This window comes from uncultured Aquimarina sp. (assembly GCF_947495315.1).
Classification (GTDB): domain Bacteria; phylum Bacteroidota; class Bacteroidia; order Flavobacteriales; family Flavobacteriaceae; genus Aquimarina.
Window position 1 is genome coordinate 1 of the sequence record NZ_CANLYD010000016.1, and the last position, 115,343, is coordinate 115,343.

At 33.0% G+C, this 115,343-nt stretch carries 103 protein-coding genes and 1 pseudogene (1 of these 104 running past the window's edge); 52 read left to right on the top strand and 52 right to left on the bottom strand.

The features are described from left to right. Positions 1–225: 225 nt before the first annotated feature. The 6 genes from Q0910_RS22405 to Q0910_RS22430 all read right to left on the bottom strand — a co-directional run bounded on the left by Q0910_RS22405 (position 226) and on the right by Q0910_RS22430 (position 8,185). A complete protein-coding gene (locus Q0910_RS22405; protein ID WP_299221747.1) occupies positions 226–1,059 on the bottom strand; it encodes a hypothetical protein in 834 nt (277 codons plus the stop codon). 265 nt (positions 1,060–1,324) lie between these two features. After that, positions 1,325–2,029: a hypothetical protein gene (locus Q0910_RS22410; RefSeq protein WP_299221750.1), complete on the bottom strand. Its 705-nt coding sequence runs from the start codon at positions 2,027–2,029 to the stop codon at positions 1,325–1,327. Positions 2,030–2,210: 181 nt separating this feature from the next. Beyond that, positions 2,211–2,810 carry a hypothetical protein gene (locus tag Q0910_RS22415; protein WP_299221753.1) on the bottom strand — a complete coding sequence of 200 codons (600 nt, stop codon included), beginning with the start codon at positions 2,808–2,810 and terminating at the stop codon, positions 2,211–2,213. 694 nt (positions 2,811–3,504) lie between these two features. Next, positions 3,505–4,821, bottom strand: coding sequence for a DUF6624 domain-containing protein (locus Q0910_RS22420; protein WP_299221756.1), 1,317 nt, complete (start codon positions 4,819–4,821; stop codon positions 3,505–3,507). 75 nt (positions 4,822–4,896) lie between these two features. Further along, positions 4,897–5,739: an AraC family transcriptional regulator gene (locus Q0910_RS22425; RefSeq protein WP_299221759.1), complete on the bottom strand. Its 843-nt coding sequence runs from the start codon at positions 5,737–5,739 to the stop codon at positions 4,897–4,899. A 133-nt stretch (positions 5,740–5,872) separates the two neighbouring features. Further along, complete coding sequence (locus Q0910_RS22430) at positions 5,873–8,185, bottom strand: type IA DNA topoisomerase (RefSeq protein WP_299221762.1); 2,313 nt, start codon at positions 8,183–8,185, stop codon at positions 5,873–5,875. Between the two features lie 157 nt (positions 8,186–8,342). Here Q0910_RS22430 and Q0910_RS22435 point away from each other — a divergent pair, with 157 nt between their 5' ends. The 4 genes from Q0910_RS22435 (at position 8,343) to Q0910_RS22450 (ending at position 14,151) form a co-directional block, all read left to right on the top strand. After that, positions 8,343–9,503 (top strand): histidinol-phosphate transaminase, encoded by a 1,161-nt coding sequence (locus Q0910_RS22435; protein WP_299221765.1) that lies wholly within the window; start codon positions 8,343–8,345, stop codon positions 9,501–9,503. A gap of 317 nt (positions 9,504–9,820) precedes the next feature. After that, positions 9,821–10,885, top strand: coding sequence for a chorismate synthase (aroC, locus tag Q0910_RS22440; RefSeq protein WP_299221768.1), 1,065 nt, complete (start codon positions 9,821–9,823; stop codon positions 10,883–10,885). A 364-nt stretch (positions 10,886–11,249) separates the two neighbouring features. Continuing rightward, positions 11,250–12,575, top strand: coding sequence for a dicarboxylate/amino acid:cation symporter (locus tag Q0910_RS22445; protein ID WP_299221771.1), 1,326 nt, complete (start codon positions 11,250–11,252; stop codon positions 12,573–12,575). Positions 12,576–12,708: 133 nt separating this feature from the next. Further along, on the top strand, positions 12,709–14,151 hold the full coding sequence (locus Q0910_RS22450; RefSeq protein ID WP_299221774.1) for an aminotransferase class I/II-fold pyridoxal phosphate-dependent enzyme: 1,443 nt from the start codon (positions 12,709–12,711) through the stop codon (positions 14,149–14,151). A 39-nt stretch (positions 14,152–14,190) separates the two neighbouring features. On the opposite strand, the gene Q0910_RS22455 is transcribed toward Q0910_RS22450, so the two are convergent. Genes Q0910_RS22455 through Q0910_RS22470 form a run of 4 tightly spaced genes read right to left on the bottom strand, consistent with a single transcriptional unit; the run spans position 14,191 to position 18,967 of the window. Beyond that, the gene (locus Q0910_RS22455; protein ID WP_299221777.1) at positions 14,191–14,865 is read right to left on the bottom strand and encodes a LytTR family DNA-binding domain-containing protein; all 675 of its coding nucleotides are present in this window, start codon (positions 14,863–14,865) and stop codon (positions 14,191–14,193) included. Next, the gene (locus Q0910_RS22460; RefSeq protein WP_299221780.1) at positions 14,862–15,890 is read right to left on the bottom strand and encodes a histidine kinase; all 1,029 of its coding nucleotides are present in this window, start codon (positions 15,888–15,890) and stop codon (positions 14,862–14,864) included. Before Q0910_RS22460 ends, Q0910_RS22455 begins: the two co-directional genes overlap by 4 nt. A gap of 22 nt (positions 15,891–15,912) precedes the next feature. Next, positions 15,913–16,656 (bottom strand): hypothetical protein, encoded by a 744-nt coding sequence (locus tag Q0910_RS22465; protein ID WP_299221783.1) that lies wholly within the window; start codon positions 16,654–16,656, stop codon positions 15,913–15,915. Next, the gene (locus Q0910_RS22470) at positions 16,640–18,967 is read right to left on the bottom strand and encodes an outer membrane beta-barrel family protein (RefSeq protein ID WP_299221786.1); all 2,328 of its coding nucleotides are present in this window, start codon (positions 18,965–18,967) and stop codon (positions 16,640–16,642) included. Before Q0910_RS22470 ends, Q0910_RS22465 begins: the two co-directional genes overlap by 17 nt. Positions 18,968–19,161: 194 nt before the next feature. Here Q0910_RS22470 and Q0910_RS22475 point away from each other — a divergent pair, with 194 nt between their 5' ends. Both Q0910_RS22475 and Q0910_RS22480 read left to right on the top strand, forming a co-directional pair. Next, on the top strand, positions 19,162–19,557 hold the full coding sequence (locus Q0910_RS22475; protein ID WP_299221789.1) for a hypothetical protein: 396 nt from the start codon (positions 19,162–19,164) through the stop codon (positions 19,555–19,557). A gap of 83 nt (positions 19,558–19,640) precedes the next feature. Next, positions 19,641–20,033, top strand: a complete 393-nt coding sequence (locus tag Q0910_RS22480) for a hypothetical protein (protein ID WP_299221792.1) — start codon at positions 19,641–19,643, stop codon at positions 20,031–20,033. A gap of 69 nt (positions 20,034–20,102) precedes the next feature. Here the strand turns inward: Q0910_RS22480 and Q0910_RS22485 are convergent, their stop codons facing one another. Continuing rightward, positions 20,103–21,971, bottom strand: a complete 1,869-nt coding sequence (locus Q0910_RS22485; protein ID WP_299221794.1) for a DUF4139 domain-containing protein — start codon at positions 21,969–21,971, stop codon at positions 20,103–20,105. Positions 21,972–22,233: 262 nt separating this feature from the next. Here Q0910_RS22485 and Q0910_RS22490 point away from each other — a divergent pair, with 262 nt between their 5' ends. Further along, entirely contained in the window at positions 22,234–22,413 is a 180-nt protein-coding gene (locus Q0910_RS22490) for a hypothetical protein (RefSeq protein WP_299221797.1), read from the top strand. 486 nt (positions 22,414–22,899) lie between these two features. Here Q0910_RS22490 and Q0910_RS22495 read toward each other — a convergent pair whose 3' ends face one another. The 3 genes from Q0910_RS22495 to gcvT form a co-directional block, all read right to left on the bottom strand. Next, a complete protein-coding gene (locus Q0910_RS22495; RefSeq protein ID WP_299221799.1) occupies positions 22,900–23,313 on the bottom strand; it encodes a thiol-disulfide oxidoreductase DCC family protein in 414 nt (137 codons plus the stop codon). 59 nt (positions 23,314–23,372) lie between these two features. Then, positions 23,373–24,188: a sugar nucleotide-binding protein gene (locus Q0910_RS22500; protein ID WP_299221802.1), complete on the bottom strand. Its 816-nt coding sequence runs from the start codon at positions 24,186–24,188 to the stop codon at positions 23,373–23,375. A gap of 93 nt (positions 24,189–24,281) precedes the next feature. After that, positions 24,282–25,364 (bottom strand): glycine cleavage system aminomethyltransferase GcvT, encoded by a 1,083-nt coding sequence (gcvT, locus tag Q0910_RS22505; protein WP_299221805.1) that lies wholly within the window; start codon positions 25,362–25,364, stop codon positions 24,282–24,284. 198 nt (positions 25,365–25,562) lie between these two features. On the opposite strand from gcvT, the gene Q0910_RS22510 reads away from it, so the two are divergent. Together Q0910_RS22510 and Q0910_RS22515 are read left to right on the top strand one after the other, a co-directional pair. Continuing rightward, a complete protein-coding gene (locus Q0910_RS22510; RefSeq protein ID WP_299221808.1) occupies positions 25,563–25,871 on the top strand; it encodes a hypothetical protein in 309 nt (102 codons plus the stop codon). Positions 25,872–26,053: 182 nt separating this feature from the next. Then, the gene (locus Q0910_RS22515) at positions 26,054–26,455 is read left to right on the top strand and encodes a hypothetical protein (protein ID WP_299221811.1); all 402 of its coding nucleotides are present in this window, start codon (positions 26,054–26,056) and stop codon (positions 26,453–26,455) included. Positions 26,456–26,576: 121 nt separating this feature from the next. On the opposite strand, the gene Q0910_RS22520 is transcribed toward Q0910_RS22515, so the two are convergent. Beyond that, positions 26,577–27,008 (bottom strand): hypothetical protein, encoded by a 432-nt coding sequence (locus tag Q0910_RS22520; protein WP_299221812.1) that lies wholly within the window; start codon positions 27,006–27,008, stop codon positions 26,577–26,579. A gap of 293 nt (positions 27,009–27,301) precedes the next feature. Between Q0910_RS22520 and Q0910_RS22525 the strand changes: the two genes are divergently transcribed. The 6 genes from Q0910_RS22525 (at position 27,302) to Q0910_RS22550 (ending at position 33,025) form a co-directional block, all read left to right on the top strand. Then, complete coding sequence (locus Q0910_RS22525) at positions 27,302–27,730, top strand: hypothetical protein (RefSeq protein ID WP_299221814.1); 429 nt, start codon at positions 27,302–27,304, stop codon at positions 27,728–27,730. Positions 27,731–27,907: 177 nt separating this feature from the next. Further along, positions 27,908–29,059 (top strand): hypothetical protein, encoded by a 1,152-nt coding sequence (locus Q0910_RS22530; RefSeq protein WP_299221817.1) that lies wholly within the window; start codon positions 27,908–27,910, stop codon positions 29,057–29,059. 38 nt (positions 29,060–29,097) lie between these two features. Beyond that, positions 29,098–29,769 carry a hypothetical protein gene (locus Q0910_RS22535; RefSeq protein ID WP_299221819.1) on the top strand — a complete coding sequence of 224 codons (672 nt, stop codon included), beginning with the start codon at positions 29,098–29,100 and terminating at the stop codon, positions 29,767–29,769. A gap of 115 nt (positions 29,770–29,884) precedes the next feature. Next, on the top strand, positions 29,885–30,625 hold the full coding sequence (locus Q0910_RS22540; RefSeq protein ID WP_299221822.1) for a hypothetical protein: 741 nt from the start codon (positions 29,885–29,887) through the stop codon (positions 30,623–30,625). A gap of 7 nt (positions 30,626–30,632) precedes the next feature. After that, positions 30,633–31,745, top strand: coding sequence for a DUF1266 domain-containing protein (locus Q0910_RS22545; protein WP_299221823.1), 1,113 nt, complete (start codon positions 30,633–30,635; stop codon positions 31,743–31,745). Between the two features lie 122 nt (positions 31,746–31,867). Continuing rightward, positions 31,868–33,025, top strand: a complete 1,158-nt coding sequence (locus Q0910_RS22550) for a hypothetical protein (RefSeq protein ID WP_299221825.1) — start codon at positions 31,868–31,870, stop codon at positions 33,023–33,025. Between the two features lie 432 nt (positions 33,026–33,457). Here the strand turns inward: Q0910_RS22550 and Q0910_RS22555 are convergent, their stop codons facing one another. The 4 genes from Q0910_RS22555 to Q0910_RS22570 all read right to left on the bottom strand — a co-directional run bounded on the left by Q0910_RS22555 (position 33,458) and on the right by Q0910_RS22570 (position 38,538). Next, entirely contained in the window at positions 33,458–34,144 is a 687-nt protein-coding gene (locus Q0910_RS22555; protein ID WP_299221828.1) for a hypothetical protein, read from the bottom strand. 197 nt (positions 34,145–34,341) lie between these two features. After that, entirely contained in the window at positions 34,342–35,001 is a 660-nt protein-coding gene (locus Q0910_RS22560; RefSeq protein ID WP_299221832.1) for a hypothetical protein, read from the bottom strand. 121 nt (positions 35,002–35,122) lie between these two features. Further along, positions 35,123–35,797, bottom strand: a complete 675-nt coding sequence (locus Q0910_RS22565) for a hypothetical protein (protein ID WP_299221834.1) — start codon at positions 35,795–35,797, stop codon at positions 35,123–35,125. 527 nt (positions 35,798–36,324) lie between these two features. Further along, entirely contained in the window at positions 36,325–38,538 is a 2,214-nt protein-coding gene (locus tag Q0910_RS22570) for a cytochrome P460 family protein (protein WP_299221837.1), read from the bottom strand. 731 nt (positions 38,539–39,269) lie between these two features. Here Q0910_RS22570 and Q0910_RS28685 point away from each other — a divergent pair. From Q0910_RS28685 to Q0910_RS22585, 3 genes and pseudogenes are all read left to right on the top strand, one after another. Next, a pseudogene (locus Q0910_RS28685) lies at positions 39,270–39,479 on the top strand (pentapeptide repeat-containing protein); the annotation flags it as partial. 233 nt (positions 39,480–39,712) lie between these two features. After that, positions 39,713–40,261 carry a hypothetical protein gene (locus Q0910_RS22580; RefSeq protein ID WP_299221843.1) on the top strand — a complete coding sequence of 183 codons (549 nt, stop codon included), beginning with the start codon at positions 39,713–39,715 and terminating at the stop codon, positions 40,259–40,261. 425 nt (positions 40,262–40,686) lie between these two features. Then, positions 40,687–41,295 (top strand): hypothetical protein, encoded by a 609-nt coding sequence (locus tag Q0910_RS22585; RefSeq protein ID WP_299221846.1) that lies wholly within the window; start codon positions 40,687–40,689, stop codon positions 41,293–41,295. A gap of 11 nt (positions 41,296–41,306) precedes the next feature. Here the strand turns inward: Q0910_RS22585 and Q0910_RS22590 are convergent, their stop codons facing one another. From Q0910_RS22590 to Q0910_RS22640, 11 genes are all read right to left on the bottom strand, one after another. Next, entirely contained in the window at positions 41,307–41,861 is a 555-nt protein-coding gene (locus tag Q0910_RS22590) for a hypothetical protein (RefSeq protein ID WP_299221849.1), read from the bottom strand. Between the two features lie 10 nt (positions 41,862–41,871). Then, entirely contained in the window at positions 41,872–42,528 is a 657-nt protein-coding gene (locus Q0910_RS22595; RefSeq protein ID WP_299221851.1) for a thermonuclease family protein, read from the bottom strand. 42 nt (positions 42,529–42,570) lie between these two features. Continuing rightward, positions 42,571–42,942, bottom strand: coding sequence for a hypothetical protein (locus tag Q0910_RS22600; RefSeq protein ID WP_299221854.1), 372 nt, complete (start codon positions 42,940–42,942; stop codon positions 42,571–42,573). 14 nt (positions 42,943–42,956) lie between these two features. After that, a complete protein-coding gene (locus Q0910_RS22605) occupies positions 42,957–44,027 on the bottom strand; it encodes a type I restriction endonuclease (protein WP_299221857.1) in 1,071 nt (356 codons plus the stop codon). A 2-nt stretch (positions 44,028–44,029) separates the two neighbouring features. Next, complete coding sequence (locus tag Q0910_RS22610) at positions 44,030–44,572, bottom strand: hypothetical protein (RefSeq protein WP_299221860.1); 543 nt, start codon at positions 44,570–44,572, stop codon at positions 44,030–44,032. Positions 44,573–44,578: 6 nt separating this feature from the next. After that, positions 44,579–44,872: a TM2 domain-containing protein gene (locus Q0910_RS22615; protein ID WP_299221861.1), complete on the bottom strand. Its 294-nt coding sequence runs from the start codon at positions 44,870–44,872 to the stop codon at positions 44,579–44,581. 14 nt (positions 44,873–44,886) lie between these two features. After that, positions 44,887–45,093 (bottom strand): hypothetical protein, encoded by a 207-nt coding sequence (locus tag Q0910_RS22620; protein ID WP_299221864.1) that lies wholly within the window; start codon positions 45,091–45,093, stop codon positions 44,887–44,889. A gap of 176 nt (positions 45,094–45,269) precedes the next feature. Further along, positions 45,270–45,455, bottom strand: a complete 186-nt coding sequence (locus tag Q0910_RS22625; protein ID WP_299221867.1) for a YegP family protein — start codon at positions 45,453–45,455, stop codon at positions 45,270–45,272. Between the two features lie 89 nt (positions 45,456–45,544). Next, complete coding sequence (locus Q0910_RS22630) at positions 45,545–46,213, bottom strand: DNA-binding response regulator (protein WP_299221870.1); 669 nt, start codon at positions 46,211–46,213, stop codon at positions 45,545–45,547. An 11-nt stretch (positions 46,214–46,224) separates the two neighbouring features. Further along, entirely contained in the window at positions 46,225–48,168 is a 1,944-nt protein-coding gene (locus Q0910_RS22635) for a tetratricopeptide repeat-containing sensor histidine kinase (protein ID WP_299221871.1), read from the bottom strand. Between the two features lie 90 nt (positions 48,169–48,258). Continuing rightward, the gene (locus Q0910_RS22640) at positions 48,259–48,420 is read right to left on the bottom strand and encodes a hypothetical protein (RefSeq protein ID WP_299221873.1); all 162 of its coding nucleotides are present in this window, start codon (positions 48,418–48,420) and stop codon (positions 48,259–48,261) included. 359 nt (positions 48,421–48,779) lie between these two features. On the opposite strand from Q0910_RS22640, the gene Q0910_RS22645 reads away from it, so the two are divergent. The 11 genes from Q0910_RS22645 to Q0910_RS22695 all read left to right on the top strand — a co-directional run bounded on the left by Q0910_RS22645 (position 48,780) and on the right by Q0910_RS22695 (position 57,322). Next, the gene (locus Q0910_RS22645) at positions 48,780–49,568 is read left to right on the top strand and encodes a hypothetical protein (RefSeq protein WP_299221876.1); all 789 of its coding nucleotides are present in this window, start codon (positions 48,780–48,782) and stop codon (positions 49,566–49,568) included. A 317-nt stretch (positions 49,569–49,885) separates the two neighbouring features. Beyond that, positions 49,886–51,535 carry a hypothetical protein gene (locus Q0910_RS22650; protein WP_299221879.1) on the top strand — a complete coding sequence of 550 codons (1,650 nt, stop codon included), beginning with the start codon at positions 49,886–49,888 and terminating at the stop codon, positions 51,533–51,535. Between the two features lies 1 nt (position 51,536). Beyond that, on the top strand, positions 51,537–52,253 hold the full coding sequence (locus tag Q0910_RS22655) for a hypothetical protein (RefSeq protein ID WP_299221881.1): 717 nt from the start codon (positions 51,537–51,539) through the stop codon (positions 52,251–52,253). Between the two features lie 20 nt (positions 52,254–52,273). Next, positions 52,274–52,459 (top strand): hypothetical protein, encoded by a 186-nt coding sequence (locus Q0910_RS22660; RefSeq protein WP_299221883.1) that lies wholly within the window; start codon positions 52,274–52,276, stop codon positions 52,457–52,459. 158 nt (positions 52,460–52,617) lie between these two features. Further along, a complete protein-coding gene (locus Q0910_RS22665) occupies positions 52,618–52,827 on the top strand; it encodes a hypothetical protein (RefSeq protein ID WP_299221885.1) in 210 nt (69 codons plus the stop codon). Next, on the top strand, positions 52,821–53,177 hold the full coding sequence (locus Q0910_RS22670; protein WP_299221887.1) for a hypothetical protein: 357 nt from the start codon (positions 52,821–52,823) through the stop codon (positions 53,175–53,177). Before Q0910_RS22665 ends, Q0910_RS22670 begins: the two co-directional genes overlap by 7 nt. A gap of 9 nt (positions 53,178–53,186) precedes the next feature. Continuing rightward, the gene (locus Q0910_RS22675) at positions 53,187–53,699 is read left to right on the top strand and encodes a hypothetical protein (RefSeq protein WP_299221889.1); all 513 of its coding nucleotides are present in this window, start codon (positions 53,187–53,189) and stop codon (positions 53,697–53,699) included. Continuing rightward, positions 53,699–53,953, top strand: coding sequence for a hypothetical protein (locus tag Q0910_RS22680; protein ID WP_299221892.1), 255 nt, complete (start codon positions 53,699–53,701; stop codon positions 53,951–53,953). Before Q0910_RS22675 ends, Q0910_RS22680 begins: the two co-directional genes overlap by 1 nt. A gap of 110 nt (positions 53,954–54,063) precedes the next feature. Beyond that, positions 54,064–54,453, top strand: a complete 390-nt coding sequence (locus Q0910_RS22685) for a hypothetical protein (RefSeq protein WP_299221894.1) — start codon at positions 54,064–54,066, stop codon at positions 54,451–54,453. Beyond that, positions 54,453–56,960, top strand: coding sequence for a DUF4132 domain-containing protein (locus Q0910_RS22690; RefSeq protein ID WP_299221896.1), 2,508 nt, complete (start codon positions 54,453–54,455; stop codon positions 56,958–56,960). The genes Q0910_RS22685 and Q0910_RS22690 overlap by 1 nt, the downstream gene beginning before the upstream one ends. Positions 56,961–57,133: 173 nt before the next feature. After that, on the top strand, positions 57,134–57,322 hold the full coding sequence (locus Q0910_RS22695) for a hypothetical protein (RefSeq protein ID WP_299221899.1): 189 nt from the start codon (positions 57,134–57,136) through the stop codon (positions 57,320–57,322). A gap of 105 nt (positions 57,323–57,427) precedes the next feature. Here Q0910_RS22695 and Q0910_RS22700 read toward each other — a convergent pair whose 3' ends face one another. The 4 genes from Q0910_RS22700 to Q0910_RS22715 all read right to left on the bottom strand — a co-directional run bounded on the left by Q0910_RS22700 (position 57,428) and on the right by Q0910_RS22715 (position 64,198). Next, the gene (locus Q0910_RS22700; RefSeq protein ID WP_299221901.1) at positions 57,428–60,778 is read right to left on the bottom strand and encodes a P-loop NTPase fold protein; all 3,351 of its coding nucleotides are present in this window, start codon (positions 60,776–60,778) and stop codon (positions 57,428–57,430) included. A 401-nt stretch (positions 60,779–61,179) separates the two neighbouring features. Continuing rightward, a complete protein-coding gene (locus tag Q0910_RS22705; protein ID WP_299221904.1) occupies positions 61,180–61,935 on the bottom strand; it encodes a hypothetical protein in 756 nt (251 codons plus the stop codon). Positions 61,936–61,937: 2 nt separating this feature from the next. Beyond that, positions 61,938–62,747, bottom strand: a complete 810-nt coding sequence (locus Q0910_RS22710; RefSeq protein ID WP_299221907.1) for a hypothetical protein — start codon at positions 62,745–62,747, stop codon at positions 61,938–61,940. A gap of 368 nt (positions 62,748–63,115) precedes the next feature. Continuing rightward, positions 63,116–64,198, bottom strand: a complete 1,083-nt coding sequence (locus Q0910_RS22715) for an adenylate/guanylate cyclase domain-containing protein (RefSeq protein WP_299221911.1) — start codon at positions 64,196–64,198, stop codon at positions 63,116–63,118. A 1,187-nt stretch (positions 64,199–65,385) separates the two neighbouring features. Here Q0910_RS22715 and Q0910_RS22720 point away from each other — a divergent pair. From Q0910_RS22720 to Q0910_RS22735, 4 genes are all read left to right on the top strand, one after another. Beyond that, positions 65,386–66,831 (top strand): glycosyltransferase family 2 protein, encoded by a 1,446-nt coding sequence (locus Q0910_RS22720; RefSeq protein WP_299221914.1) that lies wholly within the window; start codon positions 65,386–65,388, stop codon positions 66,829–66,831. A 579-nt stretch (positions 66,832–67,410) separates the two neighbouring features. After that, the gene (locus tag Q0910_RS22725) at positions 67,411–67,593 is read left to right on the top strand and encodes a hypothetical protein (RefSeq protein WP_299221916.1); all 183 of its coding nucleotides are present in this window, start codon (positions 67,411–67,413) and stop codon (positions 67,591–67,593) included. A gap of 371 nt (positions 67,594–67,964) precedes the next feature. Continuing rightward, a complete protein-coding gene (locus tag Q0910_RS22730; RefSeq protein ID WP_299221917.1) occupies positions 67,965–69,545 on the top strand; it encodes an alkaline phosphatase family protein in 1,581 nt (526 codons plus the stop codon). A gap of 161 nt (positions 69,546–69,706) precedes the next feature. Continuing rightward, the gene (locus tag Q0910_RS22735; RefSeq protein WP_299221919.1) at positions 69,707–70,444 is read left to right on the top strand and encodes a YARHG domain-containing protein; all 738 of its coding nucleotides are present in this window, start codon (positions 69,707–69,709) and stop codon (positions 70,442–70,444) included. Positions 70,445–70,542: 98 nt separating this feature from the next. On the opposite strand, the gene Q0910_RS22740 is transcribed toward Q0910_RS22735, so the two are convergent. The 3 genes from Q0910_RS22740 to Q0910_RS22750 form a co-directional block, all read right to left on the bottom strand. Beyond that, positions 70,543–71,265: a hypothetical protein gene (locus tag Q0910_RS22740; RefSeq protein ID WP_299221922.1), complete on the bottom strand. Its 723-nt coding sequence runs from the start codon at positions 71,263–71,265 to the stop codon at positions 70,543–70,545. A 481-nt stretch (positions 71,266–71,746) separates the two neighbouring features. Continuing rightward, the gene (locus Q0910_RS22745) at positions 71,747–72,463 is read right to left on the bottom strand and encodes a LytTR family DNA-binding domain-containing protein (protein ID WP_299221924.1); all 717 of its coding nucleotides are present in this window, start codon (positions 72,461–72,463) and stop codon (positions 71,747–71,749) included. Between the two features lie 18 nt (positions 72,464–72,481). Continuing rightward, a complete protein-coding gene (locus Q0910_RS22750; RefSeq protein ID WP_299221926.1) occupies positions 72,482–73,522 on the bottom strand; it encodes a histidine kinase in 1,041 nt (346 codons plus the stop codon). A gap of 207 nt (positions 73,523–73,729) precedes the next feature. Here Q0910_RS22750 and Q0910_RS22755 point away from each other — a divergent pair, with 207 nt between their 5' ends. Next, the gene (locus Q0910_RS22755; RefSeq protein ID WP_299221928.1) at positions 73,730–74,599 is read left to right on the top strand and encodes a DUF5694 domain-containing protein; all 870 of its coding nucleotides are present in this window, start codon (positions 73,730–73,732) and stop codon (positions 74,597–74,599) included. 227 nt (positions 74,600–74,826) lie between these two features. Here the strand turns inward: Q0910_RS22755 and Q0910_RS22760 are convergent, their stop codons facing one another. Beyond that, positions 74,827–75,573, bottom strand: coding sequence for an acyl-CoA desaturase (locus Q0910_RS22760; protein WP_299221929.1), 747 nt, complete (start codon positions 75,571–75,573; stop codon positions 74,827–74,829). 258 nt (positions 75,574–75,831) lie between these two features. Here Q0910_RS22760 and Q0910_RS22765 point away from each other — a divergent pair, with 258 nt between their 5' ends. Together Q0910_RS22765 and Q0910_RS22770 are read left to right on the top strand one after the other, a co-directional pair. Then, on the top strand, positions 75,832–77,418 hold the full coding sequence (locus tag Q0910_RS22765) for an NAD(P)/FAD-dependent oxidoreductase (RefSeq protein ID WP_299221930.1): 1,587 nt from the start codon (positions 75,832–75,834) through the stop codon (positions 77,416–77,418). 77 nt (positions 77,419–77,495) lie between these two features. Next, complete coding sequence (locus Q0910_RS22770) at positions 77,496–77,723, top strand: (4Fe-4S)-binding protein (protein ID WP_299221931.1); 228 nt, start codon at positions 77,496–77,498, stop codon at positions 77,721–77,723. A 259-nt stretch (positions 77,724–77,982) separates the two neighbouring features. Here Q0910_RS22770 and Q0910_RS22775 read toward each other — a convergent pair whose 3' ends face one another. Together Q0910_RS22775 and Q0910_RS22780 are read right to left on the bottom strand one after the other, a co-directional pair. Continuing rightward, positions 77,983–78,708 carry a response regulator gene (locus tag Q0910_RS22775; RefSeq protein ID WP_299221932.1) on the bottom strand — a complete coding sequence of 242 codons (726 nt, stop codon included), beginning with the start codon at positions 78,706–78,708 and terminating at the stop codon, positions 77,983–77,985. A 6-nt stretch (positions 78,709–78,714) separates the two neighbouring features. Next, a complete protein-coding gene (locus tag Q0910_RS22780) occupies positions 78,715–79,551 on the bottom strand; it encodes a histidine kinase (protein WP_299221933.1) in 837 nt (278 codons plus the stop codon). Between the two features lie 641 nt (positions 79,552–80,192). Between Q0910_RS22780 and Q0910_RS22785 the strand changes: the two genes are divergently transcribed. From Q0910_RS22785 to Q0910_RS22810, 6 genes are all read left to right on the top strand, one after another. Beyond that, positions 80,193–83,126 carry a SusC/RagA family TonB-linked outer membrane protein gene (locus Q0910_RS22785; RefSeq protein WP_299221935.1) on the top strand — a complete coding sequence of 978 codons (2,934 nt, stop codon included), beginning with the start codon at positions 80,193–80,195 and terminating at the stop codon, positions 83,124–83,126. Positions 83,127–83,137: 11 nt separating this feature from the next. Further along, positions 83,138–84,754: a RagB/SusD family nutrient uptake outer membrane protein gene (locus tag Q0910_RS22790; RefSeq protein WP_299221936.1), complete on the top strand. Its 1,617-nt coding sequence runs from the start codon at positions 83,138–83,140 to the stop codon at positions 84,752–84,754. An 18-nt stretch (positions 84,755–84,772) separates the two neighbouring features. Next, positions 84,773–85,816 carry a SusE domain-containing protein gene (locus Q0910_RS22795; protein WP_299221937.1) on the top strand — a complete coding sequence of 348 codons (1,044 nt, stop codon included), beginning with the start codon at positions 84,773–84,775 and terminating at the stop codon, positions 85,814–85,816. A 191-nt stretch (positions 85,817–86,007) separates the two neighbouring features. Further along, the gene (locus tag Q0910_RS22800) at positions 86,008–87,144 is read left to right on the top strand and encodes a ChaN family lipoprotein (RefSeq protein WP_299221938.1); all 1,137 of its coding nucleotides are present in this window, start codon (positions 86,008–86,010) and stop codon (positions 87,142–87,144) included. 10 nt (positions 87,145–87,154) lie between these two features. Beyond that, complete coding sequence (locus Q0910_RS22805) at positions 87,155–87,985, top strand: alpha/beta hydrolase-fold protein (RefSeq protein WP_299221940.1); 831 nt, start codon at positions 87,155–87,157, stop codon at positions 87,983–87,985. A gap of 67 nt (positions 87,986–88,052) precedes the next feature. Further along, positions 88,053–89,234, top strand: coding sequence for an alpha/beta hydrolase-fold protein (locus tag Q0910_RS22810; protein ID WP_299221942.1), 1,182 nt, complete (start codon positions 88,053–88,055; stop codon positions 89,232–89,234). A gap of 9 nt (positions 89,235–89,243) precedes the next feature. Here Q0910_RS22810 and Q0910_RS28690 read toward each other — a convergent pair whose 3' ends face one another. Beyond that, positions 89,244–89,597: a DUF3307 domain-containing protein gene (locus Q0910_RS28690; protein ID WP_366142700.1), complete on the bottom strand. Its 354-nt coding sequence runs from the start codon at positions 89,595–89,597 to the stop codon at positions 89,244–89,246. Between the two features lie 204 nt (positions 89,598–89,801). On the opposite strand from Q0910_RS28690, the gene Q0910_RS22815 reads away from it, so the two are divergent. From Q0910_RS22815 to Q0910_RS22845, 7 genes are all read left to right on the top strand, one after another. Next, positions 89,802–91,772, top strand: coding sequence for an adenylate/guanylate cyclase domain-containing protein (locus Q0910_RS22815; RefSeq protein WP_299221945.1), 1,971 nt, complete (start codon positions 89,802–89,804; stop codon positions 91,770–91,772). 6 nt (positions 91,773–91,778) lie between these two features. Further along, positions 91,779–93,206, top strand: a complete 1,428-nt coding sequence (sthA, locus tag Q0910_RS22820; RefSeq protein WP_299221947.1) for a Si-specific NAD(P)(+) transhydrogenase — start codon at positions 91,779–91,781, stop codon at positions 93,204–93,206. Between the two features lie 189 nt (positions 93,207–93,395). Then, on the top strand, positions 93,396–94,526 hold the full coding sequence (locus Q0910_RS22825) for a metallophosphoesterase family protein (RefSeq protein ID WP_299221949.1): 1,131 nt from the start codon (positions 93,396–93,398) through the stop codon (positions 94,524–94,526). A gap of 278 nt (positions 94,527–94,804) precedes the next feature. Beyond that, positions 94,805–96,937, top strand: a complete 2,133-nt coding sequence (locus tag Q0910_RS22830) for a histidine kinase dimerization/phosphoacceptor domain -containing protein (protein WP_299221952.1) — start codon at positions 94,805–94,807, stop codon at positions 96,935–96,937. Between the two features lie 6 nt (positions 96,938–96,943). Then, positions 96,944–97,687, top strand: a complete 744-nt coding sequence (locus Q0910_RS22835; RefSeq protein WP_299221954.1) for a response regulator transcription factor — start codon at positions 96,944–96,946, stop codon at positions 97,685–97,687. A 471-nt stretch (positions 97,688–98,158) separates the two neighbouring features. After that, a complete protein-coding gene (locus tag Q0910_RS22840; RefSeq protein ID WP_299221957.1) occupies positions 98,159–98,812 on the top strand; it encodes a hypothetical protein in 654 nt (217 codons plus the stop codon). Between the two features lie 320 nt (positions 98,813–99,132). Continuing rightward, positions 99,133–100,560, top strand: coding sequence for a M12 family metallopeptidase (locus Q0910_RS22845; protein ID WP_299221960.1), 1,428 nt, complete (start codon positions 99,133–99,135; stop codon positions 100,558–100,560). A gap of 76 nt (positions 100,561–100,636) precedes the next feature. Here Q0910_RS22845 and Q0910_RS22850 read toward each other — a convergent pair whose 3' ends face one another. The 5 genes from Q0910_RS22850 to Q0910_RS22870 form a co-directional block, all read right to left on the bottom strand. Beyond that, positions 100,637–101,575, bottom strand: a complete 939-nt coding sequence (locus Q0910_RS22850) for a DUF547 domain-containing protein (protein ID WP_299221962.1) — start codon at positions 101,573–101,575, stop codon at positions 100,637–100,639. A 65-nt stretch (positions 101,576–101,640) separates the two neighbouring features. Continuing rightward, complete coding sequence (locus Q0910_RS22855; RefSeq protein ID WP_299221964.1) at positions 101,641–102,798, bottom strand: flavohemoglobin expression-modulating QEGLA motif protein; 1,158 nt, start codon at positions 102,796–102,798, stop codon at positions 101,641–101,643. Between the two features lie 50 nt (positions 102,799–102,848). After that, complete coding sequence (locus Q0910_RS22860) at positions 102,849–103,685, bottom strand: N-formylglutamate amidohydrolase (RefSeq protein WP_299221965.1); 837 nt, start codon at positions 103,683–103,685, stop codon at positions 102,849–102,851. After that, on the bottom strand, positions 103,678–104,709 hold the full coding sequence (gene gshB, locus Q0910_RS22865; RefSeq protein WP_299221967.1) for a glutathione synthase: 1,032 nt from the start codon (positions 104,707–104,709) through the stop codon (positions 103,678–103,680). The genes Q0910_RS22860 and gshB overlap by 8 nt, the downstream gene beginning before the upstream one ends. A gap of 97 nt (positions 104,710–104,806) precedes the next feature. Continuing rightward, positions 104,807–105,397, bottom strand: a complete 591-nt coding sequence (locus tag Q0910_RS22870; RefSeq protein ID WP_299221970.1) for a hypothetical protein — start codon at positions 105,395–105,397, stop codon at positions 104,807–104,809. 109 nt (positions 105,398–105,506) lie between these two features. On the opposite strand from Q0910_RS22870, the gene Q0910_RS22875 reads away from it, so the two are divergent. Next, positions 105,507–106,391, top strand: coding sequence for a M28 family peptidase (locus tag Q0910_RS22875; RefSeq protein ID WP_299221973.1), 885 nt, complete (start codon positions 105,507–105,509; stop codon positions 106,389–106,391). Between the two features lie 34 nt (positions 106,392–106,425). On the opposite strand, the gene thrC is transcribed toward Q0910_RS22875, so the two are convergent. The 5 genes from thrC to thrA are packed head-to-tail and all read right to left on the bottom strand — an operon-like array spanning position 106,426 to position 112,120. Continuing rightward, positions 106,426–107,715 carry a threonine synthase gene (thrC, locus tag Q0910_RS22880; RefSeq protein ID WP_299221976.1) on the bottom strand — a complete coding sequence of 430 codons (1,290 nt, stop codon included), beginning with the start codon at positions 107,713–107,715 and terminating at the stop codon, positions 106,426–106,428. 15 nt (positions 107,716–107,730) lie between these two features. Next, positions 107,731–108,099 (bottom strand): RidA family protein, encoded by a 369-nt coding sequence (locus Q0910_RS22885; RefSeq protein ID WP_299221978.1) that lies wholly within the window; start codon positions 108,097–108,099, stop codon positions 107,731–107,733. A gap of 1 nt (position 108,100) precedes the next feature. Then, positions 108,101–109,030, bottom strand: a complete 930-nt coding sequence (locus Q0910_RS22890; protein WP_299221981.1) for a homoserine kinase — start codon at positions 109,028–109,030, stop codon at positions 108,101–108,103. Between the two features lie 39 nt (positions 109,031–109,069). Beyond that, positions 109,070–109,666, bottom strand: a complete 597-nt coding sequence (locus Q0910_RS22895) for a hypothetical protein (protein ID WP_299221983.1) — start codon at positions 109,664–109,666, stop codon at positions 109,070–109,072. A gap of 9 nt (positions 109,667–109,675) precedes the next feature. Then, a complete protein-coding gene (gene thrA, locus Q0910_RS22900; protein ID WP_299221985.1) occupies positions 109,676–112,120 on the bottom strand; it encodes a bifunctional aspartate kinase/homoserine dehydrogenase I in 2,445 nt (814 codons plus the stop codon). A gap of 402 nt (positions 112,121–112,522) precedes the next feature. Between thrA and Q0910_RS22905 the strand changes: the two genes are divergently transcribed. Next, positions 112,523–114,058 carry an NAD(P)H-hydrate dehydratase gene (locus Q0910_RS22905; protein WP_299221987.1) on the top strand — a complete coding sequence of 512 codons (1,536 nt, stop codon included), beginning with the start codon at positions 112,523–112,525 and terminating at the stop codon, positions 114,056–114,058. Positions 114,059–114,164: 106 nt separating this feature from the next. Then, positions 114,165–115,034: an anti-sigma factor gene (locus Q0910_RS22910; RefSeq protein WP_299221990.1), complete on the top strand. Its 870-nt coding sequence runs from the start codon at positions 114,165–114,167 to the stop codon at positions 115,032–115,034. 59 nt (positions 115,035–115,093) lie between these two features. Here the strand turns inward: Q0910_RS22910 and Q0910_RS22915 are convergent, their stop codons facing one another. After that, positions 115,094–115,343: the 3' end of a leucine-rich repeat domain-containing protein gene (locus tag Q0910_RS22915; protein ID WP_299221991.1), read on the bottom strand. It continues 695 nt past the right edge of the window; only the last 250 of its 945 coding nucleotides appear in the window; the start codon falls outside the window, past its right edge; the stop codon is at positions 115,094–115,096.

The window sequence follows — 115,343 nt, forward strand, 5'->3', positions numbered from 1 at the left end:
CTCTTGCCCACAACGTTAAATCTGCAAGCGAGCGAAGCGAAGATTGCAGATTTAACGTTTAATATATGTGTCGTAGCTGTGGTAAATGTTACCCAACTTTCGACGATTTCTGTGCATTGGTTGCTATATTTTTCCTTTTGCAAGCATTGCGCTATCCTAAATATACAAAGACCATTCGATTAATCACTAATCAGCTATGATCACATATATGTTGTTAGCGGTAGTTTATTTTATTTCCGTATTTACTATTATTCCTTTTTTCCAAGTCTCGATTTTCACTACTTCTCCTTTTAGGTTATAATAGTATTGTTTGTCAATCGGTTTGTCATCTTTAAAAATTCCTTCGTATTTTGTGTTTCCATTTTCATAAAATTCGCGATAAACTCCATTTTTATCAAGGTCAATTATTTCCGATTCCGTTTTTAAAAATCCGTTGGGATAATACTCTTTAAAACTCTCTTTTTCTATATCACCTTGTAATTCTTTAATTGTCCGTTGAATTTTTACAGAACCATCTTCATAATATTCCGTTTCGACTGTTGCTTTTAAGTCATGCCCATCGTGTTTGCTATACAGATATGAGTATGTTGAGTTTTTACTCAAAAGTCCATTTTCGTAGAATTCCTGCGTACCCATTTCCTTGTCAGCGGTATAAAAATCAATCCAGTCTAATTTTCCATTTTCTCGATAGTAAAAATAATTACCTTGTCTTAAACCACAGAAATAATTGCATTTAGATTTAAGAGTTCCATTTTCATAGTAATCTTTCCATTCTCCATGCTTCTTTCCTTTTCGGATATCTAAGTTGTTTCCAACTCCACAACCGGCAATGTAAATTTTTGTGTGATTGGTTTCATATTGACAATCTTTGAATTCTCCTTGCGTTTTTATTTCTCCGTTTTTGTAATATTCAATATAATCACCTATTAGAGTGTTATCTACAATAAAACCTTTTATTTTGATTTTTCCATTATCATATTTTTCAGTGTATTCTTTTTGAGAAAACATTGAATTACAAAAAAGGAATATTGTTATAAGAAAGATAAGTTTTTGACTCATATTATCACATTTTTATCAAATGTAATTTCATTTGCAATTATAATCTAGGATGGATTAGGGAAGTGATGTTTTTAATTAGGGAAACATTATTTCATATTACCGCTAACGTTTAATATATGAATCGGAGCAAGGCAAGTAAGCCAGAACCAATCGATCTATCTGCGCATTTTTATTTCTTATTCAATTTATAAAAATTTAGCGCCACCGCAAAAAAGGAATGATCTTTCGATTGGCACTAAACTTTGCTCTGATTTCATATATAATGTTAGCCACTGGCTTTTTCCGTTACTTTATTCACTTTTACATAAAACCAAGGTGAAGATTCAAATCCGTTTTTCTCGTCATTCATATATTCCACCATTTCAGTCCATTTATCATTTTCATTAATCAGTCCGTATTCGTTTATTTCAATTCCGAATTTTTCTATTAGGTCATTAGCCAAATCGTGGCAATGAAAACTGTGAAATTCACTACTATCTTCAATTCCGATCAAGTCGTATCCTAAAGTTTGTTCGTCATTATTTTCGGTAATTCCAGTTTTTAGATTTATTGAAAGTCCGATTTCTCCGAGATTTGTCTTTTCAGGATTGAATATTTTTAGTAATTCATTTCTTTCTGATTCCGGAAAGGTTATACTCAAAATTTCACTCTCTGAATTGGGGAAAAATGAGTTTTTGTATTCAGTTAGAGTGTTTAAATCGGCAAATGTACAAATCCATCCGATTTTGTTTTCCTCCATTTTTTTGTCCGTCCAATTTTGAACTTCTTTTATCAGTTTTTCGTTAAGATTAAAATCTGATTTTGTTTCTGAATCAATTTTTGTTCCGTTTTCAGTCCGCGAAATTGACCAAGCGTCAAAAAATGAATCATTTATACAAGTGCTACAAGTATATATTTTTTTTCCTTCGTAAGTTCCAAAATTAGAATCACGAAGTTTAATTAAATAGTATGCTCCAATATAGTATTTCAAACTTTTCTGTGCTTGTGGCTAACGCCAAATATATGAATCGGAGCAAGGCAAATAAGCTTGAACCAATTGATTTATCTGCGCATTTTTATTTCTTGTTAATTTATAAAAATCTAGCGTCACTGTAAAAAAGGGAATGACCTTTCGATTGACACTAAACTTTGCTCTGATTTCATATATGATGTTATAAGCTTGTGTTTTTCCATTCGTTTATTATAAAGATAGTTGAATCTAAGCTTATTTCACGAGGTATTGGAAACTCGGGAATACCTTCTTTTAAGATTTCATCAGCGGCTGTTCCACATAAATATAAGCCGTGTTTTTCGGCATATTTATACATACTATCTAATTTTACTTTGTTTATATTTCGCTTTTTTTCCGTACCAATTGAATCAATAATATAAGAGAAATAACGATCACTCTTATAGTCATATCTTAAACTGATAAGAGTTTCTAAGTTTTCATTTATTCTTTTTGAATATTCAACTGTTTCTGAAATTTTGGTTTCTGTTAATGGATCTATCAGTACCAATTTTTCTATAGATAAGTTATTGTTAACAGCTAGTTTGAATTCAGTACATTTTTCATATCTAGAGTATTTAAGGGTGTCATTAGGTTTAATTTCAGTCCAAATACCATCTTCCTCAGTTGTTATCCAATAAGTTATTTCACCTTTAATCCATTTACCATCAATGGGCGCAATTTCTTGGATAATTTCATTTTGCTCATCCTTACAAGAGAAGGCAATTGATAAAAAGATTAAAAAGTAAATTATGTTTTTCATTTAGTTATTTATACACTTGCTTATAACGTTGTGGGCAAGAGCTGCGGTCAGCAGCGTCTTGGCCCTCAACTAACTAGTTAGTTGGCAAGGGGCAAGGGGTTGTTGGCCGTTGCTTCTTGCCTGGTGTTATCTGCTGTCTTTGCTGAGCCACCATAAGTAAGCCTAACATTTCAACGATAACATCGGTATCCAGAACCTCTTCGCAGTAGCCTAGAAGGTGTAAATATGCGAGAAGAGCCGATCACAGCTCTTGCCCACAACGTTAAATCTGCAAGCGAGCGAAGCGAAGATTGCAGATTTAACGTGTGAGTATAGTTACAAAAGGTAACTATATATCTTTTATATCTTTATCTATAGCCATAGAATTAAACGTATAATAAAATATACTTCTATGGCTATGATTATTCTTTATTAAAGAAACATATAATTTCCTAATTATAAAAGAATCGCATAGATTGTTTTTTGTCCACAAAAATAAAGCACCACAAATATTCTTTAGTTTAAAAAAACTTTTAAAATAGCATACACTAATTCTTTAGGTATAGTTCGCCCTGCTGCTTTATTTTTTACGGTTTCAAAAGAAGATCTAAAATCACAGCCGTTTTTAAATTTGCTAAGTCCATAGGTTGTCTTATATTTTGGTATATTTTCTCTGTGGTATTTTGAGCATGTAACAATAGTAATTATGGTCGTTTTAGTTGCTTTTTTGTAGTAACTCCTTAACGGTTATCCATTCAGGATCAGTATGTAAAGAAACAAATTCTTTATTTACTAAAAAGCCTTGATGACCTTCCCATTTTCTCCATATAAGAACTTTAATAATTTTCAAACTTATTTTTTTAGACTTTTTATTATTTGTTTGAGCAAGTTTAATAGAAGCGTTATAAAGTTGTTCATTACTAAGGTCTCCATAAAATTTGATAGCTTTTCTTATATACATATTTGCAGAGTCTGATTCTTTTCTAGTAACTAGCTCTTCAAATTTTTTGTAACTTTTTTGTGCACTATCTCTAGCAGTTTTCATTTGTAACTCTGCTTCTTCAATACTTGGTTGTTGATATGTAATTCCGTGGTAATATGCGTATACCTCAATAGGTTCTAGCAAACCCAATGCCAATCTTCTATCATTTACGTTGGCTGGATCCTCAATAGGATAAGGAGAATCTTTTCCCATGCTAGCTCCAAAAGTTTGTTTTTGCCAAGTCGCCCTAGCAATTCTATCATGTAATTCTGCATAATGATTAGGATCTGTATCTCCTTTTTCTATAGCTTTTTTTATTAATGATAAACATTGTTCCTTAAAAAAAACATCAGGATAATGCTGCGGAATTGCCCAACTGATTTTAGCCCCTTTTTCACCAACTAACTTATATCCTGGCCAGCCATGAATATTAATGATACTATCTAATTTTTGTCGATTAATTTCCCATCTGTTTTCTACTGGTGTAAATAGTCTGGAATAATCTTCATCCGTTGCGGTACTATCTAATAATTCAATGTTTTGGTCATATTCAGATAAAGTTTGTTGATCTAGTTTCCATAAATTTTCCAGAGCTTTAAGAAGCTCAGGATTCTGAATTGATTTTAGGTATGACTCTTCTAATTTAATGGTTTTGGTAATTAAAACATCCCATCTTGGATCACTTTTTAGAGAAGAAAACTCAGGAAGTGTATTCAATAACTCTGAATCTTTAAGGCCTGTTTCTATAGCTTTTTCTATAGAATTAAAAGCTTTGTCATTTTCCCCTTTTGGACCATAAATAGTAGCACATACTAGGTAGTTTTCCCAATTTTGTTTTGGCATGCGTTCAGTTGCTTGAAACAACTTATCTGCTGCTTCAACACTCGGATTTTGGTTTAAAATCTCATACGCTTTAATTAGAGAATCAGTCCAACTTATTTTTTGTGATTCATTATTATTATCTTTTATAGTATTACTGCAGCTGCAAAGTAAAATAGATGTACAAATATTTAGCCCTACCCACAATTTAAGTGTTTTATTGTTTCTCATACCTTTCATTTTAGGATTAATAAGTACAAATAAAAACCTATGCTGTTTAAAAAAATAGAATGAAATTTGCCTTGTTTAAATTTTTAGATATTCGCTAGGTAAGTGGTTCGTCATAGATTTGAATACTCGTATGAAGTGACTTTGATCCGAAAAACCGCAAATATGTGCAATTTCGGTAAGGGAGTAATGTGAAGACCCTAAAATTTTAAGGGAACGATTTACTTTTAGTTTTCTTGTATATTCACCTAAGGTACATTGAAAATGTTTTTTAAAATTCTTTGAAATAGTAGTAGGATGCACGTTTACATGATATGCCAATTCTTTCAGTGAAATATTTTCATTCCATCTATCATTTAATATATCTCGAACAGATAGTATCCACGAAGGAGATAATGTTTGGTCATAAGATTTTTCTGAATTTTCAAGAAATGACAAAAATAACATCTCTATAGAAGCATATGATTGTAAATCGTTTATTTGAGCTTCTTTCATCAATTTTATAAAAGTAAAATGACCATCATAATTCTTTTTTGTGGCGAACTCAATATCAGTTTCCGTATAATTATATTTTTTTAAGAAGTTGTTACTTAGCTCTAAACTTATATGTTTAGAGGGAAAAGTGTAATATATATTTTTATGTGGTTCAAGAGAGTGATAATAGTTTATGGAACCACTAACGCGATCCATCTCTTTTCCCTTTCTGTACTCTTTATTACCTCCATATAGTACAAAACTAATTAGAGGGTTTTCATGTGCATGCCAAACTCCGGTCTCAACTTGGTCTTGATAGTTAGATATACCAATTAAAAAATCTTTAAAATCTTGAATTTGATAACTTGGAGCTAAATACTGACCTTTCTTTAGAATGGTTTTTTTATTATCTGACGTTCTTAAGTTTTTGGTTTGGTCAAAAATCATCTATAAAACGATGTATTTTAATTATTTCTACCGATTAGATTATATAAAGAAACACATAATCTTTCTTATAAAGCAAAAGGAGATACCGATATTTTTAATACGATCTAAGTAGTATATGATACAATTCACATATTTAGTTGATAACACCTTTCAAAATAGAATATACCAATTCTTTAGACATAACTTGTCCTGTGGCTTTACTTCTTACAGTTTCAAAGGAACATCTAAAATCACAGCCGTTTTTAAACTCACTGCACCCGTAAGCTGTTTTACCCTTCAGTACATATCCATTATTGCATTTAGGACAAGGCATTTGATCGGCTGCTGTATGAGATGTTGGAGTAGGAGTAGCTTTCTTTGGTTCTAAAAGTATTTTAAAATCAGTATCAAAACGCAATAATCCTTCTGCAGAACCAGTATCGGTTTTGAAACCTTTTAGATTAACCGTACATCCTTTTTTCAATAATCGGATATATTGTTTTTCGGATATTTTCTTATTTAGATAGCTAAAAGGTAATTGAAAATCACATCCTTCTTTAAATGCGCTACAACCATAGGCGGATTTTCCTTTTAGAATGGTTCCTTTTTGGCATTTTGGACATTGCTCTTCGGTAATAAGAGTATTTTTTTTGACCCCTTTTTTAGTTGTTTCTTTTTGTTTTTGGGCAGTGGTGTGGGATATGTTAGCGCGTACTTTTTCAGTTCTCACTTCATACACCAAATGATCTACCATCTGTTTCATATTCTTTATAAATGCACCTGCGTTAAATGCACCTTTCTCAATCTCCTTAAGTTGCTTTTCCCATCTTCCGGTTAATTCGGCAGAAGTCAGTAGTTTGTTTTGGATAGTATCAATTAACTGAATTCCAGTACTTGTGGGTAAGATTTGCTTTTTATTTCGCTCTATATATTTACGTTTGAATAGTGTTTCTATGATATTCGCCCGAGTAGAAGGTCGTCCGATGCCATTTTCTTTCATCAGTTCACGCATCTCATCATCATCAACTTGTTTTCCAGCTGTTTCCATAGCCCTAAGTAAGGTGGCTTCTGTGAATTGTTTAGGAGGTTTGGTTTCCTTTTCTAGAAAAGAAGGTTCGTGAGGTCCTTTTTCTCCTTTTGCAAAAGCAGGAAGAATTCCGGTTTCTTTTTTACCGGGTGTATTGGGGTTTTCAAAAACAACCCGCCATCCTTTTTCAATAATTACCTTACCTGTAGTTTTAAATGAGACAGTATCAGCTTTTCCAATTACTGTGGTATTAGCAACCTTACAATCATCATAGAAAACTGTTATAAAACGTTTTGTAATAATATCATACACCTGTTTTTGATTGTATTGCAGATTTATTTGTTCTCCAGTTGGAATAATCGCGTGGTGATCTGTGACTTTTTTGTCATTGAAAACTTTAGTAGATTTTTTAATCTTCTTACCTAACAATGGTTTTGTTAGCGTATTATAATCTGTTAGTTTTTCTAGAATTCCCGGAACTTTAGGGTAGACATCATTGGGTAGAAAAGTGGTATCCACTCTGGGATACGTAACTACTTTTTGCTCGTATAACTTCTGAACAATTTTTAAGGTTTCATCTGCAGAAAATCCAAATTTTGTATTACAATATACCTGCAATCCAGTTAGATCAAATAATTTTGGAGCATATTCTTTTCCATCTTTTTTGGTAATAGAAACAATTTCAAAATCACTTTCTTTTACTTTATTGGCTAACAGTTCACCATCTTCTTTTTTTAAGAAACGTCCTTCTTCATAACTAAATAATGTATCCCTATATAACGTCTGTAGTTCCCAGTAGGGTTGTGGTTTAAAGTTTAGGATCTCTTTATATCTATTAACTACCATTGCCAAACTAGGAGTTTGCACTCTTCCTATGGATAATACTTGCTTGTATCCGCCATGTTTTACGGTATACAATCTGGTAGCGTTCATTCCTAGCAACCAATCGCCAATCGCTCTCGAAAATCCTGCATAATATAAATTATCATATTGTTCAGAAGGTTTTAGGTTATTAAACCCTTCTTTTATGGCTTCAGTAGTTAATGAAGAAATCCATAAACGTTGTATTTCTCCGGTATATCCAGCCTGATGAATCACCCATCGTTGTATCAGTTCTCCTTCTTGTCCGGCATCCCCACAATTGATTACCAAACTTGCTTTGTCGAAGAGTGATTTTACGATATCGAATTGTTTTTGAATCCCTTGATTATCCACCACCTTGGTTTTAAACTTCTCCGGAAGCATAGGTAGATTATTCAGATCCCAACTTTTCCAATATGGTTTGTAGTCATTAGGTTCATACAAAGTACATAGGTGTCCAAAAGTATAGGTAACGGCATATCCATTTCCTTCATAATAACCATCACGCTTTGTATTAGCCCCCAGAACGGTAGCAATTTCTCGCGCAACACTTGGTTTTTCGGCTATACAAACCTTCATGAATAATCCTCTTTATTAACGAGTCGAAAAGTAAGGAATTTTAACTAAAAATGACAGTTATGGTTATTGAGGATATCACGTTTTAGTTTGCCAAGATCACGATCTTGATAGGAAAACTACTAGATATCAGTCAATTTTGTATAAAACCTTTAGCGATATGGATACATTAGGATTTAATAGAAGAAAATTTTTACAACTAGGAAGTACTGTTGCAGTAGTAAGTGCCGTAACACCGATAGCATATGGAGCTTCCTTATTTAAAGATGATATTTTAAAGTTCTCTGCAGATAATGAGAATCTACGATTATTCTCTAATGAAAACCCTTACGGACCTTCCCAAAAAGTATTAGATGCAATTATTAAACATACCAACCGAGTTAATAGATACGCATCTTTTCATACATATGACACTAATAATCTGAAAAAAATGATAGCAGAGCGCAACAAGATTAAAGAAGAGCAGGTTATTTTAGGACATGGTTCGTTTGAGATATTGTGTATGCTTACCAGAACCTTTGGTAAAGAACAAAATAGCATTATCGTTCCGGCGACTACATTTAACGTTACAGCAGCTTTTGCAGATAGAATATTTGATCATAAAGTAAAAAGAATTGTACTTGATCAAGAAATGAATATTGACTTAAAAGCTACTAAAAAAGCAGTGACTAAAGATACAAAGTTGGTATATATATGCAATCCTAATAACCCTACCGGAAAAGCATTACCCGCTGCCGAACTAGAATCTTTTTGCAAAGAAGTTGCTACGACAACCTGTACCGTAGCCATAGATGAAGCCTATATAGAATTAATGAATCCTTCTGACACTCCAGACACCATAAAATTATTAAGAGAAAATCACAATGTTTTAATTATTAGAACTTTCTCTAAAGCATATGGCTTAGCGGGTTTACGTGTGGGATATGCGATGGGATCGGCAGAAACCATCGCGTTATTGAATCATGAATACTATAATTTTAGTGGACTTATTGCTAATCCAGGAGTAGTAGCCGCTATTACTGCTCTAAATGATACTACGTATGTCGATGCATACCGAAAGAAGAATGAAGAAGTAAGAACGTATGTAGAAAAAAGTTTAGATGCACTTGGAATTCAATACCTGAAAAGCAATACTAATTTTATACTAATGGATGTAAAAGATGCCAAACGTTTTAGATCCGAATTAAAACCATTTGGGTTTGCTATTGTTCCTGGCGGAGGGAAACATTATCCTAATTGGGCAAGGATTAGTATCGGTAGATTGGAAGAAATGAAAATTTTCTTAAAAGTTCTGGACGGAATGAATTGGTTAAAAGCCTAAACCTATTTTATGCATTGGAACTTCGTAATGAAGCTTTCTGTTACAATAAAATATGGCATTTTCTAGGTTTTAGCATAGCACCGTTATGGTTAAACTTAAAAATGTAGCGTAGCACTATATTTTGCGGTAGCTGAAAGTTTTAATAGATTTTCCAATGCATAAAGTAGGTTAAATAAGTTCAAAATAATCATAGTGTAAAAAAAGAGTTTGAAATCTGAAAGAGTTGCAATTTTTAGGAAATAAACGATGGTTTTTCTGTCAAATTACTAGCACGTTTTTAAAGATTAACAAGTACATTTGTTGAAAATTGTTTTTTAATGGCAGGAAATACATTTGGGAACCTATTTAAGGTAACCACTTTTGGAGAATCTCACGGAGTAGCAATTGGTGGAATCATTGATGGATGCCCATCTGGTGTTCAATTAGATCTTGAAGCGATACAAGCTGAATTAGATCGTCGTAAACCTGGACAATCGGCTATCGTTACGCAACGCAAAGAACCAGATACTGTAGAATTCTATTCAGGAATTTTTGAAGGAGTAACTACAGGAACTCCCATAGGTTTTGTTATTAAAAATGCCAATCAAAAATCAAAAGATTATTCTCATATAAAAGATTCATATCGACCATCTCATGCTGATTATACCTATGACCAGAAGTATGGTGTTAGGGATTATCGTGGTGGTGGACGCTCATCTGCTAGAGAAACGGCGAGTAGAGTAGTAGCTGGTGCTATTGCTAAACAGGTGCTTTCCGGAATTACATTTAATGCGTATGTGAGTGGTGTAGGAGCTATAAAATTAGATAAACCACATACAGAACTTGATTTTTCATTAACAGAAAGTAATATTGTTCGTTGTCCTGACCCAGAGAAAGCGATGGAAATGGAACAATACATCAAACAGATTAGGAAAGAAGGTGATACGGTAGGTGGGCTGGTAAGCTGTGCGATTTCTGGAGTTCCAGTTGGATTAGGAGAACCTGTTTTTGATAAACTACATGCAGAATTAGGAAAAGCAATGCTTTCGATCAATGCTGTAAAAGGATTTGAATATGGTAGTGGTTTTGAAGGAGCAGCGCTAAAAGGAAGTCAGCATAATGATTTATTTAATGCTGATGGAACAACAAAAACCAATCTTTCGGGTGGAATACAAGGAGGGATTTCTAACGGAATGGATATTTACTTTAATGTAGCCTTTAAACCTGTGGCAACTATTATGCAAGATCAAGAAACGATTGATAAAGATGGAAATATGGTGAATATGCAAGGTAAAGGAAGACATGATCCTTGCGTTGTACCAAGAGCCGTGCCTATTGTAGAAGCTATGGCTGCGTTGGTTATTGTAGATTATTGGCTAATGAATCGTACGATTAAGAAGTGATTTAGTAGGTTAGTTTGTGAGCCTTTGAGTAGTTGAGTCTCTGAGTGATTTTGTCATTCCAGCGTAGGCTGGAATCCATAAAATAGGGGTTTCAATATAGTTACTTTTCTTCTCATACTGCATAATTGTATAATTATAATTACAAGGAATTTTTAAAATGAAAACGGATTCCAGCCTACGCTGGAATGACATTCGCTTATTTTTAAATAAAAATATCAGAAGGATAAGTATTTTGATCTTATTCTTTATCTCTGATGTTTTGGCAATTCGTACATCTAACCTCGTAAATCGTAATTTATAGAGCGGTTTTTTGTTTTTAATTTATATCTTCGACTTTTTGTATTCAAAAAATTAGATAATTCACATGAAGAAACTTGCATTGCATTGGCAAATAATGATCGGAATGATCGCTGGGATATTATTCGGATTTTTAATGACTCAGTTTTCCTGGGGAAAAGGATTTACAGGTGATTGGATAGCTCCTTTAGGAACAATTTTCGTAAATCTTCTGAAGTTAATAGCGGTTCCTCTGATTCTTGCTTCTTTAATAAAAGGGATTTCAGATCTAAAAGATATTTCAAAATTTAAAGCTATAGGTGGAAGAACTATTATCATTTATGTTCTTACTACAGTCATCGCAATTACCATTGGTTTACTGCTAGTTAATGTAATGAAGCCAGGAAATGGAATTACTCCTGAGACAATAGAAAAGCTAACTACCGAATATGCAGGTAGTGCTAAAATATCAGAACGTATTGCTGAAGCAGGAAGACAAAAAGAAAGTGGTCCTTTGCAGTTTGTTGTGGATATGGTTCCACAGAATGCCATAAAGGCAATGAGTGATAATAAGATGATGCTCCAAGTTATATTTTTTGCTATTTTCTTAGGAATAAGTATGTTATTGATTAAGGAAGAACAATCTGATCCTTTGAAGAAGTTTTTTGATAGCCTAAATGAGGTGGTTCTAAAAATGGTCGATTTGATCATGCTTACAGCTCCTTTTGCTGTATTTGCATTATTAGCTAATGTCGTAGTGACATCGGATGATCCTGATATATTGTTAGCGTTATTGCGATATGCTGGAGTTGTAGTATTTGGATTGGCGTTAATGATTGTGTTTTACTGTATTTTGGTTTCTGTGATTACTAAAAAATCTCCACTTTGGTTCTTAAAACAAATTAGTCCAGCGCAACTATTGGCATTTTCTACAAGTTCCAGTGCGGCAACATTACCGGTTACCATGGAAAGAGTAGAAGAACATATTGGAGTTGATAAAGAAGTATCGAGTTTTGTTTTACCTGTTGGTGCTACTATTAATATGGATGGAACTAGTTTGTATCAGGCAGTAGCTTCTGTATTTATTATGCAAGTGCTCTGGCCGGAAGGACTTACGTTTAGTAACCAAATTACGATTGTATTAACGGCATTACTCGCTTCTATTGGCTCTGCAGCTGTTCCAGGAGCCGGAATGGTAATGTTAGTAATTGTTTTAGAAGCAATTGGTTTTCCATCAGATAAATTACCAATTGGATTGGCATTGATATTTGCAGTAGATAGACCACTAGATATGTTACGTACTACTATTAACGTAACAGGAGATGCTACAGTGGCTATGATGGTTGCAAAATCTGTTGGTAAACTTGGTGATCCTAAAGTAAAAGATTGGGACGATCATTATCCTCCAAGTTAATTTTCTTTTAGAAACTGATTTAAAAACTACCGTAGCATAAAAATTGTTATTGTTTTTCTAAAATTCAATGCTTTTTACCTAATATACAGTTAGGGTTTTTACCTTTAATGCGAATTGATTAATCAAGTTCGACATGAAGGAAGGTATACTCATAGAAGAATCATTACAAAAATTATATAGTCCATCAGACTTTAGAGAAATAGGACATCAGTTAGTTGATGTGCTGGCAGATCATCTGGATCAAGTGCAATCGCGGAAAGAACAACCTGTGCTCAAATATCAGGATCCTGAGCAAGAATTAGCCTATTGGAAAGAAGATATGTCTTCTGATACCGATATGATGGATTTTTATAAAAATATTCTAGAGCGATCTATTCATGTACATCACCCAAGATATATGGGGCATCAGGTAGCCGTACCCTCAATAATAAGTAGTCTTTCTGGGTTAGTAACAGATCTATTGAGTAACGGTACAGGAGTTTATGAAATGGGAATGGCATCCAATGCCTTAGAAAGAATTGTTACGGATTTTGTTGCAGAAAAAATCGGATACGGATCCGATGCAGCCGGTTTTCTTACTTCCGGAGGGACTTTAGCAAATCTCACAGCATTACTAGCTGCAAGAAAAGCCAAAGCTCCCGGTTTGGTATGGGAAGATGGACACAATGAAAAATTAGCTGTTTTGGTTTCTGAAGAAGCTCATTATTGTATTGATCGTGCTGCAAGAATTCTAGGATTTGGAGCAGAGGGAATTATAAAAGTTCCTTCTAACGAATCTTATAAAATAGATACTTCATTATTAGAAGAGTATCTAGAAAATGCAAAAAACAAAGGTTTGACTGTCATTGCAGTTGTAGGTTGCGCTTCTTCGACTTCTACTGGATCCTATGATGATTTAGAAACGTTAGCTAGTTTCGCTACAAACAATAATCTATGGTTTCATATAGATGGAGCTCACGGAGGAGGAGTTGTTTTCTCGGAAAAATATAAGTACCTGGCGAAAGGAATTGACAAAGCAGATTCTGTAGTGATTGATTTTCATAAAATGTTATTAACACCTGCATTAAATACCGCTTTAATCTTTAAGCATAGCGAGGACTCGTATAAAACTTTTGAACAAAAAGCACAGTATTTATGGGATTCTCAACAATCGAGAGAATGGTATAATTCTGGCAAAAGAACCTTTGAGTGTACTAAATTGATGATGTCGCTTAAGGTGTATTCAATCATTAAGATGTACGGTGAAGATATTTTCGGAAAGAACATAGATCGATTATATGACCTTGGAAAAGCATTTGCAGATATTATCAAAGATAGAGATGGGTTCGAATTACTCATTGATCCAGAAGCTAATATTGTGAATTTTAGATATACAGATATTTCTTCAGAAGATATCAATACATTCAATTCTAGAATACGTGAAGCGTTACTCTTATCTGGAAAATTTTATATCGTACAAACCATGATAGGAGAGGATCGCTATCTAAGGACTTCTATAATGAATCCGTTAACAGAAAAAGAGGATTTTATAGCGCTTTTGGATGAGATACAAAGAATAGCTAATACTATCAAATAACAGATTTTATATAGACTTGTAAGCTAGAGGTAATGTTTTTTAATAATTAATAAGCTTTAAAAAAGTATTCTTGTAGGTTTTTCCTATTGGGATTGCTATGTCTCCAATAAAAACCTGGTTTCCCGATACTTTTTCGATCTTATCTATATTAATAATATAGGAGCGATGTATTCTAATAAAATTAAAATTCTGTAATTTTTCTTCCCAATTTCGTAGGGTATCTAAAATCAGGATGTTTTTATGGTGTGTAATCACTTTTACATAATCCACTTCTGCTTTTAAAAAACATACATCATCAACATGAATGTTGTAAATAGTTTTATCAGCGTATAAGAAAAACTGTTTTATGTTTTCCTTTTTCTCTATAGTTTTATCCTGTATGCGATTTACAGCTTTAAAAAATCGTTCATAAGAAAAAGGTTTCACCAGGTAGTCTATAACAGCTTCTTCAAAGGCTTCAACAGCATAATTTGGATATGCAGTAGTAATGATAACCTTAGGTGGATTAACTAAAGTTCTTAAAAAAGATAATCCATTCAATTCGGGTAATTGGATGTCTAAAAATATGAAATCAATTTCTTCTAGTTGCTTTGAATCAATGTCTAATCCACTTTCATAGATACCCTTACAATGTAGAAATGGAGTTTTATTGATATAGTTTTCCAAAACTTCTTGTGCTCCATGTTCATCCTCTATAATGATACAATTTATCATAATATAATAGTAAGTGTTACTTTAAAAAGGTTCTCATTTTCCTCGATTAACAATTGATGTTGTTTGGGGTATAATAGTTGCAATCTTTTTCTTGTGTTTTTTATACCAATACCGCTTTCTTTCCAATTTGTTTCGATCTCTGATGTTTTATTTTCGTCATATGAGTTTTCGCAATAAAAATAGAATTGATCGGCATTTAACATGGTTTTAATTTTTATTGGATGTTTATTACCTTTTATAGTACTGGTATACTTAAATGCATTTTCAATAAAAGGGATTAATAGTAATGGAGCTATTTCCTTTTGAAGATTATGAATATCTTCCGAAAAACTAACTTTTACTTTAGTTGACAATCGTTCTTCTTGTAAACTAATATAATCTTTTATGTGAGTAATTTCTTTATTCAGAGTTACTTTCTTTTTTTGACCTTCATGTAATAAGTATCTAAAACTATCTGATAATTTTAAAATTAAATCTGGAGTTTTTTCATCTTTTTTTAAAGCATTTGCATAAATATTATTCAGCGTATTAAACAAAAAATGAGGGTTTATCTGTGCTTTTAATGCACTGAGTTCAGCTTGTTGTTTTTCTTGTTTTGTAGTATCTAATTCTAATTGTTTTGCATATAGCTTCTTTATAGAGAATAATGCGAAAAAAACTAAACTAAAAGAGAGATACGTTACCAAGCTAGAAATCATTGATCTCCATCGATGATCTTTATGCCCTTCTTCCATATGAAAAAAAGAATCTGCATAATAATGTAAAAAGGCATTACCAATAAAAATAAGTAATACCAACAGTATATATTTTTTCTTATCTCTTAAAGGAAAAAACCATAAATACATAATATACGTAGGAATCATATTGAATAGTAGTGCTACTAATTCATGTGAAAAACTCATGGGATAACCTCCTTCTCGTCCTAAATACTTTAAGTAAGGAAATAAAATGACAATTCCCCAGAAGAGCAGATGCAACAGTGGCTCCGTTTTTTTTAGTTTAGTATATACAGAATCTTTCTTCATAAATAGTACTAAGGTATTACTTTTATTGATGATGTATCGTCAAATCTTTTATGGAGGCTTTCGCAAGAATATTTTTTCCTTTTATAGTACCACCACTTATTCTGAAAATTACGTGTCCACCTAAAAGTGAAGGCATATCCGTATGTTCAAAAACAATATCATCGTTTAGAGAAAACCAAACTTTTCCTTTTTTCTTTCCAATCTCTACAGTAACCCATTGATTGGGTTTCATGATATTATCTTGTTTTCTTAGATGAAAATCACGTTCTAAGGAAGAAATGTTTTTATAGAAAAAAGGAGTGTATCCGTGAGATTTATTATTGAAAGTCAGGTTATAATGATTCATTTCTCTTCGCCATTTCCAAATATCTTCGTTTTTGCTATTTTCTTGTGGTATTGTTAATTCTAAAGTTTCACTACTGTCTGAAGCTGAAAATAATACAATTAGTACGGATGCTTCAGACAAGGCTTTTATTTTGTATTGCAATACCATATCTCCTTGATAACTTTTAGGGCCTATCAAAAAGAAGCCATCAGAACTATCAATCTCTTCCATAATAAATTCTTGATGCTGTATTGAAGTTTTTCCTTTTCCCAAAGTTTTCCATGTAAGAAGTTCTTCTGAAGTGATTTTGTCTTCGATACCTATACTTGATTCACATCCAGTTAGTATCAAAACAAAAATTATTGATACTACAAACGAATAAAAATTCACTTTTTTTATATAATATTTTACCATGGCTAATTGTTTAATTATTAGAGTCATTATGTCTGTATTCTCTTTCTTTTCTTTTCCTCTCTTTATTTTTGTTTTTAAAAAGGGAGTAATTAATACTAAATAAAAACCCAAGAGTTTGTGATTGGAACTTCCATATGGTACGTTGATTAAATTCTGCAGTACGTGTATTTCGTTTCATCAAATTATCATCGAGCACATCTATTACTCTTAAATTAGCTGTCAACTTATCTTTTAACAGTTTTGCTCTTATTCCCCAATCGATTCTATTTCTGGGTTCTATAAAATTGAAAGCATTTTGTCGTTTTGGTGTGTATCGGTAGGTAATATCAGTACTTATCTTTTTAGAAATTTTGAAGGTGTTTTTGAATTGTAGATTAGAAGAATATAAATCATTCCAGGTATTTAGGTTATTTTCATTGACCTTTGTGTAGTAGTAATTTCCTGTAAAAAATGCATCCCAAAACTTAGCTATTTTATAAGATACCATTGTTTCTATACCCAAAGAATGGTTTATACCGATATTCTGAAATGAAATTACCTGTATATTATCATCTTCAATATTATTCACCCAAAGTATCACATCTTTTCTGTAGCGGTAAAAAGAAGCAATAGACCAATTCACTTTTCCACCATTATTTTGATAATTCAACTCAATATTATCACTGTATTCAGGTTTCAGACCTGGATTACCGTCAAATCTGAAAAACGGATTTCCTAATTGAAAAGGATTAATATGATGTAAGTTAGGCCTAGAGACACGTTTGCTATATCCTATTCCTAATGTAGTATCTTCATTAAATTTATAAGAAAGGTGTATTGATGGAAATAAGTTAGAAAATTTTAGATCTGTGTTTAATGAGTTTAAGGTATTTTGAGACTCTGAGGAAAAGAATTCATACCGTAGTCCTATTTGCCAATCAAATTTATAAGCACTGAATTTAGTAAGTCCATAAAAACCAATAAGTTCTTCTTCATAATCAAATGCATTATTTGTTTCGTCAGTTTCGTTTGATCTAAAATATTGATTGTTTTTGGAGTTACTTTTGTTCCAAGAAAACCCTGTTTCTAAGAGTGCTTTTTTTGAAATAGGTAAGGAATAATCGAAAGACAATGTATGAATCCTATTATCTTCTGTTATAATTTGATTGAATAAGAATATAGTTTCTTCAAAGTCAGAAGCTGGATAGTCATTCTTATTGTTGTTAAAGTTATAATCCAACTCCAGAAAATGCCCCGTTTTAGCAAATTCACGACGATAATTCGCATTCAGTACAGATGTTACATGCGTATGTTCAGAGTTTCTCGTGTATACAAAATCCTCTCGATCAGTTAAGTTAAAATATTGAGATCTGTTATAAAAACTATGATAATCATCGGTATAATCAAATGCTATAGAAAATTCATTATGTTCATCAGTAAAGAAATCCAATCCGATAGCTCCTTTTCTTATCAATCCGTTAAAATCATAAGGTGTAAATATTCCTTGAGTATCACCATCCATAAATGTTCTATTGATAGTTTGTTTACTATCCATTTCTCTTCCTGATTGTGAAGCATTAAATCTAATATTCATGAATGATAAGTTATAATTACCTTGAACACCATATCCATACCGTTTTGTACCAACAGAACTATTGAGATTCATATTTAGTCCTGTATTTAGATCTCTTTTTAGAATTACGTTAATAATTCCGGATAACCCATCTGCTTGGTATTTTGCCGATGGAGAAGTTATAATTTCCACACTTTTTATCGTAGAAGAAGGTATTTGTTCCAATAATTCTGTCGCGTTTAAGGAAGAAGGTTTACCATTGATTAATAGTCGTACATTATCACTTCCTCTTAGAGATAAACTACCTGTTCCCAGGTCTGTTTGTATATCTGCAATTTGATCAAAAGCTTCTAACGCTGTGGTTCCTGATTGTTGGATGTCAGTTCCTATATTTATAATTTTCCGATCGATTTTCAGTTGTGTTGTTGTACGATTTCCTTCTATAATCACTTCATCTAGCGTACTGACTTTTGATGTTAGTTCGATTAAAATATTTTCGGGAGTAGTTAGCTCTGCAAACTGACCTATATGAGTTTCATACCCAATAAAACTAACTTCGAACGATGTAAACGCTTTCGTGAAATTTAATCGAAACAGGCCATTGTCATCGGTAGAAGCACCATCAATCAATTCTCTTTTATCATTATAGACAACAATAGTTGCGTACGGAATTACTTCCTGAGTAGATATATCTTTCACAATTCCTGTGAAAGTATCAATTTCCTGAGCGGTCGTGATTAGCGATCCCAGAATTGAAAATAATATAAAGATTACTGTTCGTATCATTTTTTGATTTTGATATTTCAAAAGTGATACTCTTATCTTTTTTGTGAAATTTTAATCTGTGAATGTCACTAATTTCTCCGTTAACAATACTTTTAACAAAGTCATAAATATTATATAATTAACATTTTGTAGCGCAACTTTGATCAAAACTAATCATCTACATTAACGTATTTATTAACTTTATAAACAAAACAATGAGACATTTATTTATCATAATGCTTTCTATTATTTTAATAAGCTGCAGTAACGATGATGATACCATTAATCGCTCTGATAGTCTACAGGGAGAATGGAATCTGGTAAATGTTACCGGTGGATTTGCTGGAATAGATCAGGATTTTGAGAGAGGCACTATTATTTGGAATTTTAATGAATCTACTAATATGGTAACAGTCACTAATACTAGCACTATTACTGGCGTATACGATGGTTTTCCTTCTGGTGTATATTCTTATAGTATTGTAGCTCCTGCAGATATAGATGAGCTGGTCGTAAACGATATCAATCTAGGGACTTTTACAGTTTCATCTACTAATTTTCAGGTCACTCAACAATTTAGAGATGGATTCGAGATTAGGTTTGAGCGGTAATTAAATTTCATTACTCATTTGTGGACGCAACCAATATGGAAGTATACCATCTATTAAGAGAATTAACTTTTAAATTATAAAATATGAAACGCTTCTATCTAGTATTACTTTCTATTATTATTTTTAGTTGTAGTAATGATGATGATAATAATTTAGAACCAACGCTTCAAGGCACGTGGAATCTTGTTAATGTATCAGGAGGTATTACTGGATTAGATGAAGATATAGATAGAGGAGTGGTTGTTTGGGATTTTAATGCGTCTACAGGTATGGTTACCATTGTTAACAATAGTACAACTACTTCTGCAAATACATTGTTAGCGTCGGGAACATATACATATAATGTTTCTGCTCCGGCAGATGCGGACTTACTAATTGTTAATGAAGTGGATTATGGTAGGTTAAACTTAGAAAATAGCGTATTTACTATAACGGAAAACGCTATTGACGGATTTACGTTTCGTTTTGAAAGATAATATCACTTAAATACTCTTGCCGTTTTTAATTTCTACAAAAAGCGGCAAGAGTATTCAGAAATAGAAGTGTTATAAATTAACTCTTTTGTTTTTTGGATATTTTAATTGATAAGAAAATTGTTTTTCTAATTGTGCTTTTGGTTTTATTGTTAGTTTCCATTTCATAATTCCTGTTTTGGGATCGTAATTGGAATCATTGGTTTCGATGTTATCCACTTTGATTTCTTTATTTTGAGAAATAGGAATTCGATCTTCGAGAATCAGATGAATCGCATTTTGTTTATTATTTTTTAATTGTATAGCATATCCAAGATCTACGATTCGATTACTTCCATAAAAAGATTTGCTTTTAAATTTTTTTAGAGGTTCTCTTTTTACTACAATATTAGGATCAGTTCCTAATGAGATCATCAAACTATCGGTTGTTGCTTGTGGATCAATATTTGTTTTTCCGGCATAGCTACCTTCAAAATAAATGTTTGCTTCTCCTGCTAATAGATCAAATTGCTCCCAATTTCCTAATTTGGCTGTCAAGAATACATTTTCATTGAGTTCCGGAGCAACATAATAGCTGTAATCAGCATTCATATCAAAATTATCAATTTCTATAGTAGTGATATCACTATTGGATTTGATAGTATATTTCTTTTTGATCACAAATCGGGTATTTGTAATCCCTTCTTCTTTAGATACTACGGTAAGGTTATACGTTTCTTTTTCTCTTTTTGTTTTCTTTCTGGATGCTTTTCTATACCCTGATGAAGTTCCATATGCTGTTATAACGACTTCCTCTAATGCGCTGCTATCTTCTTCCATGCTTATATTGACTATAGAGCTTCCTATTGTTATTTCTTCTGTAGTATAACCAAGGTAAGAGAATACTAATTGTTTTCCTTGTTTTATATTAATGGTATATCTACCATCAAAATCTGTTACAGCGCCATTACTTGATCCTTTTTCAATTATCGTAGCGCCAGGAAGCGGAAGTCCTTTTTCATCTGTTACAATTCCACTAACGGTTTTTATATTTGGATTATAAGTGGAAGAATATCTATTTACAGCACTTCTTCTTTGATAATTACCATAATTAAAGTTTAAATACCTTGTTGTAAGATCAGGCTTTAAGTTATTAGTGTTAGGATCACCTGTGGATAAGATAACTTTTGTGTTATTCCAATCAGTACCAGTTTTTTGATATACATTAGCTTTGTAAGTTATTTTAAGCGGTGTGTCGGTGTTTTTTGATTTGATATCATATAAAGGAAACCATCCTGCGTCAGTTACATTATACTTTAGTTTTAATGCAAGATTCGTAGCAGAAGACACATCTATTTTTACCTTTATTTCTCCTCGTTCTTCTTTAGTGTGATCACTTAGTCTATCAATTTGATTGGTGATATCTCTAATTTCATCGTGTAATTTGTTTTTTTGCAGATTAATATTGTATGTTTCATTCTGTATAGCTACTGATCTTTCTCGGTAATAGGTAGATATTAGTTTTACTTTGTCCAATGAAAGGGCAGTTTGATCGCTACCTATTTGTTGATTATTTTCCAGTACCTTCTTTTCCTGATGGAGTCCTGATAGTAGGTTTTCTAATTTGTTTTTCTTTAATAATAATAGTTCTAGCTGATTTTCTAGGGATGCTAACTCTTTCGAATTCTTTTTCTTTTCTAAATAATTAATTCCATAATTTATAGATAAGATAGAAGCGTTTTTTAAACCTGAAATTTGTATACTATTTTCATCAATTTTGTTAGAAAGATCATAGAATATGATTTCGTTCACTCCTGGTAGTACGTCCGCTAAAGCAGTTCTTTGAATTCTTGCTCCTGATACGTAAACGGTTACTTCTTTTATGGTAGAGGGTACTCTTTTCTCGTTATTACCAAAAATGATAGTTGGCAAGAGTAATATAAGTAAGGTAAAGGTTCTCATAGGTATGTGTTGTTTTTGGATTTTAAACGAAAATATAACTGTAGCTCATAAAAATAAACCCATAATGAGTGAAGTACCTTTTTGATTGAGTAAATCCTTATAAATACTTAGTTTGCAGTATAAAAAGGCCGTGAAGACCTTGTAAATAAAGAAAAAAGGGGGAAAACCCCTATATGATTTCTAGCTAAAGTCCCCTTAATTTGTATCATAGATAAGTATACTTTTGAACCACACTTATTAATAAACCTTAAATACACTCATTATGAAACGGCTTTTTCTACCCATAGCTCTAATCTCATTTGCAGTTATATGTCTAAGTATAGTGCATATAGATAATGTGAATAAGTTAGATGAAGAATATAATCAGCTAAGAGAGAAACATCAAATCAGTAGTGATTCTGATGTGGAAATAACAACTATCGATAAGTTCGATACTAAATGAAGAGTTGAGAAGGATACGTTACAAACCAGTAAAGAAGTAGAATCAACTACTTCTGAATTGGAAAAATAAAAAGGGAAAACAAAAAAAGTAACGGATCACTCCAAGACTGCTGCCTTGCATATTATTGTAAGGCAGTTTTTTTGTTTAAATGAGTTAGATAGAGGGTAATAATTGTATATATAGAAAAGATATTTTACGAATTCTAAATGAATCCCTACGAATTCTAAAACACCTATCGGTAGAGACCGTAATCATGATTACTTTTAAACCGTAATTAAAGAATGGTCTTTTTTTGCTGCCAAATCATTTAATCCCAAAATAAAATGAAAAAGCTTTTAATACCAATAATACTAATTTGCTTTGCAGTAGCATGTTTAGGATTTGTACATATAGATAATATGAATAAATCTGAATTGAATAGGGTAACATCAAAGGGGGAAAGTTTTGATATTAATTCATAATGCTATTGCAAAAGTAAATTATATGTTATTGGTCGATAAAGAGGGCTTTTAGCTTTGGAGTTGGAATCATGCAACTCTCTTTTTTGCCAAACCAGTTATATCTGTTTCTTGAGATTATATCGTAAACACAATCTCTTAAGAATTTAGGAAAAATAAGAAAAACAGAAAGTAACGGATAACCACCAGACAGCTGTCTTGCAATATGCAGGGCGGCTGTTGACTTATGATAATATGCCAGATTAGGTTCGATAAGCAGAATAGTGTCTAGTTTAGAAGTATCAATATTTCTTTCTTTTGCCAATTTCTGTCCTACCTCGCTCTGTAAAGAAGCATATCGAAATACATCCTTCTTATCATGCTTAATGATAAAATTAACCGCTCCACTACAAAGATTACACACTCCATCGAATAATATGATTTTTTTTCCTTCGATATTCATACTACAAAGATAAGAACCAAATATAGAATCTTGCTAATCAATTATCATTTCATTAAGAATCACTTTAGGGTAATAGAATCTATAACTTGTTTGGTGGTGATTTGCAGATTCTTTGGTAATAAATTATCCTTAGGCAAAACTGCCAGATAACGATCGTTATTGGAATCAAAAACTTGTTTAAAAGTAGGGTCTTTTAATTGAAGTATATCACATATTTCTGTGATGAGATCCAGATGATAAATAAGATCAGTGCTTCCGAGATGGAAGATTCCTTTTTTACTTCGGTTGATGATATAGTGTAATTGTTGTGTAAGTTTAGAAATAGCGGTTGCATTGATAATTACATTAGGAAAAACCTCTATTGCAGCCTTAAGATCATATAAGGTTTTAAGTTCTTGTACACGAGGTGTACTGGCTCCAAAAATCATAGGTATCCTAGCGATTACATATTTATGAGGTGGTAGTCGCATTAATGCATTTTCAATTTTGATTTTTAATCTTCCATAAACACTATCACTCAATGTTTTATCGTGTTCATATGAGGGATAGTTGCTAAACGTATCAAATACATTAGCACTGGATAGAAATATCAATTTTGATTTGTTCTTTTTTAACCAGTTTATGATTCGCTGATGCGCATCTAACTGCGCATTAAAATTCCCTCTAATAGCAGAAACGATAATAGTAGGTTTTAGGTTGTCTAATAATATGGAGATATCTTCCAGTTCCATATCATACTGAAAGAATTTTTGATTTTTTTCATAAAAAGCATTATCTGTGCGGTAGGTGCCATAGGTGTCAAAATAGGAATTAAGCTCTTTGTATAGAGCATTTCCTATAAAACCACTGGCTCCTATGATTAAAATTTTTTTCAATACTATCCTATGCTAAAAAAAGTTAAGTTTCAAAGATCACTAAACTATGTAACCTTGAAACTTAACTTACCCTTTATTATTGTTATAAAATAATTATCCTTTATAAAAAGGTAATTTTACTACCGTTGCAGGAATCGCTTTTTTACGAACCTGAATATTGATCTTACTTCCTGGAGCAGCAAAAACCTTAGGCACATAGCCTAAACCAATTCCTTTTCCTAAAGATGGTGACATCGTACCAGAAGTCACAGTTCCGATTTTGTTACCATTTCCATCTACAATATCATAATCGTGTCTGGGAATTCCTCTTTCATCTAATTCAAAACCTACCAGTTTACGTTCTATTCCATGTTCTTTTTGCTTTGCCAAAGCATCAGCATTCACAAAATCTTTGGTGAATTTTGTAATCCAACCTAGACCAGCTTCAATAGGAGAAGTTTCATCATTAATATCATTTCCATATAGACAATATCCCATTTCTAATCGCAACGTGTCTCTAGCTGCGAGACCAATAGGTTTGATTCCGAAATCTTCACCAGCTTCTAATACTTTATCCCAAATTTGTTGCACTTCAGAATTTTTACAATAGATTTCAAAACCACCACTGCCGGTATATCCAGTTGCTGAGATAATCACATGGTCAATTCCTGCAAAATCCGCCACTTCAAACGTATAAAATTTCATAGCTTCCAGATCCACGGATGTTAGGGATTGCATGGATTCTGCAGCTTTTGGACCTTGAATCGCTAATAAAGAATAATCTTCCGATAGATCACGCATATCTGCGTTCATCGTATTATGACTTTTGATCCAATCCCAATCTTTCTGTATGTTAGATGCATTGACTACCAATAAGTATTTCTCATCAGCTAATTTATATACAATCAAGTCATCTACAATACCACCTTTATCATTAGGCAAACAGCTATACTGAGCTTTTCCGTCTACAAGCTTAGCCGCATCATTAGAAGTTACTTTTTGGATTAAATCCAAAGCATTAGGACCTGTAATTAAAAACTCACCCATATGTGATACATCAAAAACACCAACACCATTACGAACTGTTTCGTGTTCTATATTTACTCCTTCATAGGATACAGGCATATTATATCCTGCAAACGGAACTATTTTGGCACCTAAAGCAGCATGAGTTTCTGTTAATGCAGTGTTTTTCATAATGAATTGATTTGTAGAATTAAGAATCAAATTGAGGCCGAAAGTAAAAAACTTTGCGTTGGTAAACAATGCTTTTTTATGATAAATTGTTAACTTTTTCCTAATCCGAAAGCTAATAATTAGGGATATGATAATATAGGATTAGGTTTTCAGTGTTTTTTAATAACTTTATAAAATATCGTTTTTAATTAAAAGAGTATGTCTGCTGGATATTCAGGAACAACACTTGCCAAAAAACTCGGAATAAAGGAAGGGAACACGCTATTGTTTTATAATCGTCCTGATCATTATTGGGATCTATTTTCTGACGTACCAGAGCATATAAAAGAGTTAAAAAAGGTTACACGTGAAGAAGCGGATTTTATTCAGGTGTTTTGTACTAGTGTAGATGAACTATATACACAGATTCCGATATATAAAACTGCTTTGAAGAAAACAGGAATGTTATGGGTGAGCTGGGCCAAAGGAGTTCTAAAATACCTACGGATCTTAAAAGAGAGCCTATAAGAGAATATTTATTAGATATTGGATTGGTGGATATTAAGGTGGCCGCTGTTGATGAAGACTGGAGCGGTTTAAAATTTGTCTACCGAGTTTCAGATAGAAATTAGTATATCTATTTGATTAAAATATCTGATTTGAAGCAACCTAATTGTGTAAAATGTATCTATATCATAAACAAGGTAGTTATGAAAAAATACACGTTTCTTTTTTTAATTCCACTTTTATTTGTTTTCTCCTGCAGTAGTGATGACGATACTATAGTAAATCCAGATTTATTAGGAAAATGGCAACTAATAGAGCAATTAGTGGATCCAGGCGATGGAAGTGGTACATTCCAACCGATAAGTAGTGATTTAGAATTAGAATTTTTGGAAGAAGGTATCCTAGAAGTTTCTAATGGTAGTCTATGTTCATTAGCTATAGATTCTGAAGGAAATAGTACAGAAAGTTATTCTATTGATGAAAACACTATAAATGTTACATGCGATACTCCTATTTCAATTGGTTTTGAAATCAAAGAAGGAAGTTTGTTTTTATATCACTCTTGTATAGAAGCATGTGGGCAGCGCTATCAGAAACTTCCTTAAACTCGTTTTTTACGAATTATATGTAGATGCTAATAAATAACAAATCCTGTTCTAACTTAGAACAGGATTTGCAAAATAACCCTCATCAATTATGACAAGTTAACTAATACGTTAGCAAAAATTATTGCATTAACTTTTTAGACAGCTCTTGTAATTCAGTTGACTTAGCCATCATGTAATCATTTAGTTTTTTTACGTCATCACCAGAAAGGTTCCCCATAACTTCTTGAGCTTTGGTACCTAATTCTTGTCCTTTTTGACCTAAAGAAGCAAAAGCAGTCATATCCTTACTTTCTACTACTTTCTTATACTCTTCGATATAAGCTTCATAAGAATTTACATACTCCTGTACTTTTTCATCACTAAAACTAGGTACACCTTCTGATGCTGCAGTTTCAGTTTTTTCTTCAGTCTTTTCTTCTGCCTTTTCAGTTTTTTCAACTTCCTCAGTTTTATCAGCACTATCAGTTGCTTCAGACTTAGTTTCGTTTTTACAAGAAGCTGCAAAAAGAACAGCCATAACTAATGCGAAATTTAAAATGGTTTTTTTCATGATTTTTGTATAAATGTTAATTAATTGGTTTGTTTTATTAACAATGCAAATATACACTAGTTTATTCCTTAACCAAAACACTTTTTTCAGTGAAAAAAACACCCTGTTTTCAGGGTGTTGAAAGGCGTAAAACCTATAAACTCCCTTAAAAATAATGTATATTCGAAAAGACAATATTAAGATAATGTTCTAAAATGTCACTTAATCAGCTCTTTAAGCGGTTTATCGATTTGTAATAAAATTTTAAGATGCTTTCAGTAAGATTAGATAATGAATTATAATATTTTTGCCCTATGCAATATGTAAAAGATTCTATATTCTATCAAGACGCCATTCATGAATTAAATTATTCGTTTGGTGACTTTTATCTGTTTGATAGATTTGTAATTGGGGAATTCAAAGAAGATACTGTAGTTACCTGGGATGATCATGCAAAACTATTGGTGGAGGATCTAACGAACCTATATGATCATGATGGATCTAATGTAGTCTACATTACTAACAGGGTGCATAGGTATGCTGTAAAACCAAGTGATTGGTTAAAGTTTTATAAGAGTGATTACAAGATGAAAGGCTATGCTATTGTTAGTTATACTCCTAAGGGTTTATTAAACTCATTAATAGAAAAATTATTCATCAAAAGTAAATTTAAAAGCTTCGAATCCTTAGAAGAGGCTATTCATTGGGCTAGAAGCCTAACAGAGGAGGCAGTTTCTAATTAAAACTGGAGATAGCATAATTATCTGATATTTTTATCTCGAATATCTAGACATCAATGAAAAAGCAAAGGACTCATTGAAATCGGTATTTTTCAAAAAAAAGAAAAATAATAGAAAATGATTTTGTAGATTTCAATAAAAGTAAACTTACGATAGGATAAACCTCATAATCAAGCATCGTTGAAAAAAACACTACAAATTATATTCCTAATTAGTCTATTTTCCTGCAGCTTCATTCCAGAAAACAAAGGAAATACCAAAATAGAAGATACTGTAAAGCAGACTCCAGCAAAAGTAGAAGATACAGTAGAAATGGTAGAAGAATCCTCCTCGAAAGAGGAGAAGGAAATAATAGAGGTAGAAAGAGAAGCATTTGTGCCTTCTCCATTTATAGCTAAAATTCTAAAGCAGTTAGACATCCAACCCGTAGAAGTATATGATGAATTTATTGTTCAGAAAGTATTGCCTTATGAGACTGCAAGTACCGTAGTAGTAATACCTACAATAGCTAGTTTAGAAGATGATGGATATTCTTTTTCGTTGAACAGTTATATTTTGGTTGTAGATTCAGAAACAGCTGCTATCAAACAGAAGTTTTATGAAAGTAATAGTTGGTATTCTGATGCAATTCGTATAGAAGAAGTATCAATTGATACGGCAAATTATAAAGTAACAGATAATAAAAGAGCTTTCGGGATAGAACTATATTATATTGGTGCTTCCAGACCGAATCCTTATAATTCTAGAACGTTGTCTCTTTTTATTCAGGAAGAAAGTAAATTGATTAAGGTATTGGATTCTTTTGAAACAAAGTCATATTGGGGAGAATGGGATATGAGATGTACTGGTGAGTTTATAGACGTAAATAAAATTTTCATAATGGATGCTAACCAATCGGAAGGATTTTATGATATCATGGTTCGTGTGGAAACAACTACTATGGAAACTTTCGAAAAAGGAGAAGACGATTGTGATGAAAAAGAAACAACAAAAAAATCGAAACAGCTTCTAAAATATGCAAATGGTAGCTATGAAATACACAAAAAAACATATACGTTAGAAACTGAATCTCCTTGTAAACTAACAGTTGTATTAGAAGACAACCGATATTATCTCAAAACTAATAAACGAGAACATTCAGGAACCTTTTTAGTTAAAGATGGTAGTATTACCTTTGAAGGATTACTAACCGATGAACCTAAAGTTGAAGTCCAAGGAGCTTATTACGAAAATGAAATTGTGATACAGAATTATGGAAATTCTATGAATCCATTCATTGTATTTGGAGAATGTGATGATCAGAAATATCTTCATTTGAGAAAAAAGGAATAATCTTTGTTTGCTCACTTGAATACGTATAATTTTATCAAATGAAAGATACTTTACTTGTTCTATTCCTATTTTTTGTTTGTAGTATTTATGCTCAACACAAAGATTACAGGACTACATTGCAGGAAATAGAAATGGTAAGGGAAAAGGCGAGAACCTCTTATAATATAGCAAATACTGCAGAAAAAGATTCCATTATTACTGCAACGAGAGTTTATATTTTTAAAACATTAGTGGATGATGTTTTTCCATTTTGGTACGGAACGCCATGGGATTTTAACGGGCATACCAAAATACCGGGAGAAGGCAAGATTGCATGTGGCTATTTTGTGACCACTACATTACAAGATATTGGATTTAACATTCCGAGATATAAGTGGGCGCAATCTGCTTCTGAAGTGTTTATTAAGAAATTGGCAAAGCAACAAGTCAAACGTTTCACTAATAAACCGTTAAGCACTATAGAGAATTTCTTATTAAATAGTGGAGATGGATTGTATCTAGTAGGACTGGATGATCATACAGGTTTTATTAGTGTAGATAACAAAAAAATACGATTTATTCACGCCAGTTATTATAAACCAGAAATAGGGGTAATGGCTGAAGTTTTGGATTCAGAAAACCCACTAAAGTATTCTAAATATAGAGTAATAGGCAAGCTACTGTCTAATGCCATGGTACATAATTGGATCAATTCGGTTCGGTATAATTGATGCTGAAATATAGACAAGACAATGAAATCTTCCTTTGATAAAGGTGGTTTACAGGGGTGACTACTATTTAAAATATTATTTACTTTGAGTCACAAGAATTAGATAAAAGTAAATCATGCCAATCATATCTATCAGTGAACATCTAGAGCATTATCATACCCTAAAAAGTAAATTTATTTCTCCTAGTAATAAGATGGAGGCTTTAATGGAAGTGTGTTTGTATAAAAAGGTTATTAGTACGGGTTTGGTAGAAAACGTACAAAAGAAACCAGTAGTTGCATTCTATACAACAACCAATCGAACAGAAGTCCCAAAACGAGATTGGACACAACAAATGAAACAGGCAGCCTTGCGATATGCTCAGGAATATCCAGTGATGGATTCAGGAAAAACATATTCTTTATTAGGTAAAATACTGTTTTCTACAGCTACTATTGGTGTAATTGGTGCTTTTGCATCGGTTTTTTACGTACTATATTTTAGCGCACCTCAATCCAAAATCAGTATAGAAGAGTTTGTGTCTTTACCAGAAAAAGGAGATCGATATTATGGATTTATCAATCAAACCATAGATGACAAGCAAACACCTTTTTTAGGGCACGGATGGATTCAGATTGTAGACGTGAATCCTATCGATAGTACTTGTGTTTATGTAACAAGCACGGGAGTCGGTGAACTTACCTTTGATACTCTAGAAGCGGAGCATACTAGCTTTTCGAATCAAGAAATTCAGGGGAAATTTAATGCCGATAAACGTGCACAGAAGATTAGTATCATTTCACAAGATAAACGCTGGCGATTTAATTCCCAGGTAATGAGCAATAAAACTAAAAATTATAAAATCACTGTAGAATAGACCAAACATGGAATTATTACAGAACACTCCACTAAGTCGTAAAAACCCACCGAAGAATGACACTTTTTTACTAGCGTATCAAAATTTAGAATCCAATACTAAGGTGGGCTTGTCAATACTGGGAACTGCCACGCTATTTTTTCTTTTAGTAATTGGTATGGGGGTTTATGAGGTTTTCGGAAATCCTTCAAACGGAAATGGAATGCCGGCGAGTAGTTTACTAGAACCTGATTTTTTAGCTATTATATTGGGAGTAGGTATATCCATGTTTTTTATACTATTTTTTCTGAATAAACAAAGAAAATTAGCAATCAGAGAGCAGCAGACATATTACAAAATAGGAAAAGTACAGCCGTTGGATATAGATCAGAAAAAAGCAATACGACTTAATCTGGTACATATGTTTTATTGTGGCGGTTGGTCAGACACCTTAGAAGTTTTTCCATGTAATATTCGTTTAGATGAGCAAAAATTTAACCCTAAGACATTTGATATACATTATGATAAATTATACCAGCAATATTTAAATGAAGACTGGGGTGTACTAAATAAAGAACAATATCAGGAAATGATAGCACGACTATTTGATGGGATGCATTCTAAATGGTTTGCCCAAGATATCCAGTCCGATTCGGCAGAGGATATGATCAATCAAATCTCTGGGCTTACTAAAGTAGATGAGCAGTATATACAAGAGTGTGGAACGATATCAAACGATAAACCTAAGAAATTGATATGGGGATTTGATTTGTTTAGAGTAATTCCGATGAGCAGATGGGCTTTTATGTCGGGATATATTACAGAAGAAGAAGCTTGGTCGAATATATTGAAAGCTTCAAAACTTGTTTATTTTCTATTTGATAATCACGAAGATTTTTATAACAACTATCGGGTTGGACATGCTTTTTGGAGTAATGATTTTGAAGCGTGTACTGATCGATTAGAGAAATGGAAATACTTTAAAGAGCATTGTGACTGGCTTGCTAGAGATCTGGAATGGACAAAACCTGCAGCAGTAGCACTACCAGAGAATATGAAGACTAATTTTGGCGAACATCTTTCTAGTATCCAACAACAAAAAGCAACCATAGGTTTTCGTAAAACAGAGGAAAGTGAGTAGTTGAAAGGGGAGACTTCGGGAACCTCAGTCTACTTTTAATTTCTTAGCTCTGATAAGATACCTGGACACTGAGGAGACTCGAAGCGTTTCAGTACACATTAAAATCAAATTAAAAGACAAAAATGTCAAATACAAAGAAAACAGCATTTCAAATATTAATAGTTATTACTTGTTTCGTAATATTATTTACTAGTTTCATCCTTTTGAAATCCAGATATGATGAAAAGAAAACAGCTAAAACAGCTAAATTCGAAGCTAAAAAAGATGTCATTAGAGATCTGGATTATCAATATGCTATACTAAAATATTCGGCAAGAGATTGGAGTACGTTATACGCTAAAATCACCACTTTCCCTAACAGAGATACGATAGAGCATCCAAAGTATATAGTAGCAGAACTACCTTGGAAACACGACGAGATAGTAAGATTTTGGGATCGATATGAAGAAGATGTGTATATCCAGCATTATGCAACAGATAAAGCGTATCTATCAGAAATATATAAGGTAGGAGATACGTTGAGTCAAATTTCTAAAGCATATACAACACAAAATAGAATATCGGACTATTTAGAATCGCTGAATATGGCCTATGCGGATATTCTAAATCACTTACCTATGACTGATAGTGTTTCCAGGTATTCATCAAGAAATGATCCAAGATTTTCAACCTATTTCTACTATCTGGATAAAATTGACCGTGCTTATTACGAGTTATTATTCGAGCATTATCCAACAGCATTACATAATTTAATCTATGGCACGGAAGAATTCGAAAAAGAAGCGGTTCGTAATTTGATATTTAGGCAAACACAAGAATTAAATAATTCTTGGGGTCATATAAATACCCCAGAAACAAAAAAGTTCAAAAAACATATGAAAGCGTATCTAGATGTCGAAAAGGATTCTCTGAATAGCTATGTTGTTAAGAAAAATGGAGATAAATTGTTGTTATTGGTAAAAACAGCTCAATTCACAGAAAAAGATGATGTCTCATTAAAAAAAGCATATCTCGATGCGTTAACAGAAGGTTTTCATTTGATTAAAGATAAGAACATCAAAGAAGTATACGTATATCTTGAATTTTTTAACATTGAAACGTTTTATACTGATATTTGGATAAAAACACCTGATAAGGCTTATTATATAGTCGAAGACACTGATGATATTCCTAAAATCTTATCAGATTTTTATGAAGTGGATAACTATAAATATTATATCAAAGGATCTTTTTCTTTAATATATACCTGGTATCCGAATCATAAAAGGTTCAATGAATAGTAAACAGAACATTGGGCTAATTTTTACTCTAAAGAATTCCACGATGCTCTGCCTCGGGGTTTCCTATTTCTCCCTCTCCTTTCGGGGGAGAGGGTTGGGGTGAGGGGGAAATATAAAATTTCGTTTTTTGATCCCAAGATCAAAATGAAACCAGCGAAATACCCCTATGGCTCTGCCTCGGGGATAGTTGGTTTTAAGAAATTTTTTATTGAAGAAATTTAACTCTCATAACGTATCTGAACTAGGATAATTCGAAGGATGGTGAATGGGGCTTCGAGTGCCTCAGCCCCAGATATAAATCTGAAGGGTGAGGCTCTCTAACCCTGAACCCTTTGACAGGCTCAGAACAGGTTAAGTTCAGGGGTAATTCCAGTCGAACTGGATTTGCTAAGTGTCCTCCATAGGCGGACAGGTACCGAAGTACAATTTATATTAGTTATCTATTCCTATATTTTCCAGAACAATCACATCAACTTCGCCCGATACAGAAAGATCATTTTGTGAGTCATTATTTATCCCTTCTACTTCAAAAGAGAAAGAAAAGGTTAAGGTATTGGTGTCGTCGTTAAAGTTAAAATCTGTAATGCCGAAATTTAAAACCTCCACATCATCATTACTAAAATTCTCGTCCAATTGTAAGACTCCCAGATCTTCAAAAATGATATTATGTTCTATAAATTTCATATTAAAATCAAAGGTTTCATTTTCAGTTCCAGGGTTGATGGCTATAAGATTAATTTCTACAGTAGATTCTTGATTTCGATCATCAGGAATATTAATAAATCGCAATAGATTAAAAGAAATACTGGAAGTATCTGTATCAACTATTACTGAATTACCATTTTCGAGCGCCTGTGAATCGATTGCTGTGAATTCAAAGACCGTTGTATCTGTAAAAGCAGATGCATTATCAATCCTTGTTCCATCCAGTGTAATGGTAATTCCTCCGAATTGTCGTAATTCGTCAAAACCAACTCCATCGATTCCGTCCACGCCATCAATTCCGTCGATTCCATCGATTCCGGCTATACCATCTTCTCCTTCGCAATTGGTTAAGAATACCCCAAGGCAAACCACTAAAATGGTTTTGTATATCGTTGTAAAATCTAAATATTTCATTTTTTATAATTTTATAGCTTTAATATCATTTATTAGTGAAACTCTATTTTGAAAAGTAGCGAAGCAACACATTCAAAATAGGTAGTTGAACTAATCCCGCTTTTTAGCGGGATCTTAGGTCTAATACCTAAAATCTTGCTTCGAAACTTTAAAGATTATTTTCGTTTGAATGCCTCGTGGGCTTACCCCGAGGATATTTATTCTAACCCTGGTATCTCTTTTAGGACAATTACATCTACCTCTCCCGATACAGAAATATCATTACCAGTAGTATTTAATTCGGCAGGTATATCCGCGGTAAATGAAAATGTAAGTGTATTGGTTTCGTTATTAAAATTGAAATTGGTTACGTTCGCATTACTAATTGAACTACTGGTAACATCAAAAAATGTCAAATCTTCTGAGATCACTGCATAGCGAAAAATTTGTAGATCAAAGTCAACTATTTGGTTAGCTTCTCCAGGATTCGTTACTAATAACTGGAAAATAGTACTGGCTGATTGAAACTCATCATCAGGAGCGCTTAAAAATCTTCTCACATTAAATTGCAACCCAGATTCATTAGGGGTTACTGTATTTCCTTCGGTTAAGAAAACTGGAGATAATGCGCCAAACCTAAAGATTTCCGAATCAGTAAAAGACTGATTATCTGGTCGTGTACCTTCTAATGTTAATGTGATACTCCCAAATCTGGTAATTTCGTCAAAACCTAAGCCATCTGTTCCGTCGATTCCATCAATTCCGTTAACCCCATCGTTTCCGGCTGAACCATCTTCTACTTCACAACTAGATAGTAGGAGTCCAAAACAGCAAACCAAAAGGATTTTGTATGCATGTATATAATTATAACTTTTCATGTGTATTTCTTTTACTCGATAATCGAGATTTAAATGCTCCGAGGCTTGCCTCGAAATCTAAAATTATTTTCAATCTAATGTCTCATGGGCTTGCCCTGAGGTAGTTTACTTATTTTTTCAATTAGTTAGGTACTATATCCTCTATATCTTCAAAAACGATCACATCGATTTCTACAGAAACAGATAGATCATTTCCTGTGCTATTACTCGCTGCATCTACATCAAAAGAGAATGAGATGGTAAAGGCGTTGGTTTCATTATTAAAATTAAAATTGGTAATACTTACATTAGAAACACCTGCATCATCAGTTTCAAAACTATCGCTAAATTCGAAGAAGGATAAATCATCTCCGATAATGGCATAATCTATTATATCTGTAAAGATTAATATATCCTGATTTTGTTCTCCAGGATTTGTGACCTCAACAAATACCTCAAGATCAGATCCTTGAAATTCGTTATCAGGAGTGCTCAAAAATCGTACTACATCAAATTCCAACAGTGAATTATCAGTATCTATAAAGACTGTGTTTAGAAAATCAACGTCTTCTAAACCAATAAACTTAAAAATATCGGTTTTTGTAAAGGCTACTCCATCGGGTCTTGTGCCTTCCAGGCTGAGCGTAATAGCTCCAAATTTGCTAAGTTCATCAAAGCCAACGCCGTTTTCTCCATCTGTTCCGTCCGTTCCATTGACTCCATCGATCCCATCGAGACCGTTTTCCCCATCTTCACAATTAGAGAAGAAGATCCCTAAGGTGCATAACAGCATAATTTTTAAAAAGTGTTTTTTCATTTTTTTGTTTTAAAAGATTTGTATGAGTTAGTTATGTAAATAACTTGCTATTAGATCTTTCTATGAAATAAAAATCTGTGAAACGGAAAAAATGGATTTAAAAAGGAAAAAATAGAAGTGAATGGAATGCTTATTTTTCTGATACCTACAGTTTGCATATGTTATTCCATAGGCTATAAAAGTAATCCTGAGGTGTCATACTGAGGCTCCTCCATAGGCGGACAGGTGCCGAAGTACAGTCCTCGTTGTAAGGTATCCGAACCCTGAGCGTAGCCGAAGGGTGATTCCAGTGGAACCGAACTTCGAGTGCCTCAGCCCTCGAATGGTAGTATGGTATCCGAAGAGTGAGGCTCTCGAACTCTGAGCCCTTCGACAGGCTCAGGACAGGCTAAGTAGAAGGGTAGCACCCAAACACCCTCAATAGTTGAACCCAACTATTGAGGGTGTTTTTTTGCTGGTAGCGGTATCAATTAGAGCTATGATGAAATTTCAAGCACCTCAATCTCCGAGGAATGGGCTTCTAAATTTTATTTTTCTTTCAGATTCACACGTTGAGAAACCGCATCCAGCCAGATATAACTAAGATCTGCGCCGGCACTACCGTGACAACTCATACAACTGCGGTTGCTCTGTTGTGTGGCTTTTCCATCTATATTGCAATACGCAGACATATAGGATTCTATTACACTATTCCGTAAAAAACGAGGAACCATCGTAAAACACTCATTACCCATGCCATTATCTTTACAATTCAGAGCGCTCACTTCGCCGTTTTGTTTTCTACCATTAAGTGGCCATTGTGTATTGACCAGAATATAGTTAGCAAAAGGCGAATCGATTTTTTGCAATGCTTCCTGAAAAGCGGTATTCGTCTGTTGTGCTATTGGATCAATAGGCACCAGACGCGTAAGTTGATTAGGCTGATTGGCCAGTTCCTTTACAAAACGATTTAGATCCACATTAGGACATCCGGCAACTACAGGATCTTTGTATAAAAATGGGAGTTGATAACAATTATCGGGTTCTTTAAGATCGGGATTATAAAAAGTACCTTCGGGGTTTTCTTGTCCCGCATCCGGAACATTATCCTTATGTTCAAAGGTGATCCATATCCACTGAGGTGCATAATATGTTTTTCGGGCAATATGTAACCCTACCAATGCCATAGGTGCAACACGACAGGATGTTGAGTCTGCTTCATATATCAATGCATTACGCACCAGAAATTTCTTTTTAGCAGCTTCCAGATCTTTTGCATCTCTTTGATTACAGTTATCTGTTAAGCATAGTTCTTTCCAGGCCGACTTAATTTCCATTGCTCCCTGATCATACTTGGTATCGTCTCGTGTATCCGGAAAATTAACTTTATTGGCTTCGCCTTTAGGCCCACTAGGCGTAAGATGCTTTGTTGCCGCGCGATCGTTACTGATTAGATATTCGAATTCTGTTCGGTTAAATAATACCTCATAGCGTACTTTACTACTATCCTGATCTACCAGATAACCAAAAGTCCCGGCAAAAGCTTGCCCTGTTTCATTGACTACATCCCTAGTCTTGGATTCCATCGTAATAACAAAATCATGGGGTGCATTCTCACAACCCTTTCCTTTTGGTACTCTCGGAAACTGATTCCATGGTTGGTCTTTGGGGTTCCATTGTGCATCATTAGGTTGAAATACCTCGTAGGTAGGTTTATAGGTCTCCCATACCGTAGCATGAGTGCCATTATCCGTAAAAGGTGCCTTCGCCTCGGGTTCTCCTCGTTGTGGTTTTTGAGTCTTAGGATTTACACCTTTATTAGGCCAGTTTAAGGCAATAAAAGATTTCCAGGCATACGTATCAAACATACGTTGAGTAGCATCTGCCCCCAAATATTTAAAAACTTTGGTTGGATCCGCAGGAACATCTTTGGGTAGATCAGGGCTGATAGTTACATCTTTGATATAGTTTTCTACGAGCTCAGAAAATTGTTCAGGATCCTCTGGTGCTTCCGCTGCAATTGCAGCTGCATCTTTATTGGGTGGCTTGCTAAAACGATCACAATAGGGAGTAGTACTAGCTACTACAAATGGATTCACCATATTATCCAATGTTCGTACATAGTCGGTGTTAAAAGCAGGAGCGTGGCAATTGATACAAAAGGTATTTACATGGCTTTGTACCGTCTGCGATTGTTCACTAATCGCATTGTCATCCATATCTTCCTGAAAGAAGAAACCATAGAACCAACCACCACCAAGACAATCACTCCCATTATAGGGTTTTACTGTTTTGGTAGCACAGTAATTCAATGCTGGATTCGGTTTATACAATATCGTAATAGCACCTAGTGTACTGCGATCCGGACTAATATTCGGTAGTGTATCAAATTTAGAACGATAATTTTCTTTTACAATAAAAGAACCCGAAGGAAAACTTAGCGGTTGCGTAGTAGTCGTGTCCAGGACTTTATTTATATACTGATACGCTTTGTCATTTACATAGGTTCTTATCCAACGACCGTGAACAGGCAATCCTAATCTTTTAAGCGTATCCGAAGATACATCGGTACCCGGAAATAAATACCAGGAGGGATTATTGGCATAATTCTCTGTCTTCAGAAATTTCATGATAGTATCAATTTCAGGGTAGATATCTGTATGATCAATAGCGGTATAGGGATTTTTTGTGTTACAGGAAACACAAAAAGCGAATGTCATGATGATCAGAAACATCATGGTAGTGGTTTTGGTGGTTTTCATAGAGGAAGATATTGGTTTGTATATTTAGTATCAATAGTTGTCAACGTACTATGTTACCTATAAAAATTCCTTTCGTATGCCGTCCTTTGTTTGCTTCTTATAGATATTCTATATGGGGAAAATTCGCTTACTAAATATACATGTTTTTTTAATGCAAAAGAAATGAATTAGGTTTCGGCTCCGTGGATGCTGAGCTTCCTCCATAGGCGGACAGGTGCCGAAGTACAGCCCTCGGATGAGAACCCTTCAGGACCCTGAGCGTAGCCGAAGGGTAATTCTAGATGAACCGGGCTTCGAGTGCCTCAGCCCTCGTAATGTACCCGAAGAGTGAGGCTCTCGAACTCTAAGGGTGATAATAATTGGGATTCGGCTCCGCTCAGCCCTCGGATGAGAACCCTTCAGGACCCTGAGCGTAGCCGAAGGGTAATTCTAGATGAACCGGGCTTCGAGAGCCTCAGCCCTCGCGTACCCGAAGAGTGAGGCTCTCGAACTCTAAGGGTGATGAACCGGACTTCGGCTCCGCTCAGCCCTCGGATGAGAACCCTTCAGGACCCTGAGCGTAGCCGAAGGGTCGAAGGGTGATTCCAGATAAATCGGAGTTTGACCAAACACTTCGGTATATCACACACCCACAAACTCACCTCTCCCTAACTCACCTCTCCTAAACTCACCTCTCCTAAACTCATCTCTCCCAAACTCACCTCTCCCAAACTCATCTCTCCCAAACTCATCTCTCCCAAACTCATCTCTCCCAAACTCATCTCTCCCAAACTCACCTCTCCCAAACTCACCTCTCCCAAACTCACCTCTCCCAAACTCACCTCTCCCAAACTCCCACCTGCCACAACGCCAGTAATCCCGTAACCCCTGTCATAACTAGTGTCAGTAGCCATGTAATGAGTAACTGTAAAGATGAAAATCAAAAGCGTATTCATTTTTAAAGAAAGCGTTAATATGTGCTCATTTTGAAATGTTTGTAGGGAGAAGTCACCTTGTCAGTAGATGTTTTTGCATTACGAATTTTATAATTATTATTTGATTTAATTAACTATTAGTTAGTTATAAGCTAAAATTAACAGAATATTATTAGTAAAAATAGCTAAATACAAAATTATCGGTATTGTTGTTGACCTATCATAAGCTCAAATGAATGTTTAATTAAAACAAATGAAGTATGAGTAATGTATTAAACAACCGATTATCGGTTACCGTAGATCCGACAGTGATCACAGAAGTAAAAAACAGAATTGAGGAAATCAATACACTGTTACCATTTTTAACGGGATTGACTAAAGATGAACGTAGGACACTCCCTAAAATTAATCGTAGTAACAAAATCTTTGTAGAAGATGCATTGGATAGTATGCGACAAAACGGAGATATTCTACCTAGTTTTATCAATGTAGAAGAAGTAGACAAGGATTATGCCTTGTATAATGAGCTAAAGGTATTGTCACTAGAACTGGCAGAATTATCAGAGAAGGTAAACGATACGCGTATCCTTGCTGGATCCGAAGCGTATAGTACCTCTTTACTTGCGTATAAGATGTTTGGTGTAGCTGCCAATAGTGGAGTAGCAGGAGCAGAGGCACTGCATACGAGATTAAGAGAACGATTCGCAAACTCTGGTAGTACTACAGATGATACCGTAACAGATGAAACAGATCAGGGTACGGATGGTAGTGAGACATCGGACTTCGACTCCGCTCAGTCCTCGTTGTAATGTATCCGAACCCTGAGCGGAGCCGAAGGGTGATGAACCGGATTTCGACTACGCTCAATCCTCGGATTAAGCATACTGAACCCTGAGCGGAGCCGAAGGGTAAACACCAGTGCGCTTTGGTTTATCAGCTATGCGCTGAACGCGCAGTTTCAAAAGTATCCAGCGCATTAAGTATTGAAATCAGCGCACTGCTTAGTATACTCAGCGCACAATAGTTTGTATACAGCGCATGATTACAAGAACTCAGCGCTAAGAGTGTAGTTGTCCGCGCAGGGTAAAAAAGAAACCCGCATATCATTTTGGTATGCGGGTTTTTGGTTTTATGGTTAGAAATTAATTCTTATATTCGGGGAAATAATAACTTTTTTTAATAGCTCAGTCAGGTTGGGTCATTTAAAGTTATAACAAACCTACAAAAGAACAATATGTCCGATATTTTAAAAAATGCAACGAATCAGTTATTATTAAATCTAAAACCTATTAATGTTAAAACTTTTACCATAAAAATAGAAGATATTAAGAAAGCAATGATAACAGAAAATACTTGGTTGGCTGAAGGAAGGAAGAAGGATGGGAGAGTTATGAAAGAACTTTTTATAGCGTTGGATAAAATTACAAAAGACTGTTTGTATTGGTACGAAGCAGAAAATGAAGAAACCGCTAAGCAAATGGTAAAAGATTTGAATGAGTTTAAAGAAAGTAATAAAAAATATAGAAAAAGAAATAAAGAAAAATATAGAAGTGTTCCTGCTTATGGGAAATATCCTGATACCAATACCAAGGTACTATATGTGGGGACTGTTAAAGAGAGGGTTCGTAAAAAAGATGGTTTAACAACCATAGCTTCCAGAACTTTCCAGCATTTAGGCTTTTACGAAAAAGGAAGTACGGGAGCATTGCACCTTTGGTACTGGGCAAAGCACTCTGTGAAACTAAATGTTATTGAGTTAACCGAGCAAAATGAAGAATATAGAAATGTCTTCGAAAAATTACTAGCGATAGAATTAAAACCTTTGATTGGAGTACATAGATAGTGTCAAATGTTTTAGGAGTTTTTTGAACTGTCATTATCATTTATAATACTTTCGATACTTAGCCAAATATCCATATATTGATCTTCTATAGTTGTAGTTATGAAACCAATATCCTTATTTAAAAGCTGTTCACCAAGTTTATCATATAGTCTTTTTATAATTGCTTTTTCTAATTTAAAAACTCGTTGTTGATTCTTTTTATAGTTTTCGTATTCTTTCCTCTTATTGGTTTCTTTTTCTCTTTTAAAGATCTTCCAAGAGAGACTTCCATTCCATTTTTTAAAACCTTCTATGGGGAAATGATGCATAACTATTGTTGAAGAATCGGGTAACTTGTCTAGGGCATTCTTTAATTGATTTTGTGTTGATTTTTTGCTTAATTCTAAGTGACCAGACAAACGGTGAAAAGCAGATCGTGCTGATGGATAAACAATATCTCCTGTCATACCAACATAAAAGAAGTTCTCTTTAGTTTCTGTATAAATTACTAATAAGTAAATAGAAAAGGATGGGGTTAAAAGTTTACTAGGTATTGTTATTTCAGTATAGTTTTTCCAGTTACTCATGCCTATTGATTTAATTTTTCTTCTTCTCATAGCTGCAAAGCAATCTACCATATTGTTTTTCGGCTTTTTCTTTGCAAATAGTTCTAATAGTATCTTTGCAATGTTTTAACCCTCCACATTCTTTGGTATAATGATAGGTTTTACTAGCAGTACTATTACAGATATAGACTTCTTTTTTACAAGTTGTTTTTTTCTTTTCTTGGTCTAAAGATGTTCTCAACGGTTTCTGAGACCAAATACCTAAATTATTTTTCTTAGCTATGCTTTCTAAAGTATCATAATTAGCATCTGTAGAATATTTTTTAAAATGAATGGCATACCCATTTGTGACTAACTCTTTATTTAGGATTTTATCATTGTATTTTATTTCTGCAATAAGCCTCCGGTATCTGTCAAACCTTCCTTTTGATATAACTTTAACTTCTTTACCAAAACAAAAATCTGAAGTAAATTGTTTAGCCTTTTGCCAATACGCTTGTTTTTTCTCAGGACAATCAATATGCTCTAATCGTATAATTATAGGTTTATTTTCATACAATACTTCGATAGTATCACCATCCTTAATTCCTATAACTTTTGCCTCAAATTCTTTAGGGAGTTTTTCGGTTATAGGGATAACTAGGAAAGCTATGATTGATATAAAATAGTGTAAGTAATAATAGCTCATGAATTCTTGGTTTTCGGTGTCTTAAGATAATAATTTTATGAATCAATTACATATACTTCGATCTACATATGTTTTGTTGCCGTTAGAATTGATGTAATAACATCCACCTCTGGATCCTTGTATATATCTTCTAGTGGTTCTGGGCTTGTTTCGCTTCTTTTTAGTTGTACTATTATTTAGAGAATTATAATTAACCGATTTGGTCAAGTATTGGGTGTCGGATTTAGAATTGCTTTTATTCCCTAACTTTTGATCAATAGCATCAATTCGTTTTTGAATTTCCTCTACCTTTTTTAATAGTTCATCCCGTTGCTTTACCAATTCTTCTTTTATATAAAGCGTGGTTTCTATGCTTTGGGAGTTACATTGGTAGGAGGCAATGATTAATAGAAATAGTAGAGTAGTTTTTTTCATAATGAAGGGGTTTACTATTCAGTTATAGAGTTTATATCTTCGTAAGCATCAATAATACTTAGTAATTGTTCTTCAAAATCATAGATATTGTTAATTGATTCGATATGTTCCCTATGTACATTCTTGTTCTGATCAAATAAGCTTATATATTTTTTGTTTCCGTCAAGATGAAGTCTGCAAATCGGTTTTCTATTATTATCGTCTAGTAATATTCCAAAATAAGATTGCGTATCTCTATGAACAATTCTTTCTACCGCTATTTTTCTACGCAGAATTGCCACAACTATTCTAAAACCTTCTAATTCCTCTTCTGTCGTTATAATTTTACTAATCTCTTCTTCTTGTTCTAAGACCTCCTCATGCTGTTTTTCAGCCTCTTTATTTAAGGCTGAGTTTAGTCGATCATTTACTTTTTCACTAATGGTTTGGTTAAAGGCTTTATGCACTAACTCTGAAAATTCTTCCATCACTCGTTCTGTAAGCCTTCCTGAATATACCTGATTAGCAAAGAGCCTAACAAAATCATAGGAAGCTTCCTGTAATTCTGAATTGATTAGCTTCTTAATTTCCTTGGTATATTTTAGTGAACTAGCGTTATCTACGATTTTATCAACATCAAAATTTGATTTATGGAACTTGGCAATCTCAGGAATAGTGTTTTCTTTTAAACTTGTGACATCAAATTCCAGAAAAGGTTTTTCATCCATAATATTAGCTTCCTCTAAATCCGTATAGAATCGATATTCTATACCATTGGTAAGTAATGCAAAACGGGTATGAGTTACATGAAAATACCTAGCTAACTGAGAATTATGGATATTGAGATCCTCTTTCCAGTTTTTACATTCTATGATAAGTACAGGTTTTTCATTCTGAAAGATCGCATAATCTACTTTCTCCCCTTTTTTTAATCCCAGATCTGCGGTAAATTCTGGCACCACTTCGGTAGGATCAAAGCTGTCATATCCCAGTAGATTAATAAAAGGTAATACAAAGGCATGTTTGGTTGATTCTTCTGTTTCTATTTTATTCTTAAGCTGCTCAATCTTATCGGCAAGGGCTTTAATAGGGTTATGAATATCCATAATTAGCTTAATTTAGTTTTAGCTAACTTTAATAATTCTAGAAGGTCTGTTAGTCCTTTTTCCTCTATCCGTACAATAGAATCACTTCCATATTTTTCAATTTGATAGTATACAATCCATTTATTCTTTCTTTTAGAGTAATAACAACCAGCTTCAAAACCTCCACGGCTTTTAAATGTTATTTCAGTATAATTATCTGGAATAGTATTTAAAACACTTTTTTGAATTATTTCTAATGATTTAATTAAACCATCAACCTCATCAATATCTAGTGATGCAATCTTCGTATCGCTCGAATAGCTGCTAACAACTGGTTTCGTAAACCTTAAAGCTTTGGCAGATTCACCAGAAATCATATCTGTGAATTTTGCTATTTTTAGTTTTGTGGATTTAATTGAACCAATTTCTATAAATTGTTTTTCAATTAATGTACCCGACTTTGATGAAAAAATTTCCGCATTACTTTTTTCAGAATCTTTTTTTTGATCTTGTGATAGGATTATATTGGATAATAATATAAATATATATATAGTAAAATTTTTCATTTTATTTTAGTTTTTAATTGCGGCAATCATTGCTATTTGTCTTTCTTGTTCAGACTCTTTTTCTTTAGCTTCTATTTCCTCGATCTTTTTAAAAATTGGAAAATTGTAGTTATCAATTTTGTCACTCATAGTAAATAGATCAATTAGGGACCAGATTCCCAGCCCGCCAAAGGTGAACCAAAATAGAAACTGTAATCCCCATTTGCCTAAATAAGCGTAGTGTGTTCCAAATAAGAAAAAGTAAAATAGATAGGCTGTACCTGTAGATTTTATTTGTGATTGTAAATAATGTTTATTCATGATGATAAGTTTTTTTAAGATGTATGACACTCGTTAGAACAATAGTAGCAACCATTTACTTGATCATAATACTCTTTAGCTTTTCTAACCGCTGGTTTACATCCAGTATAATCACCTAAATAAGTTCTGTTTTCTGCTTTAGGTAACCAGGAACATCCTTCTTTATGGACTTCGTGATCACCATTGGATTGTGCATTTTTGTTTACATAGTACTTAGCCATTATTTTATATTTTTTAGATTAATACTCCTCAAACTTACCAGTACTCTAAACCAATTCCTTGTGGTTTTCCACAGAGGATCATCTATTTTAAATCAAAAGACCTGTTAGATTTTTAATCTAACAGGTCAGTGAAAAGCCCGTTACCCCATAACAAGCTTTATTTTGGATTCCAATAATTATAAAGTAAGATCTTCTATTTCTGCAATAGGAGCGTTTTTTACAACTGAGTCTATTCCCTTTTCACAATTTTGTTTAGAAGTATACCCTTCACTAGTTGCTATAATTTCTCCATTACCAGCATGGAGGTTAAATTGAAATTCACCATTTTTTCTTTTAGTAATCTTGAATTTTGGATTTGCCATAATAATTAGGTTTATATATTAATAGATAACAAACCTAATTTCATTAGAGAAGAATTCTTTGTGGATTATCACAATGAAGAGAACTTTTATCAAATTAATCCCATACCATCTACCAGATGAATTAACTGAACGGTGGTCTTGGCATCAAAATCTTGTCGTAGTTTACGAATGCGATCTTCAATAGAGCGTTTACTATTAGGCTCAATACCTTTTTCTGAAAATTGAGTGCTTATTTCATCTTGCTTATATCCGTTAGCTAATAGTTGAAGTAATTGTATTTCATAAGAATCCAGTTGCGTAACATTTTTTTGATGTAAGGCTTTTTTAGATACAGGACAACTAAAAGAGTTTCCCTGATATACTTCAGTAATCGCTTTTTTTAATTCTGATAGTCCATACATTCCTTTGCATACATAACCATTTATATGATGGTTTTCAAAAAGGGATTTGATAATTGCTGGCTTGTCTTCACCACTAAAAACAATAATCTTTATATTCGGTTGGATATTTTTTACTGCTGCAATAAGTTGTTTTCCAGTTGTTATTTTGTGAGATATCCGAGTATCCAAGTTAAATGACAAGTCACTAATTAATAACTCATAAGGTTGCTCATGTTTTATAGCTTCCTTTATTCTTGATAGTGTTTTGTCACAAGATTGTGTGGTCTCAACCGTTGTTTGGGTAGATGTACTTATAGATGATACAATCCCAAGATTTTCACTATCAATATCCTCAGCAATAATAATTTTCTTAAACATAGTCTTTGGTATTATGGGGCGAACGCAATACTAGCTTTAAAACCTTCTTGTGGTTTGGTGTCAAATGTAATAGTTCCTTTAATTTCCTCGATGCGGTTTTCCACATTACGCAGACCGTTTTTTCTTTTTTGAGGATCATTCATATTCATACCGATACCATTATCAGTATACTTCACAACAATATTCTTTTTCTCTTTTGCAATACTTACAGAAACTATGGTAGCTTCACTATGTTTTTTCATATTGGTTAAAAGTTCTTTTAGTGCCCAATACAATGCTACTTTTTTATGTTCGCTGATAGTGATCCAAAAATCATCATCAAGCTTTTTTGTGAATATTTTTATTTCCTGATTTCCATAGGAGTTTAGTAGGGATAGTAATTCATCACCATATTCTACACCTGTCTCTATTGTATGATCTCTGGAGAAATCTCTTACTTTATGGTATACAGCATCCAACCCATCAATTATATTGACACCGTTTGAACTTTTTATGGAGTCATTTTCATTTTGTAATTGCGACATTAAATAAAAAACATCATTACCTACTTCATCGTGTAGTTTTTTAGAGAGTCTTTTTTCTGTGGAGTGCCGTTCTAATATTTTTTCTTTTCGGTGTCTTGTTCTAAGGTAGAAGAAGAGATAAATAGAAGACAGAATTGTAAATATACCAATGCCAGCATAGATAATGCTTTTTGTTTTTTGTTTTTGGATAGTTAGTTCTTTTTCTTTGTTTATTATTTCAAGTATTTGGGCTTTTTCCTTATCCTTTCTGGAATTATAGCGAATAGCTGCATATTTATTACCAGCAATTTCTCGGGCTTTAGATAGACTATCTTTTAGCCCTATGTACAATTCAGAATATTTAATATATTTTTTTGGGGTTAAATTTCTTAAATAGGTCAGTGCCTCTAATCTATCTTCAATATTATTTTGTTTAATAGTTAAGTCATACAAATTATTGGCGTAACCGATTGCTTTCTGTTTGTCTTTTTCGACGTAATATTTCATCAAATGAGAATTACTAGCAATCAATCCTGTAAAGTCATTTAGAGATTTACGAATGTTATATGCTCGTAGTAACTTCTTTTCTGCCTCTAGAGATTTATTAAATAACCACTCCGTATAAGCAAGATTATCTAAAATACGTGCATATTCTTTTTTGCTACCTGCTATTGATACGATATTCAATAAGGCAGAATAATGGCTAATCACTTCTTCATAGTTCTTACTTTTTCTTAAAGTCAATAGCTTACTATTTTGTAGTACGACCTTGTTTTTGTTTGATTTATTGAGTAGTAGTGCTTTATTTATATATTCTAATGCTTTGTCATAATTATACTGTTTTCTTGAAGCGTAAGAAAGATTATGAAATACTTTTACTATTGTACTAGTATCTTTTTTAGGTTCTAAATATTGCAATGCTTCTATTAATGTTGTTTCTCCTAAATAATGATCATTATCATCTAATAATATCCTTCCCATAGTATTTAATTTTTTACCTACTTGAATACTATCATTTAATACCATAAAAATCTCTTTGGATTCGTTTAGATAATAATAAGCACTATCGTTAAGATTATTTGAACGATAATACTCTGCTATTTTGAAATTAGCACGTCCTATTTTGAAAGAATCTTTTAGTTTACTCGCTAAAGACAACATTTTTTTTGCATAAATAATTACGCTATCAGGTTCTTTGTTTTTTTTATGTAAAAGAGCTTTAAGCGATAAAGAAATTAAGGCTACAGAATCCTTATTTTGGTATTTTGCCAGTAAATATGCCTTGTTTATATTATTGATACGTTTATTAAGAGTGCAGTCCCTAATTTTACTGAGACGATAGTAATACATTGGATGATCTTCTGAAAATTCTATTGTAGAACCTTTATATTTGGTTTGATTACATCCATAAAAAACTAGAAAAAGTATATAAAAGTATATAAAAGATTTCAATTGTTAAAGCATATGATTTAGGGGAAAATTACGAAAAAAATAAAGGCCATACTATATTAGCACGGCCTTTCATTAATTTAATCAGATTGTTTAATCTTCATCTTCCTCACTACTTTCTTCTTCAAGAGTTCCTTCTTCCCCCTCAGTAGCTAGTTCTTCAATAGCAATTTCTTCTGCTAAATCAGAGGTTGTACATGAAAATATTGATAAACTAAACATGGCTATTGCTAGCACGATATATGATTTTCTCATCGTATTACGTATTAAAAATTAGTAATAGCGTGAGCCGTCTGGGGTTTGAGCCCAGAGGATTAATTGCCAATACAGCAGCACGCAAAATGAGAAAAGGCCTTTTCTACTTTTTGGGAAGAATGTGTGGAAAGTCAAAGACAGAAAAAGTAGGTTGTTCTTCCCGGATCAATCTTCTGATCCTGTCTTGTATTTCCGATTTTGAATTAGTTTGTATACATTTGTCTTGATATTTAATCAAGACTTGAACTAAGTCTGAGACAAAGATATAGCGACGTTACCCCACTACAGGTAAGGGATTCCAAAGATTCCAAAGAATCTTTTTATTCCAATTATTCCATAAACACTAAATTTTAAAAATTATGAATGATATTACCTATGAAATGTATATCAATGCAATTCGAGATAAGTATGTTTTACAAAGTGGAGGAGATCTAAGTACTTTATTAGCCAAACCCACTAGGGCCAATCTTCAGAAAGCCTGTATGGAAGCTTTTGATAGACGAAAGCAACAAAATGATAAAAGAATTCTAAAACAATTTTTTGATATTCAAGATGAAGATGGTTTCAAAATCAAAAGAGATTTTGAGAAAGATAAATTCGTGCCAATTATTAATTTTTTGAAAGGAAAAACTGATTCAATTCACTCTTCTACATCTTTAGAGTTGGTTGCAGTATTAATTGACTTTGAACCAAGACCATTTTTGGAATATAAAAAGAATGGTAAAATTATAGATTACCCTCCTTTAGAAGAACCAGGAGGAGATTCTCCTCCAAAACCAGAAATTCCTTGGAGGAAAATTGTAATTATTATGAGTTTTATTTCTTTGATTTCAGCAATTGTTTACTTAGGATATAACTGGCAACAAAAGGAATGCATGATTTGGACAGAAGATCATTATGAAAAAGCCGAATGCAATTCCAATAAAATAAGTATTAATTATAATCAAGATTGGGTTGATAATTTTAAGAAAGCACAAAATGATACTATCCAGAATTTCTTTGAAGAAGGAGGAAAGCCTTTATATTGGTATTATAGAAAAAACAATAAGATTGAACTTTTTACAAAGTCAGGTAAGCATCCAATAGAAAATGTAAAGCTTAAACCTATCACAGAGACAATAATCCGCAATTATATACTTAAAGAATAACCTCATTTAATACTATAAATCATTTAGATGTATAATTGTATATATAACAACTAAACCTAAAATTCCTATTTGTTCCTTAATTAGGAAGAAGAGTACCTTGTTTGAGTAGAAAAATAAAATTTTTAAGATATTCTCATATTCTTTGTCTGTTTGCATATTTTTCATAGTTTTAACATGAAATATCCCCATTGATGGGTATGTTTTATACCCCTTTTATCCCATATCTTGCTGATCTAATTACACAATCTTTTGATTATCATTAAATAAAGAAAAAAGTATCATTTGTTTATTTAATAAGAACCTATAAAATTCACTCTATGAAACACAAATATTATCTTATAGTTTTTCTTTTATTAACCAGTTCATATATAGGCTTTAGTCAGGATATAATAAGACCTAATCAAACGACAGAAGTTGTTTTCGATTATAAGACAGGAAAAATTTCGGGAGTATTACCTTTCGACAAACAAATAGCATTAATTATTAAAAACCATCAAGAAAATGGAATTCATTTAGCTCAGATTTATGAAGTGAAATATAAAAATAAAAAACGTCAAATAAGATATAGAGAAAATATTAAGGATACTATTTCAATAAAATTTTTGTCCGAAATTGATTCAATATTAAGATATAGAAAAACTTCAAAAAAGGCAGGGTTAATAACCATAAAATCAGAAGATTCTAAAGAAAAATTTAAATTGGTTTTAGAAGATACAGCGACCACTCCAAAAATCCATCAAGTTATAAAATTTAAACCTTACCAGAATTCTAAAACAGCAAGTATTGGTTATATCAATCCTCTAAAACCAGAAAGATTATATGAAATTTTGGTTGTTAGGGATAATCCAACTAAAAACCTTTCTTCACTTTTTGAGTATTTTCATTTACTCCGAAAAAAGTCACCAGATTCGGTGTTAGAAAAGTTTTATAAACATAAAATTCTAACTCTTGAAAACGAAAAGGCAAAAAGAGAATTTGAGATCAGTTCTTTTCCTATAACACATAAAGGATTTAAAGAAAAAATTGCCAATGAAGCATTTAATTATCTTACATCATTAGATAGTATTCCCGAAATGATTCATTCCTATAAAGGTAAAATTCCACTTGCAAAAAGAATAAGACAAGTAGGGAAACTTATCGAAGCAAAAAAACTCAATATAGGAGCCTATACTGATTTAATGTATATGTTTCTCGTAAAAGATAAGGTTTCTATAGATGAATATATAATGGGACAAAAGTTTAAAGACACTTCCAAGTTTGATATTTTAAAAACGAAAATACAACTTAATAAAAATTTAAAAATTTTAGATACTATTAGAAAGGATTTAAAAACTTTAAGAATTACTTTGTCGGATAAGGATGTTAACAATTTAGAGTTAAAGTTTATGAATTCTTTTTACAATCTTGTAAAGACTAACCATGATTCTATTAGTAAATATTTTGAAACATCTAAATCCATTGTAAATAATCAATTTCCACGATTAGATCTTATTAGTGCACAGACTCAGACAAGTGACCTCAAAACATCCAATTCAAAATCTTTGATTCCTGACTTTGGGATTGTAAATGCCTTTGGTCATAACTCTGATGGTGATATCAAATATATTGCACGTCCTTATTTTGGACTTAATTGGCATATAGGAGGCATTAATAGAGAGCAGCAATTAAACGAGATAATTAATAAAGGTTTTAGACATCAGTTTTCAATATCTCTTGGTGTAACCATTGGTAACATTGATACTGAAGATTATGAAGATTTATATAATGGTATTAGTCCAACATTAGGTATCAATTATAGAGTTACTAGACAGATAAGGCTTGGTATTGGAACCTTATTTTTAAGAGAGAAGGATCCAAATCCAGTTTTGGATAGTGATAAAATAATCATCGCACCATATGCAAGTCTTTCGTTCGATTTTGATATTATTAGTAGAGCAGGTAAATTATTAGGTAAAATAGGTTTTTAAGATGAAAAAGATTTTAACATTAGTAATTGTAACAATATTTTTTGGTTGCACAACCGAAGTGGATTTTGGAGATTTAGCTTTCATCACAAAAAGTAGAGACTTTGTAATAGCCGATGGAACAGATACAGTAACATTTGTGGTTACTTTTAATAACGAAGCTAACATTGATCAGATTAGTGCAAAAGCCACTGTAATGAATGGAAGTTTTACAGATAACGATGATGATGAGTTAACAATTGAACCCGTTAGAGATATTACCGGAAAGATTGAGTCTATTGTGGAAGTAAGAGGAACAACGTCTGCTGCTAACACTATTGTAAGGTTCAATATCAATGAGTATACAACAAAATTTGAGCTTAGTCCACAGCTTTCTATACCAAGTAATATTAGCCTTAATGCTTCGGCCTTTTCTGTCCTGAATAACTTTGATGGAGAGATAACACTAACTGGTAGTCTTTCAAATGAAATAGGAAGAAAAGTGTCTTCCGGAAATAAGGTCAAGTTTGAAGATTTTTTCGCTGATGGTTCACCTGTCAATGGGCAGTATAGAGCACAATCTTTAAGTAGTGGAGCAGATAGTAAAGTTTCTACAGTTTATAGCCCAGGTGAGATTGATGAAAATCAAACGATAACACTTAGAGTTACTGTTTTAGACGATAATGGGGAGGAAACAAATATTTCAGATAGTATAGAAATTTTTATTACCACAGAAAACTAAAATTATAATACATAAGAAAGATGGAAAATACAGAACAAATTACAAAAGCAATTAACGACTTTTTAGAATCAATCAATAAAACTGAGTTAGTCGCTAAAGAAATTATTTTTGAAACAGAAAAACAAGAAGAGAAAAGTAGTATGGGGCTAAGAGCTTGTAAATGGGTATGGGATGCTGATTTAAAAAAATTGGTTTGGCGGTGTTAATTAATTAAATAGGTATTTGAGATATTATTATATATTGTATCAGGATACCTTTATTTCTTAAATTCTTTTTTTTATATATTTAAAAAGGAAATTATAAGAAAACATACATTAAGATATTTAACCGTTTTAAATCTGATAAAGATTTCATAAAAACTTTTATGATAAATAAAAATCATACAAGCGAATTCCAAAAATTGATACTACAAAACTTAGGAGAAAAATATACACTTGATAAAACAGAAGAAAGTTCTAAATATGTATTTGGGTTTTGGAAGCATATAGATTATGAACCTGATGACGATCGCGCTGCATTAATAGGTCCTGGACCTGTTGTTTTTATAAAGATACTAAAGAATACAAGATGTTAGGCAGTGGCGATCTTGTATATGGAGATTACTTTGATGAGTTTAGAGAAGAGGATGATAAAGATGATATTGATAAAGAGCAGTCTATAGACGAAATAAAAGCAGGTATTTTAAAAAGAAGATATGTAAACGAACGAGATATTGTTACAGTAGTTTTTAAAGCTATGGAGGAAATAGGGGAGTTCAAATTTAATTTAAACCATGTGGATCCTAGAAAACCGATGGATACCTATATCTTCATATCAGAATCAGAAGAAGCTAGAAATAAGGTAATTTGGTTTTTAGAATATGCTGCGATTCCTTATCAAATTAAAGGTACTACTAATATCATTTTTGATAGAGAAATTAAATAAGTTTGTAATATGCTTTCCAACCAAACCCTTACCATACTAATTATCCTAGGAGTCCTAATGAGTTTAACAGGCTTGTTTTTGTCCACTTTTACTTATGTATCCAATAGCGATTTTCTGCTTACAGCCGGATTGTGGTTAATAGAAGTTCCGGGTATGTTTTTGTTACTACTAAACGGTTCGTTTCTTAAAACCAAATATTCACGTATTGTGATGGGGTTATTAGCATTTATGATGGTAGGTGGAGCTTTTATGATTATGCATTGGCCTTATGGCCGTCTTATTCTGGTTGGTGGATGTATCGGTATCGTTATATCTTATTTGATACATTTTCTTAAAAAGCCCATCAAGAAACGAATTGACTATCTTAAATTAGTTTGGGTAATTGTACTATATATAGGAGCGGCCCTAAGATTATATCATATTATTCCACGAGATTATAGGATCCTTACTACTGTATTAATGATCTTGACTTTAATGGATTATATATTACCTAAGATTAAGAATAAAACCTTGTTTGAGTAATGAGAAACTTTGACTGGCCATTTCTACTATTTACACTAGCAATTGTTGGTATATTGATAAATTTCCTGTTTAAGCTTCAATGTCCACAATGTAAGGCGAAGTTCTATTTTATAAAACATCTAAGAACTGATGATTTGGGAGATGATTTTGTATACCCGCATAAACGTATCTACCGAAAGTATTATCAATGCAGAAAATGCAAGCACGAATGGAGTATCGATCAAAAAAGAAGTGATCGTAGTGATATTGATTAAATGACCCACAAACCAATTCCTTCCCAAAGAAAAAAACTACACAAAAACACCGTATATTAGAGTAACATTTTAATCTGGTAAGACACTCACTAATAGATACACTATTACATATGATATTAACGATAAAAGATACGACCATAGGCGGTGATCTATTAAATGAAATAGAAATCGCTGTACAGAACGAAAGAACTACCGTAAAAGACATCATTATAGGTCGTGTAGCGGCAGAAGTAAAAAATTATAATGATAAACTACCGGAGTATTTTACAGGATTGGTGCAACCTTCTGAGGCAGAAAAAACACTCAATGGATTTAAGCTTAAAACCAGAAAGAAAATCGATGCAGAGCAGCAAGCCTATATCGCTCTGGAAGCTTTTCAGCAGAATGGTTTTTTTGTGCTTATCGATGACCAGCAAGCAGAGGACTTGGATCAGGAGGTATTAGTAGCTGCAGATACTAGTGTGAGTTTCGTGAAGTTAACACCATTGGTAGGAGGATAATGAAAAGTTTTCTAAAACAACTTTTGGGTACGCAAACTACTAAAGCAATCACAACAGTACTGATTGATCCCGAGATTCGGGTTTTTATCGATGAGCTTATGCAAGAAGTAACTGCTAATAGAGATGGGTATTATGCAGTAAAATTAAGTGATTCTCCAAAATACAAAGCGCTTAAAAAGAAACCAGCGTCATTTAAGAAAAAGGTCATATTCGCCTTAATACATTATAAAAATGTAGAGTATTCGGGTAAAAATAGCGCTTGGGGTACAAGTTATTATTGGGTAGGAGATATCTTAACCAAGCTATTAAGCCTATCGATTCGCGCTGCAGATCTTCATTTTAGCCAGGAGGAATTAGTAAAGATTATTGAGGGTTTTATAGCCACAAAGAAAGGATATTTTCTGGTGTCTGATTGGCCATTTATACCGTTGCTGAGTAAGATGGAGAAGTATGTACAAGAGCATGGATTATCTCCAGAAATTGAAAAAGGGTTGGCCTTGATAACCAAAAAAATAGCGAATAGGAGAGAAGTCTATGCAGATGAAGTTAAAATACTGGATCGTATCCGTCAGATAAAACAAGGCCCCACAGAATTTGCCATTGATCAGCGGGATGCATTAGGTAAAGCAATAGTATCTACAGCCAAATCATTCTCAGGTAAGAAACAGGATATTTTTATAGCACTGTTGCAGCATTTTGCAAAAGGAGCATCAAAAAGTAGTCCTGCCAAGATCTGGCTTAAACACACCGATGATAAGATAAAAGAAATTGGTGAGGGTATGATCATCACTTCATATTTGGGATGGATCTCTATTGTTACCGATGTACTCAAAAATATTCATAGGGATAAGAGTTATGAATTTCGTTTTGTTTCCGACTCTAATTTACAATTGTTACGCGCTGCCGTATGGTCCGCGTCAGGGATCAACGATGATCATCTTAATCAAGCCATAGAAGAATTAGGGCTATGGAGTTTTAAAAAACTACCTTCTTATGGTTCGGTAAGTGCCAAATTAGGAAATGCTACGATATATACATTCTCTCAACTACCATATCAAGACGGTATTTCGAGACTTACCAAATTTAGGATGAAAATTAAATATCCTTCTGTACAAACACTCATCGAAAAAGCTATTATGAGAGTAGCCGAAGCGGAAGGAAAAACCATGGATCAGATCGAAGAGTTGGCGGTGCAGGATTTTGGGTTAAATAATGAATATGAGATCATCCAGAAACTAGGTACGTATAAAGGTATCGTGACTATAAAGAATAGTACTACCGTTTCTTTATTATGGGAAAATGAGCAAGGAAAACAAATAAAATCTATTCCTAAAGCTATAAAAGATACCTACCCGGAAGAGCTCAAAGCACTTAAAAAACAAGTGAAGGATATTCAATCCAGTTTAGCTGCGCAGCGTAGTAGAATCGAAAAAATATTTGTGGGTAAACGACAGTGGAAATTCTCTGATTGGAAAAGCCTGTATCTGGATCATCCACTATTAGCTTTTTTTGGCACCAAATTGATATGGAATTTCAAGCTAGCCGATACCACCATACAAGCGATATATCATAATAATCAATTTATAAATCCTGATGGAGAAGTAACTCAGGATGTACATCGTAGTGAGGTTTCCTTATGGCATCCCGCTACAGCAGCAATAACCGAAGTGGCATCCTGGAGGAATTGGTTGATGACGCATCAGATACGACAACCATTTAAGCAAGCGCATCGCGAGATTTACCTGGTAACAGATGCAGAACTCACTACCAATTCGTATTCTAATCGTTTTGCGGCACATATCCTCCGACAGCATATTTTTAATGCATTATGTCGCGAACGTGGATGGCGCTATCAAATACAAGGACAATGGGATTCTTATAATACGCCTACCATCAAAATTCCAGCTTGGAACTATAGAGTAGAATTTTGGGTAGAGGGTATTCATGGCTCTGCTAATGATATGGGTATATTTAATTATCTGCAAACAGATCAGGTGCGTTTTTATAATAAAGAGGAGCAAGTAAATATGGAAGATGTACCTACGATCGTGTTTTCTGAGATGATGAGGGATGTGGATTTATTCGTAGGAGTAACTAGTATTGGTGCGGATCCGAATTGGCAAGATGGAGGACAAGAGGGATATCAGCAATATTGGACGGATTATTCTTTTGGGGATTTGGCTACTAGCGGAATTGAAAGAAAAAAGCTGCTGGAGACGTTAATACCAAAACTAAAAATTAAAGATCAATGTACTTTTGAAGGTAATTTTTTAGTGGTTAAAGGAGCTATAAGAACGTACAAAATTCATGTAGGAAGTGGTAATATTTTGATGAAACCGAATGATCAATACTTATGTATTGTGGCTAATAGGTCTAAGAAAAGTGAATCAATATTTTTACCTTTTGAAGGCGATACCATGTTGTCTATGATCCTGAGTAAGGCGCTATTGCTAGCAGAAGATAAAAAGATTACCGATTCGACTATTTTGAGCCAGATAGGAAGATAGTAGGAAACAAGAAATTAAGAGTATATGATACCAATAGCTTTGCTGATAGGGATTTTAGTGTTTTTGGGAACAAGTTCCAGAAATCCCAGATCAACGAAAAGATTTAAAAGACGGTGTAAAAAGAAAGATACGCAATCGGATCTTTAAAGTATTATAAACAAACACATGATAATATGATTATATTAAGAAAATGGTGGTTACGATGTATAGTTAGTTTAGTATTAGCAGCAGTATTATCAGAGATACTTTTTTTACTAGTAGGTTTTAGGATCAATAGTTTTATACTAGGATTAGGATTATATATAGCGGTTAGTATTATATATGGGTTTACGATCATAGGAACTGGTAAAAAACAAAAATGATAGGTAAGTTTACTTTTTAGATTCTAGTAAATAATTAAATCTTGAACTGCAATTAAAGAAGTATTTCTGTGAAGGGAGTCATCACGATAAAGACACATGGTTTACCTAGAAACCAGTAAAAGCAAATCGTTTGATAAACGGAAGGTGTTTATGAAAAACGTCTCTTTTTATATTAAGAATATCTTTTATGTTGGATTCGATAATTTTCTCTCTAACATCCGTTTGTAAATTGGTATTGATTTCATCAGGCTTGTTGATAGTAGTATTGTTAAAATAGGAGATGATTGTCGTTTGTGACTGATTCGTATGCGTGACATAGGCGAAAAACGTGATAGCTAATTCTTTGTATTTCCCGATAGGTAGGGCTAACAAAAACATGACGGCTAGCATCTCTTGTTTGTCTTTATCATTGGTGTATCCAAAATTCTCGTGAGCTTTTACAATACGATAGATATTGATAAAACGCTTGATGGCTCTGGGACTTGGTCCTATAATAATAGACATCTCCTGTAGTAATTCGATTTCTTTTTCTGAGAATTCTATAGGTTCAAAAGACTCGCTGGTTTCAATGATCTCACTTTTTTTAACGGGAGGCTTTGCTATAGTTTCTTTACTACCAGAATCGATGGTAGTTTCTTCTACTGCTGTATCTGATTCTTTTATTGGTTTTGTAGTAGCTTTTTTATCTGCAGGAACATTGGCCTTAGTAGATTCAGCAGCACTGGTTGTATTGGATGTTTTAGATTGTAATAAGGTTTTGATCATATTTTTTACACTGGTGTCTTCTGCAGCTTTCAAATTAAAGGGTACTTGAAATATCTTTTCAAGATACGAAGAAGCGTCGATCAGTTGTTTTTGTGAATCGTCATCATCCTTTGTGAAATGTAATCGGTGTTTTTTGATCAATGCATTTTTAACCCATCTAGGATCCACACCTACTATAACAACAAACAGGGGATAGGCCATTAATAAATTAACAGCTTCTAATACTTCTACGACCCGATCTTCTGGGCAACGGTCTAAGTCATCAATATATAATACAATGCGTTCTAATGGACGTTCAAAATGCTTTCTAAATTTTTCTATGTTCTCTTTTTTGGAGTTTTCTACTTCATCGATATGCTCAGAGAATAACGTACTTAGAACCTCAAAATCATTTCGGATAATAGAGACCAATCCCAAATGCTTTTTATAATCAACACTCACGGATCTTTTTTCTATAAATGATTTGAGGGCTTCTGTGGATAAGGTATTATTTTTTCTGAATACCAATGCTGCTTTTTGTTCTTGTGTCTGATAGATTTGGTGATTGATATCCGAGATTTCATCTTTGATCTGTTCAATTTCCAGTGCTAATGCCTTCTCATCTTGTTGAAACGAGAATATCACCTGTTCTTTTTTCTCAATATACGTTTCTCGTAGGTTCCAGAAAGAAGCAACTAATGGTTGTAAGCCTTTGTATACTTTTATTCCTCTAGCATACAACCCACTGATGATCGTAAGAATTGATAAAAATGGTGTAATAAAACCATAGTCAGTTACACCTATTAAAGTAGTAATATATGTTATCACTTTTGGAAGCCCCAATGCCAATAGTAAAATTGCTATGATACAAAGGATATTTATCCAGAGGTATTTCTTTAAAAAGAATGTTTTAAGGAAGGTGATTGCTGATGTGGATTGTTGATACAGTTCTTCTGGGTTTTCCCAATATTTCTTAGGTATGATTTCTTTAAGCTCCGCTGTCTTCTTAATGATAGAGACATTAGTATCGATAGCTTCTTCAATCTTTTGTTGTACTTGGAATTCAGTATCTATTTTTTCTAAAAGTCCATGTAGACTGGCTTCTCTAATCTGTTTTATTTTATTGTCTAGTCTCGTTTGTTGGTTTTCCTTATTTTCTTCAAGGTTCTCTAACTGTGCATCTTTTCCTTTTATTTCCGTTTCTAACTTTGTGATTTCGTTTTGTGTAATACTTAATTCTTTAGCGATTGCTTCTTCAATTTCCTTTTTATGATCAACAGCTGCATTCTCTTCATTACTAATATATTGATTTAGCCCTTCGAATATTTTGGTAATAATTCCTGCCCAGAGGTTGGTATCCATATACGACCAGGCGTTAAAATGTACATGGGCAACCCCACTACAAAAACCAGATTCTGGACTTTTATTAGATAGTTTTTGTATTCTCTCTTTTAGCTTTCGCATAAAAAAACTTTTTCCGGATCCCCAAGTTCCAAATAAAGCAATGGCAAGTGGTGGCGTAAAGCTTTTAGTAGCGATTACTCTGGCAAAAGCTGCCACATCTCTAGAGATGTCTAAAAGATCTTCTCCAGAGTCTGCATCACTGGTAATTCCCGCAATAGAGGTGATTTTTGTTATGGTAGTGATGGTGTTTTGCTCATTAACTTCTGTAAAGAGAAGATCCAACTGTTCGGGATTAATTTGAGATACTATCTTAAGTACATCATCATTATCCGGTCTGGAAATTAAGCTACTACTATAATTTATGGAAGTCGTAAACTCCATTTTTTGATCTTGTAGCTTCCAATCAATAGATAAGACATCTTCATTTTTAGGGCTTTTTTTGATAATACCTAGTTTATTTACAGAATACATTGTATTGCCTTTATTTTCTTCTAGAATGTCATTAGTTATTACAATATCACCAGGTTTAATGGATTCTATAATTGCTTTGTATTTTTTATAAGAACTATGTTCTTCAGATAAATCATTATAAAATTCAACTACCTCGGAGTGTCTACCCAAGGCAGTACTGATCATATAGAATTTTCCAGAGAAGCCTTTTAACAGATCTGTTATACTGGATACTGAATCACTGTCAAACGATTTTTTTATAGTGGTATCATTCTCCAAGGTTTTTGATTCAGGATCGATTGGTATTGATTTCTTTTTTTTGATTTCTTTTTTAATTTCTGGCGTATCAGGTATATCATTTATTTCATTAAAGAATTCTTTTCCTCTGTCGTTATTAGGAATTGAAATAATAAATTTTATGTTTCTTTTTTTAAATTCATTTAAGAAACCATTTATAGTATTAATTGTAATTTCTAGGCTTTCATCAAAATTTAAACCACCAGTTCCTGTTCCCAAAAGGGGGAACCATATTTTTTTGTTTGCCAGTAATTCTAAATTACCTCTTATACCATTATCCAAATTCTTTCTAAATGTTAAAGCTGTATTTGGAGCTCCAAGAGTTTGGTCAATAGTAACTATAACAAGTATGGGCCTTAAACCTTTACTATGAATTACATTATAACCAGTATCTAGATTTATAGTTTTTAAAATATCCTGATCATATCCATAGACCTTTAATGCCAATTTATTAAGATATCCAGGTGTTCCGGTAGAATCAGATGAAACAATAGCTAGGTCTGCTTGATGAGAAGAGACTCCTAATTTAATTTCATATAATTCATTATCTGTCTTGATCATTATTTATAGTTAAATTATTGATATAAATTTTGTGTGTTATTTTAGATAAACTTCACTAATACTTCAATAAAATGACAATTGAGAATTGAATTCAGAAAGGAGTTTTTGAATTCAAAAGGTGGGGAAATTGTTGATTAAATATAAAGTTCCTTGTTTTGAGATCAAAATAATAGTGTATTTATTTTGGGATTCATTTTAATCTTTCCCTAACAAAACCATCCTAAAAACATCTATAACCCACTACTATACGTGTCCTTAGTGCCTTTCGTCCTAAAAAAGTTCACATATTTTACATTAATCCTAAAATAGATATACAACATATGCTAAAAGTAAAGGCAACAAAATACATTGCTGCCTTTATATACGGATTATAAGATTTTAAGAATGTCAAAACTGCATCACTAAATATTAAATCCAGGATTGGTATTAAAGGCATTGTTATGAACACTTCGTGCGCGATTTCTGGCCATGTTTCTGATGGCACTGGTAGTTCTGGTACCATCTACTGCAAACCACCAAAGGTAAAGTACTTCATACATATTAGAGCCTTGATATGACCAATTGGTATCACAGGATGCAGCTCTGGGACAGCCACTTCCTCCATTATGACTTTTTCCTCCATTATGTCTTGCTTCATGTAACAGTGTTCCTGCTCGTGTAACGACATCGAATGAATAGAAATATGGAATGTATAGTTCTACTCGGCTACCATATGCCCAGCCAGCCCATTGTCCGGGATTAGAACCAGGTTTATAACACAATGCCTGTAATCTACCAGTATTATTAGCGGTGTATGGATATGCCCATCGCAGCGCATTACCGCTATAATCTCCCGTATTGGTAGCATAATCCTCTGCAGAGTAAGTGAGTAAGTATAAGGCAGCAAAGGTTCGCGCTAGTGGTAAGTCTAAGTTACAAGGGTCATGAAACCCAAAACCACTGTCCCAATCTTTTTTTCGCATATTAAGAACACCCCACCAATGGTCTACTCGTGCTTGATTGCATAAACCGGAAGCGTATACTGAAGTTCCATCGGCGACATTGTCGTGAGGCGGTACCGTACAGCTTTGTTGTGCGTTTACTATTATCGAGAATAGTAATAAAAAGAATAGGGGTATATAAAACGTAGTACTTTTATAAAGATGTATATTTTTCATGGTTATCTTATTTTTGGTGTGTCTTTAGATTCATTTACTTTCAGATCAAAGTTTTCCGGCATTTCGGGATGTTCCACTTTTCTGATATCTGTGGTTGTTTCTGTGATATACCAATATTCTTCTCTTGGTAGTTTTTCATATAGCTCTTTTTTCTTTTCTTCGATATTTCCGAAAGGAGATAATAAATAACTACGTACTGCCATCTGGCGTATGGATAAATCCTGATGATCTATAAGCTTGATTAATGCACTTTCTGCTTCTTCATTTTTATTGATAGCCAATATTCCAATTCCTTCAACCGCAGTGAGCCGTATGATGATTTCATCCATCCGAGTATTAATTTCTTCATTTTCTGGTTGTGTATCTCTGGGAATTCTTAGGGTAGCAATCTCATAAAGATAGTTTAAAGAAGTATCAGCGGACAACTCTTTTAGCGCTTCTATAATCATCGTGCGATATAGATAGTTTTCTGCAGGTACTTTGTGGTATATTTCGAATAATGACTTGCCAATTTCTCTTTGTTGTCGTAGCATAGAAAGAGAACGCTGATATTTTTCTTCAGCATCTTTCCCAAATCCCATAGATAGACTAATATGCTCTTTTATAAGGTTTCCGAAAGGAACACCAGAAAAAACCTCTTCAATGGATATAACAGATGATTCATCGAATGTTAGTACAGAAGAATTTTCCTGTGCTTTTTCTAAGTTATCATCTGCTTCTGTTTCTGATACGGTCGGGTTGTCACGCTCACAACTGAGTACTACCAAAAGTAGCAAGAGTGATAATGATGTGAATTTTAGAATGTGTTTCATAATTTTAGAATGAATTAGTTTGACAATTAGTATGAAAAGAATACCAAAACAGCACTCTTTACTGTATGTGGTAAAAGTACTACGCTGTTTATCTTGTTGTAAGAGGTAATGAACTTTAAAACTTCACGTTAAAATCCCTATTTCAATAAGTTGAAAAACGGTTTCTCTAAGGTTAAATTCCCCTTCTTTTTTAAAAAGACATCCTTGAATTTGGACTTCGACTCCGCTCAGTCCTCTGAAAGAATGCATTAAAAAAAAGTGTAGCGGTCGTTGAGGTACTCGAAACGAAAGCGGACTCAGGACTTAGGCTCCGCGGATGATAGCATGCCGAAGTACAGCTCTCGAAAATAATTCGAAGAGTAAGTATATCACACTCTATTAATCGTATGAATATTTACTTCTTTTTGTTTGCCTTTTAGTAATACACTACCTAAAAAAGTAGAAGATAGATGCGTACTTATGCGTAGATCTTTTAGTAGTTTTTCAGAAATTAGGAGTTTCACTTTGTGGGTATTACATTCTGCCTGGATCCGGGCAGATGTATTAATCACATCGCCGTGATAAGCAATTTCTTTTTTGATCACACCCACTTCGGTGACCATAAGTTTACCACCGTGTAACCCTGCTTTAAACTCAGGCATAATGCCATACTTTTCTTGATAGTAATCTGCCTTACTTTGTTTCTTCTGCTGAAAAGAAAAAAATAAGTCTACACAATTGTTATTAGCCAATCCTTTTTTATACGGCCAACTTAATACGGCTTCATCTCCCACATATTGATAGATTTCTGCATCGTGCTTGGGCACTACTTCATTAAGATCATAAAAGCAATCTTGTATGAATTGACTGTATTTAAAATGCCCCAAATTTTCTGCGATAGTAGTAGAGTCTTTGAGATCGAGGAACATAAAAATGCGTTTCTCTTCTTGCGGGTTTTTATACTTACCGAGTAACATCTTTATAAAAACACCTTTCCCGAATTTTTCGGTAGCGATTTTGATAAATGAAAAAACAAAAGAAACCAAAACGATATATAAAATAGTAGCCCAAAATGACTTATTTTCTTTCCACCAACCCCGATTTGTGTTTAGATTAAGGTCATAGATATCAGAAAACAAATCCATAATAACCGTAAATATGATAATGGTAGTTATGAAATATAATAGGGTTCTAATGATGAGATCATATACCAGTGATAATTTGTGAGACGTATATTTATCAAAAAGAAAATCAATACTGGCATATACAATTCCAATTAAAATACCAATACTGGTAAATCCCAATAAGGCGCGCCACGTTCCTTCAATTCCGCTATACTTTGTGATCACGGTAAAGCCTTCTTCTTCATCGATCCCATAATACCTGAATATGGAAAATAATCCCATAGCCACGGACCAAAAAAGAACGGATTGCCATAGCAGTTGTATATATTGTTTTAGGTTTCGATTCATTATGAGAACGCTAGCGTATGTTAAAATAAACCTAATTATTTTACTCCGATATACATTTATTGATTTTTAACAAAAAATGTTAAGAAAATATCGTTTGTAGCCAATAAACACCCAAAACCCACTACCATAAGTGGAGATGGGGTACTTATATAGGTAGGTGTATGCGTGTCAGAACATAGTTTGGGATACTTGTGATAGTGGGTGCATGTGTCTAAAAGCATCGCTTGGAGTAGTACTAACATAGGACATGGGTACTTAAAACAGAAGCATGGCCAGGTCTAAACAGAAGTGCGACTTGTGTCAGAACTAAGTGCCACTTCTGTTTGACACAGGACTGTCCTATGTCTGGACATAGGGGTGCGTAGTACAGAGGTAGGAGCCTGGTACTTTATAAGTACCCCTAAAAGAAATTGTTCTGTTAATATTTTAACGAGTTTAGTTGGGTTTCGGTTACGTGGATGCTGAGCGTGTCGAAATGATCATTAGTATAGCGAGTTTAGTTGAATTTCGGCTACGCCTGTCTGCCAAAGTATAGTCCTAATTAAGGGTTTTTTATATTAATGTAGTCCGTCAGTTCGAGTGGCGGTTCGTCTTGTAAAGCGGGCCGTTGTATCGAGAACCGTTTATAACCGATTAACTACAATTGCATCTCGATACATTTCAATCCTGAGTATTAATGTACTCACGACTAGCATAAACAACCCCCTCCGCCTGCGGCACCTCCCCCTAAAAGGGTGAGGAACTAAAAGCTGTTTTCATAAAGATACCTTCAGTAACACTTGCTTCATCTCTGTTTTGGGTTTTGAGTACCAAAATGCGGTTCTCGATACACCACACTCAGGTGTGGCACTCGAACTGACGTAGTTAGTAGGTATAAAGTAGCGGTCGTTGAGGTACTCGAAACGAAAGCGGACTCTGGGCTTCGAGTGCCTCAGCCCCCTAAAACAATCCGAAAGGTCAGGTGTCATACTGAACTTCCTCCTAAGGCGGACAAGTATAGAAGTGCTCTCGAACCCTGAGCGCGTCGAAATATTGCTTGTCAATGCGTCGAATAGTGAGGTGAAAATACACAGTTGTAGAAAATGTACACACTTTTATTTCAGGGTCGATTTCTTAAATAGCTGTTAGTCAGTAGTGTTTATAAATGGTATCAAATTTGGTTATCCAGAGTGGTACAAAAAAATATTATGGAAATATCAAGATCTTTGGAAATTACAGAAGCACCAGTAATTGAAAATACATTTAGCAGTCGTTTAAAAAATAACATTCTTAGTGCATCATCATTTTTTGTTTTATTAGGAACATTTCTCTTATTATTTGGTGCTGCCTCTTTATTCTATTTTTTACAACCCTATTTCGAAGAAATTCATTTAGAAAGAATGAATACTGTTTGGGGAATTAGTTTAATGGTAGCAGGGATCTCTTTGTTACTAATTAAGGTGAGTTTTTTAGTATACATTTTATTTCTTTATAAACGTTACAAGGAGGTTGATACGGTATCGGATAAAGAATTACCGCTATGTACAGTAATTGTACCTGCATATAATGAAGGAGAACTGGTATACAAAACATTGTATAGCCTGGTAGAAAGTGATTATCCTATCGAAAAATTACAGATCATTTCTATAGATGATGGGAGTCAGGATGATACTTGGCAATGGATGAAAAGAGCTAAAGAAGAATTAGGTAATCGAGTTTCGATTTACCAACAACCAGAAAACAAAGGAAAAAGACATGCATTATACAGAGGATTTAATCTTGGTATGGGTGATGTATTTATTACTGTGGATAGCGACTCTATAGTAAAGAAAGATACGCTACGTGTTATGGCTTCTCCTTTTGTAACTAATGATGAGTGTGGAGCAGTGGCAGGTAATGTGCGTGTTTTAAATAGAGACAAGGCATTGATACCACGTATGCTTAATGTAAGCTTTGCTTTTAGTTTTGAATTTATTCGATCGGCACAAAGCTCAATAGGTTCTGTTTTATGCACACCAGGTGCCTTATCCGCATATAGAAGAGAAGCTGTGATGAATTGCAGAGAAGCGTGGATCACACAAACTTTTATGGGTCAAGTCTCTAAAATAGGAGAAGACCGTGCCATGACCAATATGATCCTAAAACAGGGGTATAAAGTGTTATTTCAGCGAAAAGCGTATGTATATACTAATACTCCGGAACGTTATAAAAATTTATACAAGATGTTTATCCGTTGGGAGCGAAGTAATATTCGTGAGAATCTTGCTATGAGTAAATTCGCTTTTAGTGATTTTAGAGAAGGACATAAAAGCGGGGCTAGAGTACTACTTTTAAACCAATGGTTAAAAATGACAATGGCATATCCTGCAACATTATTAATGTTATTTTTTATCTGTACATATCCTATATTATTCTTTAGCTCTACATTAGTAAGTATATTGGTTTTCTCTAGCATACAAGCATTATTCTATGCTAAGAAACATAGCTTGTCAGAATCACTTTGGGCATATCCATACAGTCTTTTTTATGCTTTTACGTTGTTTTGGATCACCCCGTATGCAATTGCTACTGCAGGAAGAAGCGGTTGGCTTACACGTGACCTGACGAAAAAAGAATTAGACAAACAACAACAAGTAGTTTCAATATCATCATAGGATCTCATATTATTTTAATATTAGCCAACCTGTTTATTTCCATGTCAGGGTTCTAAATGTTTAACCCCAAATAAACTTTCAGACCCTGAGGAGATATACATTTATTTAGATAAACGATTAAAATAGCAACACCAAACTCAACTATATTTATATTTTTTTGCACTATCAATTTATCAATGATAACCAACCTACCTAAAACTCCTCCTTTCCCAAACAGGAGGAGTTTTGCTATTAATCTAAAGAATTCCTCGAGGCTTTGCCTCAGAGTTTCCTATTTCTCCCTCTCCTTTCGGGGGAGAGGGTTGGGGTGAGGGGGAAATATAAAATTTCGTTTTTTGATCCCAAGATCAAAATGAAACCAGCGAAATACCCCTATGGATCTGCCTCGGGGATAGGTGGTTTCAAGAAATTTTTTATTTGCAAAAAGATAATTGAATATCCTCTTTGTCTACTTTTTTATCAATATTCCTTTTCATATGGTAGTTGTTTTGATAAATAAATACTGATATATATCATTAGTAGATACGTCGTTTATGTCGTATATTTAATACATATAGAAACCTTAAAAACAGTATCGATATGGAATTTATGGAAATGAAAGACAAGGACGGCAAACAACACTATATCAATCCAGATCATATATCTGCTATTACAGAAATTGATGGACATTGTAAAATCAATTTAATGGGACACGATTATATTTTGGCAGGAGAAAATCTTGAAGATGTAAAACTTCATTTAATGTCTTTTAAGCATTATTAGTTTTGTTAGTTTGAAATCCGTTACTTTTTTTAAAAAATGTCATCAAGCGATTGATTTTTAGTTAGTTTTAAAGTACTGTATAAAGATCTCTCCTTTTATGATTGTCCTGTCGTGCTCCTTATATATGTTAAAAGTGTCATATAAGCTTGACCTATTTTTATCTTCCCAATTGAGTATCTCAATTATTATAATAAAATAATCACGTATTTATACTTATAAATTTACGTGGAATTCTCCCTATTTTTATAGAAAGCTCATTATAAGTTTATAAGGTCAATCAATTTGATTAATAGTATCGTCTATTTATAAAATTTCACGCATAATAAACTAACGTTCTTTTTATAAGAATACTTAAAAACACACTTTTAAACATGGCTGATTTAACTCAAGAAAGTAGTAATGCATTAGATAGTTTCGATAATGTCGTTGTACTAATGCTAGAAAACCGATCTTTTGATAATTTACTTGGAAATCTTTATATAGATGGAGTACCTGAGGGGAAATCTTTTGAAGGTTTACAAAATTACACTGAAGAAATGCCGGTGCCTCCAAGGGCTGTTGATTACAATAAACATAAAACTGTTCCGGTACAAACTGCTCAGGATTTTCATCAACCTTTTCCGGATCCAGGAGAAGTATATCAACATATAAACACTCAGCTATATAATTTTGTGAACCAGGATAATATAAATATTCCAGAACAAGATATGGTAGCTCCTTATAATATTCCTAGTCCAATCCCACCAGATAGTAAGCAAATGTTGGGTTTTGTGAATGATTATATTAACAGATTACAAGCGTTGGATAATAAAAAATACCCTCAGTTTGATAAAGCTACTTTTGATTTGTATAAGGTAATTATGCAGGTTTATATGCCTTCTCAGGTAAGTGTTCTTTCTACATTGGCAAAAGAATTTGCAGTATTTGATCATTGGTTTTGTTCAGTACCTAGTCAGACTTGGTGCAATAGAGCCTTTTGGCACGCGGCAACCTCTGGAGGGCAAGTAATTAATCCAGGAGAAGATAAAGGCATTATAGGAAACATAGAAGGCATGAAAGACTGGATTGAAAACGTCTGGTCAGCGAAAACCTTGTTTGAACTTATGGAAGATGCTAATGTAAGTCATGGTATTTATACAGAAAACCCAGTTTCTCTTACTACTATTGTAAATGGGCCTTTCAAGAATGAAAATGTGATTCATACAGGAGATGAGCTTTCTGAATTTAAAGAGCACGTAGAGAATGGTTCTTTACCTCAGTACACATTTATAGAGCCTAAGTTTTTTGGACAGCATAATGATCAACATCCTTCTTCTCTTTCTGGTTTGATTGATGGCCCTACAAAAGTTGGCTCAGTGCTTTTAGGAGAGAACTTGATTTGGGATGTGTATAATACAATTTTCATGAATGATACCTATAAGAATAATACCTTATTGATTATTACTCATGATGAGCACGGAGGTTGTTTTGATCATGTGATTCCAGGACCTGCTGTTCCTCCTGTGCAGGGAATGAAAGGACAAAAAGGTTTTACTTTTGATAGGCTTGGTGTTCGAGTGCCCATGGTAATGGTATCTGCACACATTGCTCAGAATACTATTGTAAATGATGTATTTGATCATACTTCTTTTATTCATACCATGTGTAAGAAATGGAATATGCCACATTTAACTGATAGAGATAAAAATGCTAAAAGTTTTGAGCAGGTTTTCAGCAGCTCAACAAGAAATTTTCCTGTTATAGAGAAGCATGTAATTCCTGCAGTAGAAGAAAGTATCTATGATAAGGATGACCTGAATGATCTACAAAAATCAATTTTGCTGGGAGCTTCTTTCCTTGCAAAACGTAATTGCGAGGGTTCATCAAAGGAAGTTGATGTTAATAAAGCAAAACAGATCTCGACTGTAGGTGAAGCAATAAGTTTTTTAAAAGGAATAAAAGACTTAATATAGATAGGTGTATTATATAATTTTTGGAGCTACAGAATGATAATAATTAGAGATTGAATTTTCTGAATTTAAAACAAATAGGGAGACCATTAGAATTGGTGTCCGATCATGTTATTAATTACAAATCTTATATTTGTAATACCAACTAACCAATCTCTTCTTTTATGAAAAATACAATACTCTTTTTCCTTTTACTAATTACAATCAATGTACAAGCTCAGTTAGAGGATTGTTCAGCTTGTGATACAATTACATACACGACAAAAGACATTGCAAAAAATAGTTTGTATGATCTACAACTATTGCGAAATGAGATTTTTGCAAGACATCAGTATATTTTTAAGGATGAGCGTCTATTAGAATTCTTTCAGGAATACTTATGGTATCAACCGGATTATAACAATCCAGCAGAAGTAAGCCTTAATCCAGTAGAAAACGCCAATATTGCCATTTTTAAAGCGGCTGAAGGCCGAATTAAAAAGAAAAGACAAAGACTGTTTAGCGAATTAAGAGAATTAAAAAGAGTGTTGAAACAAAAGGACACAATAACTATTAACCTCTTTATGGATGATGCATTATCAGATAACGAGAATCTCGAAGGTGCAATTAAAGAATTAAATGGTATTTTTTCTAAAATAGATCTTAAAGATGTTAATTGGTATAAAGATACTGCTATATACAAAGTATCCATAGATAATGGATTTTTGGTTCGTATTACCGATTTAAGAATAAACGGTAGTGAAGTAATCCTTAGTACAGGAGATATAAAACACTCAGAGATTATGACAGAACCTTTTCAATATGGCAGTAGTTACTATTCTGAAAGTGAGTACAATTCTACCTGGATTTTTAGATTTGATGGTGAAAAATTACGATTAGAAGAGCATATGATTGCAGGATAATAAACCTTCTTTAGTTTAAATATTCATAAAAAAACGGCCTGCGCAATAAGCAGCAGACCGTTACAAAAAAATCACACTTTTAAATCAGAAAGCGTTACTTAAAAGTTTATTCTACCGCTCCCTGTATTACCACTATTAAAGCTGTCCCAGCTATCATCAGTTGGACTGTCTAACCATATATTTGGATTTGCCCAAAATCCAGAGAAACCGGTTGCTGGTAAAGTTTGATCACTGGTCCATAATTGTATTACGAAATCTGTAACAAACCATCCATCTTGTCCTTTTAGGAACAGCGTAGCACCATCTACTTCAACCCATTCTACAGCACGATCCGGAAATGAAGTTTTAAATAGATATGCATCCCAACCGCCTTCTCGATCATCACCAAAGTTGTCCATCCAGTTGAACGGAGGATTGAAGGTTCCTGCACTGGTTGTAAATCGAACATAAGTACCTACATCACCATCAGTATCGTTATTGCTCTGATTGCCTGTAAAGGTCCAAACTCTATAGAACCATTCTGTACTGAAAGCTTTATCCTGAATTGGTTGTTTACTGATATATTCTTTCACAGCCTGATCCCATTTAAGGTTTGCTTGTTCCATACTCACATTTTCGTCAAAATGCATGTGTAATAAAGGTCGGTTAGTACTGGATTCTACATCCTTGAGTATTTCACCGCTTCGACCCGTTTTACTTTTGAATCCTTCCTCGATTGTTTCTTCAGTTTCTGTGTTTACATCCGATTTCTCACAGGATACTACGAATAAAACCCCTACAACTAAAGATGCGAATATCTTTAGGCTACTTAAATTTTTCATTTGTTTTAATTTTATAATTAATATTTAATAATTGAGTTGGTCATTTTTTCATATCTGCCGGCAAGAAAGAATATTAAGGCAACTGCTGTGACAAATGTATCCAGTTTTAACGCTGTTAAATAGGGGGAGATATCCCATTTCATACACGTTTAATACCTAGTTTATATTTTAATCTAGCTAGGGGTGATTAGACTTCGTGTTTATGAATGAATATGATGTGTAAACCCTATGGATAAAGAGGGAAGAGATGGTTTGCTACATTTTTTTGAACTAAAATAAGGAAAGAAATATAAAAGATTAACATTTTGTTTGTTGACCTTTTTTGATGAGGATCATTTTGTTACCATTCCATTTTAGCATTAGCATGCATAAAATATGATCTACATCGAAATATTTTATTCGGAATTAATTAGTTGATTATTTGAGATTTGGTACAGCGAGTTATTGATTATAGATCCTTGCATAAAAGAACCAAAGTTCGTTAAAATTGATGATTTCCAATGGTTTCAAAAAAGGATTTTCTATAGGTGTTCCCAATAGGAAGTTCTTGCTTATGAATCCAGATCGAATCATTGTCAATTTTATCAATATGTTTTATAGAGATGATATAGGATTTATGTATCTGTATAAAACTAGATTCAGGTAAGGTCTCCTTAAAATGTTTTAGCGTATTATACGTAATAATTTGTTGATCCTGCAGATGGATTGCTATATAGTTTTTAAGACTTTCTATGTACCTAATATCTTTTAAAAACACCTTAGCATACTTGTTTTTTCCATCTGTTTTAAAAAAGAAAAAATCATCCGTAATAGTACTATCGACAGAGGCTTTTGTAGTATTACCTAGTTTTATTTTTGATACTGCTTTATAAAAACGTTCAAACTCGATAGGCTTTAGAAGATAATCTATTGCAGCTACTTCATAGCTGTCTAAGGCAAATTGAGGATAAGCAGTGGAGAAAATGATTTTAGTTTTTTTGTCAATAATCTTAGATAATTGTATCCCAGTTATTTCTGGCATTTGTATATCTAATAAGACCAAATCAATAGGTTCGCTTTCTAAATACTTTAATCCCTCTAAAGGATTAGTAAATGTGTTTTTTACTTCTAAAAAAGAAACCTTGGCGATATACTTCTCCAATAACCGAATAGCTGCCGGTTCATCATCAATAATTACACAAGTGAATATATCCTTCATTTTTAGAGTATTATAAACTTAGAGTTCAAGTTTTAAATATGTCTCGAATTGGTTGTCATCTTTTTGATGTTCCAAGATATAATTATCCTTGTATATTACCTCAAGTCTTTGCTTAATATTTTTGGTTCCAATACCAGGTTCTGTATACGTATCCGAGGTGTTTATATGATTTTTAGTTTTTAATTCTAATGTATTCTCATTAATAATTAAAGATATACTGGCCGGACGATTCTTGTCGTTGATAATACCGTGTTTACAAACGTTCTCTATAAAATGTATTAAAATGAGGGAAGGTATTTTTTGATTATGGATAAATCCATCAATATGTAGTAATACATGAAAATTATCTTCATATCTGCGTTTAAAGAAATAGAGGTAATCTTCGATAAATATTATTTCTTTATGTAAGTAAGCTAAGTCTTCATTAGTTTCGTAGGTAACGTATCTCAATAATTTGGATAACTTCATAATATCACTAGCAGTTTCCGGTTTGTCATCATACAGTTCTTCATAGAAATTGTTTAATGTATTGAATAGAAAATGAGGACTTATCTGTGATTTTAGCACGGAGAGTTTAGCTTTTTCTTGTTCAATCTGTAAATGATGTATTTCTTCTTTATTTTCATTATACCTAAAAAATAAACATATAGCAGCACTTACCAAACAAACGCGCAACGTATAATAGAATGAATCTAACGAATAATTACTTATAAGTTTTGATATAGGAGTATCAAAAAAGTAATTATGTACTCCAGTAATATTATATAGAATTACTTCTTCCAATAAAAATCGTATTCCTGCGAACAACAGAATCATAGCAATAAATGCGAAGAAGTATTGGATATACTTTTTTTTAAACAAAAAGCGTGGTGCACTGTAGACATAGTTTACAACATATACAATAAGTAATGATATGGTGAATGTGATCGTAAATAGAAATAAACGTTGGTCTAAAGCAAAAATATCTTTATCAAAAATTATATAATCGCCAATCACATCAAGAATTATGATTGTTAGTATAATTAGTACATTATATAGAACTTCTTTTTTTGTATTCATATATCAAAATTACTTTTAAAAGGGTACTGTTTTGGTTAATTAGTACGAACAATTCTTTTTATGGGATGACCTACTATTTTGGTACAACAAATACTAATGTTTTATAATAACTATTATTGGCATAGTGATAATGGGTGTTTGTGTAAAACTCATATAATTTTTGTGATAAGACAATAACATTGTATAGAATTTAATAAATCATATATAATGAAATACAGTCTATTATTACTCGTTAGTATCAGTGCAGTCTTTTTTACTACCAAAATGACCGCGCAAGAAGTATCAAAGGAAAATGAAGGAATCCTGAAACCATATGCAAGCTATTATCCAAAACAGAAAACAAAAGTATTGGTGGTTGGTACTTTTCATTTTTCATATCCAGGGTTGGATTATACCAAAACAAATGAAGATGATAAAATTGATGTGCTAAAAGAGCCTAAAAAATCGGAAGTTGAAGAATTAGTAGCATATATAAAACGGTTCAAGCCTACCAAAGTGGCTATAGAGGCAAAAGAAGATTGGGGGATGGACAAAGAGTATAAAGAATATAGAGAAGGAAAACATAGAGATGTGAGAAATGAAAGTTATCAGGTTGGGATGCGTATAGCAAATGACCTGAAGCATAATAAAATCTACTCTATAGATGCTACTACCTTTAGTTCAGATTTAGAAAAGAAGTATCCCGAAATGATGAAAGAACTTACGGAAGGATATGATTTTAAGTCAGATGATCCTTATACTAAGATGGTACAAAAATCATTTGATGAATCCACCCAATTTCCATCCAAAGTGAAAATACTGGATTATATTAAATATATGAATACCATAGAAGGTCATATGAATAATTATGGAGCTTATCTAGTAGGTGATTTTAAATTGGACGATTATAGAGGTGCAGATTTTTTATCAATATGGTGGTATAACCGAAATCTAAGGATGTTTAGAAAAATTCAGCAAATAGATCAAAATGAAGAAGATAGAATACTCGTAATTGTAGGTAACGGACACGCGTCTGTACTAAGACATCTTTTCGAATACTCACCAGAGTATGATTTTATAGAGTTTAGTAGTTTGTAATGATGTATAGAAAAACATCAGATTAATAATAAACAAAAATGAGGCTGTCTAAAAAGTAGATTTCTCTGTCATTTCGAGCGGAGTCGAGAAATAACTGCCCTTGGTTTTCAGTACATTTCGACTTCGCTCAATGTGACAGTATTGTAAATATTGTGCTTTTCGGATAGCTTCATTTCTGTTTTATTACAGTAAATTAAATGTGCAAATGGTATAACTAATACCCATAATTATTTTATAGTAACGGCACTCTTTTTTAACTTAATGATGCGTAGTTTATCTAACAGTAGCATAATATAATAAGTAGGGTCAATTTCATGCCATCGCACACCACCAAAATTAGCTCTACCACTATGTTTATGATGATTGTTATGATAGCCTTCGCCCATCATCAAGAAATCAATTGGTAATAGGTTTTTAGAAGTGTTATCAACTTTGAAATTGGTGTATCCAATGATATGCCCAAACCAATTAATAATGACTCCGTGTATAGGTGCCATAAAGAAAGCTACTGGCAGAAACAGCCAGTGCCACCAAGCCGAAGCAAAAAAATAAAAGAATACAGTATAACCTAAACCCCAAGCAATCCTGGAGAAATTGGAGCTTGCAAAAGCATCAAAAGATTTCCATTGAGGAGTATTTTTGGTGAATTTTGTATCCAGCGAAATTCTTTCATTATTAATGTCTTGATATATATTTTTGGTACGCCACATCATACTAAACATATTACTATCATATTTAGGAGAATGTGGATCTTTTTCTGTATCTACAAAAGCATGGTGCATGCGGTGCATCACCCCATAACCATAAGCACTTAAATAATTAGATCCCTGACACACCCAAGTAAGAAAAAAACATGCTTTCTCAGTAAAATTAGACATAGTGAATGTCTGATGTGCTGCGTATCTGTGTAAAAAGAAACTTTGAAAAAATAAACCTGTATACCATAATACAAGCATAAAAATTAGAATCGCCATTTTTAATATGATGTTGAGTTTGTAATTATTTTGACTTGTGAACATGTTAACTAAATATCCAATGCTGACTATTTTGGCTACTTAGAAAAGAACACCGCAAAAATACGGATATATACCAGATGGATATGGTTATATTGTAGTTATATTTTCTATAGTACTATCTTTATGTAGAGATTAGCGAAAATAACTTTTCATCGAGTTAAATTACAATCATAATCTTCTTAGATTTGAGAAACAACACTAACCAATTAAAACAAAATGATTCAATCCTATAAACAACGTCCGAAGTTAGAAGAAAGTTATGATACAATTATTATTGGATCTGGAATGGGAAGTCTTACTGTAGGAGCTATTTTGGCTAAAGAAGGGCAGAAAGTGCTTATTCTGGAAAGCCACTATACAGCTGGTGGTTTTACACATGTATTTAAGCGTAAAGGATACGAATGGGATGTTGGGATTCATTATATAGGAGGTGTACAACAGGAGAATAGTCCTATACGAAAACTATTTGATTATGTGTCTGATAGTAAGCTAGAATGGGCTGATATGGGCGAGGTATATGATCGTATTATTATTGGCGATAAATCGTATGATTTTGTAAAGGGTGTTGAGAATTTTAGAAATAAGATAGTTAGTTATTTCCCTGAAGAAGAGAAGGCTATTGATAGCTATATAAACTTGGTTTTTAAAGCTAATAAAGTAATGGGTTCTTTTTATAAAGAAAAAGCATTACCAGGTTTTCTACGTTTTCTGATCGGTGGGTTCTTAAAAAGACCGTATTTAAAATATGCGGATCAAACTACCTATCAGGTGCTTAGCAGGCTTACCAAAAATGAAGAATTGATTAAAGTATTATCTGCACAATATGGTGATTATGGCTTACCGCCAAAACAAAGTAGTTTTGCCATGCACGCTTCTGTAGCCAGACATTATTTTGGAGGAGGTAACTTTCCCATTGGTGGGTCTTCTAGAATAGTAGATACGATCGATCCTGTCATCGCAGCTGCTGATGGTACGATATTAATAAATGCAACTGTAGAGGAAGTGATTATCGAGAATGATAAAGCGAAAGGAGTGAAAATGATTGATGGAAAAGAGTTTTATGCTGATACGATCATTAGTGGAGCAGGAATCTTTAATACCTTCGAAAGGTTGATTCCTGAAGCTATAGGTGTTAAGCATAAATTACACGAAAAGCTACAGAAAGTGACACCATCTGTTTCTCATGCTTGTTTATATATGGGATTTAAGAGCTCTCCGGAAGAATTAAAATTACCTAAAACAAATTTTTGGATTTATCCTGAAGATGGTGATCATGATACCTGTGTGGATCGATACCTAAAGGATGAAGAAGCTCCGTTTCCTGTGGTATATGTTTCCTTTCCGTCTGCCAAAGATCCCGATTGGTCTAATAGATACCCCAGTCGAAGTACAATCGATATCATTACACTTGTTCCTTATGAAACGGTTTCTCAATGGAAAGATACGCGTTGGATGAAAAGAGGAGAAGCCTATGAAGCTTGGAAAGAAAAGATTGCCCAGCGATTGATGAAAGAACTTTTTAAACAACTTCCTCATCTAGAGGGACAGGTGGATCATTATGAACTTTCTACCCCACTGAGTACTCAGCATTTTGTAAATTATGAAAAGGGAGAGATTTATGGGATCGATCATACTCCAGAACGTTTTCGTCAGAAGTTTTTACAACCCAGAACTCCAATTAAAGGTTTGTACCTAACTGGTCAAGATATTGTTACAGCTGGTGTTGGAGGAGCTCTATTTGCTGGTGTTGTAACGGCATCAGCTGCTATGCGCAAAAACTTTAAGAATAAGATATTTCGATAGTTTGTTAGGTTAAGACCGCACAGTTATAATACTAGAAGAATTATGTATCTTTAGAATTAACTATTAAAACTTTATATATGGAAACAAACGATATAAGAAAAGAATATACAAACGGAGAGCTCACAATCGTCTGGAAACCTGGAAAATGTATTCATGCAGGGGTTTGCGTAAAAACACTACCAGAAGTATACCAACCTAACGAAAAACCATGGATTCGACCAGAAAAAGCAGCAACAGAGGCATTGAAAAGTCAAATAGATGCTTGTCCGTCCGGAGCATTAAGTTATTATATGAATACTAAGTAATATTGGATTTTATGAATGTCTTCGTATTTATAATATAAACATAACGCCTGAAAGTGACTTCAGGCGTTATGTTTTTTTTAAAGCTCCCAAGGATGATAGCATTCACAGATGTATTCTATCATGCCTGGATCACAAGGTAGTGCAAAAGGACAAGGCAGGGGAGATCCACTGCCAATCATTGTTTTTTGCTGACTTTTCTTTAATACTTTAACATCGTCTAGGTTTAAAATGTTCTTTAAGATAATTAAGGTTTTAAGAGTTAAAAATACCCCAATGCTTCTTTAACCGTTTCTTTATATTTTCTACCTACAGGAACTTTATTTCCTTTTAATTCTATTTCTATTGGAGAAAAAGCATCAATATGATCCACTGAGATTAGAAATGATCTATGAACTCTAAGGAATTTATCAATTGGAAGTATACTTTCTATGGAAGATATGGGTCTATGGGCAATGATTTCTTTTGTAGTTGTTTTAACTTTAATATAACTTTTTAAACTTTCTATGTAGAGAATATCTTTAAGATATATTTTCTGCATCTTTTTTAATACCTTAAGATATATATAAGGTTTATCTTCTAGGATGTTATTTTGTATTTCAGTACGTGTTTCCGGTATTGGTTTTGATTGACGATATACTTTGTTAACAGACTTTAAAAACCTAGAAAACTCTATAGGTTTTAGAAGGTAATCAATGGCATCCAGATTGTATGCGTCTATAGCATGATCTTTGTAGGCAGTAGTAAAAATAACTGTGGGTGCAGGAGATAAATCTTTAAGAAACTCTATTCCGGTAATCTCAGGCATTTGTATGTCCAAAAAAATGAGATCTATATCTTCTTTATGAAGTACATTAAAAGCTTCATGAGCACTGCTGCATTTGGCAATTAATTCCAGATCATCAATACGTGAAATAAAGTTTTCTATTACATCTCTTGCCAGCGGTTCGTCGTCTACAACAAGACATCTTATCTTTTGGGTATTCATTTTATATCAAATAAGATTTAATGTTAATACTATCTCATAATATGACACTGTTTCATTTTGCGTCAGCTCATATTTATCTTTATATAGTAATTCTAAGCGTTTTTGTACATTAACCAAACCAACACCTGTTTCTTCATCTTTATTTTTAGTGGAGTTTATTTTTTTAGTATTGTAAACCGTCATAGTTAATATATCCTTATCACTTATAATACTTATTTCTATAGTGGATACCTTATCATTACTAATTCCGTGTTTAAAAGCATTCTCTACAAAAGGCATAAGTATAAATGGAGCTATTTTACTATCCTTATTCATACTAGTTGTAAAATGAATAGTATTCGTATTATTAAGTCTTAATTTCTCCAGATCAATATAATTTCTTAGATATTCTATTTCTTTTGATAATGGTACTTTAGGCACATTAGCTTCATATAACATATATCTCATCAATCCTGATAACCGAATAAGCGCATCTTCTGCGTCATCAGATTTTTTAATAATCAAAGAATATAGATTATTTAATGTATTAAACAAAAAATGAGGATGTATTTGATTTCTAAGTTGAGTTAATTCCGATTTAAACTGTTCTCTTTCTAATGTTAAAGTTCTTTTTTGTTCGTTATTATAAAATCTAACAAAAACAAATATTAATGGAATAATAGCTGCACGGTTTATTTCAAAAAAGTTTCTCATAATTTCCGTTATATCAAACATATTATAATGTTCCCAATCAGGAAATAAAAATGGTCTACTGATTCCCCAGATAGGTCTCTGTACAAAAATAGTTACTAAGAGTAGCCAGATGGTATAACTAACACCAAATACAAATAAATTTCTTTTCAAATAAAATTTGGGTATCAATACATAGAGGGAAACATAAACCACTAGGATTCTAGCAGGAAATAGTAAACCCTGTACCATAAGATGTATCTCATAATTATTGGTGGTACGCGACCAGATAAATACAAAAAACAAATTAAAAAATAGCCAATATAGAATATGTCTGGGTATTCTATATCGTAACTGATTGCTGTAAAAAAAATCTATCATTATTCGGGTTGGAAGCGAAATGTATGAATAAATTTTTAAAGTGATTACCTCTTTACTAAGACTCATAACAGAAAGCAGCTATATGTGCATAAACAACAGTTTATTGCTTACGAATTCCGTTATAATTCTTAAAAGCATTGAGAAGTTAAAATAATGTCAGCAAGCTGCTTTTGGTTGCTCTATGCTGTTGTTTGTTCAATCAATTTTCAGAAGCTATTCATTTTTGATAATATGTGTTCATATTCAAACAATTAGCACAAAAGATCTATGCTTTTACTTAAAGACAGGTTGTTTCTGTATAAGCAACATATAATCATAACCACATATCCAATGATTGAAGAATTATAAGATAAAAATAAGCTTCCCAAATCATATGAAAATAACCTACCGCTTAACTAGCTATTTAATTTAAACTATTAGAACAAAATTAATGTATGAAAACAAAACAAAAACTAGTATTACTCTTAGTCACTTTTATTTCTTTTGGGGTTTTTGCCCAAAACGAGGTTAGTGGTATCATTACAGAAAAATCTACCGGTAATCCTATTCCTGGAGTTAATGTCCTTATTAAAGGAACAAGCAATGGAGCTGTGTCAGATTTCGATGGTAAGTATCATATTGATGTAACTACCGGAGATGTATTAATCTTTTCTTATTTAGGGTTTAAGAATTTAGAAGTAGTTGTCGACGCTACTATTATTAATATTGCAATGGAAGAAGATGCAGCGTCATTAGATGAAGTAGTTCTTATTGGATACGGTACAACAACCGTAAAAGATGCTACCGGAGCTATAGAAAAAGTAGATTCTGAAGATTTTAATCAAGGAGCAATTTCTTCTCCAGAACAATTAATTACAGGTAAAACTGCAGGAGTTAATGTAATTCCACCAGGAGGACGACCTGGACAAGCAGGAACTATTAGTATTAGAGGTGGTAATTCTTCTTTATCAGCAAATAATAGTCCATTAGTAGTAATTGATGGAGTGCCTATAGATCAGGGAACAACAGGAGGTAATGGAGTATCAGCTCTTAATGCTATCAACCCTAATGATATAGAAAGTTTTGTAGTATTAAAAGATGCATCATCTACCGCTATATATGGATCCAGAGCTTCTGCTGGTGTTATTTTGATTACAACTAAAGGTGGAAAATTAAGTTCTCCTTTTAAAATTCTGGTAAATACTATAGGTTCTATCGGAATGGTACAACGAAAAACGGATGTACTCAATGCCGATGAATATAGACAAGTAGCTGCTAATAGTCAAAACGCAGCATTAATTCTACCGTTATTAGGGAATAGTAATACAGATTGGCAGAATGAAATCTTTCAAGAAGCAATAGGTACGGATACTAACCTTACTCTTACACAGGGTTTTGGCAGTACATCGTATAGAGTTTCTGCGGGCTATACCACCCAGGAAGGCCTTGTGAAAACATCTAAATTCGAACGTAGTTCTGCTTCTATAAATCTGCTTCAGAAGTTGTTTGATAATAGTTTGTCTGTAGATCTAAATATTCGTGGAGCACTTACTCAGGATGATTTTGCAAATGGAGGAGCCTTAGGAGCAGCGGCACAATTTGATCCGACCCAATCTGTGTTTAGTGGATCTAATCTATATGGTGGGTATTGGGAATGGTTGCAACCCAATGGTAATCCCGAACCATTAGCTCCCAGAAATCCTGTTGGGTTATTACAACAGTTAACGAATACTGCAGAAACAGAGAGGGCTCTAGGGAATATTAAATTTGACTATAATGCTCCATTTTTGGAAGGACTGAATGCTAATATAAATTTTGGGTTTGATTATAATGAAGTAAGTGGTAAAACGAATACACCAGCGTCTTCTGCATCAGGATTTCTTTCTCAAGGAACAGTAGGTGATTACGGAAGTATCAGAAGAAGTACATTGGTTGATTTGTTCTTAAACTATAAAAAGGAAATTGAAAGTATACACAGTAATATTGAATTGACAGCAGGGCATACGTTTCAGAAGTTTTATAGAAAAAATTATAACAGCAGTACGCCAACAGTAGGAGCGCCTATAGAAAATAGCTTTGCTACACAAAATGCATTAGAATCGTATGTTACCCGATTGCGATATTCCTATGATAGCAGATACCTTTTAACTTTAAGTTACAGATCAGATGGGTCCTCTAGATTTAGTGAAGACAATCGTTGGGGTAATTTTTATGCAGCTGCACTGGCATGGAATATTTCTGAAGAGAATTTTCTAAAAAATTCTAAAACCATTTCCAATTTAAAACTGAGGCTAGGATATGGGCAGACTGGTCAGCAGGAAATCGGTGTTGATTTTGGATATTTACCTGTATACGTAAATGGTGCTGATAATCAACAATACCAGTTAGGTAGTACATTTTACAATACAGTACGTCCACAAGGATATGATGAAAACATAAAATGGGAAGAATCCGAAACCTACAATATTGGTTTAGACTATGGTTTTCTGAAAAATCGAATTTCTGGAAGTATAGAGTATTTCACTAGAGAAACTAATGATGTATTAAACTTAATCCCGATACCATCAGGAACAAATCTCACTAACCAATTAACAACAAACATTGGGGATTTAGAGAATAGTGGTTTTGAGTTCACTATAAGCTCTGATATCATCAGGAAAAAAGATCTAAACTGGAATGTGAGTTTTAATGCGTCGTATCTCACCAATGAAATTGTAAAACTGAATATTGTAGATGATCCTTCATTTATAGGTGTTCCAACAGGGTTTATTGCAGGAGGTATTGGAAATACAGTACAAATACATAGAGTAGGTTCTCCACAAAGATCTTTTCTTTTATACAAACAAGTGTATGATACCAACGGAAGACCTTTAGAAGGTGTCTATGAAGATATAAATGGAGATGGGGTTATAAATACAGGGGATTTATACGTAAATGAAAGCCCAGCCGCAGATTATTTATTTGGTCTGTCTTCTAGTACTAGTTATAAAAATTGGAACCTGAGTTTTACCATGAGAGCAAGTATAGGAAACTATGTCTACAACAATGTAGCATCCTCTACAGGAAACGAGTTTGGATTACATTCTTTGGGAACTAATAGAAATGTTCACGTTTCTATATTAGATACAGGTTTTAGAAACAACCAATTATTATCCGATTATTACCTAGAAGATGCGTCTTTTTTAAAAATGGATAATATAACCTTGGGATATGATTTCAAGGATCTGATAAAGGATGATAAAATCGGTTTACGACTACAGTTAACAATGCAAAATGTTTTTACCATCACTGGTTATGATGGTATTGATCCTGAAATTCCAGGAGGAATCGATAATAATTTCTTTCCAAGACCAAGAAACATAGTGTTTGGAGCTAATATGAACTTTTAAAAAAAATGAACATGAAAGCAATTAAAATATTAAATAAACTCACTAATATCTCTACTGGACTGATACTATTGATGCTATTGGTTTTAGCTTCTTGTGCTGATGAACTAGACTTAGAACCATTAAGCGCTCAAACATCAGAGGTTACTTTTGAAAACCCAGAAGCCTATAAACAGTTTTTAGCTAAGATTTATGGTGGTATTTCTTTGACTGGACAGGATACCAGTGGAAACTTTGATGACATTGCAGGAATCAATGGTAATTTCTCGAATTACTTACGTCTGCTATTTACAACTCAGGAACTAGCAACTGATGAATCTATTATTGCGTGGAATGATCAGACAATTCATGATATTCACAATCACGTATGGACATCTTCTGATATATTCATAACCGCAATGTATGCACGAGTTTATTTTCAGGTAGGACTGGTTAATCAGTTTTTAAGAGAAACAGAACCTGGTTTACTTGATGAAAGAGGGAATGTAGATGCTACATTAAGAGAAGAAATTGCAGGGTTTAGAGATGAAGCACGTTTTATGAGGGCCTTTAGCTATTGGCATGGAATTGATATGTTTGGAGATGTTCCTTTTGTCGATGAGAATGACCCCGTTGGAGCCTTTTTTCCTGAACAAATGTCCAGAATGGATATGTTCAATTATATAGAATCCGAACTGTTAGATATTGAAACAAGATTACCAAATCCTCGTCAGAATGAATATGGTAGAGCCGATAAAGGTATTGTATGGATGTTATTAGCAAAATTGTACTTAAATGCAGAAGTGTATACAGGTGCAGAACGGTATACAGATGCTTTTGAGTATACGAATAGAATCATTAATGGCGGATATGGTTTAGTATCTAATTATAATTATCTATTCCTGGCAGACAATGATCGTAATGGAGCAGAAGCTGAAATTATATATCCAATACTTTTTGATGGAATTGCTAATGGATCTTTTGGGGGAGCAACATATTTAGTTCATGCTTCCATCGGTGGAGATATGAATCCCGCTGATTTCGGAGTGAACTCTGGATGGGACGGCCTTAGGAGTACCAGTGCTTTTGTTGAAAAATTTGACGATATATCCGGAAATACAGATACAAGAGCAATGTTTCATACCAGTGGTCAAACATTAGAAATAGAGAATCCATTTGATTTTAGACAGGGATATGCAGTAACCAAATATCGTAATGTAGATGTGAATGGTGATATCGGTTCTGATGCGTCAGGAAATAACGTAGATGTCAATTTCCCAATGTTTAGATTAGCAGATGCTTATCTTATGTATGCCGAAATATTTCTTAGAGGAGGAGGAGGTGATGCAAGCACTGCAATTGGATATATCAACGATCTAAGGGAGCGTGCATATGGCGATGCTAGTGGAAATGTTACGACAGCGGATTTAAATTTAGATTTTTTATTAGATGAAAGATCCCGCGAATTATATTGGGAGTGTCACCGAAGAACTGATTTGATTCGGTTTGGACAATTTTCTGATCAGGGAATATGGCCTTGGAAAGGAAATATAGCAGCAGGGAGAACTACTGAGAAATTCAGAGATGTGTATCCAATGCCAAGCGCAGAACTTAATGCAAATCCTAACCTGATTCCAACTCCTGGCTATTAACTAAATAGTATTAAAACCATGAAAATTATATATAATAAAATAGTTATCGTATTAATAGCATCGATATTCGCTATATCATGTGAAGATAATGATGATCTAATAACAATTTCTCCTACAGCATCAACCGGAGCTGCAATTTTGTCTATGAATACTATCGTATTGGATAGAAATAATGAGGACGAAGAAGTATTAACAATCACTTTTCAAGAACCAGATTTTGGATATAATTCAGGATCTATAGGGTATCAATTGTTATTTGATTTAGAAGATGGAGATTTTAGTTCAGCTGAAATAAAAGCAGTTGGGAATAACTTTTCCACAACTTTTACTACTTCAGAGCTGAATCAAATACTAATTAATTTGGGAGCTAATTCTGGAGAAGCATCAGAACTTTTTGTAAAAATAGAAACAGTACTATCAGGGGATACTAGTTGGTTTTCTGATGTAAGTAATCTAACAGTTACACCGTATGCATCCGCATTGGATTTATCATCAAGATGGGGATTAGTGGGTAGTGCTACTATAAACGGTTGGGATGGACCTGATATGCCATTTTATCAATCTACCGAAGAAAATAATCCGGAAGGTACTTTTGTTGCATATGTGAATCTTACTGATGGTGCAATTAAAATAAGGGCTGATAATGCCTGGGATGTAAATTATGGGGATAATGAACCAGATACCACCTTAGAATCCGGAGGAAATGATATTATTATATCTGCTGGAACCTATAAAATAGTATTCAATGAAAATTCATTAAACTATTCAGTAGAACCTTATTCATGGGGATTAGTTGGAGATGCTACTGTGAATGGCTTAGATGGACCAGATATGGCATTGATGTACGATCCTTTATTTGATAATTGGAAAGCCGAAGTAACACTTCTTGATGGAAGCGTAAAGATACGATTCAATAATCTTTGGGATATAAATTATGGTGATGTAGACAATGATGGGATATTAGAGCCAGGAACATTAAATAACAATATTCCGGTTACTGCTGGAGACTATTCTGTGATTTTTAATCCTAGAACATTAGAATACAGTTTAAAACGAAATTAACCAACTAAAATTAAGATAGTATATAAGTGAGGTTTTCATCTTTTAATTGTTTTAGATAAAGCCCGTTTGTTTGTGTTGAATTAGTTTTTATTTCATTTCAACTAAAAAGGGGCTAAAACCACTTGGCCCCTTTTTTAAAATAAGTTACGATCATATATCAAACTTTTACAAAACTATAGATGTTTAAAAAAGTGACTTTTATAATTATTACTTTTCTATTTCTTGTAAAAAGTAGTGGGCAGGAAGTTAATTTTTCTGAAGAAGTATCATATTTAAAAAAGCAAGGTACTGATCCAATTTCTTATGTAATCAAAAAATTCAATGATTATGATTTCGTAATTCTAGGAGAAGACCATGCTATTAAAAATAATCTTGATTTTGTAAAGCAATTAATACCCGAATTATATACTGCAGGTGTGTATACCTTAGGAATGGAATTTGGTGCCTACGAAAAACAATCGGTCGTAGATTCATTAGTACAGTCCGAAATATATAATGCGCAATTGGTAAGAGATGTAATGTACTTCTATAATGTAGGTTGGGCTTATAAGGAATATATGGATATCTATAAGGTTGTTTGGGAATTCAATAAAAGTCTACCGCCGGATTCTAGAAAATTTAGAATACTTAATATTAGCTATCAATATGATTGGAGCGAATTTTCAGGTATTCCAACACCAGAGAATATGCTTAAAGTATTTCATAAAGGGCCCCCAAATATGTTTAGAGCAAAAGTGGTGGATCAAGAAATAGGCAAAAAAGATGATAAAATCCTATTATTAGTAGGAATTCCTCACGCTTTTACCAAATATCAACAAGCTTCTTTATCTGCTAATAGTGATGATTTTTGCACTTTTGAGAATGGAAGTCTGGGCAACATACTTTACGAAAAATACCCTTCTAAGGTTTTCTCTATTTTCTTACATGGTCCTTTTTATAACAAGCCTAATAAGACTCCTTTTCTATTATCACCAGCATTTGGTAATATTGAAAAAATAGTGGCTTTATATGATAATAAATCTGTGGGTTTTGATTTGCGAGACACGCCCTTAGGCAACTTAAGGGATGATAGTATTTATGCAATCTGTTATCCAGGTTTTAGACTGGATCAACTGTTTGATGGTTATATTTTTTTAGTACCATTTGAAAAGATGAAAAACTGTTCAATAGATCTTGATTTTTTTAAAGGTAAAGATTGGAGTGCAACCAAAATACAGCTTCCTGATCCACATTGGCACGGAGAGGTTAATAACTTTGATGAATATTGGATGCAAATACGAAGCTACGGAGATGTAAAATCTCGCTACGAACCATTGATTAATAAATAATAATATTCTTATGAAACAAATTATAAGAGGTATGCAAATATCAATTTATATGATACTTTTTAGCGTAGTTGCCCAGGAATCAAAAAAACTCAAAATAGGAACAGAATATACTATTCAGTCAGAAATTCTGCAAGAAAAGAGAAGCTATATTATTAATCTTCCTGCTTCATATGATAATACAAAGAACCACTATCCAGTGTTAGTACTTTCTGATGGAGATTATAGATTTATCTATACATCTGGACTTATCGAGTATTTAAGTAAAGAAAACAGAATACCTGAAACTATTATAGTAGCAATACCCAATACAGATAGAACCAGAGATCTTACTCCTACCAATCTTGCTTTTAGCAGTGAAAGTGGTGGCGGAAAGAATTTTCTAGACTTTATTGAAAAAGAACTTTTAACCGAAGTAGATAAAAAATTCAGAACAAACTCATACAGAATACTTACGGGACATTCATTAGGAGGACTTTTTGCAGGATATGCTTATGTATCAAATAGTTCATTTAATGCATATATAGCTACCGATCCAAGTTTTTGGTGGGATTCTCAGTTATTGGTAAAAAAGATTCATCCAGATTTGGTAAAGAACATCAAACATAAACCTATTTACATTTCTAGTGCAGATAATTATAAAAATAACCCACAAGGTGTTAGCGCTATGCGTAATGCTCACGAACTCTTTAGTGTTACATTAAAAAAACATGGAGTTCCAAATTCTAATGTAAAACTCGAATATTTCGAAGATGAAAATCATGGTACTTCTGCTTACAGGAGTCTATATTATGGATTGCTTTATGTGTATGATGCTTTAGAATTGAATGATAAAATTGAATGATAAAATTGAAAAACAAGAAAGATTGCGAATGAATACTATTTCTTTTCAATCTAGATAAATACAATATATGTGTCTACATAAAATAATATTCAGGATTGTATGCTTATTAAGCACAATTCATACTTTTGGACAAGAGGGTAAAGGAATCTATTTAAATACCTCAGAACATTCTATACTTTCAGAGTGGGTGTATAAAGAAATACATTATACAGTGAGTCTTCCTCCTTCCTATGAAAATAGTACTACTTCGAGTTTTCCGGTGGTTTTTCTATTAGAAAGTGATTATCATTTGCATTATGCAACTACAACAGTTGAGGTTATGAGCAAAGAAGGACAGATACCCGAAATGATTATTGTAGGGATTCCTGCATATGATAATGGAAAAAAATATTTTATAGAAGATAAGGTGCTAACCGAGACTGAACTTATAATACGTCAAAACATCCGGATGAACGATAAAAAGTTTCTTAATTTTCTTGAAAAAGAATTACTCCCGGAAGTCAATAAAAATTTTAGAACTAAGAATTATAGTGTTTTAGTAGGTAATGTATCCAATGGTCTATTGGTTACAGAAGCATATCTAAACAATAGTATCTTCAATTCTTATGTAGCTATAAACTCTGGTTTTTGGAAAGAGGAGCTATCTACAATCGACGTTATAGATACTACACTAACCAATACTATAAAGAAGAAACGTTTTTATTTTTCTGGTTTCGATAACATAGAAAATATAAATAGTACTATGGTCGACATCAGAAATAATCAAGAATATTTATACACCTCACTTAAAAACAATGGAATATCCCATAATAATATCAGATTTCAGATTTTTGATGAAGGAAGTAATGAAAGCATTTCTTTAATAAGTCTGTATCACGGATTTCGATTTGTTTTTGAAGACTATGTATTACCAATGTCGGCTACAATAACTATAGATGATGTCGTTAAGCATTATGATGCATTGTCTGAAGATTTAGGAGTTAGTTTCTTACCTCCAGAGAATATAGTAAATATGATTGCTTGGGCTAAGTTTAATGCTAATGAGAGAGAACAAGCTTATGAGCTTTTTGATTTAAATATTAGTAACTACCCATTATCTCATACGGCATACGAAATGCTGGGATATGCATATAATAATGATGGTAAGCATAAAGAAGCTATTATAAGTTTTGAAAAATCTTTGGAAATAAATTCTCATAAAAATGAAAGAATTCTAAAGTTAGTAAAAAACCTAAAGGCAAAGAAATAATATAGTCAATTATAAAAATGATATTGTTTCTATGTGTAAATAGGTAATATAAAGTGTAACCGTATGTATCAATTGATCTAAGCCCAAAAGAGGAAAAAAGATTCGAGGATTCTCTCGATAGCGCATTGTGAGTTTGCTAGTAAAGAAATCGGTGAAGCCATGTAAAAAGCTATTTATTAAAACGTAAGCAATGGCAGTTTTAATAGAAAATAAGAAAACACTAAATGTCGCTAATGTAATAGTATAAACTATAACATGAACGAATAGCCATTTCAGTTCTTCACTCTTTCCCAGAGCCATTTTAGAGGTTTGAAATGCAAAATCTCCCATCCAGTGCGCTATTAGAATCCAGCTAAAGATCATAGCTAAAAGATATCAATTCAGGTTGTTATAACCTAATTGTTACCATAAAGTTTTAATAATTGTAGCCGAAAACACACAAAAAGAGCGTAAACTTAAGTATATTGTAGTATCAATAGTTTTGAACCAAATCGTGAGCTACTTACTCTTTTATGAGATGAATATGCACTAATGTGCATTAGTTATATATAAGTTTAATACTATCAGATGTTTCGTACTTTCCGTCATCGATTGTTATTTTGGTTTCTGGTTTTCATCAGCTTTAGCTTTGTGATTATCATGCTTTCTATTACATATCTTCAAAAGCGAGAAACTGTATTAAAACGAACTGAAGCTATTGAGAAATCTTATGTGATGCTTTTAAAAAGTGCAAAAGCGCAGCAGGATTTTTTTAGTCACGCAAGCAGAGATCCTCAATTCTTTAAAACTGGAGATAATCAATACCTAGATCAGTACCTTACCTTATTAGACAGTACAAGATCGTATCTGATGCAATTAGATTTTGAAGAAGAATCAGCATTAGTAGGAGGGATCGAATTTATAAAATCTGATATCGCAGAAATTGATGCTGTTTTTCTAGAGCTTATTGAACAAATTCAGGCAAGAGGGTATAAAAACTTCAATTTGGAAGGCTCTATGAGAAAAGATGCGCATTGGTTAGAGCAAATTGATGAGATCGCTACAGAAGACATTCTTTTTCTAAGAAGATATGAGAAAGATTATATCATGCGTAACGAATCTGTTTATGTTACTAAACTGAATGAACTAGTTACTAAACTGCGGCAACAAACTCTAAATAGCAGAAGAATATCTAAGGCTCGGAAAAAGACAATCTTATATTATTTGGATGGATATCGTAATAAGTTTATTCAATTAGTAAAACTTGATCAACGTATTGGAATACGGGACAATTCTGGCTTAAAACAGAAACTAGATCAGAAGATAACGATTTGTGAAGAGGATTTTAGCAATCTTGTGTTGTTCACCGAGGAATGGGCAAAAGCAGAATTTAAACAACTTACTATTTATTTTGGGGTGATTTCTTTTCTATTATTGATCGTGAGTATATGGATTAGTGCGCTTATCTCTAGAAAAATTACGAAACCGCTGACAGAACTCACAAAACACATTACACGATTTGTAGATAGTAACTTTACGCTAGAAACAGAACACCCATTGATTCGTACGGACGATGAAATAGGAAGTCTTACTCGCAATTTTTCCTTTCTTAAAGATGAGGTTATTTCTCGACTAAAATTTTTTAAGCAAAAGGTCGATGAACGTACAGAAGAGTTAGCCACCGCTAATAAAAGATTACTTCGCCTGAGTAAAGCGAATAGCCGTTTTGTACCAGAAGAATTTCTTCAGAATCTTGGTAGAGAAAGTATAGAGGATGTACAATTAGGAGATCAGGTAGAACGAGAAATGACAGTAGTTTTTTCGGATATTAGAGAGTTTACTAAAATATCAGAATTATTAAGTCCTCAGGAGAATTTTGACTTTCTTAATGAATATCTAAGCGGAATTGTTCCTATAATTCAACGAAACGGAGGTTTTATAGATAAATTTATAGGAGATTCTGTAATGGCATTGTTCCCGGATAATCCTGATGCAGCGATACAAACTGTTTTCGAATTTGAAGACTTTATCTCGGCCTATAATCAAAGACTTCAGAAAAACATATCACTTCCAATACAAATAGGAACCGGGATTCATACCGGTAAGCTAATTTTGGGAACAATAGGCCATGATCATAGGTTAGAAACAACAGTTATTTCTGATGCCGTTAATACAGCTTCTCGTGTAGAAGGTCTTACCAAATATTATGACGCGAAAGTCATTGGTACTGAACATACCTTATCCAAACTTAAAAATAAAAAGTCATTTCATTATAGATTTCTGGATACGGTGAAAGTGAAAGGGAAAACGAAAACATTATCAGTCTATGAATTTATATGCCCTGGAGAAAAAACAAAATTAAGCTATCTTAAAACTTATAATAAAGGAATAAAGTTTATAGAAAATAAAAAGATTAGAGAAGCAGCAGTCATATTTTCGGAACTACACAGAGTAAACCCTAAAGACAGAGCGGTTGAAATATTTTTTGAAAGATGCGAAAATTATTTAGATAAGAAAACATCCTCCTGGGATGAAATAACACATATGATTACCAAATAATAGTGAATGAAAAAGAAATTTGATCTTATTGTCATTGGCTCAGGGCCTGCCGGTGAAAAAGCTGCAGCAAAAGCAGCATATTTTGGATACAAAGTGGCTATCATAGAAAAAGAACGTAGATACGGTGGTGCAGGAGTACAGACAGGTACATTACCATCCAAAACACTAAAAGAGACTGCCTTATATCTATCCGGAATATATCAGAAAGGAATATTTGGTGTGGATAAACAAATAGGAAGGGAAACAGGAGTACACGATTTTTTATATCGTAAAAATATTGTGACCAATCATATGCATAAAACAGTAGCACATAATCTTAGGAAACATGGAATAGAAGTTTTTGAAGGTTTTGCCAGTTTTATAGATACTACACATATCAAGATATCCGGAGAACTAGAGCAGATTATCGAAGGGAAGTTTATTCTCATAGCCACAGGATCATACCCTTATCATCCAGAAAACATCCCATTTGATGATAAACGAGTATTAGATTCTGATTCTATTCTTAATATTAAACGATTTCCAAAATCTATTTGTGTATTAGGAGCTGGAGTAATTGGCTGTGAATATGCCACAATTTTTGGTGCGATGGGTGTTAAAACTTTTATCGTGAATGATCATGATAAAATTTTAGGGTTTCTGGATTCAGAAATATCCGAAGCACTTGTAGAGCAAATGCGAAAAAATGAAATCAAAATCTTATTTAATAATTCTGTCGTAGAATTTGAGATTTCTGATGACGAAATGCAACCACTAAGGTTAAAATTGAGGTCAGGAGAATATCTTAATGTAGAAATGTTCTTATTCGCTGCAGGGAGAAGTGGGAATATTAAAGGATTGAATTGTGATGGGATTGGATTAGAAACAGGAAAACGAGAAACGGTTTTGGTAAATGATAAGTTTCAGACCAATATCCCTAACATTTATGCTGTTGGTGATGTGATAGGTTTCCCGGCTTTAGCTAGTACTAGTATGGAACAAGGACGCCTGGCAGTCACGAATATGTTTGATACTGCAGATTTAGAATCTATGGCTGATGTTTTTCCGTATGGCATTTATACAGTTCCTGAAGTCTCAATGGTTGGGATCACAGAAGAACAAGCTAAAGCTAGTAATATTGATTATGGAGTAGGATATAGCTATTTTAGGGACACAGCTAGAGGGAAAATTATGGGAGATAATGATAACGGATATTTAAAATTAATTTTTGATAAGAAATCTAAAGTGATAAAAGGTGTTCATATTATGGGACATTTTGCCACAGAATTGATCCACTTTGGTATGCAATTAGTACAAGAGAACAAAACGCTGGATCACCTTATTTCGACAGTGTTTAATTATCCTACATTACACGATTTATACAAATACGCCAGTTATGATGGTTTAGGTAATATCGCAGGTAAAAAGGTAAAGACAGCCGGAGAGGTGATATAGTTTTTGAAAAGAGTTTATTTTTTTATAATAGATATAGGTTTATAAAGAATATTAGCTCTCCAGATTAATTAATCAAAAACTCATCTTACCGGTTACTTTTTAGTTTGATTAGATAAAAATTCACGTGTTTTTACGCATAGATAAATCATCTAATCTTATTAGATTTATTGCACTTAAAACCTTCATAAGATGATAAAATCCAAAATATGTATTGTTGTAGCATTACTAGCTGCAGTTATTACTTTTAGTAGTTGTGATAAACAACATAAGAAAAAGCAAATCACATCAGAAGATGTCGAAGTTGTAAAAGATTCTATTTTGTTTAGTTTCTCTTTTGTAGGTTGCAATAGAGTCCAATATGGTGATTGGCATAATGATAATGCTACAAATGCTTCTACAGCGAATCTTTCGGTATTAAAAAGGATATTTGATGATGTGACCAGTCTAGAACAGAAACCGTCTTTGTTTTTCTTTTTGGGTGATTTGGTACTGGCAGAATCAGATACGATCAATTTAGATGCACAGCTAAAAGCTTGGGTAGAATTATATGAAGATAAAGCCTTTAGTACCATTAGTGATTCTGGAATAGAGCTCGTTGCTGTTCCTGGAAATCATGAAATGTTATTTTATAATACAAGTGATGATAAAGAATACCCTTTAGCAGGTTCTACTCCTGTTTGGATAAAATATATGAAACCATATATGCCAGCTGATCGAAACCATATCACTGGAAAGGATAGTTTAGTGAATCAGATGACTTTTTCTTTTGCGCGTAATAATGTAGGATTTGTAGTAATGAATACGGATACCTATAATCAACCAAATCCACTAACTAAAGAAAACCCTTATGGTTTTGAAGGCCTAATACCTACACAGTGGATTGTTAATCAAATTAAGCAATACAAACAGAATCCAGATATAGATCATATTTTTGTTTTAGGACATAAGCCTTATTATGTGGATGGTAAACCAGAAACCGGACATAAGGGATTTCCTGAGGGTCCAGTTCTTTGGCCAGAACTTCAAAAAAATGAAGTTGTAGCTATGCTATCTGCTCATGTTCATGATTATCAGCGTATGCAACCAGGCGGCACAGGCACTTACCAGATCATTGCAGGAAATGGTGGAAGCAAAGGACCAGCTGCCTTTTTTGGTTATAGTACGATTAATATTATGAGTAATGGAGAAGTGCAATTTATTTCCAGAGGATTTGATAAAGGGAGCCCTTACTATCAAGATGTACCTAGCAATCCTATAAAAGTACAAGATAGTACCATGTTAACTTGGTCTAAGAATACTAATCCTTATCAGAATAATTAGTGAAAAGATGTAATACCTTTTGATTTTCAGCCGGAATCATATTCTATTTGGCTGTAAAAAAATCAATTTTTGTAAAACGATGTCACTTTTAATAAAATAGTATCTAATGTTTCTAATTAGATTTACAATGAAAATATAGATAGCAGTATAAAATTTATCATTATTAAATAATTTATTCTACAACTATATGATAAATTGATATGTTTTAATAAATCTGGAATATCAAATTTTTATTGTAATTTATATTCAGTACTTAAGTATAGGATAATTTAAGTTGTATGAATAGAAAACCGTTTTTTAAAAAACTAACAATTATACTTAGTATTGTTTTATTTTACCAGAATTCCTGTTATAGTCAGGAAGGTAAAACGGTAAGGGAGCAGATTGATAGTTTACAAACGCTTCTGAAATTGAAACCTACGGATAGCTTATCTATATTTATAGACCTTACTGATTCATATAATAACCTTCAAAACGATTCTGCAAATATTTATATGGACAAATCTTTATCCATATTAAATACGGCTGTTTCTGATAATAGGAAAGTTTATGAGGTACTAACACAAAAACATTCGTTTTTCGTGCAAAAGTATGCAATGGATAGTATAAAAAAGATAAACCTTAAGAGATTAAACATTGCAAATGAAATAGAGGATGATGAACTAGTTTTTGATTGTTATAGCGATATCGCTGCCTATCAAGTAGTAATGAGAAGATTTGATTCAGCAACTTATTTTTTTGATAATGCTAAATTGATTCTGCCCAAAATTAACGATAAGGAATCGATAGCAAGTTATTATACAAATTTAGGAATGTTTAATGCAGAAAAAGGAGATTTTGATTCTGCAATTAAAAACTACATAATAGCTTTAGAAATACAAGAGGATCTTAATGATATATATGCACTAGCTTCTATATACAATAGTATTGGAGTACTGTCTTGGCATACTAACGAAATGGAAAAGGTCATATATTATGTAGAAAAATCACTTCAGTATAGTAGGGAAATAGGAAATGAAGGACTGATCTGTACTAATTTGTATAATTTAGGAAGTTGTTATCTGGAATTAAAGAACACTAAAAAATCTTCAGAGCTTTTAAATGAAGCTTTAGTATATGCAAATAAATTGGAACTCGAATATATAAAAGCTGATATATATAACAACTTAGGAACTGTTTCTGTTTTAGAAAAAAAGGATTATGCTACGGCTATTGTTTATAATAAAACGGCATTAGAAATCTATAAAAAAACAGGCGATGAAAAAAGATATATAGCAACTCTACGAGGTTTGGCTAAGAATTATCTTAATAAAGGAGATTATGAAAAATCTAAGATAATAATTGATAGTGCTTTAGTATTATCAAATCAGAAAAAGATTATCGAGGAAAAACCAGATCTTTATAAATTGTTATCCAGAATAGATTCAATTAGAGGAGACTACCTTTCTTCTCTTATAAATTATAAAGAATCCATACGAGTATTAGATAGTTTAGAAAAAGTTAAAAGCAGGGATGAAATTAAAGAATTACAGGTTAAATTCGAAACATCCCAAAAAGAAAAAGAGATTACCACCCTGAATAGCGAAAATAAAATCAAAGAATTACAAATCGTACGCCAACGATATCAGAATTATATATTATGGGCAATTTTGGGAATGTCAGCCATAGCTATAGGAAGTATTTTTTTCCAGTATAGAATCAAAAAACGGAATAACCTGTTATTATCAAATAAAAATGAAGAAATAGAAGACAAAAACCAGACCTTGATCGATAAAAGTACGGAGTTAGAGAAAGCATTAGGAGAAAAAGAAGTTTTATTGAAAGAGGTACATCATCGTGTAAAAAATAATCTGCAATTAGTGACTAGTATTCTGAATCTGCAGGCAGATAGACTTAATGACAAGAAAATTGAAGCCTTTGTAGAGAGAAGTCAAAATAGGATTACATCTATGGCATTAGTGCACCAGATTCTATATTCTAATGATAAAATCGAGCATATAGATTTTCATAAATACTTATTGAAATTAGTAAAAGCGGGTTATGATTCTTTTGACTTTAATGATCAAAAAATAAAGTATACTATTGATGCAGAAGAATTCTATTTTCATATCGATACCGCAATACCAGTAGGAATTATTGTCAACGAATTGGTGCATAATGCATTTAAATATGCGTTTGATGGAAAGAAAACCGGGATACTAGGAATTAAGGTATATAAAGAAGTAGAAAAAATAGCCATTCTTATAGAAGATGATGGTATTGGAATTTCGGAAAAAGACCCTAATAAAGAATCATCGTCATATGGTCTCAAACTGGTAGAATTATTAGTAAGACAAATAAACGGGGAAATGATTGTAAGTAAGAATAATGGAACATCGATTAAAATTTTATTCGAATATTTAAAACCTTAACCAATCATGTCTAAAAAAATACTAATTGTAGAAGATGAGTTGATCATAGCTGCAGATCTGGCTCGTATTCTAAAAAACAATAGCTGGAATCCTGTGGCAACTTGTACCAGTGTTGAAGAGGCTTTAGAACAGATAGAATTGTTATCCCCTGATATGGTACTTATAGATATAAATTTAAGAGGTAAAAAACAGGGTACCGATGTTGCTAATTATCTATTAGAAAAAGATACGATTCCATATATTTTTATTACTTCTTTGTCTGATAAATTGACACTTGATGAGGTTAAGAAAACCAGACCTATGGGGTACATTATCAAACCTTTTAAACCAGAAACTATTATTTCCACTATAGAAATAGCTTTTTCTAATCATAAACACAGAAAATTAGATCCAGTTCGTAATTCCGAGACTCCAGCAAGTGATATCCCTTTTAAATTAAGAAAAGTTACCGATTACATAGTCAATAATTTGGATAAAAAACTGGTAGTAAAAGAACTCGCAGAAATGACGAATTGGCAACACCATCATTTTATAAGAAATTTTAAAACTTATATAGGATCTACTCCTTACCAATATATACTAGAACAAAAGATCAATAAAGCAAAATCACTACTTACTGAAACTGATTTGCCAATATCCACCATCGCTTATGATCTGGGTTTCCAAAGTCATTCTAATTTTAGCGTAACCTTTCAGAAAAGTATAGGTACAAATGCAGAAAATTATCGAAGAACCTATAAAAAAAGATGAACTTATTCTTTATGATGATCCCATTCTTTATAGAGATATACTTAAAAAAACTTTGTAAGTATATCTCTAAAAATAGATAGAAGTATTTATAATAGTAGAAAGCCAAAACAATTTATGATTAGACAGGACTAATCCAAATCTTCTGTTGGATTTAAAAATCGAATACTATTTCAGATTAAAAGAATGACAATTATTCAATATAATAATCTCTTTGAGTTTAATAAGAGTATAAACAATGTAAAGAATAATGTTCCCTAAATACGTAAAAGTTGATAATTTAGTCATTTATAGTAAAGCGTACACAATTTTAATAAATCCATTTATAATACAATAACATAAATTTGTCATTGAAATATTTCTGATAAACAAGAAGTTTTAATAAATACGGAAAAAACTAGTATCTGATCAGTTTTCCAGATTATTATTTTTTGTTAACTATTAAAATAAGTTAAAATCTTAAAACCAAAAACAATGATAAATTATAGAAAAATTTTTTATTTAATGTCCTGCATACTAATGTTATCATTAGTAATTACATCTTGTGAAAACGAAGAAACAGGGGCAACTTCAATTGAGGCTCAAATTGAAATTGATGATAAAGCCATTGAAAGCGACCCGGACTACCTAGCATTAGAAAAATTACTTATTAATAATATTTCTTTAGTACAGACTTCCTTAAAAAACAATAATGTTTCTCTTACTGAATATAAGAAAGTAATTATAGATAAAGATGAGGAAAAAATGCAAGAAATTTTTGATAAAAATCAGATAAAAATTTCAGAGAATTTTCTTTTAGCAAAAATGCATTATGAAAGTTTAATTTCAAAATTTCCTCAAATTGAAAAAGAAGTGGGAACCGGCATAGATTATAATAACTTGTCTAAATCTGAGGCGGAAAATTTATTCCAAAATTTGGACAAATCTGATTTCTTAGATGTTACTTTTATTGGAAAAAACAATAGACGTTGCGGTTGGAGATATATCACTTGTTTACTAGCAGTTGGATTACCTGCTTGGGCTTGTGTGATAGGAGGTTCTCCGACTATTGTTGTATCTGCTGCCTGTATAGCTGGATATGGAGCTGGTGCTATACTTTGTATGGATTCTTATTGTTGGGTTTTTTAAATAATTCATAACAAAAATATTCAATCAATTGGAGCTGTTTAAATAAGCAGCTCCATTTTTTTGTTGTTTATACCTACCTAGTCACTACAATCTAAAATCCAGTGAATACATTTTGTATAGAGGATCTCATATAACATCTACAAATTCAAAAGTACTTGTTTAAAGAGGTATAAATGTTCTTAGAAGGAATTTTTATGTTAAATAAAGTTAATGTCAATTTTTATAAAGCAGCAGCATTTTTTAGAAAGCCCAAACTAGTCTTCTCTCGTACATTTGCATCGTCAAATAATAAAAGTTAAATATTTAAATTACAATAAGTTATGAGGTTTTATTTAAAAACATTTACAGTATTAACGTTTGTTTTTTCTTCTGTATTATTTATTTCTTGTGAGAAAGAGGAAATCTTAGACGAAACAAGTATTGGAATTGAAGAGGATACTGAAATAGTAGAGGTAGAATACTATGGTGAAAAAATATATGTAGAAAAAAAAGGGAATCATTATGTAATGGAGGGTGATATTTTAATAGATGTGGATGATAATAGGAAGAGTAGTGGTAAAACTGGTGTTTTATGGCCAAATGGAATTGTGTACTATGCTATATCTAGTAATGTATCCGACTCTCAAAAACAAATTATTACTAAAGCAATGAATCACTGGAAAAATAAGACAGTAATTAAATTTGAGAAAAGGACAAATCAACAAGCTTATGTGAATTTTGTTGCTACAGGTGGTTGTCAATCTTTTATAGGTAGAAAAGGAGGAATGCAAGAGCTAAATGTTGGAGGATGTATTAACCGTGAATTGTTGATTCACGAATTAGGACATACTGTTGGTTTATATCACGAGCACAATAAGTATAATAGAGATCAATATATTAGAATATTATGGGATAATATACGAGATAATTTATTTAGTCGAGCACAATATAAGAAAAATACTACTGCATCAGGTAGAGACTTTACTACTGGAATAGACTACGAAAGTGTTATGATATATAGAGCAGGAGTTACTGATCATGCAATAGATAGAACCAAGCCTGTTATGGAAAAGCTTGATGGAACAGGTTGGTCATATCCTCCAGGAACTTTAACTGCTAATGATATTCGTGGTGTAAATTTAATGTATGCTAATTCAGTGCCACTAGCAAGTGATATTTCTAATCATTGGGCACAATATGAAATAAACCTTTTAATGAGAATGGGACTAGTATCAGGATTTTCTGACGGAACATTTAAACCAAATAATCTTCTAACAAGAGCTGAGTTTGCTGCATTAATTGCTAGTATTATTAAACCTACTGAAGAAATTAGACCTGATATTAATTTCCCTGATGTACCTGACACGGATTATTGGGCAATTGAAGCAATATCTCTAGCAGTAAAATCAGGATATATGTCTGGATTCCCTGATGGAACATTTAGACCAAATGAGAAAGTAACCCGAGTTCAATTATTTGTAGCTTTATCAAGTGGATTAAGATTAGATGGAGGAAGAAATTCTGATTTAGATTTTTTCTCTGATAGAGGTGATATTCCTAATTGGGCAATAGATAATGGTAGGGTTGCTGATGCTTACGAAAATAAATTAATTTCAGTTTACAATTTGAATAATTCAATAACTAATAAATTACGCCCCAATGAGAATGCTACAAGAGCAGATGCTGCAGTAACTTTTCATCAGGCATTAGTATTTTTAAATAAAGTAGAAGATACTTCAAATAGATATTTGGCTTTACCGCCACTATAATAGTAATAATAATTTTTAACCCTTCCGGTAGTTATTAGACTACCGGAAGGGTTTTTTTATACAACGAATACATGTTTTAATCGTTTAGATCCCAATTATATTCTAAGTATTGAATTTTTGCAGAATCATTCGCTTTTATAGTAGCATAGGTATTAATAAATGGAATAATACCTTTTTTAAAATCAACACCATACCATTCAAATATTTTGCTAATTGCTATGATGTTTGCATTGATTTCATTTTTGGTTGGGTCATTGATCCAGGTTTTAGATAATTTATTTAATTGATTATTAAGTTTGGTAGGAGTGAAGGCTTCATTTAATAATTTAGGGCAGGAGACTGCCGCGCAATTAAAAGCCACGTGTAACCTTGGTTCATTAAAATTTGGGCGAACAATTGTGTTTTCTATTTCATTTAAGGAGTATACCTTACTCCCTGACTTTATAAATTTCTTATCCCAAGGTTTTCCGTTGTTAATATCCTTAATACTTTTTACTGGATACGCACTCGCAACTAAGTGGATTGTTGAAGCGTTATAGAGATTAAACCAATATGATAATTTTTCATTTTTTGTCCAATCCTTTTGCGGAGTAATATTCTGAAGATGTAATAAATAAGTATCTATTTCAGAAATATTAGCTTTAAAACCGCTATAGTTTACTTTTCCTGAAGCAGAAACGTATTTTTTAGTCAATAGATTCCAATTGGAATGATCAGGTCTAATTTTTTCTGTTTCTTTTGCTACAATTTTTTCTTTTGTTTCTTCTTTTACAGGAGTATCATCTTTAGTTTCTTCCTCAACTTTCTTTGTGTTTTTAGAATCTAAAATCGAATCTTTAGTTTCTTTATTTTCAATCACTTCCGTATTGGTAATTGTATCTTCTGTTTGAGGTTTATTGATAGGGTCTTCTGTAACAATGGTATTTTCAATTTGAGCATTCGTTTTCTTTTCTTTCTTATCAGAAGCACATCCCGATATAAAAAAAAATGTGAGTAGTAAAAACACCTTTTGCATGATATATTGTTTTAAACTGATACTAGAATAGTCTTTCTTTTTTTTTAGAAAATTGCCTAAAAAATCTATTTTAAGTTGCTGAGAATAAAATCTAACTTTTTATTTGCATTCATGTTTTTTGCAAAAGAATCTGTCATATGAAGACTCTTTATGGATAATCCTAATTGTTGTAATCGATCAATTGCACTTTTATTTTCCAAAGTTACTTTACCGGTTAGTAATGCATCCATATCCTGATTAGAATAATAGTAATCATAGACTTTTTTAAGTCCTGTGAGATAGAGATAATCCTTAGTAAAACCACCACCACGATGTACCCTTAGGGTTATTTGCCAAGCTGTTTCTTTATCCAGTTTATATTGGTTATATAGCAGATCAAAGGTATCTTTAAAATCATATCCTTTGATTAGACTGTCTGCGGCTATAACACGATAAGCTAATTCTTTCATTCGTTTTAGCGTTAAACAGCCGGACATATATTCACTAAATACAGCAAGTCCTTCTTGGGTCTCTGTATTATTAACAAAACCATTAGAAAAAATTTTCAGCGGTTGACTTTTTCCATTAAAAGTAGTAACCATATGTACCCCAATCTCATGATTAGCCAGTACCATTAAGTCATTGTCGCTAAACTTATTGTTTTTCTTTAAAACAAGTGTTTCTGAAGCATTAAGAACCATAGCAGCTGCAGAGATATGGGTAGATTTTTTGATAGTAAAGTCAAAGTCATAACGCTCAGCAAAATTTCTGAAATATGCTTCAGCATCCGCAGCAGTATGCTTTTTTGCGAATTCTTCTCTTGGATTTTCATCTTCAAAATGAAGAATAAATCGTGCATTTTCTACATCACGTTCTTTGGGAGTACCGAAAACTTTTAATGAATTGTAATAAAAATTCTTCCCGCGACCAATCGTTTCAATACATTGAATCAATCCAGAATATTCATAAATGATATCTTGATATAGTTTTCTGATCTCTTCATCTTCAATTCGTTCTAACCGTTGACTAAAAAATAGTCGTTGTAATTTATATGGGTCGAATTTTATTTTTCGATAGTTAAATTTTGGATTAAAACGATATTTACAAGCAAAAAAGCTCTTTTTTTCCTGTTCAATATTTAGTGGATTCAGATAATTAAGAAGTTCAATGTTCTTAACAAGTCTATCAAGATTTTGATCAATTTCGAATAAATCTGAGTATGTATCTACAACATCTTCGATCATATTGTTTTTTTAACTAAGTACAAAAATAATAGATTAAGTTTTCAGAAACACTACTTTGGATTAATAAAGCTTTGATAAAATGATTGAGCATGTTTAGGGAGTCTAACTTTTAATTCTTGTTCGATCGCATAAACTACTTCGGGATAGATAATATAATCCAATTCGTGGCAATATATTTTAGAAAACTCAGTCGCCAGTACCAAAGTATTACTAAAATGGTTGGTTATGTATTTTAGAAAATATCCATTTCCTTGAAATGTATCATTAATAGCAGCTGTCATTTCTGTTGCATTTGGAAGTTTAATTTCTGATAGTGTTTTACACCAAGAATCTATTAATGAAGAAAATCTATTATTATCTATATTAGTTGTCCCAAGATTTACAACAGGAACATCTCTATCCCATCTTTTTCGGTTATATGAGTGTATATCATACACAATAGCCCCATTATATTTGGATTCAATTTTGGAAATTAAGGCGTGAACTACCTCATAAAAGTTCTGATGTTTTTTAAGAGAAAATTGTTTCGCATCAGCAGTTAATGGGTTCTCCCATAGTTGTTTTCCCCAGGCATCTTTATAAATTGCATTTTCGGGGTCTCTATTAAGGTCATACTCAAATCTTGAATCACAGCCAGCAATCACAATAGGATGACTTTGTACCATCTGTTTTGTAGCTGGATCTTCTTCATACCATCGTTCAAATTCAGTATGTAGGCAATTATCCCAAAGTTCTTTTCTAAACTGATGCCCGTCATGAACTGCTCCACAAATATAAAAAGTGTAAGAATCAATTTTAATAGAAAATGAATAATCTTCTGTAATGGCATGAAAAGGTTCTTCAGCATTTATTTTACGAATGATTTCATCAATAGAAAGCTTAAGCATCATCCACCGTTTTTCTTAGTTTGGCTTTTCTATCAAATCTGCTAACTCGTTGAACTACTTTATCCTCAATAAAATCTACTACTTTTTCTTGTAATCTTACTTTATACTTTTTGTTGATATAAGTAATTCCTCCCGGACTCATCACATTTACTTCTACCAGCATACCGTTGATAACATCAATACCTACAAAATATAATCCATCTTTAACAAGTTTAGGACCTATTAAACGACATAATTCTTTTTCTTGTTTTGTCAACGAATGCTTTACCACAGAACCACCTGCAGTAACATTAGATCTATGATCATCCTCTCCTGGAATTCGACGCATAGCACCAATAGGTTTTCCATTTAAAATAAGAATACGGACATCACCCTGATCAGCTCCTTCGATATAGTCCTGAAGTATTACGTAGTTAGTGGTACCATCTTTATTGTCTATATAAAAGTCTAATAAAGAACGAATACTTGTCATAGCTCGTTTTTCGATCAAAATAACGCCAGAACCTCCAAAACCATTAAGTGGTTTAAGAATCATTTTATCGTTTGTAGACTCTTTGATCATTTTGATCAGATAATCTTTGTTTTTAGTCACATGAGTTCTTGGAATGAAATGCGTGTCAATACCATCAAATGCAGCTGTGTAGAGTTTATTGTTTGATCTTCTGATTCCATCAATATCATTCATAATAAAAACATCATCTTTTATGGAATCCAGAAAATTGAGCATAATCATATCTAGTGGAGGATTACTGCGTAAAACAATCACATCAAATCCTGCTAACGGCAACATCTCATCTCTAAATGTTGTTTTAATATAAAACGACTTCATAGAAGAAGAAACTTTCTCTTGACGGTTAATAACTTTACAAAAAGAATAGGTAACACTATCTCTAATCGTTAGGTTTGATGGTGTTGCCAGCGCAACTCCATGTCCTCTCTTTGCAAATTCGTGTATTAGTGTAAGACTAGTATCATTCTCTGGATCAATATCCTCCCAAGGGTACATAAGAAAGCAAGCGTTCATGAGTAATATGTGTTTTAGAAAAGAAAAATAATAAATTTTGTGTTTAGATACCTAAAAAAGAAATAAAACTTACAATAATTTAATCTAGATAATGATCTTACTCACAGGCTACGTTAACTACGACTTCATTTAATTTCTCCCAAACTGGATGATCAATTTGCTGTGGCGAGATTCTGAAAATGACTAGATATTTGTCAATTTTTTTACAAGGTGTATGCCTAACTACAATATTGAGATTTACTTCTTTTTTAGTGGTAAATGGATCGTAGGTTAATACTTTACCAGCATAGGACTGATCGTCAATCTTTTCGAAAAAAGCTTTGGCCTTTGGAAGGTTATTTAAAGATTGAGAATTAGGTTCCGAAACTGCCTGTACTAAACCGTTAAAATAGATTTCTAGTTCTGATTCTAAAGTATTAGTTGATAATTTTGGATCTTCATCTAGATACCAAAGAAATGCATAAGAAAAATACTCCTTAGAATCTTGTTTACCCCATCCTGGAGCAAATCGAACATATTCAGTACCTTTATAGTTTAGAGATGGTGCGAATGATAAGGGAAATTCTATCGTTTCTTTTCTCCAATTATCGGGAGCGGATAAGAGATTGATGGATGTATCCTGTTTATTACATTGTATAAATACCAGTAAGATGATAATAAAAAATGGTATGGTTTTTGAAAAAGTCATATAGAAACGATTATTTTAAACAATAAAAATACTAATTGTAAAATTATTTATTGTTTTTTATAAATTTGTGAAAGGAAAGAAGGAAAAGTACGAATACAAAAATTTAAAAATGAAATTATATAAGTTTAAAACATTACTACTCTTTATTTTTTGCGTTCAGATTTCAATGGCTCAATCGTTAGATGATCAAACTGAGGCTGAGATAATTAATATACAGAAAGATATTGTTGGTAAACTTACCGGACACATACCAATAAAAGGGAAAAAAAAGTTATCAAGTCGCGCCAGTAAGTCTGAACGGAAAACCACAGCAGATTATTTATTTAATTCCCTCAAAGAAATGGGCCTTAAACCTAAACGTAATACTTACAACGTACAGGATAAAAAAGGAAATCAATATAGTGGAGCAAATGTCTATGCAGATATTCCTGCAACTAATGGAAGTGATGAGTATATTGTTTTAGGTGCTCATTATGATACAGCAGAAGGCAGCCCCGGAGCGGTTCATAATGCAACTGGAATAGCCTTAACCATTTATGTAGCCGAGAAATTAACAAAATTAGCCAATAGAAGCATTAATTTTATGATTGTATTTTTTGATCAACAAGAAACTAATATGATTGGTTGTAGAATGTTTGTTAAAAAATTACAAGATGATAAATATAATATAAACTCTATGCATAGAGTGGATTATGTAGGATGGGATAATGATGAGGATAGGGCTATAGAACTATTAGCTTCTAATATAAGTTTAGAATCTGCGTATCGATTAGAATCGGGTGTTCCTGTGTTTAAAAGAAGAGTTTCAACTCCAGAAACAAGGGTTTTCTCTACTTTGGGGTATGAAACCATTACTATTACAGCAGAATTAATGAATGGAGATAATTCTCCATATGTTCATCAGGCCGCAGATAAGTATACAACAGTTAATTTTAAATATTTAGCCTCTACGTCAGATATTGTTTATAAAGTGATGAAATCTCTTTCTAAATAAAATATTACAAATACATATTTTTAAAGGAGTTCTTCTATTTCAGTAAGAACTCCTTTAATTTTTTATAATCATTAGTCTTAATACTTACCTTTGGCTTATTCATTACTTTTTGAATCTGTGGAGGTATTGGGATTTTGACATCTAAGGTTGTCTCGACAATATCCAAGAACTTAACCGGATGCGCCGTTTCTAGAAAAACACCATATTCATTTTTCTGTAAATTATACTCTTTTAGTCCTAAATATCCAACAGCTCCGTGAGGATCTGCAATATATTTACTTTGATTATATACTTCCTTCATAGCATCTCTGGTAGTAGCATCATCAAAACTATAGGCAGAAAAATGATGCTTTAAAGATTCGAATTTATTATCAAACAATTGCTGAATTCTAATAAAATTACTAGGATTCCCAACATCCATAGCATTGGATATAGTTGCTTTAGAGGGTTTTGGGTCATAATTCGATGTTTTCATATATCGAACTACAGTATCATTCACATTAGTAGCTGCCACAAAATGTTTTACTGGGAGTCCTAGTTTGTGTGCTACAATACCCGCACAAATATTCCCGAAATTACCACTAGGAACAGAAAAAACAATTTCTTTTCCTTTGCTTTTTAGCTGTTTATATGCAAAAACGAAATAAAACAATTGAGGTAACCATCTGGCAATATTAATAGAGTTAGCTGATGTTAATTGCATATGATCCGTAATACTTTCATCCAGAAAGGCCTTTTTAACCATATCCTGACAATCATCAAATACTCCATCTACTTCTAGCGCAGTAATATTTTGACCTAGTGTAGTAAGTTGTCGTTCTTGTATATCACTAACTTTTCCGGAAGGGTATAGAATTACTACATCCACACCTTTTACGCCTAAAAAACCTTGTGCGACAGCACCTCCTGTATCTCCAGAAGTAGCAACAAGCACTGTAACTTTATGATCATTGTTTCGATTAAAATAACCTAAGCATCGGGCCATAAACCGAGCTCCTACATCCTTAAAAGCCATGGTTGGACCATGAAAGAGTTCTAGAGTTCCAATATTTTTCGTGATATCAATTACAGGAAAATCAAAACTTAATACATCTCTAAGAATATCCCTTAACTCAGACTCTGGAATTTCATCACCCACAAATTGTTTAATCGTCTGAAAACCAATTTCTATAGTATCTAGATTTTCTATGTTGTCAAAGAAAGATTTCGGAAGTGGAGTTATACTTTCCGGGAAATATAATCCTTTGTCTGGCGCTAACCCTTTGATTACAGCTTCAGAAAAAGAGACTTTAGGAGCCTTATTGTATAAACTATAGTATTGCATTTGTATTCTAATTTGTTATTTTGGAACTATAGCAGAAAACTCTATTTCTACCAGGATATTTGGATCTATTAATTTTGAAACTTCCACCATCGCTGTCACTGGTTTTATTTCCTTGAAGTATTCTCCGTGAGCTTTACCAATTTCTTCCCACTTAGAGATATCTGTGCAGTATATTCTGGTACGAACTACATGACTAAGATCAGCATTTAATTGATTTAGAACTTTTTTCACAGATTCAATAATAGCAACAGTTTGTTCATATTCATTGGTTCCTGGAGCAGTAGTACCCGAAACTTCGATAGTATTTTCAATTTTTATAGCTCTTGAGTACCCCACAATGTCTTCCCAAGGAGAACCCGTCGCTATCTTTTTTATTTCTTGCATGTCAATCAATTATTTTTATTCCTTGACTATTGATTTTAGAAATATGAATATCAAAATCAAGTCCAGTTTTAATATATACTTCTCTTATGGCTTCTGCTACATTTTTTGCAGTATCCATGCCTTTACTTAATGCGAAAATTGAGGGTCCAGACCCCGAAATCCCACATCCCAAAGCACCTTTTGCAATAGCGGCTTTTTTAACATTTTTAAATTCAGGAATCAGAATAGAGCGCATAGGTTCTACAATAACATCTTCTAAACTACGACCGATAAGACCATAATCCTCCGTAAAGAGTCCGGATACCAATCCTCCAACATTTCCCCATTGCTGAATTGCCTGTTTTAGGGTTACATTTTGTTTGATAACAGATCGCGCATCCGAAGTTTTTACTTCAATTTGTGGATGGATTACGGTCATTACCAAATTTTGTGGAGTATGTAATTTGATAACATCTAATGGATCATAACTTCTAACTAATGTAAATCCACCAAGAAGGGCAGGAGCTACGTTGTCCGCATGTGCGTTTCCACTAGCAAGTTTTTCACCTTCCATAGCAAAAGCTATTAATTGATGTGGTGTAAAAGGATGATCCAGAAGATAATTCAGTGCCCAAACAGCTCCTGCGCTGCTTGCTGCACTACTTCCTATGCCACTACCTGCTTTGATTTTTTTATAAATCTCAATATCAACACCTACTTCCTTATCGTAATTTTCTAACAAGGCTTCAACCGCTACGCCCGCTACGTTTTTCTTTGTATCTAAAGGCAAATCTGCTCCTTCAATTTTGGTAATTCTAACTCCTGATTCTGAAGTCAACGAAATGATCATTTCATCTCCCACAGTATCTAAACAACATCCAAGCACATCAAAGCCACAAGAAAGATTGGCTACAGTAGCAGGAGCAAAGATTTTTATACTTTTTATTGACATCTTATTTTCATTGTATCGTTTGTAGCTATTATAACGAAATTATCCTCTACGTCTTTCTAATAAAATCATCATCATCAATCCAAGAATGACCCTTTCATCATCATCACTATCAATATCTTTCAATTTTATGATTTCAAATTTTCTTCCGAAGAATGAAGGCTGTTTTTTTAATCTTACAATGATTTCATCGTTTAGATTGGTAACCTTATAAGAGGGGTTAAATAAATATCCTGTTAATATACTTAAGATAGGAATTTCTCCGAGTAATTTATCAAATACTTTAACCCAACCATTTTCTTCTCGAATATGATATTGAAGTTTCTGGTTTTGATCAATTAACTCATATTCCGCTTTCCATAAGGAAGCCCATCCTTTCCTTACAATTTTTCCGGTTTCTTGTCCTTCATTATTAGAAAATACATAGGCAGCAGAAAAGTCTAACCACTTATCGGCCTTAATAGTGAAATTAATTTTACTTTTAGTTTCGTTTTCATAAATAGTGATAGCTTCTTTTAGTTTAAACATCTTTTGTTTAACATAGGCTATCGTATTACCATTTGCATCTTGAGCAGTAAAATCATTAGCAAGTGTAGTAATATTAAAAATTAATTTTATAGGGAAATTAGCTTGTTTCATATAGTGTTTTTATTTTTTACCAATTCTAATGATATCTGCAAATATACCTGAAGCTGTAACTTCTGCACCGGCACCAGCGCCTTTTACGATTAGCGGTTGTTTAGGATATCGATCTGTATAAAAAAGAACGATATTATCACTTCCTTCTAAGTTATAAAAAGGATGATCAGCAGGAATATGTTGTAACCCTACTTTGGCTTTTCCGTTTTCATATTGAGCAACATATTTTAGTCGACAGTCTTTTTTGTTGGCTTCATCAAGAATTTGTAAAAAATGAGCTTCATTAGCTTTTAGCGATTCGAAGAAATCATCAACATTACTAGTGTCTAGACTTTTCTGAGGTAGAAAAGCTTCTTTTTCGATATCTTCTAATTCCATAATATTTCCACTTTCACGTGCTAAAATAAGGATCTTTCTAGCAACGTCTACACCACTAAGATCAATCTTAGGATCTGGTTCTGTATACCCCTCTTCTTGTGCTTGTTTCACCACATCATAAAATTTGACTCCTTCTTTATAATTGTTAAATACAAAATTAAGACTACCAGACAACACTGCTTGAATTTTATGGACATTATCTCCAGAAGCAATTAAGTTGTTTAGCGTGTCAATGATTGGTAATCCCGCTCCTACATTTGTTTCATAAAGAAAAGAAGCACTGAATTTTCTAGAAAGTTCCTGTAGCTCGGAATAATTTACATATTCATCAGCACAGGCAATCTTGTTACAAGTAACCACAGCCATACTTTCTGCTAAATAGTGTTTATAAACCTTCGCTATATCCGGGTTAGCCGTGTTATCAACAAATATAGAGTTCCGAATATTCATTTCTTTAGCTGTATTGAAAAATTTCTCTGAATCCGCTTTTTCTCCTTCTGTAAGTCTATCTTTCCATGAATCTAATTTGATTCCGTTTTCATCAAAAATCATAGTTCTGGAATTAGAAATTCCGACAACACGTATTTTAAGACGCAACTTATCTTTTAAGTAGCTTTTTTGCTGTTCTAATTGATCGAGTAGTTTACTACCTACATTTCCAACACCTGTTACAAACAAGTTCAGTTGTTTTGTTTTTACCTCAAAAAAGCGTTCGTGTAATATATTTAGTGCTTTTTTGATATCTTTTTTCTCAATAACAACAGAAATGTTTTTTTCTGAAGCTCCTTGGGCAATTGCACGGATATTCACATTATTCTTACCAAGTGTACTAAACATTTTCCCACTTAATCCCTGGTGGTGATACATATTATCACCAACTAATGCTACAATAGCTGCTTCATTTTCAATTTTTACAGGGTCTACTTTATGTTTTGTAATCTCAAATTCGAATGCAGTATCCAAAACTAATTTAGCTCTTTCTGCATCCCCTGCATCTACTGCCAAACAGATAGAATGCTCAGAAGAAGCTTGGGTAATTAAAATTACGTTGATGTTTTCTAGATATAGTGCTTCAAATAATCGTTTAGAAAACCCTGGAATACCGACCATTCCACTTCCTTCTAATGATATTACGGAGATGTTATCAATATGGCTAATCCCAGTAACAGGTTTTTGTCTATTGGTTACTTCTCTTGTAACTAATGTTCCCGCATCTTCTGGTTGGAATGTGTTTTTTATTACAATTGGGATGTTTCTATCTAGTATTGGATGAATAGTAGGAGGATAGATGACTTTGGCTCCAAAATGTGACAATTCCATTGCTTCCTGATACGAAATGTGCGATACAGGTTTAGCTTGTTTTACTAACTTAGGATTTGCCGTATACATACCGCTAACATCTGTCCAAATCTGTAATTTATCAGCTTGCACGGCAGAAGCCAAGATTGCAGCAGTAAAATCAGAACCGCCTCTTCCTAAAGTTGTTGGCTCTCCTTCTAATGTTTTAGCTACAAAACCTGGAAATAGACTAATCTGATGCGTATTATCCTGCGCGTATCTTTTGATTCTAAAATTAGTCTCTTCATAATCAATAGTAACTTTTGCAGCGTCTGTAGTGATAATGTAATCTCTAGAATCTTTAAGAACAATATCTAACCCTTTTACCTTTGCCGCTTCAGCGATTATGAAGGAGGATAGCATTTCACCAAAACTAGCGATTACAGATTCCGTTTTAGGTGATAGCTCACTTAAGAGATATACTCCTTCACATAGAGATTCTAGTTTATTTAATTCTGATTTCACTTTGCTAATTATAGAGCTTTGAGAAATAACCGGAATTAATTCCTTGATAGCTTCCAAATGTCTATTTTCTATCGTAATAAGGGTGTTTTTATATTTTTCGTTGTTAGAGGAAGCTTCTTTTCCTGCCTGTATTAAAAGATCTGTTACTCCTCCCAGAGCAGAAACAACCACATAAAGCGACCTATTATCAGACCGCTTTTCGATGATTTCTATAACTTTTTCTATCGTTGCTGCATTTGCAACTGAAGAACCTCCAAACTTTAGAACGTTCATATGATATTTTTTAAAATGATGTATTTGATAAAGCTTTTCGGTAGTTTCTTTACGTAAAATAAACTACTTACTTGATTTCTGTGATATATAAATGATTAACCCCTAAGGGTAATAATTGTAGCTGTAGTACGTGTAAAAGAAGTGTAGGCGAAAGCCGCTGTTGTTCCTAACGCGAAAAGTAAAACCGAGATTGAAACCGTACTAAACATTAGTTTGCTTTATATTTAAGTTCAAATGTATAATTTTTTACTTTTGAACAAAATAAAAACGTTACTAATCATAAACTTTTATTGATCCTTTAATTTATGAGTTGATTCGTTAAAGCATTCTTAAAAAAAACAAATTAAAAGGGTTATTGTATTTTGAAAACGTATTATCAAATAATTACTAAAAATTAAACTTGTGAAGATATTTTCCGCTACTCAAATGCGAAAAGCAGACGAAGTTACTATTCAATCTCAAAAGATCACTTCTTTAGAATTGATGGAAAGAGCTGCTACTCAAATATTCAATGTATTACATCAACGATTACAAGGTGCTCCGATTCCAATCCATGTATTTTGCGGTATCGGAAACAATGGAGGAGATGGCCTTGTAATTTCCCGATTGTTGGTAGAGCATGGATATCACGTGAAAACATACATTGTTAATTTTAGTGATAAAAGATCTGAAGATTTTTTGGCAAATTATGATCGCTTAAAAGCTATTGGTGCAGAATGGCCTATACAGTTAAAATCAGAAGAAGATTTACCTGATATTAAACAACAGGATATGGTGATTGACGCCATTTTTGGTATAGGATTAAACAGGCCTTTAGTATCTTGGGTAATCAATTTGATTAAGCATATCAATGCCTCCAGATGTTTTACGTTATCAATTGACGTACCATCTGGTTTATACGCAGATAAGGCTCCCGATAATCCTGAAGGTGTTATTTATGCATCTACAGCGGTTACTTTTCAATTACCAAAATTGATATTTTTCTTGCCGGAAACGGGTCAATATTCTCAAGATCTAGAAGTTATAGATATTGGGTTGGATAGAGATTTTATTGCAGAAACCCCAGGTTTTGCAGAGTTAGTAGGCAAAAATGAAGTACTCTCCTTATATAGGCCCAGACATAAATTTGCCCATAAAGGAGATTATGGACATTGCCTAATTATTGGAGGTAGTTATGGTAAAATTGGCAGTGTAGTTTTAGCTACAAAATCAGCATTGCGTATTGGTGCTGGTCTAACAACAGCCTATATTCCTGAATGCGGATACGAAATTCTACAGACCTCAGTTCCTGAAGCTATGGTTATCACTAATAATGAGGACGATTATATATCCAAAATTAGATTTGATTTTGATCCGTCCGTTATTGGAATAGGAATTGGGCTTGGTACCCATGAAAAAACTGTAGACGCCTTTGGTGAATTTTTGAAACAAAATAAAGCAAAGTTAGTTGTTGATGCTGATGCGATTAATATTTTATCAAAAGAATCAGAGTTTTTACAGTTCTTACCTAAACGAACAGTATTAACGCCACATCCGGGTGAGCTAAAACGTTTAATTGGTGAATGGAAGGATGATTTTGATAAAATTAGTAAAGTAAAAGAGTTTTCTAAAAAGCATGATTGTATTGTTGTAATCAAAGGGGCGAATACTTTAATTATTTATCAGAATGATATATATGTCAATACTTCTGGAAACCCTGGAATGGCCACTGCAGGAAGTGGTGATGTTTTAACAGGAATCATTACCGGATTAATTTCTCAAGGATATGACCCATTACACGCAGCCGTTTTTGGAGTGTATCTGCATGGTAGCTCGGGTGATTTGGCAATCCAAGAAACTGGTTATCAGGGATTATTAGCTAGTGATATTATTTCTCATATTGGAAAATCATATATAGAATTGTTTAAAAAACCAGAGGCGATACCTCCTCAAGCCTGATTGTACCTAAAAAAATAGTGGTTTTCGCGTACAATTTTGTTTGGTTTTTATAGTTATGGATATTGATGATTTTTATAATTTTATCTCATTAATTAAAAAGCAAAAAATGATGACAAAAAAAATGATGGCGATTGCAACAATTGCCTTGGGATTATTAGGAGTTTCCTGTTCTAGTGATGATGGGCCACCGGTTGCTAATTTAGCTATAGAAACTATAGGGTTAGAAAACTTAACCGGAGGATCTACATATCAAGGATGGTTAATAGTTGATGGACAAGCAGTACCAACAAGTAGATTTACAAATCCTTCAGGAATAGTAAATCTTACAGTATTGGCTTCAGACCTAGAAGATGCTACCGAGTTTGTTCTTACTGTAGAGCCTGTAGGTGATAATGATAATGTACCCTCAAACGCTAAAATATTGACAGGAGCTTTTAATGGGTCTAATTCTGCAACACTTAATTTCGCACCGGTAGTTGCTGATCTTTCTAATACGGCAGGGCAATTTTTTCTTGCTACACCTACCGATGACGTAGATGGCAATGATGAGTTTGGAGTGTGGTTTATGGACGGAACATCTGCAGGATTAACATTACCTGCATTGGCAAGTGGTTGGAAATATGAAGGTTGGGTTGATTTTGGTAATGTAACCGTTTCTACTGGTACGTTTTCCGATGTGGATGCACTTGATGACGCTAATTTCTTTAGAGGTTCTGGTGGAATGGTACCTAATTTTCCTGGTGAAGATTTCCTTATTATTCCTAGTCAAATTCCTTTAACAGGTATTACATTTCCTGCTGCAGTAACGAGTAAAAGAGTATTTATTACAGTAGAGCCTTTTGAAGATAGAGATCCTGCTCCTTTCTTTATTGAACCGCTTAGCGGAACTGCAGGAATAACTACAGGTCCTGCTAATCCTGTTTCAATGATTTCTGATACTGGAGTGCCTTCTGGTAGAGCAACAAGACCAAATTAGATCTTATTTTAAGATAAAATATTTATAAAAAAAACTCTCGATAATTTCGAGAGTTTTTTTTATTGGTAAACTTTCTGTTCAAAAGATAGTAAGAAAAATCCACTAAAGATCTTTTTTGCTTTTTTAATTTCGATATCGAGTAGGGGATTATTATCCAAAAGTAAACCGGCTAATGGATATTTTTCGGTTTCATAAACTTTTGGTATATGTTGAATCTGATTATTATTAATATGCACCATTAATAAAGATTTTAGTGTTGTGAAAACGGCGGGGAGCTCCTTAAATTGGTTGTATCCAGCGTGTACGACC

Coding starts and splice junctions, on each gene's coding strand:
- Q0910_RS22405 (WP_299221747.1), bottom strand. CDS start 1,059: ATGAGTCAAAAACTTATCTTTCTTATAACAATATTCCTTTTTTGTAAT.
- Q0910_RS22415 (WP_299221753.1), bottom strand. CDS start 2,810: ATGAAAAACATAATTTACTTTTTAATCTTTTTATCAATTGCCTTCTCT.
- Q0910_RS22420 (WP_299221756.1), bottom strand. CDS start 4,821: ATGAGAAACAATAAAACACTTAAATTGTGGGTAGGGCTAAATATTTGT.
- Q0910_RS22425 (WP_299221759.1), bottom strand. CDS start 5,739: ATGATTTTTGACCAAACCAAAAACTTAAGAACGTCAGATAATAAAAAA.
- Q0910_RS22430 (WP_299221762.1), bottom strand. CDS start 8,185: ATGAAGGTTTGTATAGCCGAAAAACCAAGTGTTGCGCGAGAAATTGCT.
- Q0910_RS22435 (WP_299221765.1), top strand. CDS start 8,343: ATGGATACATTAGGATTTAATAGAAGAAAATTTTTACAACTAGGAAGT.
- aroC (WP_299221768.1), top strand. CDS start 9,821: ATGGCAGGAAATACATTTGGGAACCTATTTAAGGTAACCACTTTTGGA.
- Q0910_RS22445 (WP_299221771.1), top strand. CDS start 11,250: ATGAAGAAACTTGCATTGCATTGGCAAATAATGATCGGAATGATCGCT.
- Q0910_RS22450 (WP_299221774.1), top strand. CDS start 12,709: ATGAAGGAAGGTATACTCATAGAAGAATCATTACAAAAATTATATAGT.
- Q0910_RS22455 (WP_299221777.1), bottom strand. CDS start 14,865: ATGATAAATTGTATCATTATAGAGGATGAACATGGAGCACAAGAAGTT.
- Q0910_RS22460 (WP_299221780.1), bottom strand. CDS start 15,890: ATGAAGAAAGATTCTGTATATACTAAACTAAAAAAAACGGAGCCACTG.
- Q0910_RS22465 (WP_299221783.1), bottom strand. CDS start 16,656: ATGACTCTAATAATTAAACAATTAGCCATGGTAAAATATTATATAAAA.
- Q0910_RS22470 (WP_299221786.1), bottom strand. CDS start 18,967: ATGATACGAACAGTAATCTTTATATTATTTTCAATTCTGGGATCGCTA.
- Q0910_RS22475 (WP_299221789.1), top strand. CDS start 19,162: ATGAGACATTTATTTATCATAATGCTTTCTATTATTTTAATAAGCTGC.
- Q0910_RS22480 (WP_299221792.1), top strand. CDS start 19,641: ATGAAACGCTTCTATCTAGTATTACTTTCTATTATTATTTTTAGTTGT.
- Q0910_RS22485 (WP_299221794.1), bottom strand. CDS start 21,971: ATGAGAACCTTTACCTTACTTATATTACTCTTGCCAACTATCATTTTT.
- Q0910_RS22490 (WP_299221797.1), top strand. CDS start 22,234: ATGAAACGGCTTTTTCTACCCATAGCTCTAATCTCATTTGCAGTTATA.
- Q0910_RS22495 (WP_299221799.1), bottom strand. CDS start 23,313: ATGAATATCGAAGGAAAAAAAATCATATTATTCGATGGAGTGTGTAAT.
- gcvT (WP_299221805.1), bottom strand. CDS start 25,364: ATGAAAAACACTGCATTAACAGAAACTCATGCTGCTTTAGGTGCCAAA.
- Q0910_RS22510 (WP_299221808.1), top strand. CDS start 25,563: ATGTCTGCTGGATATTCAGGAACAACACTTGCCAAAAAACTCGGAATA.
- Q0910_RS22515 (WP_299221811.1), top strand. CDS start 26,054: ATGAAAAAATACACGTTTCTTTTTTTAATTCCACTTTTATTTGTTTTC.
- Q0910_RS22520 (WP_299221812.1), bottom strand. CDS start 27,008: ATGAAAAAAACCATTTTAAATTTCGCATTAGTTATGGCTGTTCTTTTT.
- Q0910_RS22525 (WP_299221814.1), top strand. CDS start 27,302: ATGCAATATGTAAAAGATTCTATATTCTATCAAGACGCCATTCATGAA.
- Q0910_RS22535 (WP_299221819.1), top strand. CDS start 29,098: ATGAAAGATACTTTACTTGTTCTATTCCTATTTTTTGTTTGTAGTATT.
- Q0910_RS22540 (WP_299221822.1), top strand. CDS start 29,885: ATGCCAATCATATCTATCAGTGAACATCTAGAGCATTATCATACCCTA.
- Q0910_RS22545 (WP_299221823.1), top strand. CDS start 30,633: ATGGAATTATTACAGAACACTCCACTAAGTCGTAAAAACCCACCGAAG.
- Q0910_RS22550 (WP_299221825.1), top strand. CDS start 31,868: ATGTCAAATACAAAGAAAACAGCATTTCAAATATTAATAGTTATTACT.
- Q0910_RS22555 (WP_299221828.1), bottom strand. CDS start 34,144: ATGAAATATTTAGATTTTACAACGATATACAAAACCATTTTAGTGGTT.
- Q0910_RS22560 (WP_299221832.1), bottom strand. CDS start 35,001: ATGAAAAGTTATAATTATATACATGCATACAAAATCCTTTTGGTTTGC.
- Q0910_RS22565 (WP_299221834.1), bottom strand. CDS start 35,797: ATGAAAAAACACTTTTTAAAAATTATGCTGTTATGCACCTTAGGGATC.
- Q0910_RS22570 (WP_299221837.1), bottom strand. CDS start 38,538: ATGAAAACCACCAAAACCACTACCATGATGTTTCTGATCATCATGACA.
- Q0910_RS22580 (WP_299221843.1), top strand. CDS start 39,713: ATGAGTAATGTATTAAACAACCGATTATCGGTTACCGTAGATCCGACA.
- Q0910_RS22585 (WP_299221846.1), top strand. CDS start 40,687: ATGTCCGATATTTTAAAAAATGCAACGAATCAGTTATTATTAAATCTA.
- Q0910_RS22590 (WP_299221849.1), bottom strand. CDS start 41,861: ATGAGTAACTGGAAAAACTATACTGAAATAACAATACCTAGTAAACTT.
- Q0910_RS22595 (WP_299221851.1), bottom strand. CDS start 42,528: ATGAGCTATTATTACTTACACTATTTTATATCAATCATAGCTTTCCTA.
- Q0910_RS22600 (WP_299221854.1), bottom strand. CDS start 42,942: ATGAAAAAAACTACTCTACTATTTCTATTAATCATTGCCTCCTACCAA.
- Q0910_RS22605 (WP_299221857.1), bottom strand. CDS start 44,027: ATGGATATTCATAACCCTATTAAAGCCCTTGCCGATAAGATTGAGCAG.
- Q0910_RS22610 (WP_299221860.1), bottom strand. CDS start 44,572: ATGAAAAATTTTACTATATATATATTTATATTATTATCCAATATAATC.
- Q0910_RS22615 (WP_299221861.1), bottom strand. CDS start 44,872: ATGAATAAACATTATTTACAATCACAAATAAAATCTACAGGTACAGCC.
- Q0910_RS22620 (WP_299221864.1), bottom strand. CDS start 45,093: ATGGCTAAGTACTATGTAAACAAAAATGCACAATCCAATGGTGATCAC.
- Q0910_RS22625 (WP_299221867.1), bottom strand. CDS start 45,455: ATGGCAAATCCAAAATTCAAGATTACTAAAAGAAAAAATGGTGAATTT.
- Q0910_RS22630 (WP_299221870.1), bottom strand. CDS start 46,213: ATGTTTAAGAAAATTATTATTGCTGAGGATATTGATAGTGAAAATCTT.
- Q0910_RS22640 (WP_299221873.1), bottom strand. CDS start 48,420: ATGAGAAAATCATATATCGTGCTAGCAATAGCCATGTTTAGTTTATCA.
- Q0910_RS22645 (WP_299221876.1), top strand. CDS start 48,780: ATGAATGATATTACCTATGAAATGTATATCAATGCAATTCGAGATAAG.
- Q0910_RS22650 (WP_299221879.1), top strand. CDS start 49,886: ATGAAACACAAATATTATCTTATAGTTTTTCTTTTATTAACCAGTTCA.
- Q0910_RS22655 (WP_299221881.1), top strand. CDS start 51,537: ATGAAAAAGATTTTAACATTAGTAATTGTAACAATATTTTTTGGTTGC.
- Q0910_RS22660 (WP_299221883.1), top strand. CDS start 52,274: ATGGAAAATACAGAACAAATTACAAAAGCAATTAACGACTTTTTAGAA.
- Q0910_RS22665 (WP_299221885.1), top strand. CDS start 52,618: ATGATAAATAAAAATCATACAAGCGAATTCCAAAAATTGATACTACAA.
- Q0910_RS22670 (WP_299221887.1), top strand. CDS start 52,821: ATGTTAGGCAGTGGCGATCTTGTATATGGAGATTACTTTGATGAGTTT.
- Q0910_RS22675 (WP_299221889.1), top strand. CDS start 53,187: ATGCTTTCCAACCAAACCCTTACCATACTAATTATCCTAGGAGTCCTA.
- Q0910_RS22680 (WP_299221892.1), top strand. CDS start 53,699: ATGAGAAACTTTGACTGGCCATTTCTACTATTTACACTAGCAATTGTT.
- Q0910_RS22685 (WP_299221894.1), top strand. CDS start 54,064: ATGATATTAACGATAAAAGATACGACCATAGGCGGTGATCTATTAAAT.
- Q0910_RS22690 (WP_299221896.1), top strand. CDS start 54,453: ATGAAAAGTTTTCTAAAACAACTTTTGGGTACGCAAACTACTAAAGCA.
- Q0910_RS22695 (WP_299221899.1), top strand. CDS start 57,134: ATGATTATATTAAGAAAATGGTGGTTACGATGTATAGTTAGTTTAGTA.
- Q0910_RS22700 (WP_299221901.1), bottom strand. CDS start 60,778: ATGATCAAGACAGATAATGAATTATATGAAATTAAATTAGGAGTCTCT.
- Q0910_RS22705 (WP_299221904.1), bottom strand. CDS start 61,935: ATGAAAAATATACATCTTTATAAAAGTACTACGTTTTATATACCCCTA.
- Q0910_RS22710 (WP_299221907.1), bottom strand. CDS start 62,747: ATGAAACACATTCTAAAATTCACATCATTATCACTCTTGCTACTTTTG.
- Q0910_RS22715 (WP_299221911.1), bottom strand. CDS start 64,198: ATGAATCGAAACCTAAAACAATATATACAACTGCTATGGCAATCCGTT.
- Q0910_RS22720 (WP_299221914.1), top strand. CDS start 65,386: ATGGAAATATCAAGATCTTTGGAAATTACAGAAGCACCAGTAATTGAA.
- Q0910_RS22725 (WP_299221916.1), top strand. CDS start 67,411: ATGGAATTTATGGAAATGAAAGACAAGGACGGCAAACAACACTATATC.
- Q0910_RS22730 (WP_299221917.1), top strand. CDS start 67,965: ATGGCTGATTTAACTCAAGAAAGTAGTAATGCATTAGATAGTTTCGAT.
- Q0910_RS22735 (WP_299221919.1), top strand. CDS start 69,707: ATGAAAAATACAATACTCTTTTTCCTTTTACTAATTACAATCAATGTA.
- Q0910_RS22740 (WP_299221922.1), bottom strand. CDS start 71,265: ATGAAAAATTTAAGTAGCCTAAAGATATTCGCATCTTTAGTTGTAGGG.
- Q0910_RS22745 (WP_299221924.1), bottom strand. CDS start 72,463: ATGAAGGATATATTCACTTGTGTAATTATTGATGATGAACCGGCAGCT.
- Q0910_RS22750 (WP_299221926.1), bottom strand. CDS start 73,522: ATGAATACAAAAAAAGAAGTTCTATATAATGTACTAATTATACTAACA.
- Q0910_RS22755 (WP_299221928.1), top strand. CDS start 73,730: ATGAAATACAGTCTATTATTACTCGTTAGTATCAGTGCAGTCTTTTTT.
- Q0910_RS22760 (WP_299221929.1), bottom strand. CDS start 75,573: ATGGCGATTCTAATTTTTATGCTTGTATTATGGTATACAGGTTTATTT.
- Q0910_RS22765 (WP_299221930.1), top strand. CDS start 75,832: ATGATTCAATCCTATAAACAACGTCCGAAGTTAGAAGAAAGTTATGAT.
- Q0910_RS22770 (WP_299221931.1), top strand. CDS start 77,496: ATGGAAACAAACGATATAAGAAAAGAATATACAAACGGAGAGCTCACA.
- Q0910_RS22775 (WP_299221932.1), bottom strand. CDS start 78,708: ATGAATACCCAAAAGATAAGATGTCTTGTTGTAGACGACGAACCGCTG.
- Q0910_RS22785 (WP_299221935.1), top strand. CDS start 80,193: ATGAAAACAAAACAAAAACTAGTATTACTCTTAGTCACTTTTATTTCT.
- Q0910_RS22790 (WP_299221936.1), top strand. CDS start 83,138: ATGAAAGCAATTAAAATATTAAATAAACTCACTAATATCTCTACTGGA.
- Q0910_RS22795 (WP_299221937.1), top strand. CDS start 84,773: ATGAAAATTATATATAATAAAATAGTTATCGTATTAATAGCATCGATA.
- Q0910_RS22805 (WP_299221940.1), top strand. CDS start 87,155: ATGAAACAAATTATAAGAGGTATGCAAATATCAATTTATATGATACTT.
- Q0910_RS22810 (WP_299221942.1), top strand. CDS start 88,053: ATGTGTCTACATAAAATAATATTCAGGATTGTATGCTTATTAAGCACA.
- Q0910_RS28690 (WP_366142700.1), bottom strand. CDS start 89,597: ATGATCTTTAGCTGGATTCTAATAGCGCACTGGATGGGAGATTTTGCA.
- Q0910_RS22815 (WP_299221945.1), top strand. CDS start 89,802: ATGTTTCGTACTTTCCGTCATCGATTGTTATTTTGGTTTCTGGTTTTC.
- sthA (WP_299221947.1), top strand. CDS start 91,779: ATGAAAAAGAAATTTGATCTTATTGTCATTGGCTCAGGGCCTGCCGGT.
- Q0910_RS22825 (WP_299221949.1), top strand. CDS start 93,396: ATGATAAAATCCAAAATATGTATTGTTGTAGCATTACTAGCTGCAGTT.
- Q0910_RS22830 (WP_299221952.1), top strand. CDS start 94,805: ATGAATAGAAAACCGTTTTTTAAAAAACTAACAATTATACTTAGTATT.
- Q0910_RS22835 (WP_299221954.1), top strand. CDS start 96,944: ATGTCTAAAAAAATACTAATTGTAGAAGATGAGTTGATCATAGCTGCA.
- Q0910_RS22840 (WP_299221957.1), top strand. CDS start 98,159: ATGATAAATTATAGAAAAATTTTTTATTTAATGTCCTGCATACTAATG.
- Q0910_RS22845 (WP_299221960.1), top strand. CDS start 99,133: ATGAGGTTTTATTTAAAAACATTTACAGTATTAACGTTTGTTTTTTCT.
- Q0910_RS22850 (WP_299221962.1), bottom strand. CDS start 101,575: ATGCAAAAGGTGTTTTTACTACTCACATTTTTTTTTATATCGGGATGT.
- Q0910_RS22855 (WP_299221964.1), bottom strand. CDS start 102,798: ATGATCGAAGATGTTGTAGATACATACTCAGATTTATTCGAAATTGAT.
- Q0910_RS22860 (WP_299221965.1), bottom strand. CDS start 103,685: ATGCTTAAGCTTTCTATTGATGAAATCATTCGTAAAATAAATGCTGAA.
- gshB (WP_299221967.1), bottom strand. CDS start 104,709: ATGAACGCTTGCTTTCTTATGTACCCTTGGGAGGATATTGATCCAGAG.
- Q0910_RS22870 (WP_299221970.1), bottom strand. CDS start 105,397: ATGACTTTTTCAAAAACCATACCATTTTTTATTATCATCTTACTGGTA.
- Q0910_RS22875 (WP_299221973.1), top strand. CDS start 105,507: ATGAAATTATATAAGTTTAAAACATTACTACTCTTTATTTTTTGCGTT.
- thrC (WP_299221976.1), bottom strand. CDS start 107,715: ATGCAATACTATAGTTTATACAATAAGGCTCCTAAAGTCTCTTTTTCT.
- Q0910_RS22885 (WP_299221978.1), bottom strand. CDS start 108,099: ATGCAAGAAATAAAAAAGATAGCGACGGGTTCTCCTTGGGAAGACATT.
- Q0910_RS22890 (WP_299221981.1), bottom strand. CDS start 109,030: ATGTCAATAAAAAGTATAAAAATCTTTGCTCCTGCTACTGTAGCCAAT.
- Q0910_RS22895 (WP_299221983.1), bottom strand. CDS start 109,666: ATGAAACAAGCTAATTTCCCTATAAAATTAATTTTTAATATTACTACA.
- thrA (WP_299221985.1), bottom strand. CDS start 112,120: ATGAACGTTCTAAAGTTTGGAGGTTCTTCAGTTGCAAATGCAGCAACG.
- Q0910_RS22910 (WP_299221990.1), top strand. CDS start 114,165: ATGATGACAAAAAAAATGATGGCGATTGCAACAATTGCCTTGGGATTA.